Annotated in this window: 87 protein-coding genes and 2 pseudogenes; 40 read left to right on the top strand and 49 right to left on the bottom strand. The window is 37.0% G+C overall.

Annotated elements, in window-relative coordinates; all coding sequences use genetic code 11:
* Positions 1-7: 7 nt before the first annotated feature.
* The 5 genes and pseudogenes from BMW36_RS16075 to BMW36_RS16095 form a co-directional block, all read right to left on the bottom strand.
* A pseudogene (locus BMW36_RS16075) lies at positions 8-163 on the bottom strand (helix-turn-helix domain-containing protein); the annotation flags it as partial.
* A 166-nt stretch (positions 164-329) separates the two neighbouring features.
* The gene (locus BMW36_RS16080) at positions 330-1406 is read right to left on the bottom strand and encodes an ABC transporter ATP-binding protein (RefSeq protein WP_089742992.1); all 1077 of its coding nucleotides are present in this window, start codon (positions 1404-1406) and stop codon (positions 330-332) included.
* Positions 1403-3133 carry an ABC transporter permease gene (locus BMW36_RS16085; RefSeq protein WP_089742994.1) on the bottom strand — a complete coding sequence of 577 codons (1731 nt, stop codon included), beginning with the start codon at positions 3131-3133 and terminating at the stop codon, positions 1403-1405. The genes BMW36_RS16080 and BMW36_RS16085 overlap by 4 nt, the downstream gene beginning before the upstream one ends.
* A gap of 10 nt (positions 3134-3143) precedes the next feature.
* Positions 3144-4154, bottom strand: a complete 1011-nt coding sequence (locus BMW36_RS16090) for an ABC transporter substrate-binding protein (protein WP_089742996.1) — start codon at positions 4152-4154, stop codon at positions 3144-3146.
* 273 nt (positions 4155-4427) lie between these two features.
* On the bottom strand, positions 4428-5297 hold the full coding sequence (locus BMW36_RS16095) for an ROK family protein (protein WP_089742998.1): 870 nt from the start codon (positions 5295-5297) through the stop codon (positions 4428-4430).
* A gap of 112 nt (positions 5298-5409) precedes the next feature.
* Between BMW36_RS16095 and BMW36_RS16100 the strand changes: the two genes are divergently transcribed.
* Positions 5410-5706: a hypothetical protein gene (locus tag BMW36_RS16100; RefSeq protein ID WP_089743000.1), complete on the top strand. Its 297-nt coding sequence runs from the start codon at positions 5410-5412 to the stop codon at positions 5704-5706.
* A 25-nt stretch (positions 5707-5731) separates the two neighbouring features.
* On the opposite strand, the gene BMW36_RS16105 is transcribed toward BMW36_RS16100, so the two are convergent.
* From BMW36_RS16105 to BMW36_RS16115, 3 genes are all read right to left on the bottom strand, one after another.
* Complete coding sequence (locus BMW36_RS16105; RefSeq protein WP_089743142.1) at positions 5732-7126, bottom strand: glycoside hydrolase family 32 protein; 1395 nt, start codon at positions 7124-7126, stop codon at positions 5732-5734.
* A 23-nt stretch (positions 7127-7149) separates the two neighbouring features.
* A complete protein-coding gene (locus BMW36_RS16110) occupies positions 7150-8541 on the bottom strand; it encodes a sucrose-specific PTS transporter subunit IIBC (protein WP_089743002.1) in 1392 nt (463 codons plus the stop codon).
* Between the two features lie 187 nt (positions 8542-8728).
* Entirely contained in the window at positions 8729-9715 is a 987-nt protein-coding gene (locus BMW36_RS16115) for a LacI family DNA-binding transcriptional regulator (protein ID WP_089743004.1), read from the bottom strand.
* 170 nt (positions 9716-9885) lie between these two features.
* Here BMW36_RS16115 and BMW36_RS16120 point away from each other — a divergent pair, with 170 nt between their 5' ends.
* The 6 genes from BMW36_RS16120 to BMW36_RS16145 all read left to right on the top strand — a co-directional run bounded on the left by BMW36_RS16120 (position 9886) and on the right by BMW36_RS16145 (position 17015).
* Positions 9886-11601 (top strand): ABC transporter ATP-binding protein, encoded by a 1716-nt coding sequence (locus BMW36_RS16120; RefSeq protein ID WP_089743006.1) that lies wholly within the window; start codon positions 9886-9888, stop codon positions 11599-11601.
* 505 nt (positions 11602-12106) lie between these two features.
* Positions 12107-14395, top strand: a complete 2289-nt coding sequence (locus BMW36_RS16125) for a ribonucleoside-diphosphate reductase subunit alpha (protein WP_089743008.1) — start codon at positions 12107-12109, stop codon at positions 14393-14395.
* A 59-nt stretch (positions 14396-14454) separates the two neighbouring features.
* Positions 14455-15504, top strand: coding sequence for a ribonucleotide-diphosphate reductase subunit beta (locus BMW36_RS16130; RefSeq protein WP_089743010.1), 1050 nt, complete (start codon positions 14455-14457; stop codon positions 15502-15504).
* A gap of 36 nt (positions 15505-15540) precedes the next feature.
* Positions 15541-15984: a flavodoxin domain-containing protein gene (locus BMW36_RS16135; protein ID WP_089743013.1), complete on the top strand. Its 444-nt coding sequence runs from the start codon at positions 15541-15543 to the stop codon at positions 15982-15984.
* A gap of 121 nt (positions 15985-16105) precedes the next feature.
* Positions 16106-16540 (top strand): small multi-drug export protein, encoded by a 435-nt coding sequence (locus tag BMW36_RS16140; protein WP_089743016.1) that lies wholly within the window; start codon positions 16106-16108, stop codon positions 16538-16540.
* A 19-nt stretch (positions 16541-16559) separates the two neighbouring features.
* Positions 16560-17015, top strand: a complete 456-nt coding sequence (locus BMW36_RS16145; RefSeq protein ID WP_089743018.1) for a DUF2269 family protein — start codon at positions 16560-16562, stop codon at positions 17013-17015.
* A gap of 50 nt (positions 17016-17065) precedes the next feature.
* Here BMW36_RS16145 and BMW36_RS16150 read toward each other — a convergent pair whose 3' ends face one another.
* Positions 17066-17299 carry a hypothetical protein gene (locus tag BMW36_RS16150; protein WP_089743020.1) on the bottom strand — a complete coding sequence of 78 codons (234 nt, stop codon included), beginning with the start codon at positions 17297-17299 and terminating at the stop codon, positions 17066-17068.
* Entirely contained in the window at positions 17299-18846 is a 1548-nt protein-coding gene (locus BMW36_RS16155) for a sodium:solute symporter family protein (RefSeq protein ID WP_089743022.1), read from the bottom strand. The genes BMW36_RS16150 and BMW36_RS16155 overlap by 1 nt, the downstream gene beginning before the upstream one ends.
* 201 nt (positions 18847-19047) lie before the next feature.
* Here BMW36_RS16155 and BMW36_RS16160 point away from each other — a divergent pair, with 201 nt between their 5' ends.
* Entirely contained in the window at positions 19048-19950 is a 903-nt protein-coding gene (locus BMW36_RS16160) for a sensor domain-containing diguanylate cyclase (RefSeq protein WP_175480501.1), read from the top strand.
* Between the two features lie 8 nt (positions 19951-19958).
* Here BMW36_RS16160 and BMW36_RS16165 read toward each other — a convergent pair whose 3' ends face one another.
* From BMW36_RS16165 to BMW36_RS16215, 11 genes are all read right to left on the bottom strand, one after another.
* A complete protein-coding gene (locus BMW36_RS16165; protein ID WP_089743027.1) occupies positions 19959-20759 on the bottom strand; it encodes an urease accessory protein UreD in 801 nt (266 codons plus the stop codon).
* Positions 20760-20763: 4 nt separating this feature from the next.
* Positions 20764-21378: an urease accessory protein UreG gene (ureG, locus tag BMW36_RS16170; protein ID WP_089743029.1), complete on the bottom strand. Its 615-nt coding sequence runs from the start codon at positions 21376-21378 to the stop codon at positions 20764-20766.
* Positions 21379-21398: 20 nt separating this feature from the next.
* Complete coding sequence (locus BMW36_RS16175) at positions 21399-22124, bottom strand: urease accessory protein UreF (protein ID WP_089743031.1); 726 nt, start codon at positions 22122-22124, stop codon at positions 21399-21401.
* A complete protein-coding gene (locus BMW36_RS16180) occupies positions 22066-22509 on the bottom strand; it encodes an urease accessory protein UreE (protein ID WP_089743032.1) in 444 nt (147 codons plus the stop codon). Before BMW36_RS16180 ends, BMW36_RS16175 begins: the two co-directional genes overlap by 59 nt.
* Positions 22510-22536: 27 nt before the next feature.
* Positions 22537-24252 carry an urease subunit alpha gene (gene ureC / locus BMW36_RS16185; RefSeq protein WP_089743034.1) on the bottom strand — a complete coding sequence of 572 codons (1716 nt, stop codon included), beginning with the start codon at positions 24250-24252 and terminating at the stop codon, positions 22537-22539.
* Positions 24253-24255: 3 nt separating this feature from the next.
* The gene (locus BMW36_RS16190) at positions 24256-24612 is read right to left on the bottom strand and encodes an urease subunit beta (RefSeq protein WP_089743144.1); all 357 of its coding nucleotides are present in this window, start codon (positions 24610-24612) and stop codon (positions 24256-24258) included.
* A 16-nt stretch (positions 24613-24628) separates the two neighbouring features.
* Positions 24629-24931, bottom strand: coding sequence for an urease subunit gamma (gene ureA / locus BMW36_RS16195; protein WP_089743036.1), 303 nt, complete (start codon positions 24929-24931; stop codon positions 24629-24631).
* A 226-nt stretch (positions 24932-25157) separates the two neighbouring features.
* Positions 25158-25496 carry a type II toxin-antitoxin system PemK/MazF family toxin gene (locus BMW36_RS16200; RefSeq protein ID WP_175480502.1) on the bottom strand — a complete coding sequence of 113 codons (339 nt, stop codon included), beginning with the start codon at positions 25494-25496 and terminating at the stop codon, positions 25158-25160.
* The gene (locus tag BMW36_RS16205; protein WP_089743039.1) at positions 25496-25738 is read right to left on the bottom strand and encodes an AbrB/MazE/SpoVT family DNA-binding domain-containing protein; all 243 of its coding nucleotides are present in this window, start codon (positions 25736-25738) and stop codon (positions 25496-25498) included. Before BMW36_RS16205 ends, BMW36_RS16200 begins: the two co-directional genes overlap by 1 nt.
* A 43-nt stretch (positions 25739-25781) precedes the next feature.
* Positions 25782-26714: a TIGR03943 family putative permease subunit gene (locus BMW36_RS16210; RefSeq protein WP_175480503.1), complete on the bottom strand. Its 933-nt coding sequence runs from the start codon at positions 26712-26714 to the stop codon at positions 25782-25784.
* A gap of 14 nt (positions 26715-26728) precedes the next feature.
* Positions 26729-27724 carry a permease gene (locus BMW36_RS16215; protein WP_089743043.1) on the bottom strand — a complete coding sequence of 332 codons (996 nt, stop codon included), beginning with the start codon at positions 27722-27724 and terminating at the stop codon, positions 26729-26731.
* 275 nt (positions 27725-27999) lie between these two features.
* On the opposite strand from BMW36_RS16215, the gene BMW36_RS16220 reads away from it, so the two are divergent.
* The 7 genes from BMW36_RS16220 (at position 28000) to BMW36_RS16250 (ending at position 33281) form a co-directional block, all read left to right on the top strand.
* Positions 28000-29463, top strand: coding sequence for a Na+/H+ antiporter NhaC family protein (locus BMW36_RS16220; RefSeq protein ID WP_089743045.1), 1464 nt, complete (start codon positions 28000-28002; stop codon positions 29461-29463).
* A 289-nt stretch (positions 29464-29752) separates the two neighbouring features.
* Positions 29753-30037, top strand: a complete 285-nt coding sequence (locus tag BMW36_RS16225; RefSeq protein WP_089743047.1) for a DUF4176 domain-containing protein — start codon at positions 29753-29755, stop codon at positions 30035-30037.
* 1 nt (position 30038) lies between these two features.
* Positions 30039-30278: a hypothetical protein gene (locus BMW36_RS16230; RefSeq protein ID WP_089743049.1), complete on the top strand. Its 240-nt coding sequence runs from the start codon at positions 30039-30041 to the stop codon at positions 30276-30278.
* 184 nt (positions 30279-30462) lie between these two features.
* On the top strand, positions 30463-30663 hold the full coding sequence (locus BMW36_RS16235) for a hypothetical protein (RefSeq protein WP_089743051.1): 201 nt from the start codon (positions 30463-30465) through the stop codon (positions 30661-30663).
* Between the two features lie 68 nt (positions 30664-30731).
* Positions 30732-30950 carry a hypothetical protein gene (locus tag BMW36_RS16240; protein WP_089743053.1) on the top strand — a complete coding sequence of 73 codons (219 nt, stop codon included), beginning with the start codon at positions 30732-30734 and terminating at the stop codon, positions 30948-30950.
* Between the two features lies 1 nt (position 30951).
* Positions 30952-32103: a hypothetical protein gene (locus BMW36_RS16245; protein WP_089743055.1), complete on the top strand. Its 1152-nt coding sequence runs from the start codon at positions 30952-30954 to the stop codon at positions 32101-32103.
* Between the two features lie 251 nt (positions 32104-32354).
* Positions 32355-33281 carry a hypothetical protein gene (locus BMW36_RS16250; protein WP_089743058.1) on the top strand — a complete coding sequence of 309 codons (927 nt, stop codon included), beginning with the start codon at positions 32355-32357 and terminating at the stop codon, positions 33279-33281.
* 340 nt (positions 33282-33621) lie between these two features.
* Here BMW36_RS16250 and BMW36_RS16255 read toward each other — a convergent pair whose 3' ends face one another.
* Complete coding sequence (locus tag BMW36_RS16255) at positions 33622-35550, bottom strand: TcaA NTF2-like domain-containing protein (protein WP_089743060.1); 1929 nt, start codon at positions 35548-35550, stop codon at positions 33622-33624.
* A 739-nt stretch (positions 35551-36289) separates the two neighbouring features.
* On the opposite strand from BMW36_RS16255, the gene BMW36_RS16260 reads away from it, so the two are divergent.
* The 6 genes from BMW36_RS16260 to BMW36_RS16285 all read left to right on the top strand — a co-directional run bounded on the left by BMW36_RS16260 (position 36290) and on the right by BMW36_RS16285 (position 42458).
* Complete coding sequence (locus tag BMW36_RS16260; RefSeq protein WP_245711721.1) at positions 36290-37006, top strand: GntR family transcriptional regulator; 717 nt, start codon at positions 36290-36292, stop codon at positions 37004-37006.
* Between the two features lie 5 nt (positions 37007-37011).
* Positions 37012-37809, top strand: a complete 798-nt coding sequence (locus BMW36_RS16265; RefSeq protein ID WP_089743061.1) for an inositol monophosphatase family protein — start codon at positions 37012-37014, stop codon at positions 37807-37809.
* 474 nt (positions 37810-38283) lie between these two features.
* Positions 38284-39126, top strand: coding sequence for a carbohydrate ABC transporter permease (locus tag BMW36_RS16270; protein ID WP_089743063.1), 843 nt, complete (start codon positions 38284-38286; stop codon positions 39124-39126).
* A 29-nt stretch (positions 39127-39155) separates the two neighbouring features.
* Positions 39156-40445: an extracellular solute-binding protein gene (locus BMW36_RS16275; RefSeq protein ID WP_089743065.1), complete on the top strand. Its 1290-nt coding sequence runs from the start codon at positions 39156-39158 to the stop codon at positions 40443-40445.
* A 233-nt stretch (positions 40446-40678) separates the two neighbouring features.
* Entirely contained in the window at positions 40679-41551 is an 873-nt protein-coding gene (locus BMW36_RS16280; RefSeq protein ID WP_089743067.1) for a carbohydrate ABC transporter permease, read from the top strand.
* A gap of 58 nt (positions 41552-41609) precedes the next feature.
* Positions 41610-42458 (top strand): metallophosphoesterase family protein, encoded by an 849-nt coding sequence (locus BMW36_RS16285; protein WP_175480505.1) that lies wholly within the window; start codon positions 41610-41612, stop codon positions 42456-42458.
* A gap of 434 nt (positions 42459-42892) precedes the next feature.
* On the opposite strand, the gene BMW36_RS16290 is transcribed toward BMW36_RS16285, so the two are convergent.
* From BMW36_RS16290 to BMW36_RS16300, 3 genes are all read right to left on the bottom strand, one after another.
* Positions 42893-43690: a carbon-nitrogen family hydrolase gene (locus tag BMW36_RS16290; protein WP_089743071.1), complete on the bottom strand. Its 798-nt coding sequence runs from the start codon at positions 43688-43690 to the stop codon at positions 42893-42895.
* Between the two features lie 316 nt (positions 43691-44006).
* On the bottom strand, positions 44007-44765 hold the full coding sequence (hisA, locus tag BMW36_RS16295) for a phosphoribosylformimino-5-aminoimidazole carboxamide ribotide isomerase (RefSeq protein WP_089743148.1): 759 nt from the start codon (positions 44763-44765) through the stop codon (positions 44007-44009).
* Positions 44766-44860: 95 nt separating this feature from the next.
* Complete coding sequence (locus tag BMW36_RS16300) at positions 44861-45883, bottom strand: NADH:flavin oxidoreductase/NADH oxidase (RefSeq protein ID WP_089743073.1); 1023 nt, start codon at positions 45881-45883, stop codon at positions 44861-44863.
* Between the two features lie 133 nt (positions 45884-46016).
* Between BMW36_RS16300 and BMW36_RS16305 the strand changes: the two genes are divergently transcribed.
* Positions 46017-46835, top strand: coding sequence for a pentapeptide repeat-containing protein (locus tag BMW36_RS16305; protein WP_089743074.1), 819 nt, complete (start codon positions 46017-46019; stop codon positions 46833-46835).
* Between the two features lie 84 nt (positions 46836-46919).
* Positions 46920-47756: a manganese catalase gene (locus BMW36_RS16310; protein WP_089743076.1), complete on the top strand. Its 837-nt coding sequence runs from the start codon at positions 46920-46922 to the stop codon at positions 47754-47756.
* 312 nt (positions 47757-48068) lie between these two features.
* On the opposite strand, the gene BMW36_RS16315 is transcribed toward BMW36_RS16310, so the two are convergent.
* The gene (locus BMW36_RS16315) at positions 48069-48782 is read right to left on the bottom strand and encodes a phosphatase PAP2 family protein (protein ID WP_089743078.1); all 714 of its coding nucleotides are present in this window, start codon (positions 48780-48782) and stop codon (positions 48069-48071) included.
* Positions 48783-49033: 251 nt separating this feature from the next.
* Here BMW36_RS16315 and BMW36_RS16320 point away from each other — a divergent pair, with 251 nt between their 5' ends.
* Entirely contained in the window at positions 49034-49756 is a 723-nt protein-coding gene (locus tag BMW36_RS16320; protein WP_175480506.1) for a SurA N-terminal domain-containing protein, read from the top strand.
* Positions 49757-50038: 282 nt separating this feature from the next.
* Positions 50039-50521 (top strand): STAS domain-containing protein, encoded by a 483-nt coding sequence (locus BMW36_RS16325; RefSeq protein ID WP_089743082.1) that lies wholly within the window; start codon positions 50039-50041, stop codon positions 50519-50521.
* 256 nt (positions 50522-50777) lie between these two features.
* Here BMW36_RS16325 and BMW36_RS16330 read toward each other — a convergent pair whose 3' ends face one another.
* The 5 genes from BMW36_RS16330 to BMW36_RS16350 all read right to left on the bottom strand — a co-directional run bounded on the left by BMW36_RS16330 (position 50778) and on the right by BMW36_RS16350 (position 57439).
* Positions 50778-53366: an ABC transporter permease gene (locus tag BMW36_RS16330; RefSeq protein WP_089743084.1), complete on the bottom strand. Its 2589-nt coding sequence runs from the start codon at positions 53364-53366 to the stop codon at positions 50778-50780.
* Positions 53363-54046 carry an ABC transporter ATP-binding protein gene (locus tag BMW36_RS16335; RefSeq protein ID WP_089743086.1) on the bottom strand — a complete coding sequence of 228 codons (684 nt, stop codon included), beginning with the start codon at positions 54044-54046 and terminating at the stop codon, positions 53363-53365. Before BMW36_RS16335 ends, BMW36_RS16330 begins: the two co-directional genes overlap by 4 nt.
* Before the next feature lie 89 nt (positions 54047-54135).
* Entirely contained in the window at positions 54136-55140 is a 1005-nt protein-coding gene (locus BMW36_RS16340) for a sensor histidine kinase (protein ID WP_245711722.1), read from the bottom strand.
* A complete protein-coding gene (locus tag BMW36_RS16345; RefSeq protein ID WP_089743088.1) occupies positions 55127-55825 on the bottom strand; it encodes a response regulator transcription factor in 699 nt (232 codons plus the stop codon). The genes BMW36_RS16340 and BMW36_RS16345 overlap by 14 nt, the downstream gene beginning before the upstream one ends.
* Before the next feature lie 90 nt (positions 55826-55915).
* Positions 55916-57439 (bottom strand): DHA2 family efflux MFS transporter permease subunit, encoded by a 1524-nt coding sequence (locus BMW36_RS16350; RefSeq protein WP_089743090.1) that lies wholly within the window; start codon positions 57437-57439, stop codon positions 55916-55918.
* Between the two features lie 152 nt (positions 57440-57591).
* On the opposite strand from BMW36_RS16350, the gene BMW36_RS16355 reads away from it, so the two are divergent.
* On the top strand, positions 57592-58464 hold the full coding sequence (locus BMW36_RS16355; protein WP_089743092.1) for a TetR/AcrR family transcriptional regulator: 873 nt from the start codon (positions 57592-57594) through the stop codon (positions 58462-58464).
* Between the two features lie 68 nt (positions 58465-58532).
* Here BMW36_RS16355 and BMW36_RS16360 read toward each other — a convergent pair whose 3' ends face one another.
* From BMW36_RS16360 to cypC, 3 genes are all read right to left on the bottom strand, one after another.
* Entirely contained in the window at positions 58533-59300 is a 768-nt protein-coding gene (locus tag BMW36_RS16360) for a C39 family peptidase (protein WP_089743094.1), read from the bottom strand.
* 295 nt (positions 59301-59595) lie between these two features.
* Positions 59596-60549: an alpha/beta hydrolase gene (locus BMW36_RS16365; RefSeq protein ID WP_342707275.1), complete on the bottom strand. Its 954-nt coding sequence runs from the start codon at positions 60547-60549 to the stop codon at positions 59596-59598.
* Between the two features lie 193 nt (positions 60550-60742).
* Entirely contained in the window at positions 60743-61993 is a 1251-nt protein-coding gene (gene cypC / locus BMW36_RS16370) for a CYP152 family fatty-acid peroxygenase CypC (RefSeq protein ID WP_089743098.1), read from the bottom strand.
* A 163-nt stretch (positions 61994-62156) separates the two neighbouring features.
* Here cypC and BMW36_RS16375 point away from each other — a divergent pair, with 163 nt between their 5' ends.
* Entirely contained in the window at positions 62157-62999 is an 843-nt protein-coding gene (locus BMW36_RS16375) for an aldo/keto reductase (RefSeq protein ID WP_089743100.1), read from the top strand.
* A gap of 216 nt (positions 63000-63215) precedes the next feature.
* Here the strand turns inward: BMW36_RS16375 and BMW36_RS16380 are convergent, their stop codons facing one another.
* Complete coding sequence (locus tag BMW36_RS16380; protein ID WP_089743152.1) at positions 63216-63953, bottom strand: DUF2935 domain-containing protein; 738 nt, start codon at positions 63951-63953, stop codon at positions 63216-63218.
* Positions 63954-64110: 157 nt separating this feature from the next.
* Complete coding sequence (locus BMW36_RS16385; protein WP_245711723.1) at positions 64111-64737, bottom strand: spore coat protein; 627 nt, start codon at positions 64735-64737, stop codon at positions 64111-64113.
* A 157-nt stretch (positions 64738-64894) separates the two neighbouring features.
* On the opposite strand from BMW36_RS16385, the gene BMW36_RS16390 reads away from it, so the two are divergent.
* Positions 64895-65932 carry an NAD(P)/FAD-dependent oxidoreductase gene (locus BMW36_RS16390; protein ID WP_089743102.1) on the top strand — a complete coding sequence of 346 codons (1038 nt, stop codon included), beginning with the start codon at positions 64895-64897 and terminating at the stop codon, positions 65930-65932.
* Between the two features lie 156 nt (positions 65933-66088).
* Here BMW36_RS16390 and BMW36_RS20650 read toward each other — a convergent pair whose 3' ends face one another.
* Positions 66089-66394, bottom strand: coding sequence for a winged helix-turn-helix transcriptional regulator (locus tag BMW36_RS20650; RefSeq protein WP_281243067.1), 306 nt, complete (start codon positions 66392-66394; stop codon positions 66089-66091).
* 51 nt (positions 66395-66445) lie between these two features.
* Positions 66446-66757: pseudogene (locus tag BMW36_RS20655) on the bottom strand (winged helix-turn-helix transcriptional regulator); the annotation flags it as partial.
* A gap of 234 nt (positions 66758-66991) precedes the next feature.
* On the opposite strand from BMW36_RS20655, the gene hxlA reads away from it, so the two are divergent.
* Together hxlA and hxlB are read left to right on the top strand one after the other, a co-directional pair.
* Positions 66992-67624 carry a 3-hexulose-6-phosphate synthase gene (gene hxlA, locus BMW36_RS16400; RefSeq protein ID WP_089743104.1) on the top strand — a complete coding sequence of 211 codons (633 nt, stop codon included), beginning with the start codon at positions 66992-66994 and terminating at the stop codon, positions 67622-67624.
* Positions 67625-67630: 6 nt separating this feature from the next.
* Positions 67631-68185, top strand: coding sequence for a 6-phospho-3-hexuloisomerase (gene hxlB, locus BMW36_RS16405; RefSeq protein ID WP_089743106.1), 555 nt, complete (start codon positions 67631-67633; stop codon positions 68183-68185).
* A 68-nt stretch (positions 68186-68253) separates the two neighbouring features.
* Here the strand turns inward: hxlB and uvsE are convergent, their stop codons facing one another.
* The 4 genes from uvsE to BMW36_RS16425 all read right to left on the bottom strand — a co-directional run bounded on the left by uvsE (position 68254) and on the right by BMW36_RS16425 (position 71043).
* Entirely contained in the window at positions 68254-69207 is a 954-nt protein-coding gene (gene uvsE, locus BMW36_RS16410) for a UV DNA damage repair endonuclease UvsE (RefSeq protein ID WP_089743107.1), read from the bottom strand.
* A 99-nt stretch (positions 69208-69306) separates the two neighbouring features.
* Positions 69307-70443 (bottom strand): zinc-dependent alcohol dehydrogenase, encoded by a 1137-nt coding sequence (locus BMW36_RS16415; protein ID WP_089743109.1) that lies wholly within the window; start codon positions 70441-70443, stop codon positions 69307-69309.
* A gap of 19 nt (positions 70444-70462) precedes the next feature.
* Positions 70463-70822, bottom strand: coding sequence for a spore coat protein (locus tag BMW36_RS16420; RefSeq protein WP_089743111.1), 360 nt, complete (start codon positions 70820-70822; stop codon positions 70463-70465).
* 14 nt (positions 70823-70836) lie between these two features.
* Entirely contained in the window at positions 70837-71043 is a 207-nt protein-coding gene (locus BMW36_RS16425) for a spore coat protein (RefSeq protein WP_089743113.1), read from the bottom strand.
* Positions 71044-71179: 136 nt separating this feature from the next.
* Between BMW36_RS16425 and BMW36_RS16430 the strand changes: the two genes are divergently transcribed.
* The 7 genes from BMW36_RS16430 (at position 71180) to BMW36_RS16460 (ending at position 75514) form a co-directional block, all read left to right on the top strand.
* Positions 71180-71389 (top strand): hypothetical protein, encoded by a 210-nt coding sequence (locus tag BMW36_RS16430; RefSeq protein ID WP_089743115.1) that lies wholly within the window; start codon positions 71180-71182, stop codon positions 71387-71389.
* Positions 71386-71685 (top strand): spore coat protein, encoded by a 300-nt coding sequence (locus tag BMW36_RS16435; protein ID WP_089743117.1) that lies wholly within the window; start codon positions 71386-71388, stop codon positions 71683-71685. Before BMW36_RS16430 ends, BMW36_RS16435 begins: the two co-directional genes overlap by 4 nt.
* 157 nt (positions 71686-71842) lie before the next feature.
* Entirely contained in the window at positions 71843-72046 is a 204-nt protein-coding gene (locus tag BMW36_RS16440) for a hypothetical protein (protein WP_089743119.1), read from the top strand.
* 14 nt (positions 72047-72060) lie between these two features.
* Positions 72061-72366, top strand: a complete 306-nt coding sequence (locus BMW36_RS16445; RefSeq protein WP_089743121.1) for a spore coat protein — start codon at positions 72061-72063, stop codon at positions 72364-72366.
* Between the two features lie 292 nt (positions 72367-72658).
* A complete protein-coding gene (locus BMW36_RS16450) occupies positions 72659-73276 on the top strand; it encodes a 5-bromo-4-chloroindolyl phosphate hydrolysis family protein (RefSeq protein WP_089743123.1) in 618 nt (205 codons plus the stop codon).
* A gap of 30 nt (positions 73277-73306) precedes the next feature.
* Positions 73307-74479 carry a toxic anion resistance protein gene (locus BMW36_RS16455; RefSeq protein WP_089743125.1) on the top strand — a complete coding sequence of 391 codons (1173 nt, stop codon included), beginning with the start codon at positions 73307-73309 and terminating at the stop codon, positions 74477-74479.
* Positions 74480-74722: 243 nt separating this feature from the next.
* A complete protein-coding gene (locus tag BMW36_RS16460; RefSeq protein WP_089743127.1) occupies positions 74723-75514 on the top strand; it encodes a YqcI/YcgG family protein in 792 nt (263 codons plus the stop codon).
* A gap of 110 nt (positions 75515-75624) precedes the next feature.
* Here BMW36_RS16460 and BMW36_RS16465 read toward each other — a convergent pair whose 3' ends face one another.
* On the bottom strand, positions 75625-77274 hold the full coding sequence (locus BMW36_RS16465; RefSeq protein WP_089743129.1) for a catalase: 1650 nt from the start codon (positions 77272-77274) through the stop codon (positions 75625-75627).
* Positions 77275-77859: 585 nt separating this feature from the next.
* Between BMW36_RS16465 and BMW36_RS16470 the strand changes: the two genes are divergently transcribed.
* From BMW36_RS16470 to BMW36_RS16480, 3 genes are all read left to right on the top strand, one after another.
* Positions 77860-78711, top strand: coding sequence for a CvfB family protein (locus BMW36_RS16470; protein ID WP_089743131.1), 852 nt, complete (start codon positions 77860-77862; stop codon positions 78709-78711).
* Positions 78712-79410: 699 nt separating this feature from the next.
* On the top strand, positions 79411-80268 hold the full coding sequence (locus BMW36_RS16475) for a methyl-accepting chemotaxis protein (protein ID WP_089743133.1): 858 nt from the start codon (positions 79411-79413) through the stop codon (positions 80266-80268).
* A 12-nt stretch (positions 80269-80280) separates the two neighbouring features.
* The gene (locus tag BMW36_RS16480; protein ID WP_089743135.1) at positions 80281-81741 is read left to right on the top strand and encodes an aldehyde dehydrogenase family protein; all 1461 of its coding nucleotides are present in this window, start codon (positions 80281-80283) and stop codon (positions 81739-81741) included.
* A 300-nt stretch (positions 81742-82041) separates the two neighbouring features.
* Here the strand turns inward: BMW36_RS16480 and BMW36_RS16485 are convergent, their stop codons facing one another.
* From BMW36_RS16485 to BMW36_RS16505, 6 genes are all read right to left on the bottom strand, one after another.
* Positions 82042-84786, bottom strand: coding sequence for a GTP-binding protein (locus BMW36_RS16485; RefSeq protein WP_089743137.1), 2745 nt, complete (start codon positions 84784-84786; stop codon positions 82042-82044).
* A 315-nt stretch (positions 84787-85101) separates the two neighbouring features.
* Positions 85102-85857, bottom strand: a complete 756-nt coding sequence (locus BMW36_RS16490) for an alpha/beta hydrolase family protein (protein WP_089743139.1) — start codon at positions 85855-85857, stop codon at positions 85102-85104.
* A 63-nt stretch (positions 85858-85920) separates the two neighbouring features.
* Positions 85921-86424 carry a Rossmann-fold NAD(P)-binding domain-containing protein gene (locus BMW36_RS20660; protein ID WP_245711724.1) on the bottom strand — a complete coding sequence of 168 codons (504 nt, stop codon included), beginning with the start codon at positions 86422-86424 and terminating at the stop codon, positions 85921-85923.
* Positions 86385-86933, bottom strand: a complete 549-nt coding sequence (locus BMW36_RS20665; protein WP_245711725.1) for an NAD-dependent epimerase/dehydratase family protein — start codon at positions 86931-86933, stop codon at positions 86385-86387. Before BMW36_RS20665 ends, BMW36_RS20660 begins: the two co-directional genes overlap by 40 nt.
* 372 nt (positions 86934-87305) lie before the next feature.
* Entirely contained in the window at positions 87306-87461 is a 156-nt protein-coding gene (sspO, locus tag BMW36_RS16500) for a small acid-soluble spore protein O (protein WP_089743140.1), read from the bottom strand.
* A gap of 188 nt (positions 87462-87649) precedes the next feature.
* Positions 87650-88169, bottom strand: a 520-nt coding sequence (locus BMW36_RS16505; protein ID WP_139180333.1) for an RNA-guided endonuclease TnpB family protein, incomplete at its 5' end; no start/stop codon positions are given.

Genomic DNA, 88169 nt, shown 5'->3' on the forward strand with positions numbered 1-88169 from the left:
TTCATGCTTCTTTATCATCTTTTAGGTTGTCATACATTGCTTTCCGTTCCGCTAACATTTTGTTATAGACAAAGCGAACACAACCAAAGGTTTTATGCATCAACAAAGCCTGTTCCTCTGTTGGATACAATCGAAACTTATATGCCTTGTTAAGTTTCGTCACATCCAATCACCTCCCTTTCTCACCCTCATTATAGAACATAAGTTCGATAAAAACAACTCCTTTGGGATATCTCCCAACCGACATTTATCTCCCCCTTAACGTTGGACTACGGCCTTCACACGCTTGAAGAGGGAGACTTCTGTCGGAAGTTCGTTAAACTGACTTATCACTTCAAAATCACTAGATTATTTTTTCTCACTGCATGCTTAATATGAATAAAAACTTGTTCCCCAATCTGAAATTGATCATATACACTCGAATGGACAGCCCATTCCTGACCAGAGACATCAACAACATAATGTATTTCTTTTCCCTGATATTGTATGCTTGTAATTATACCTGTGATTGAATCGTTTTTATTCCTGTCTTTTGTTAAGTAAAGTTGTTCCGGCCTCACCGGGAAACAGCCAAAGTATTTCATTTCATCTGCAACACCGTCATCAGGCCACTCGATATCTGGTGATAAATGCGGTGTGAACAGGTCATTCTCCCAGCGTCCTTCTATTAAATTTGCTTTACCAACAAACTTTGCAACAAATGGAGTCTTTGGCCGTGTATATATTTCTGCCGGTGTTCCCACCTGCTCAACCTGACCATTATTCATTACAACAATACGGTCTGCCATTGCGAGAGCTTCTCCCTGGTCATGTGTAACATATACAATGGTCGCCTTTGTTAACCTGTGAATTTTTTGAATCTCCTTTCTCATCTCCATTCTCAGTTCTGCATCTAAATTACTCAACGGCTCATCCATTAGTAACAATTCAGGCTTTGGGGCAATGGCACGGGCAAGAGCTACACGTTGTCTCTGACCACCAGACAGCTCATTCGGCATACGATCTGATAATTTTTCTAAACTCACCATTTGTAATACTTGCTGGATCCTTTCATCTGCGTTTTTCTTCAGTTCTGCCGGTATGAACCGATGATGTAGTATTGGAAAGCGTATATGCTCCTTCACACTTAGGTGTGGCCAAAGCGCAAATGATTGAAATACCATCCCGATATTTCTTTTTTCAGGAGGTAAAGAGCGTTCAGGAGTTCCCACTTCATTCTCCCCAATTTCAATTTTTCCATATGTAGGTGACAAAAATCCCGCTAATAATCTTAACAGAGTGGTCTTTCCACAACCTGAAGGACCTAATATTGCTATAAACTCTCCATCATCAATCGATAATTGAATGTTTTTTAATGCTGCAAATTGGTTAAAATTTTTACTTAGTTGTGAGATTTTTATACTCAATTCGAATTGGCCACCTTTCTGTTCCAAAGTAACTGAAAACCAGATAATAAAAGAAATCCTGCTAGAATCAGACATATAATTATACCTGAGAATGCTGTTGAATAGGTTGTATACCCTGCCTGTTCAAAACTAAATATAATCACACCAATCGTTTCTGAATTACTCGACCATAATAGTGAAGAAACAGTTAATTCTGTTAAGGCTGTCAAGAACACAAGGAAAGCACCACTTAATATACCTGGCAACATTAGTGGGAGAAGAATTTTTCGCCACTTCGTCCACCCGTTAGAGCCACTTACCGCTGCTGCTTCTTCCATCGTATAATCCACTTGAAGGACAGCTGTAATACTTCCTCTTATTTGCAGAATGAGAAATCTCGTAAAATATGCGATAAATAGTATCATCATCGAACCATATATCCCTGGATTCCACCCCGGGAGAGGTTCCATCCATGCAAAAATCATCGAGAGGGCCATCACTGTACCTGGTAATGCATATGGCAGACTTATTGCAAGTTCAGAGTACCTGTTCCACCTATTTGGTTTACGTACCCGGTAATAAGCAAATCCTGTTCCTGTGATAATCCCTGTAACTGTAATGATCAAAGCAAGTTGCAGACTGTTTCCTATTGCTCTTTTTGCTTTAGGACTTGTTTCAAGTATATACTGATAGTTTTTTAAACTGATATTTTCAAGAGTGAAATCAAGTCCATATGCTGTTAATAAGGATGTCATTATCATTGAGATCAATGGGACAATACTAGTAAGAAAAAAGAAACCCCAAAGAATCGTTTCAATAAAAATCCTCCATTTTCCTCCTAATAACACTCTTGGCCTTTTTTCCTCAGTCGTTGTCTCTATCCGTTTCGACTTTTTTAGTAACAACCATTGGATTAATAATCCCGAAAATGCGATAACTCCCAGAATGACCGAGAAAGTTGCAGCACGCTGGAAGGCGGAAGGCCCGTAGCCAACGATTTGCTGATAGATATATGTACTTAAAACATCAATTTGTGCAGGAATTCCCAAAAATGCAGGAATACCAAAATTATCTAGGTTTGCGATAAATGCAAGGAAACCTCCACTTGCAATCCCAGGTAAAGCCAGTGGCAGTGTAATTTTTCGAAAGGTCTGCCATCCACTTGCCCCAGCTACTCTTGAAGCATGCTCTGCTTCAGTTGGAATTTTACGGAAAACATTTAGTGATAATAAATATACTAATGGATAATGCGAAAATCCTAAGACAAAAATAATGCCGCCAATACTGTACAGATTAATTTCTATCGAAAATGGCAAAAAGCTTATCAATGTACTGTACAGGCCGTTAGATCCAAAGAATTGTGTCCAAGCTAATGTAGATATATAAGATGGGATAACAAACGGTAATACGATAAAAATCTGCATAAGCTTCTTTGCACGAATATTTGTATAGGCTATTACCCATGCCATTAGGATTCCAATTGATACAGAGATGACGGTTGCCCCAGCTACGACAATAACCGTATTAGTAATAACGGACCATGTTTTATCATCCTGTAAGATATTCGCATAGTTTTCCAGTGTGAAGACATCTCCACTTTTAAAGCTGAGAATTACCAGCCGGTAAACTGGCATTAGAAATAAAACAATGACTAGCAGGAGAGATAATACCTGCAGAACCTTCTTCCCTCTAAAAAGAGAAGATAATGCACGCAATGGCATTATCCTCTTGTTCGTTATATTACTCACACAGAATCACCTATTCCCCAAATAGTTGACTAAACTTTTGCTTGTCTTCTTCACGTGCCTGATATAATTCGGTTGTATCAGCATCTATCACTTTCATGTCTTCAATGGTTTTTAAGCCTTCTGGTGCTTCCACTCCTTCCCTAATTGGAGTATAGCCTATTTCAGAGGCCAGTATTTGCCCTTCTTCTGACAACACAAAGTCCACAAATGCTTTTGCAGCTGCTTCATTTTGGCTATCTTTCATTATTCCAATGGGCTCTGTTATGACAGGTACACCTTCTTCAGGATAAACCAGGGTAACAGGCGAACCTTCTACCTCTGCACGTGCGACAATAAAATCAACTACCATTCCATAATCGGTTTCTCCTGCTGCTACTGCCTTAAGTACCGCACCATTGCCTTGTGTAACTGTTGGATTATTAGCTTGTATTTTTTCATAAAATCCCCAGCCAAAGTTATCAGTGCGGGTGAATACCCCTAAATTGTATGCAGCAGCTCCTGAATATAACGGACTAGGCATGGAGATGTTATCAGGAGCTTCTGTAAGAGCCATCCAGGAAGTCGGTAATTCTGATACATTATTAGTATTCACAGCTATTGCCGTTGACATCACCTTTGTTCCAGTATATGTATGATCAGGATCTACGAATTGTTCCGGGATTCCTGCTAACTCTTCAGATTCATATGGTAACAGCATATCCTGCTCTTTCAAGCTCTCAAATGTAACCGCATCTGCTACAAGTAAAACGTCTGCTTGTATTTCTCCCGCCTGTTTTTCAGCTTGTACTTTGCTAATTACTTCTTCCGTTCCAGAACGGTAAATAGAGACATTTACATCGGGATACTTTTCTGAAAATGCCGCAACCAATTGTTCTGCGTCAGCATCAGGTTGAGACGTATAGAAGGATAGATCACCAGACACTCCACCTGTTTCCTTACCTGATGAATCAGATGAGCAGGCTGCTAACAGAAATAACAATAAGACCAAAATAAACAAACTATAACTTTTACCTTTCAACATAAGGTATACCTCCTAATTATGATTTAACATACAATGTTCAATTTGCGTTTCAAAATTGTTTAGCAGAATTATTATGTGTGAATTCCATATTACTAGAAGAGTTTTAATATTAAATAAAGAAAGTGTTCATTATTTGTAAATAGTTTGTTAAGTTACCAATGCGGATATTGTTGAAATGAGGGGATTTATAATAGTGAATTGTTAAATAATTTACAAAGTCATAATAAAAACAGCCGCCTTCCCATCATTTACAGATGGAAAGGTGGCTGTAATCTACTCATTCATAGCTAGATATAGTGCGCCTTTTACCCCAGCTTCGTCTGTTAAACCTGGCGGCACGATATACCTGTCAATTTCTTTTTCCGTTAAATAAGGGGAGCTTACATAACCATTCAGCATTTCCAGCACATTTTTTCTGATTAATGGAAATAGCTGCTGCTGTTTCATTACACCGCCCCCCATAATAATTCTTTCAGGAGATAAAATGTAAATATAGTTAGTTAGTGCCTGTGCTAAATAGTATGCTTCCAATTCCCATACCTTTTGGTCATCTGCCAGCTCATGGCCTTTTTTCCCCCATCGCTTTTCCAGAGAAGGTCCTGCAGCGATTCCTTCTAAACAGTCTTTATGGTATGGACATGTTCCTTCATATGTATCTTCCGGGTGTCTTCTTACTTTGATATGCCCCATTTCCGAGTGTGAAAGTCCTTTTAACGTTTTCCCCTGGAAATATGCCCCAGCCCCAATACCAGTTCCTACAGTAATATATAGACAGCTGTCTACATCAGTTGCACTGCCCCATTTCGCCTCAGACATTGCAGCAACGTTTACATCTGTATCAATAATAATGGGTATCCCAAGCTCTTGTTTTAGTTTTTCACCTAAAGGATAGTCCACCCAGTCGGTTTTTGGAGTTTTCTGTAGTTGGCCGTAAGTACTGCTGTTTCTATTAATATCGATTGGTCCAAAGCCTCCTAACCCAAGTTTTTCTATACCTTTATTTTTAAAGAAATCAAGAATTTTTGGCAGCGTTATTTCTGGATGTTCAGTGGGAATAACCATTTTTTCTGAGATTTCACCTTGTTCATTTCCAATCGCCATGACAAATTTCGTTCCACCTGCTTCTATTGCACCTAGTTTCAATATTTCGACCTCCCTTTACGGTTCACACATTTCTTTTTATTCTATCATAATCGGTTGCACTTATTAAATTCTGGAATATGGGCACATTACTATTAAAAAGGAGAATATTAATATGACTGCTGAATTCTTTATAATGATCGGAATACTTACAGGAAGTTTAATCATCTTATTAAAACATTGGCCATTATTGCTAATTCAAATTATCTATCAGATTGTAGCATTGAATACGACCAATCTTGTTTTTAACTTGTTAGTTGTTATCCAGATTATCTTTGGTATTTGGGTATTCTATCGCACACTAAGAGCGGTTGACTATTTTTATACATTGGAATTAGATCAGATTGAACGAATTCCGCAGAAATATACGAAAGGCGGTAAATTGGGACAGAAAAAGCATTTCCTGTTTTGATAAAGAAATGCTTTCACTGCTTGACTTACAGGGCTAATTCCCAAACGGTTAGCTTGCCAATTGCTTTTATATCAATTGAATTAATAGATGGATTTGCAAACATTCTTGATGTAAACACAATCTCTCCATCATTGATAAAGATTTCCACTGAAGAATGGTCGATCAGACATCTTATTTCTTTTATTTCTTTTGCTACTGCCGCTCGCTCTTCCGATCCGCTGCCATCCAGTTTTGGGCGAACAAGCCGGATATGCTGTGTCTGTGCATTATAAGATAGTGTTAAATAACCAAAAAGTTGTATCTCTATATCATAGTGCGTTTGGACTTCCAGTTTCAGTTCACTTGCTTTTGGTATATCTCTTGTTATAACACTCTGTTTTTCCAGTTCTAATTGATATAGCTGTTGTTTTCGTAACTGTTTTAATTCCTCAACTGGCTTTTGAAAAATCTGCCCGTCCCTAAATGCCAACTCCCTAGGTACTGTCAGTTGGTGAAGCCAGCCATTTTTTACTGTTGGCTGCAGCTGTTCATCCTGATCTGGGACTCCCATCCATCCAAACAATAAGCGTCTGCCCAGATTATCAATGGTTGTTTGGGGAGCATAAAATTCAAACCCTTTGTCTAATTCGATAAACTGACCATGAGTAAAGCTATTTGCTTTCTTATCCCACTTACCTGCAATGTAACCTGTCTGATGAGTGTTCCGATAATGGATTCCGGAAGCAGATAGACCTTGAGGAGAAAACAGTAAAATATCTGTACCATCAATTGTAAAGAAATCAGGGCATTCCCACATATACCCAAATCCACTCGCTAGTGTTCCGCCGAATCGCCATTCCATTAAGTCTCTGGAAGAAAACCAGACTACACTGCCTTCTTCTTTTTCAGTTTGTGCCCCGATAACCATATAAAATTGATCATCTTCCTGCCATACTTTCGGATCACGGAAGTGTGCAGTATATCCTTTTGGAACTTCGATTTGCACACCTTTTTTTTCAAAATGTTTTCCATCTTTTGAGACAGCAAGACATTGGTATGCTTCACGAATATTATTATGTTTCACATTACCTGTATAGTATAATAGCAGCTCATCTCTGAATGAAATGGCACTCCCCGAATAGCAACCATCTTTATCAAACCAGTCACCTGGCGTAAGTGCTATCGGTTCGTCTTTCCAATGGATTAGATCTTTAGAGGAAACATGTCCCCAGAACTTGGCGCCATGGCCTGTTTTAAATGGCATCCATTGATAAAATAAATGATATGTCCCATTCCACTGGATCCATCCGTTCGGATCATTTAATAAACCTACTGGTGGGGCAATATGATACTTCGGATAATATGGATCTTTTTCTACAATTGTGCCAAGTTTATTCACGTGATCTAATGCCTTTTTTCGTAATTGCTGATCTAGACTCATTGCTGCCATCCCTTCATCTGCAGTTATTCTGATTTTTCTTCCTTATAACCAAAGAAGTAGGTAAGAAGAAAAGCTGTTGCAATTGCGATAATATTTACTAATAAGTAAAGCAATAACTGATTGTTTAAATAAAGCAGGGTTCCCGGGATTGCTGTTACTGCCATCCCTGTTGCTTTCAGGTTCAGAAGTGATGCCGCAAAACCGCCAACGCCACCGCCAATCAGCCCCATGATAAAAGGTTTACCATAACGTAAGTTCACACCGAATATTGCCGGCTCTGTTATTCCTAAAAATGCCGACAAAGATGAAGGCAATGCTAATGCTTTTACTTTTTTTGATCTTGCTTTTAATCCGACTGCAAGTGTTGCACCACCCTGTGCTGCTATTGCTGCTGAGATCAGCGGATTAAATGGATTAAAACCTAAATTCTCCAATAATTGAATTTCTAATAAGTTAAAAATATGATGGACACCTGTAATAACAATTATCTGATGGAAGAAACCAACAATTAAACCACTTAAGCCAAATGGCAATTCCAAAACAGCGATTGTTCCATCAAATATCCAATTTTCTACAACGTGTAAAACTGGTCCTAATGCAAACAAGGAAAGAATTATCATTGTAAGCAATACAAGGAATGGTGTTAAGATAAGATCCAACGCTTCCGGTACCCGTTTACGGAAAAATTTTTCAACCTTTGCACCAACTAAACCTGCAAAGAATGCAGGTAAAACAGAACCTTGGTAACCTATCACAGGAATGAAGTCGAAGAAATAAATCGGCTCCACCCCTCCACCTGCTACATTCCATGCATTAGGTAAAGATGGTGATACGAGCATTAAACCTAGCACTAAACCGATAACAGGCGTTCCTCCGAAAACACGAAATGTAGACCATGCCACAAGTGCCGGTAAGAATACAAATGCTGTATCTGTCAACACTTCTGTAAACAGAAGAAAGTTATCTGAAATATTGTCTGGTGTTAATCCGAATAAAGCCAGAATTTGTTCCTGAGTTACAAGTCCTCTCAACCCCATAAACAGTCCTGTTGCAACGAGAACCGGGATGATTGGCACAAACACATCACCAAATGTTCGTATCGCCCGTTGAAAACGAGTCCCTTCTTTTTTTGCATCTTCTTTCACTTCAGAGATAGAATCCCCCGAAACTCCGAGACTTTCGATAGCTTCATAGATACGATTAACTGTACCTGTTCCGAAAATAATTTGATATTGGCCAGAATTGAAGAAAGCTCCTTTCACTTTCTCAATTTGTTCTATTTGCTCGTCATTGATCTTTTCACGATCGTTTACAACAATTCTTAAACGTGTTGCACAGTGTGCTATAGACTGAACATTTTCAGAACCGCCGATCGATTCAATGACTTGCTTTGCGATCTCTTCATTCGTCGCCATGATGTCATCCTCCTTATTTTAAGGAATCGATTCCATACTCTGCAAAACAATTTATCAGATTTTGTCATCTATTGGTAAATCTCGTGTTATGTCTTCGTTTTCATTAACTTGTGGTATCGTTCCCACAAAACTGATAAAAAAACATAAACGAGCCATGGAATCGTTCCCAGATCATTTATGTTTTGTATCATACACTATTTCTTACAAGAAGTCTATAGTCGTGAATGATTTTTTTGATAGCTTTTGTTCCTGTCAGCTCTTCTATTAATAATTCAGCAGCAATAGCACCAGCTTCTTCATTCAGAAAATCAATAACTGTTAAACTTGGTTCGATATATTGAGCCAACCTGGAAGCACCTGTAGCTGCAATGGCTATGTCATTCGGAATTTGTATTTGTTGTTCTTTCAAGAATTGCATGGCTCCAACCGCAATTTGGTCTGTAACTGCAAATACTGCATCAGGTCTATCGCTCCCGCTGTTTATTATACTTTTCATAGAGTTATAACCAGACTCAATACTAAAGTCCCCTTGCATAATCCAGTCTTTATTCACTTTCAGCTGATGTTTAGTCAGTGTATCTACAAATGCCCGCTTTCTTTCTATCCCTACAGCAGGATCGTATTCTTCCACGCCGATAAATCCAATATGTTGATATCCTTTCTGAATCATGTATTCAATCATTTCTCCTGTCGCAAGATAGTCAGGATATATTACTGATGAAATGGTTGGGATATCCTGTCCTAATGCAACAATGGGAACTGTTGCATTTCCGATGGCATCAATTAATGGTTTTTCTGTGTTTGTAGCTAGTAAAAGAATACCATCCACATTTCTTGATTGTAAAAGTCTGATAAACTCAATTTCTTTTTTATGCTCCTGGGAAGTTGTGGTTAAGAGCATTTGATAATCATTTTGCTGTAAGACCTTGTTGATCCCGCTGACAACACGACTTGCTGTTTCCGTACTGATTTTTGGCAAAATAACCCCAATTACTCCTGTTTTCTTTGTCCGAAGAGATTTTGCTGATTGACTTGGCATATATCCAGTCTCTTCAATTACTTTCATAATTCTTTTTTTAGCCTCTTCACTTACATATCCATTACTGTTCAAATACCTTGAAACAGTGGAACGTGATACTTCAGCTAACTTGGCTATATCATTAATTGTAGTCATTGGTCTATTCCCCTCTACCCATACTCTTTTCTATTGTAGCCCATTCCAGACAAATTACAAACCAATAGATTTACCGGAACGAATGAATTATCCCTCTTTCTTTCTTGGAAATTGAGCTTAGTTTTCTGCTATAATATGTTGGTCAAAATAAAAAAGGAGCTATTTCGTATATGTTAAAGCAGTTTTTTTCCTATTATAAACCGCACAAACGTCTATTTATAATCGACTTTACCAGTGCGGTCATTGTTGCAATTTTGGAACTCGCCTTTCCACTTGCTGTCCAATGGCTGATCGACGATTTACTTCCAGGAGAAGATTGGAATATCATTATTACGGTTTGTATCATATTACTTGCAGTATATCTTTTGAGTACATTTCTCCAATATATCGTCAGTTATCTTGGGCATAAGCTCGGTATTAATATTGAAACAGATATGCGTGAGCAATTGTTTACACATGTCCAGCGCCAATCATTCCGTTTCTTTGACAACACGAAGACAGGCCATATTATGAGCCGAATCACCAATGATTTATTCGATATAGGGGAACTGGCCCACCACGGTCCCGAAGATGCCTTTATTGTATTGATGACTTTTACTGGAGCATTTTGGATTATGTTTACAGTGAATCCTTCATTGGCATTAATTGCCCTCGTTATGGTGCCTCTTCTCATCGTGCTTATTACATACTGTAATTTTGCTATGAATCGTGCATGGCGAAATATGTACGGAAAAATTGCAGATGTGAATGCACGTGTGGAAGATGCAGTATCTGGTGTTCGTGTCGTACAGTCATTTACTAATGAAGAGTTCGAAATTAACCGATTCCGCAAAGATAACGGATTATTCCGGAAAGAAAAAATCAATGCATATCGGGTTATGTCAGGAACACATTCAAGCATTTACATGATGACAAGATTATTAACACTAGTGGTACTTGTTGTAGGAGCATGGTATGTCTTTAATGATGAACTGCAATACGGTGAATTAGTAAGTTTTGTTTTATATACCAATGTTCTTATTCGGCCAATTGAAAAAGTAAGTGCACTGTTAGAACTCTATCCAAAAGGAATGGCTGGCTTCAGGCGTTTTCGCGAGTTAATCGCAAAAGAGCCTGAAATTAAAGACAGACCAGATGCAGTAAAAGTTGACAAGCTTCATGGAAATATTGCATTTAACCATGTTGACTTTTCCTATGACCGGTATCATTCTGTGTTAAATAATATAAATCTAAAGATTAATCCAGGGGAAACAGTTGCATTTGTTGGACCCTCAGGTGCCGGTAAAACAACAATTTGTTCCCTAATACCTCGTTTTTATGATGTCAATGGTGGATCAATTACCATTGATGAGATGGATATTCGGGATATGACCAAGCAATCTCTGAGAGCGCAAATAGGGATCGTCCAGCAGGATGTATTCTTATTCACTGGGACAATTAAAGAAAACATTGCTTACGGAAAATTAGATGCTACAGACGAGGAAATCATTGAAGCTGCTAAAAAAGCACATTTGGATGAAGTAATTGCAGGACTGCCTGATGGCTATAACACTCAGATTGGGGAACGGGGATTAAAGTTATCCGGAGGGCAAAAACAGCGGCTTGCTATTGCACGTACTTTCTTAAAAAATCCGCCTATTTTAATTTTGGATGAAGCTACTTCTGCTCTTGATACGGAAACAGAACGCCTCATTCAGCAATCTTTAGACGAACTTGCAGAAAACCGTACAACATTAGTTATCGCCCATCGTCTTGCAACAATCAGGGATGCAGACAGGGTGATCGTTGTAACAAAAAACGGAATTGAAGAAGAAGGATCTTACGAAGAGTTACTTGCCAAAGATGGAGTATTTGCGAGGCTGCATGCTATTCAGTATAAAAGGTAGTTCCAGAACTTTTAATAAAGTAAGACTTTGGATCAGTGGGGTTTTTGGTTCCCCACTGATTATTAATAAAGCTTTTCACCACATAGATTTGAATTAAAGCTTAAATATTTCCACTATGATTTTTATCTCAGAAATTATATGATTGAATGTGGAGTATCTAGACTCTTAACTTATAAATTTATGTTTCTTTCTACAAATTTATACAAAAAAGCAATACTTTTTACTCATTTTTTTAACATTTATCTTGTTTGAATAGTCCCATATGGTTATAATAAATATCGCTGTATCAACTATTTTATACATAGAGCTGGTTAATTAGCAGTTATAATCAGCTCATATTTTTATGTTGTAAAAATAAATAATATAAGTTACAATACAATATATAGTAAATCAGACAAAATAAATATCAATATATTGTATTCAACTGAATATTACAGACAAATCCTTATAACCCTGTTCGCTCTAAGACAAGAGCGCTTTTATTATATATATGGAGGTTTTTATCATGACAACAGATGTAGAATCTATTAAACAAAGTGTGACAGAAGCTCTGAAGACAGCTGGTGAGAAATACGGCTTAGATACGACAGAAATCCTCAAAAAAATCGAAGCTTCCACAAAAACAACACAGGATGCAACACAAGAGGCATTATTTTATGCACTCAACCGAATCTCCATGGACCAGCCAAACTGGACTTTTGTTGCTGCACATTTTCATTTAACACAGTTATATGAAGAGGCAGCAAAAAACCGCAACTATAATGCAGCAGATAAATATGGAAATCTTTATGAATTACTTGTCACTCTTACAGACAAGGGAATATATAATCCGGAATTGTTAAACAGCTATACGGAAGAAGAAATAAATCAGCTGGAAAAAGCTATTACACCTGAACGTGATGATTTATTTAATTATATTGGGCTTTTCTTACTTGCTGACAGATATCTTGCACGGGATCATGATCGTAATTTATTTGAATTGCCACAGGAACGCTTTATGATCATAGCCATGACACTGATGCAGCATGAAACCCAAGAGAAAAGACTGGAACTTGTTAAGGAAACTTACTGGGCGTTAAGCCATTTATATATGACTGTTGCTACACCAACCTTATCAAATGCAGGAAAAAGCTATGGTCAACTTTCCTCATGCTTTATTGATACAGTTGATGACTCCCTGGACGGAATTTACCTGAATAACTGGGATATTGCACGTTTAAGTAAAGACGGCGGTGGTATTGGTATATACTACGGAAAAGTTCGTGCGTTAGGATCAGACATTAAGAAGTTTAAAGGCAACTCCTCAGGTGTTGTACCGTGGATCCGTTTAATTAACGATACAGCAGTCAGTGTGGACCAGCTTGGCCAGCGTCAAGGTGCTGTGGCTATTTATCTGGATGTTTTCCACAAGGACATTATGAACGGTTTCCTTGATCTGAAAACAAATAATGGTGATGAACGCCGGAAAGCGCACGATATTTTCACAGGTGTTTCCATCCCGGATTTATTTATGGAACAATTAAGAGAAACAGACGCGAGCGGTAAAAGTATTGGTGAATGGCATACTTTCTGTCCGCACCAGGTGAAACAGACAATGGGCTGGAAAGATGAGAATGGCAATCCTTTAGGGTTAGAAGATTTCTATGATGAAGAAAACGAAAAATTCTTCACAGAAAAATATTGGGAAGCTGTTAACCACCCTCTTCTACCAAGAAAGACTTACCGAGCTATGGATGTGATGGCACGAATTATGATTGCCCAGCTCGAAACCGGGACACCATATATGTTCTACAGGGACGAAGTTAACCGCCAAAATCCAAATAAACATAAACGAGGATTAGGCAAAACATCTATTTATTGCAGTAACTTATGTACAGAAATCGCACAAAATATGTCACCAACAACTATCACTAAAGAATATCAGGATGAAGAAGGAAATATTGTAATTATTCGAAAACCTGGTGACTTTGTTGTATGTAACTTGTCATCAGTAAATTTACCAAATGCTGTTCGTTCCGAAGTGCTAGAACGTCTTATCAATATCCAGGTGCGTATGCTTGACAATGTTATTGACCTGAACACAATTAGTGTCGGACAAGCACAGATGACAAACAAAAAGTATCGTGCCGTCGGACTCGGTACCTTCGGATGGCATCATCTACTTGCATTAGAGGGAATCCACTGGGAATCACAAGAGGCTGTAGATTATGCTGACAAAGTATATGAAGATATTGCTTACTATACAATTAAAGCATCAATGGAATTAGCAAAAGAAAAAGGTGCATATTCCGAGTTTGAAGGTTCAGAATGGCAAACTGGAATTTATTTTGACCGCAGAGAGTATAAATCGGACCGTTGGAATGAACTAAGAGATGAAGTAAGAACAAATGGTATTAGAAATGGCTGGCTGATGGCTGTAGCACCGAATTCTTCTACAGCTAAAATAGGCGGATCAACTGATGGTATTGATCCATTATATGCAGTTGAGTTTGCAGAGGAAAAGAAAAACTTTAAATTTAAAGTTACAGCACCAGACCTGGACCATGTAACTTATAACTATTACCGCCGTGCCCGCCATGAACTGGATCAGGTATGGAGCATCAAGCAAAATGCAAAAAGGCAGCGACATATAGATCAGGCGATCAGCTTTAACTTCTATGTTCGCCATGATATTAAAGCAAAAGATTTACTCAATTTGCATATCGCAGCATGGGAAAATCGATTAAAAACAACGTACTATGTTCGCAGTACATCGCAAACAGAAATTGAAGAATGTGAAGCATGCCATAGCTAATTGTTATGGCATTGCTTTTCCCACAATCATTCACCACCCAAGTCAAGGAGGCAACACTAATGTCTGATATCAACCAACCATTAACGAAAATAAAATTATTAAATCCAACATATCCGAATAAAGCAACAGGTCTTATTAATGGGGAATCTTCCGGCCTTTTGAATTGGAATGATATTGCATATCCCCAGATGTATGATTTATACCAGACTTTGCTTGCGAATTTCTGGAAAGCACAGGAAATTAATATGCAGGATGATATTAAACAATGGGATTACTTAACAGAAACGGAAAAAGATATATTTTTAAGAATTAATACACAGTTAGCATCTTTAGACAGTCTGCAGACACCAACAATGACTCATGTAATGGATTATGTTACAGATTCAAGCTTTAAAGCAATTTTCGCTGTTATCGCCCAGCAGGAAGCTGTTCATAACGAATCTTATTCTTATATATTAAGTTCCCTGGTGCCATTGCGTGAGCAAAATCAACGTTTTGACCAGGCGAAAGAAGATCCGATTGTACGCAAACGAAATCAGTTAATTTTAGATAGTTATGAGTCGTTCCGTGAGAATCCAACTCCACAGCGTTTATTTGAACTAGCAATCAATTCCATAAATTTAGAAGGTATATACTTCTATGCAGGGTTTGCCTTTTTCTATCACTTAGCCCGTCAACAAAAAATGCTAAAAACAAGTACAATGATCAGTTATATTCAACGGGACGAAATGCAGCATGCTTATTTCGTATCACAGTTTGTACGTATATTATTAACAGAGAATCCGGAATTGAATACAGAAGAAAACATCCAGTTTGTCTATAATACAATTGATCAGGCAGTACAGTTGGAGAAAGAATGGGCAGATTATATTTTAAAAGATATCGAAGGTATAGACTTGGAAGAGTTCCATGGTTATGTAGAATATTTAGCTAACAAACGTTTCCGTCAGATAGGTTTAGACAATTATTATCCAGAACGTGAAAATCCAATGCAATGGATTCATGTATTCAGCGATGAAATGATGAACGAAACGAAATCAGACTTCTTCGAACAGAAATCGCGTACGTATACAAAAGTCTCTTCTTCTAACGGTTTTGACGAACTATAAATAACAAACTGATACAACTATTAGGAGGTTCAAGTGATGAAAGCAGCCATTATATATACTTCTGTAACAGGTAATACATCAGCCCTTGCAGAAATTATTCAGGAGAAAATGGAAGTAAAAGGGCTGGCAGCAGATCTTATTCCTGCAGATGAGTTTCAAAAGATTCACCTAAATGAATATGATATTGTTGCAGTTGGCACATACTCCTGGGATAATGGCGAGATACCGCTTGAAATGGAAGAAATATATGAGGCATTTGAATCGGCTAATGTAAAAGGACTTACAACAGGTGTCTTTGGAACAGGCGACAGTTTTTATCCATATTATTGCGGAGCTGTTGATTTATTCCGAGACATGCTTTATGTTCATACGAACCTGGCGGTCACACTAAAGGTAGAGTTAACACCACAGGAAGAGGATCTTGCACGCTGTGAGAAATTCTGTGATAGGTTATTGAGTGAAGTAGCAGTCTTTAGCTAAACACTGTGCATACAGAAAGGAAAGAATGATGCAGTTATTTGCCATCATTCTTTTTTATAGCAAAATAATTGAATTACATTTTACTCTATTTTACTTTATAATATAAGGAGAAATTACATATATGGAATATTTGCTCGTTTTCATAGGCGCGGCCATCCCATGGCTTGAGATAGCCCTGGTCATCCCCCTCGGTATCATAAGGGGGTTACAGCCAATAGTAGTAATTATATTAGCTTTTATCGGAAATATGTTTACAATTATTCCACTAATTATCGGCTATGATAAATTCAAGCAATGGCTCAATAAGCGACAGGAGCAAAAGAGCTCTAAACGTACAGAACGCGCTAAGTCATTATGGAATAAGTACGGGCTTCCTGGAATGATATTGCTCGGACCTATCTTAATCGGATCACACATTGCTGCATTTATCGGCATGACACTTGGAGCAACAAAAAAGGCCACACTTGTCTGGTCAACGGTTAGCATTGGTGGCTGGTCATTAATATTTGGCTTATTAACCGCTCTTGGTATAGATATATTCGTTCCAAATGAATAATTTTACAGAAGGTGATAGGATGAACTCCCTCTATACATGGTTAGTGGTTATACATATATTTTCTGCAATTGTAGGTATCGGACCTGGATTCGTCTTAACTACCATTGTAAAGTCTGCTCGAACAATTCCTGAAATAAAACATGCCTTTGCATTAAAAAAGAAAGTACACTCCTTTGTTATGATTGGAGGCATCCTGGTTCTGATTACAGGACTATTAATGGGGATGATGAAGCCAGTATTATTTCAGCAAGGCTGGTATATAACCAGTATGGCTGTTTATTTAACCGCTCTTGGCTTAGGTCCTACATTATTAAAAAAATATTCCAAGCCAATTAAGGAAATGTTCCAGAATCATACATTAAAGGAAGTACCAGAAGACTATCATTTATATGTACATAAATTACTAAAGGTTGAATATATAGAGAATAGTTTATTAATAATTGTCATTCTCCTCATGATTCTTAAACCATTTTAATTGGTGAAGAGAGAAACACTGCATTCCATTCCGGATGCAGTGTTTCCTTTTCAGCCAGCTTTCTTTTCCATATAAAACTCTACTAATGGGCGAATTGCAGTATATAGTCCCGCTGCAACTAACCATACGATCGCAAGAGATGTCCATCCTTTGAAGAAAGCTAGACTATAAGAATAACCGGTCAGAAACATTACACCAGGAAATAATATGATTAAAAAAAATGTTAGCCCTAATGCCCATCGAGTGCAAAGCTTAGCATCTCTAATAAGTTTGACATTATCCATTATACAACCTCCTCCTTTATCTCTTCATTTACATGATCACTTTTCTCTTCATCAAAACTATGAAATTTATCCTTCAGTGTGGAAAAATCAAATTCCTCTTTACTTATAAGTGCATGGCCAATCGCAATTACGCCGCTTACTACAAATACAGTGACATTTCCATAAAGCATCGAATGTAACTCTCCTAACGATTCCACACTTATTTCTCCATACTTGAGAGAAGCAGTTAATAACCAGACGCTTATACCAGAGATCATCCCGGAAATTGCTCCATAAAAGCAACCAGCATTTGTTGCTTTTTTCCACATTAGTCCGAGTGTCAATGGGATAACTGCTCCACTCACAAAGATACCCATTGCCATGTATACAAATCCTAATCCAATCCCCATATTAAATAACAGAATCGACAAAATCCCCATACCCAATCCGAAACTTAATGTAACGATGCGGGAAATTTTCAATGTCTGCTTACCTGTTGCTTTCGGGTTAATTGATTTTCGATAAATATCTGTAACAATGATATTTGTTATTGCTGTGAGTTCTGCTGCTCCTGTTGACATAACAGCCATAAACAACATGACTAAAAATAATATAGATCCAACAGAACCAAGTAAATGTTCTGCCATTAAAGGAGCAGAAGCATCCGGATCACCTATATTCAATCCCAGCCCAGCAGCACTTACACCTAAAAATGTGGCAATGGAAAACGGGATGGCAAACCAGGCAATACCACCATAGATATATGCTTTTGATGCCGCACTGTCCTTACTAGCTATCGCTCGCTGCCAATATGATTGATCCACAAATACAGTACCAAAATTTCCAATAATATTAATCATTCCAAAAAACAAACCAGGTATTGAAGCCATTGTGAGCATCTGTTGTGATTCGGGCAATGAACGCAAACCTTCATACACCGTATTAATTCCAAACTTTAAATATACAACTGTAGCAAAAATAGTTAGAATAACAAAAATCATCACTGTGTTTAAATAGTCCGCGATAAATGATGCTTTCAATCCGCCAATCATCGTATAAACAGTGAAAGTGAGTGGTATTAGAAATGCTGCCACATAAACATTCATCCCTGTTAACGAATTCAAGGCAATAGCACCACCTAATATAACCATGGCTGTAACAATTATGTTGGTCATTAATGCGAAGCCCATCATTAATTTATGATTTTTATTATCAAATCTTTTCCCAACAAACTCTAAAAAAGTATGCGCTAATGGTGCCTTGCGTTTTAAATGGATGGCTACAATCGCAAATAGCAGTACTTGAATACAGGCACCTGCTGCATACCAATAAGGTCCGCTAATTCCATACTGGTAGCCAGTCGAGGAAGACATCATAAGTGTCGCCGCCCATGTCCATGCAGCTATAATAGAAGCACTTGCTAACCCTACCCCAACACTTCTTCCTGCAGTACTAAATTGTTCAGCAGTCATTGTTACTTTTCTTCTTTTTTGCATAAAAATCGTTAGTCCTGTAAAGAAAGTTCCAAAAATGAATAAAATTAGATAACCTGTTGTTGATGATAACATTATTACTCCCCCACCTTTTGTTAGTAACTTCCTAAAAAACCTTTTTGAATCGTTAGATTATTTAACAATACCAATAGTAAGGGAGATTATTTGACTAGACAAAGAACATGTCAGGAAACCTTACATATAATTTTTTCCTTGTAGATTATCCATATATTACTTATAATTAAGGTATATTGTTATATGTCAGGCGGTGATCTAATGGAATACCCTGCAATCAGTGATTTATTAAAGCTAGTGAATCAGTCCATTACAGGAATGAAAATATTTCTTGGTCGAACAACAGATGAAACATTTACAGTGATTAAAACTATTGATACAAGCAATACGGGAATCCAAGTCTTCGACAATCAAACAATCGATATAAAAGGTTCTTATTGTCAGCAAATTTTTTTCGGAAATCAGGAACCATTAATTATTAATAATACACGCGAACACCCATTTACCAGTAAATTACCTGTCACAATAGAAGCTAATATTTTCTCATATATAGGTGTACCCGTATTTTATAAAGATGGTGAAATGTTCGGTACTTTATGCGCCTTAGGCAACAGTGAGGGGAATTTTACAGAGGATGATATCGAAACACTTCAGAGTTTCTCTAATTTATTCTCATATGTGCTGGAACTGGAGAAACTGGCTATCTATGACCCTTTAACCAATCTATACAACCGGAGATATTTAAACTTATTCTTTTCAAACCTGGAAAATAGCGGCAGTCTGATGTTTATTGATTTAGATAATTTTAAACAGGTGAACGATCTTTATGGACATGATGCAGGTGATGAAATTCTAATTGAGGTTGGAAACAGAATCTCCAATGTTATAAAGTCAACAGATCGCCTGGTCAGACTGGGGGGAGATGAATTTGTAATTATTCTCCCGAATCAGACAAAAGCGACCGTGAACGAAAGTATAGCAAAAAAACTTATTGATCAGCTTTCCAACTGGGAAGATACCAGTTATCAATTAAGTGTTTCTGCAAGTATCGGAATTGTGGAATTTGATGCGGAAGATTGTGATATTAAGCAATTACTTAAAGCAGCTGATAATGCATTATATGAGGTAAAGCAAGAAGGGAAAAGAGGATTTAAATATGCATAAACCTTGGCTTATAAGCAGCCAAGGTTTCTTTGCAGATACTCCATATCTTTTTTTATCAATGGGAGATGATTAGACAGCCACCGGATTAGAAATGCCCGTTCATCTATAGCCGAAACACTGACAATATGTCGATCAGTAGGATTTAATGTTGCCTGAATGTCTGTTTCAGACAATCTCTTTCCAGGGTTAACTATCCAAAGACTTGCGATAAAATGGAAGTTCTCCATCACCCCAATTGAGGTTAATTTCTGTCTTTTTGGATCTAATTGGATCGGATCATAAATGAGACATTCATCGTCTATCCACACTTCCAGCATGGTGCTATATTCATTGAATGCAAAAGACTCCCCTCTCTTCTCACGGCCGGGATATAAAATTTCTTCCCACCATAAAGAAGCTGTGGAATCCATCTGAATAGCCGTATGACTATCAAATACAGCACCTTCAAATGGGATTACTTCTTCTCTTTGCCAAGTAAGCATAGTATTAGGCTGGAGCGTAATATTTATCGTTTGTCTGCTTACCTCATTATCTAACGCAGGATAAACTTTGGTTGCAGCCTGGGGGTGAATGATCACCCTGGAGTCTTTTTCTAACAAGAAAGATAGCTGATTAGAATCACCTGCAACGAATCCCCCTGAAGATTCCATAATATACATGGTAAGTCGGCCATCATCAGTTTTATATAAACCCCTGCTTGCTTTCAGGGGAGCTTTTTGATAAACATCCTTTATAAATGTTTTACCGTTTTTAGAAGCATACGTAACCTCAAGCTCCCCATTCATTTTTTCCTTTTTCAGAGGAACCATGGATTCACACTCCACTTCCTTCAAGTAACATATTATGTTGAATCCACTCAATTACATCAGGAATTCCCTCACCTTTCTTTACATTCGTAAAAACAAATGGCCGGTCTTTTCTTGCTGCTTTGGCATCTACCTTCATTTGATCCAGATCTACTTCCACATATGGAGCTAAGTCAATTTTATTTACTAGTAACAGGTCTGACCTTGTCACACCAGGGCCACCTTTTCGGGGGATATCTCCACCCTCTGCAACATCAATTACATAAATATAGCCGTCTACTAATTCGGGGCTGAAAGTAGCAGATAAATTATCTCCGCCACTTTCTAATAAAATAATGTCTAAATCATTAAATCTGCGTTTCAGCTCATCGATCGCTTCGAAGTTCATAGAAGCATCTTCCCGAATCGCAGTATGAGGGCACCCGCCTGTTTCCACCCCAATGATTCTTTCTTCTGGCAAGATCCCCTGCTTTATTAAAAACTGAGCATCCTCCTTTGTATAAATATCATTGGTAATGACAGCTAAGCTGTAATGATCAACCATCGTTCTGGTCAATTGTTCAACCAATGAAGTTTTACCAGATCCAACAGGTCCTCCTACCCCTACTATTACCGGTTTCATATATATTCCCCCTTCAATTTTTATGAAATAAATAATCTTGCTTGTAAAAACTTATGCTTCATTGAAGCAATTTCTAGCCCGAATGTATGATTAGAAACCTGAGCTAAATCGCGCGTTAAAATTTGCTTTGTTACATGATCCATTTCTGTAATTAAGCGGTGGATCACTTCAATACCTGCCTTCTGCCCTAATGGAATTGCCCGCACTGCATTATGAACCAGACTGACAACAGAAGAATAAATATATGTCAGAATGGTTGTGTATAAATCAAATCCCATGTCATATGTATACAATGTATAAACAATTGGGAAGTGACTTTTAACATAAATTTCTGACTGCCACTTTTCCAAAGAAGGAGAATGACTGACAGGTATAATAGCCTTAATAAACTGCTTCCCAATCATCATACTTGCTTCCCTTGTTTCCTCAGCATTTTTGCTTGCATGGCAAAGCTTCTCCAAATTCAGCAATTCACTCCACTCACCTGCTAGCAGTTTCTCATATGCTAGCTTTACAAATATGCCATCAGTAAAACCAATGTTTTCTTTCATATAGATAAGGCAAAATGTAAACAAATCTTCTTTTGTTCTAATTTTATCTTCCTGGATATATGTTTCCATTCCAAAAGAGTGTGTATAAGTTCCGATTGGAAAAGCAGAATCATGGATATGCATTAAATAAAGAATCTTAGTGTTTATGTCCGCGATACTTAAATGGTTCTGTGAATCTTCGCTCCGTAGCTTCATATTTCACACCCACTTCGTGAAAGAGTCGTTCCAAAGTTTCATCATAACGGACAACAATTTCATCTTCGTTGATCAAACATGGAGTATGCCGATTTCCTAGTTCAAATGCAGTTTTACCCATTTGAGTAATGGAATCAGGATATGCAATATAGACCTTTTCTTTTTTTGTTCGAATGACAATTTGCCGTTCATTATCTTCATAGAGAATATCCCCGACAGAAAGAGGTGTTTTATCCTCTAAAGCAATCGCTACATCCGTTCCCTTGTCCGTTGTTTTTCGTAAAATTCTCTTGCTCAATTCATCCCAGTCCAATTCCACCCATTCTCTGTTTGGATGCTCATGCTGTTCCTGTTCGATGTTTCCAACTATCTGCTTCGTTAACATAACACTCTCCCCTTCCTCATTAAAGAATTAAAATAAAAAATATCGCTGGGCCATTGCAACTTCCTTAAATGGCTCGCATGTAATATATTCCCCATCAAGCTTGACCTCATATGTCTCAGGATTGATATCAATTACCGGTGTTTTATCATTATGCGGCAGATCACCTTTTTGAATATTACGGCAATTCTTCACGACGCCAATTTGCTTTTCTAGTTTTAATTGTTCATGTACCTTTTTCTCATATGCTGCTTGTGAGATAAAAGTAATCGCTGTTTGATATTTTGCTTTGCCTAAGGAACCAAACATTGGTCTCATCATAACAGGTTGAGGTGTTGGAATGGATGCGTTCGGGTCACCCATTTGTGCATATGCAATCATTCCGCCCTTTACAACAGTTTCAGGTTTTACTCCGAAGAACTTCGGATCCCAGATAACGATATCTGCGAGTTTCCCAACTTCTATTGAGCCAATCTCATGGCTCATTCCATGGGTAATCGCTGGATTAATTGTATATTTAGCAACATATCTTTTTATCCGAGTATTGTCATTTTTCTTCATCTTATCTTCTTCTAAAAAACCTCGTTGCTTCTTCATTTTATCTGCGGTCTGCCAGATCCTCGTAATACTTTCACCAACACGTCCCATTGCTTGTGAATCAGAGGAAATCATACTAATTACACCTTCATCATGTAAAATATCCTCAGCTGCAATTGTTTCCGGGCGAATTCTCGAATCAGCAAATGCCACATCTTCTGGAACGTTATGGTCAAGATGGTGACATACCATCAACATATCCAAGTGTTCGTCAATTGTATTAACAGTATAAGGTCTGGTTGGATTAGTGGATGAAGGTAAAACATTAGGTAATGAAGCTATTTTCATAATATCAGGTGCATGCCCTCCGCCAGCACCTTCTGTATGATAAGTATGTATTACACGTTTGCCGATTGCCTGAACAGTATCTTCCAGAAACCCTGCTTCATTTAATGTATCTGTATGAATCGCCACCTGTACATCCATCTCATCCGCAACTTTCAGGCATTGTGTAATCGTTGCAGGAGTCGTTCCCCAGTCCTCATGAAGCTTTAAACCAATCGCTCCTGCACTAATTTGTTCCCTCTGCGGTTCAGGAGTTGACGCATTCCCTTTCCCAAGAAACCCAATATTAACCGGATATTCCTCTGCAGCTTCGAGCATTCGGAAAATGTTCCACTGCCCAGGCGTACATGTTGTCGCATTCGTGCCTGTTGCCGGTCCTGTTCCTCCCCCAATCATTGTTGTAAATCCTGCTGCCAACGCCACATTAATTTGCTGCGGACTAATGAAATGGATATGTGCATCTATGGCCCCAGCCGTAATAATTCGCCCTTCACAAGCAATCACTTCTGTTGATGCTCCAACTACCATATTCTCATGGACACCCTCCATTACATCGGGGTTTCCAGATTTGCCGATCCCTGCAATGCGCCCATCTTTAACCCCGATATCTGCTTTTATAATCCCCGTATAGTCAACAATAATCGCATTTGTTAAAACTAAATCCAGCACACCTTCCTCTCGTGTTCTTGTGCTGCTTTGTCCCATTCCGTCCCGGAGAACTTTTCCGCCACCAAATACACTTTCATCCCCATATACAGCATAATCCTTTTCTACCTCCAGCCATAAGTCTGTATCTGCTAAGCGAATCTGATCACCAATAGTTGGTCCATATAAGGATACATATTGCTTGCGTGATAGCTTCATTGATTATTCCTCCTTCTGGAATCCAAGTAATCTATTAGAAATATTCTCTATATCTCTCACACTGCCGTTCGTTAAATTATTAAGACCGAATACTTTGCGTTCCCCTGCAATTTCTACTAATTCCACTTCCTTTTCTTCCCCTGGTTCAAAGCGAATTGCCGTTCCAGCAGCAACATGGAGCCGCATGCCAATTGCCTGCTCCCGGTCAAACTTCAAGTAGCGATTGACCTCAGGAAAATGAAAGTGTGAACCGACTTGAATCGGCCTGTCACCAATATTTGCTACCATCAATATCTTCACATTCCGACCCTTATTTATTTCAATTCCTTCATTATGAAAACGAATCTCACCAGGAATCATCATGGATGTATCCTCCTTAAATTATTGGTTGATGTACCGTAACAAGTTTTGTTCCATCAGGAAAGGTTGCTTCAATCTGCACACTTTCAATCATTTCAGGTACACCTTCCATAACTTCGTCTGATGATAAAACCTGCTTTCCTTCCCGCATCAATTGAGCCACCGTTTTCCCTTCACGCGCTCCCTCAAGTAAATAACAGCTTATCAATGCAACAGCTTCAGGATAATTAAGCTTCAATCCTTTATTTTTCCTTTTCTCTGCCAATTCTCCTGCAAGAAAAAGTAACAGCTTTTCCTGTTCAACGGGATTAAGTTTCATAGATATCCTCCCAACCTATCATGAAATAAGATCTTTTTCTATATCTATTGTTAAGGCTAGCATAACAATCATCAGCCTCACTATTATGATGTTAGATTTTCTAACAAGGTTTTTTAAGTTGATTTTTTTATCAGGACCGAAGCGGGATCAGTGAGATTCATTCAACCTCCAACCTCCATATAAAAAGCTCTCCCACAAATAGTGAAGAGAGCTTACATATTATCTATTATTCTTCAGATTCCAGTATTCCGTACAAAATATCTCTTACCTCATCTAATATATCCCTAGGAACTTTCTCTATGAATGTTAGTTCTCTCGTTTTTATGTCCATAGTTTTCACATGCTCACAGCAGATCATTCCATTTGTCTTTGTACGTCCCTCACATTTTATATGTAACGGCGATGGCTGTCCGTGCGGGATAATGGGACAAGCAATTGCCATGCCTGTAAACCGGTGAAATGTGTTATTACTAATGATGAAAAGGTACTGTTGTTCCTTTGGTTGATACCATGAACCAGTCTCCATTTCAAGTAGGGCTATATCTCCGGGATTAGGTATATACATTACAGTAACTCCTTTCCTTCCTTTCTGATCTCCCATTCACTTTCTTTCATCACTTCATCTTCCCGAAATTCGCTTATCCGCTCTTTTAAGGTAAGGTGCTTACGAATGGGAGATAAAACAATATTACCATCAACTACTTTTAACTTTACCTGGTCGTCTTCCGATATGCCTGCAAGTTCTAAAATTGCTTTTGGTAACCGAATTGCCTGACTGTTACCCCACTTTTGAATCCTCGTATCCATAAATAACCTCCTTACTCGCTTACCTATCATTATATCACGGATATTATCCATTCGTGCCGAGAATATCAATTGTTAAAGGGTAAACGTACTGCTGAACTGGTGTCTCTATTATTTCCTTTTCCACAACTTCTATTAATGGCATTTGTGACCCCTGATAATCTGTGATAGTTATTTTACCTGTAATCGACATCCACGTATCGTCTTCTACTGTTATTTCTTCATCAAACTGTGTTAAAAATCCTATTAGACTAGCATCAGCTACACAATGTGTAATCAGAAACCGCCCGATCACCAACTGATTTGGCTGAAATCCTTTTTCTCTGTATACAAACCCTGTTAATGTTATTTCTTTGCCATGATATAAATCAGGATTTTCCATTACTTGCTGATATATGCTGGAATACAAAACATCGTTCATATCAATATGAGATAGATTAACCAGTTTGTTTTTGAATTGGTCATAGTCTGCTTTGGATATTTTATTTTGATAAACATTCGGGTCAATTTCATTCTCATCACCTGGATTCCCCTCTGACAGAGTTGGATTCGTTTCATCAGTATAGCTTTCCTCTATTGGAATACTGGTCTCCTCCTGATTAGTCAAGAACATCGTTGCTCCTTTATTTCGAGCAATCGATGCATCGAGAGTTGCTAATGGAAAAATAAAACCTGTCAACAACGGGCAGACTAAGATGAAATAATTGATACCCTTCTTCCAGTTCATTGGCTGGTCACCATGGTCATGATGGTGACTATCTGTACAATGATGGACGGCAGTATGTTTACTAAAAGAGACAACTCTGAATAATTGAGAAAAAAATAATAGAAGAAAAAGCATCGCCCCTATCATGCTCAATGTCTCATATTTCGGGTTTACTAGCTTTAGCAGGTCTCCAGTCAGGTGTAATTGATAGATATAAAGAAAAAACAGAAATAGAATGACAGCGCGAACGAGCTGTTGCCAATTAATCGACATATTAACCATTCCTCCTATAGATAGCCTTGAATGAATGTTATAATGATAAACACAGAGATAGTAATAATGGATACTAATACAACAACAAACCTCCATTTAAACACGCTCAACATCATGAAAGTATTTTTCAGGTCAATCATTGGACCATAGATTAGAAAACTCAAAATGGCACCTCTCGGAAAAACTCCTGAAAATGATGAAGCAATAAAGGCATCCGCTTCTGAACAAAGTGAGAGTAAAAATGCTAGTCCCATCATGACAAATACGGAAAGAAACGGACCATCGCCTATACCTGCCAGTACATTTGTCGGCACATATACTTGTACACATGATGCTAAAAGCGCACCGATAATTAAGTATTTACCCATGTCAAAAAATTCATCAACAGAATGAATTAAAGTTTTTCCTAGCTTTTTTCCAATGCCATTATTCACAGTGTGGTTACAACTTTCTCTATGTTCTTTCTTTACCTTTAGCTGATCAGATTGATAAAAGAAACCAATTATTATACTAATAACTATTGCAGCAACAAAACCTGCCCCCATTCTTAATAGTGCTATTTCCAAGTCATTCCCAAAAGCCATATATGTTGAAAAAATTACGATAGGATTAATTAATGGTCCTGTTAGCAGAAAACCTACCCCTGCATAAATAGGCACACCTTTTGCCAGTAATCGACGGACAATTGGGACAATCCCGCATTCACACGCCGGGAATAGAGACCCTGCAACACAACTCATAACAATTGCTGCATATTTGTTATTCGGAATAAGACGACTTAACTGTTCTTCTGATATAAAAATTTGAATAAACCCGGCAATTAATACACCAATTAATACGAAAGGCAGTGCTTCTATCAAAATACTTAGGAAAATAGTATTCACTTGATAGAAGGAATCGGGAATAACCAATAATGATGATGAACCATTGAGTGTGACAATAAAGGCTACCATTGCAAACAGGCATAATAAAAATAGATCGATACTGATAGATACTAGATTTCTTCCCATATAATCTCCCTTTACTGATTTTATCAATAGGAAAATTTTACAAATCATAATAATTACGATTTGAATATTCCCTATCACTGAAACTTATGATAATCTTCCGATAGATATTCCCATAGATTTTTCTATCCATTTGATCAACAAATTATAAATCTTTAATACCTGGTATGTATAAAGGGAGTACAACAGATAAATAAAATATGGTACAATAACAAATGCTGTTTTTTTCATTATTATAAATGTATTTTTGAAAATAGATTGTTATGGGAGTGATCGTCATGCAACAACAGAATAAGGAATTAGCTCGTGCAATTGGTACGAGTAAAATACAGCAATTGGATTTTCGTTTGGGTGAGTTTGGAGCTGCAGTTCCTTTATTATTTTTCATAATCTGGGCAATTACGACAAGCGTCCTGCAGTTATCTTCAGAGGTTGGATTAGTTCTGGGTGCCATCTTCGGGATTACTTTAGGTTTGTTTTTTTGTAAGAGTAAGTGGGCTGACTATGCCCAAGGATTGTTCGAAGGATTAGCGCAGCCAATTGGAGTTGTGGCAATGGTCGCATGGTTCTATGCCGGCATGTTTGCCCAGGTATTACAAGTCGGTGGATTAGTGGAAGGATTAGTGTGGGTCGGCAACATTACTGGATTCACAGGTGGATGGTTTGTTGGGTTAACATTCATTTTGGCAGCTGTATTTTCCACTGCAGTAGGTACAGGTTATGGTACAACAGTTGCTTTCGCCACATTAATGTATCCTGCTGGTGTGGCGACAGGAGCAGATCCTACCATATTATTTGCTGCAATTCTGGCAGGAGCGGTCTTCGGTGATAATCTTGCACCGGTATCAGATACAACTATTGTGTCAGCAACAACACAAGGTGCCGATGTTCCCGGGGTTGTCCGCAGCAGATTTAAGTATGCGATTGCCGCAGCTATTCCGACCCTAATACTATTCATTATTTTTGGTGGAGGCGGTTCTTTTGAAAACCAGGCAAGTATAGAATCATCAACAAGTCCTGCTGGTCTGGTTATGCTCATACCATTTATCATTGTATTAGTCTTAGCACTGTCCGGAAATCATATTATCACATCACTAACTTGGGGTATTATTACTGCTGTAGTTACTATCGCTATTTTCCCAGTAGGCTCATTACAAGAGGTAATCAGCTTTAACCCTGATTCTGACAACATTGTGGAAGGTGCTTTAATAAATGGTATTATCGGTTATATGAACATGGCTATTCTCATCCTCTTAATTGTTGCTTCTGCCCATCTATTAAGATTGGGCGGGACAATGGAAGCTATCACTGTTTCCTTAATGAAATGGATTAAAGATTCGATCCGCCGAGCTGAATTCGCTATTTGGGGTATAGTAGCATTATTAAACAGTGCAATTACAATCAATACAGCTGCAGAAATTGCTGCTGCACCTTTTGTCCGTGAAATTGGGGAAAAATACAAAATTCACAGCTACAGAAGAGCGAATATGCTAGATGCCATCACTTCTGCATTAGGATATATTTTTCCATGGGGAGCACCTGTACTACTGGGGTGGTCAACGATTACAATGATGAAGGATACGTATGAATGGCTTCCAGTCGTTCCACCTACCTCAGTCTTTCCTTTTGTTTTTCAAGGGTGGTTCCTTATGATCGTTATGCTTGTCGCAGCTTTAACAAGCTGGGGAATACGATATCAAGGTAAAAATGGCGAAGAAATAAAAGAGTTACCAAAAGACTAAACTAATGATTCTAAAAAGCTTCTTTCTTACAGGAAAGAAGCTTTTTTTGTTAAAGATAAAATGATAAATTCTCCCCTTCTTTTTTAATTTCTTTATTCTAATCCGTTTTTAATGACTGCTAAATGAAGGACAATAAGCATGTTATAGAGGAAAGAAAAGTAAATATAAGATGAAAAATACCTGCATAATCACTTATTAATAAAATCCCTAAATATTTGTAATTTCTGTAACTATTTTTTATATTCATTAAGGAAACATATTCCAAGTAATATGGAGGGAAGGTATACTTATGCTCTATTCAAAAAACTATCTTCCGACTGGCAGTGTAGTTGGATTACATAATGATTCAAGAAGGTTATTAATCATCGGACGACAGGTTTTTTCAGAAACTCATCAGATTGTAAGGGACTATACAGCCCTGAACTATCCGAATGGTTTTACGAATGCAGAAGAGTCTTTTATATTATTCGATAATAAAGACATCCATACCGTTTACCATTATGGTTATGTCGATGAAAAAGAAATGCAGTTAGATCAATTGCTAACCAATGCAGAAAGAAAAGGGGGAAAATAAATTGGGTACAATTTCCTTCAACAAGAATTTGCCAGCAGAAACAAGCAAAGCTATTGGTAGTTTAGAACAGCACTTCAGCACATTACTGGAACAAATGGTCTACTTTCAGTTAGAACTTGACAAGCATAATGGAAAAGCTGCCGTAAGCCTCAAAGACAAGATAATATTGATTTCTTCAGTAAAGCAAGCAGTCGGCTTTTATACTTTGCTGATACTGTGCTTCATTTTGTCAGAGCTGTAGTGGAAGTAGATGAGCTGGTTTGTTCTGCCTTTAACCTGCAAAGCAGAGCAGAATATAGTTATACATACTCTCCTTCTAGAATTGAGGAGGAAATCAAACTTACCCCTGCCGCTCTGAAAGAAGCAACGGACACTTTCTAAGGGACTTTACAAACCTTGAGGAAGTATTAAATGAGTTTGAATTAATGCTTGATCAAGTTATTTTCGATACACAGTTTCCATGGGACCAAGTTGATGAAATCTGGCCACATGCCAAAATTGAGATCGGTTATATTATTCTGAACGCTAGGGAGCGACTGAGGGAATTAATGGATAATGCACATGGTCTGATTGAAGAATTATTACGTGTCGACCATTTAATATATCGCCTTTACTTCCGGTTGTGAATTAAACACGAGATCTACCTCCTTATAAGCAAGGAGAGTTTTCGGGATTTGAGAATGTTTCTGTTTATGTGCATGGGATTGAGTCGAACTCCGAGGCATTTCTGGAAGGTGCTACAACAGGTGGAGAGCCGGGTGATATTATTGTCCATATGCATAGAGATGGATCGATTGAGAGATTTATAATCAGTGATCAAGACGGTGTAAAACAACGAACTGCTATCAGTAAGACACGACTTGAGAAATTAATTTCCACAGGTGAATCACAGAATCTGCAAAGGAGAAACTAACATGTATAAATTGACCCATGCTACGTTATTTATTTCGGCATGCCTATTATTATTTGGTTGTGGCTCCAAGACTGCTTCTATTCCAGATACTCATTATATAAATGGATTTCCTGTAACTGAAACACCTGCCCTATCAGAATTTTTAAATTATTTAAATACAGATTATGCAGAACACCAACTAATGCAAAAAAAAGATATACGAATTTTCTCACAAGAAAACTGGGTTAGTGATGATCCTAAACAAATCAGTTATTATCAGTACACAAATAAACAGCTTTTAACTTATTACCGACCGATCTTTAATGCAAGTAACCCTAGTATAAAATTAAACGAATTAAGAAATAATGAAGAAAAACTGCATTTAAATAAATCAATAGGAAATCTGGACACTTATAATCTTCCAAAAATTGAAATGACAGAACAAAACCAACTTAAAATACAAACATCCAAAAATCAAAAAACAATACAATTAAATGAAGAGTTGGAAAGATACGGAGTGACGAATGATACTAATTTCCACTTTACTTTAGGTGCTATTAATGAAAATAACCTGCTAATTATTCTTGAAGATACAGATAAAGCAAACATTACAAGCGAACAGTTCTACCTTTTTATTGATCAGCAATTAGCAAACTTTACAATCACCCAATTCCAAAAAGAAAGAGCAAATGAATTTATGGAATCAGGAGAGTTAGAACCTTATTATGACTTATTTCCTAAAACAGGAGATTTTATAAGTGTATTTGGAACTGTAATTGTTAATACTGAAACGAATAAAGTCACTCCTCTTCAAGATGAGGACCTGCTAAGTAAAGATGGGAAATTTGTTTATCTTGGCGGGGATATGAAGGAGCCATCTGATGATTTAGAAGATGGTGTACAACGAATCCAAACGATCGAAAATTACACTCAAGGAAACGAGGTTTATGAAGAAGAATTTTCGATTGATTATGGAGAAATTTCTGACCAGTTAGACTTTGATACAAAAAATATAATCACAGCAGATATTGTCTACTTTAACGAAGACTATGTTGTGTTAACCCTTCTTTATGCGGGCAGACTTGTTGGTCATGGCGGGGAAACCAATGTGCTGATTGATTTACAAGATGAAGAGAATCCTCAAGCTTATATGGTGAATTTAGGATTACAATAATAGAGTAGAGGTTCCAAAAAGTTAAGCCTAATAGTATGAACTTTTCAACATAACCCTGAATAGCAATAGCTAATCAGGGTTATAAATATCGGGATAATTTTTGTGTTTCGAGTAATTAATGCATATACATATATGAGAAGTGATCCAATGACCGATAGTATAATCATATCAAAGCCGTACCCTCAATTATACGGAAATGGAGTTAATAAAAGTGGTTAATTATTCGACTAGTGTAGAAGGGAGAAATTAGAGTGAAACATTATATAAAAATGGTAATATTTCTATCTACAATAATATTAACAATCGGTTATACTGATGATAATCCTTCTTTTCCGGAAACCAAATATGTTGAGGGCTTTCCTGAAGCAAAAAGTTCTGCTTTATCTGATTTCCTAGTCGATTTTATTACCTATGAAGATGAACTTGTCCGTGATGAAAACAACAACTATATATACTCCCAGGAAAGTCGAGAAAGACCTTCATCTGTTATTAAGTATTACAAAATTAGTGAAGAACAGCTAATGCTGCACTATGCACCATTGATTGCATCCGAAAACCCCAGTCAAGTTTTTAACAAAATAAGAAACAGTAACGAGCTTATCGAAGAACCAATTAATAATAATCAAGAGTATTCACTACCTACCGTGGAAATGAAAGATAATAACCAGCTAGAAATAACAAACCAGCAACATACACAAATCATCGATCTTAATGATGAGATGAGGAGTTATGGAATCTCGGACGATATAATTTTACATTTTTCGATTAATGCTATTAAGAACAGTCAAATATTTATTACTCTTAAAGAATATGATAAGTTAGGGGATAATAGATTATGGTATCACCTTTTTGTTGACTTGCAATCAGCAACATATACATTTACACCATTTCATCAGGAAAATCAACAAGAATTAATCCAATCAGAACAATTACAACCTTATTATCAGCTTTTTCCTACGGTAGAAGATCATATAAGCATATTGGGGACAACTATTGTTGACACAAAATCGAACGAAGTTTCTTTTATTAATGAAGATGATCTTCTCAGCGAGGATGGGAAATACGTATATTTAAATGGAGATATTTATACTAAAAATGAGAGTTCTGATTTATCTACACCAGAAAATCTATCGGATGGAGTACAAAGAATCCAAACAATCGAAAATTACGCTCAATGAAACAATACATATGAAGAGGAATTTTCCATTGATTATGGAAAAATAGCCAAACAATTAGATTTTGATTCAAATAACATAGTTACTGCAAATATTGTTTACTTTAATTATAATTATGTTGTCTTAAGGCTTGAATATGCAGGTAAATTTGTCGGTAATGGCGGCTCAACAAATGTTCTTATTGATTTGCAGGACAAAGAGTATCCTGCCGCTTATTTAGTAGATCTAGGGATTATGTGATAATCGGAAAATTCGTCCATGATTTAACCAATTGAAGCTTCACCCTGATTATCAAAGTTTTTCTCATTATAAAAACCCCCAACAGGTTGGGGGTTTGGCTATGTTAGATCGTATTTTGCTCAACACTTAGATCTGTTATTAGAAATTGACCATTTATTCTTTTTACCGTATAAACACTAGTATATTCGACTACTTCTTCCGTTGCGTCCACTGAATAAAAAATGTTGTACGATTCATTAACAGTAACGTTATACACATCCGCACTTATGTTGGCAATATTCTCTACAGAAAAGGAAAGCACTTCTTCATATACTCCCTCATCATAAAGTCCATTAATAAAATTGACTTGCTCATCATAGAATGAGCTATTTATGTCGATATGGCTGTCTAAATAGTACGTATCACCATAATTCACCGCATAAATATACTCATCTAAATAGCCATTAATCAATTGTTCAATTTCCGCTTTATCTGCCTCTAACTCCATATTCTGGACATATTGATCTGCTTCTTCAAGAGAAGATCTGACTAAACTGATTTCGTCATAATCTGTCAAAATCCTGATCGTCTCACCATCAACCTTTTCAATGGTAGAATATTCAGAGTCAATCGTAACCTCCAGTGTATTATAGCTGGCATATTCTACAACAATGCTTAATTGCTCATTTGTTTGCAGCTGTGTCATTAATCCATCTTCATTGATTTCGATATAGTAACTTCCATATTCATCTTCGGCTTTCCAAATTCCTGCTATATCCTCTAGAGATAACAAGTTTTCATATACTAATTGATTTTGGAAGTAGACAGAAGAATACTCACTTAAATCTTCTTCTACTAACTTTTCCTCTGTACCTTGAACCAAATATAATTGGCCATTTTCATCCGCATATGCTATATTTCCATAGTAATTCGCATAGTTATCGATACCTGTCACTAATTTTTTCTCATTGATGAATAGTTCATTATCTTCATTTAAATAAGCGATATCGCCATCAGGACTCAATTCATATAATATAACATCAGTACCTATTGTTTCTTTTTCTTCGTTATCTTTTAAATGAACTAATTGAGCATCAGTATTTAAGTAATAGATACCATCATCAAAAAGTTGGAAGCTGGTGACTTCACTGGCAATCTTAGTCGATTTTTCTTCATCTATACTTTTCTTATATAAATTATCATCATCATTTAAGTAATAATAACCACCATTATAGTAGTAGAATAAATACACATTTGTGGCTATTTCAACTGTGGATTTTTCGCCACCTAATTCTGTTGCTTGTAAAGTTTGTGACTCATCTTCCCATGTCATATAAACAAGCTGGTTATCTACCATCTCGAGAAAATCCATGGATGCTTCATCACTTGATATGCGAATACTATCTTCATCCTTAGGTTTATAATACAACATAGAATCATCATTTAAATAAGCGATATCACCCTCAGCAGTTAACATTTCGAAAGATGAGACATCGTGTGCAAGATTTTCTTCTTTTCTAGTATCTACATTATACTTTGTTAAATCGCCGTCATCATCCAGATAGTATAAAACCTTATCTAGGAAATAATGCTGGTATACGTTAGAAGCAATTTTTTCTCCAGCGGTATCTTCTTCACCAATAATATAAAGATCCATATTTTCATTCTGGTAAAGTACAATATCATTTGGGTAATTTCCATCAAATAGATAGACTTCTTCAGCAAGTTTCTTCTTTTCTTCCCCTGACTTATACTGATAAAGATCTCTATCTTTATTTAAATATAAAACTTTATCCTCATTATTATAATAAACAAAGTTATTAGTCAAAACATCATCTGAAATCTTGGTAACTTTCTCTTCTCCACTTTTTTCATATAATGTCCCATAACTTTCATAATCATCGATGGTTCCCTCTTCTGAAAATAATAGGAATTTAGAATTAATTTCTTCTGGTGGTGCTTCTACACTTTCCGCACTATTATTGGAACATGCTGATAGTGTAATTAAAACGAATAAAAATATCCCCCAAACTAATTGTCTCTTTCTAATCATAATTGTCCACCCTTTTCTTTTTCTAGTACTTTAATAATAGGGGTTTTTTCTCTTGTCGTCAATTGTCGATTTATGTAAATAGTGGGGATATATTATATTTATTTTACTGGAATACCTGTTTAAGAATCCTTTATCGTTATCCAAAAGTTTTAACTTTTTAACATACAAGCATATTGTGTGACTATATAATATGGAAATTAATGAGCAGTTTTTGTTATTGGAATTATTTCATGCAAGACTTTTATACTACATGAATCGGATGGTTCATAATCCTCTGCATCAAAAATTGATTGATGCCACGGGGAGCAGGTTGAGGAACATTTTCTTCTAAGATTTATATATTCACTTTACCTCTACATTAATTCTTAGGTATTTCCAGCAGTATGCTCAAATGTCCCTCTTTCAAAATCTTCTAATTTTATTATTCTACTTTTGTTCTCAATAACCACCAACAATCCCGCCCTCCTATCTGCAAATTCAATATTATCCTAACAAAGTTAAATTACTACATTTTTAAAAAGTATGTTATTTTTTATAATTGTCTAGACACATAACTTATTTTTATGTTTCTGCATCTTCACTACAAGCAAGAGGATACTAGATTTTATTCATAAATAAAGCTATTTTAATTATATTAATTTTTTGTTAAATATCATTTTATAACTAGTTATATAACATGATATTATGTATAATTAATGTCTAGACATATTTAGTATAATCTATGAAAGAGATGAATTGAATGAAACCACAATATATGCTAATTCGCGATCAAATTTTACAATTAATCGAAGATGGGATATTAAAAGCAGGAGAAAAATTGCCATCAGAAATTGAAATGGCGAAGAAATTTAAGGTGTCTCGAGAAACGTTTCGCTCCGCTGTCAAGCTTTTAGAAAAAGAAGGGAGATTAGTGGTGAAGCGCGGAGCTGGAACCTTTGTAGTTAAAGCTTTACCCAATATACCAAATCGCTTAGAAAAACTAGGTAGTGTTACCAATATGATTAAATCTGCTGGTTTAAATGAAGGGGAACGACGAGAATCCATTCGCCTTGCTTCTTGTACTAAGGAATGGGCTAAGGCATTACAACTTAAAGAAGGAGATTCTGTTATAGTCAATGAGCGTATTCGGACTGCAAATGACGAACCCACCGTTGTATCCATTAATATTATACCAGAGCACATTATTGGCAGAGACATCTTAAAGGAAAAAGTGATTGGTTCTTTGTTTGCATACTTGGAAGAACACTGTCAGGTATATATTACGAGCGCAGATGCCGAGTTAAATGTTCCGCTACACACAGACATTCAGTGTCAAAAACTACTGATCCGACCCGAAACAACCGTTTTAATGATGAAACAGCTACATTATAATCGATTAAATGAGCCTGTGCTCTACTCAATGGATTATTTTCGAAATGATGTATTTCAATTTACGATTAGAAGGGTGCGAAATTAACCAAGGTGTTACTATTTAATAATAAATTAGACCTAGATTTAGATACCATTGAAGTAGCCAAAATTATTAAAATAGCTGGAAATATTGTTAGAAACAGTTTATTTGTCAATGCCTATCAATTTAAAATCAACCAAGCAGACTTAGTAACAGAAATGGATAGTAAGGTAGAGAAATTCTTAATAGAGCAGTTACAGCAATTGGCACCAGCTTATCGATTTGTAACCGAAGAAACAAATCCAAATGAAGCGATACGTGAGGAAGAGATGACTTGGATTATCGATCCGATAGACGGTACGATGAACTTTGTACATGGATTTGAGCGGATATCAATCTCTGTTGCCCTTTGTAAAGGGGAAAGGCCCATTGCTGCTTGGATATATGATATCCATCAGGAAAAATTGTATACAGCAATGCAAGGGAAAGGTGCCTATTGCAACAATGAGGTGATATCAGTCTCTGAAACTCCTAAGCTGGAGCATGGTTTAATAGCATTTGGTTTTTCTGCTCAACAGTGGGTTGAAAAAGAAGAAGTCTTACAACTAATGCAGCGATTTGCTGGTAGTTCCCGAGGTATTCGTATAACTGGCTCATCCTGTCTAGACTTAGCAGATGTTGCAACAGGCCGTTTGGATGGTTTTTGGCATTTTGGCTTACAACCATGGGACATTGCAGCTGGCATTTTACTCATTACTGAAGCGGGAGGAACTTGTACCGCTCTAGACAATGAAAATGCAATCTGTTCTGATAGCATCGTTACATCGAACAGTCATATACATCAGCAATTGAGACATACTTTAAAGTAGTAATACTCTAACTAGAAGAGATCACGGTTATTTAAATGTATAGAGGTTAATTATAATCCGAACGATATTATTATGTCTTATAATAATATCGTTCGGATTTTTACTGTCCAACAAGGAGCAAATTAATCCTAACAATTTTAAGGATAGTGAATCAGCTGTTATTTCCCCACCAATTACTACATTTTCGTTGTATTCTAACTTTGACTTATGTGAACAATCATTTCATTAGGGATCGCTTTTCCAATTCCACATTAAAAAAATTGTCTAGACATTTACATTAAATTTACGTGTAATTAAAATAATATTAACGAAACTATGATAATATGTCTATAGGACTGGAGGAAAGGAGCGTTACTTATTCAAAAACATGATAGTTTGATAGTTGATAAAGTGAGACTTCTCAGCAAAGAGGATCTTACAGTTGGTTAACACCGTGATAAACGGAAAACACTTATTTGTCTAGAGGAGAATACTATGCATGTGGAATTAAAATCATTTAGTCTAAATCGTTTGCTGCGATGGACTGGGATCGGATTTGTAATTCTATGGACCATCTTTCCTATTTATTGGATGTTGAATAATTCATTTAAAAAAAGAGTGGATATTTTTACAGAGCAACCATCATTATTGCCGTTTAATCCAACTCTAGCAAATTACAGCCAATTGATTATCGAGATGGATTTCTTAGTAACATTGAAAAACAGTTTGATCGTTGCAGCAATATCAACCATCATCGTAGTAGCAATTGCGAGTCTTTCCGCTTACAGTCTATCAAGATATAACTTTAAAGGGAAAAAGCTTATTTTATTATGGGTGATTTTAACGAGAATCTTCCCTCCTATCACGTTTGTGATTCCTTTGTATTCATTGATGGGAAGTGCAGGATTATTAAATACCCAAGTCGCTCTTATTTTAGCTTATGTCGCTTTTAATCTTCCATTTGGCATTTGGCTTTTAATTAATTTTTTTAATGATATTCCAATGGAGCTAGAAGAGAGTGCAACAGTTGATGGTGCCTCACCATTCCAAGCTTATCGTAAAATAGTATTGCCACTTGTTGCGCCAGGTATAGGAGCTACGGCGATTTTCACATTTATTACAGCTTGGAATGAGTTTTTATACGGTTTAATATTTGTGCAATCTCAAGAATTAATGACTGCCCCCGTTACATTATCCGGGATGATAACGGAATATTTAGTACTTTGGGGTCCGATGAGTGCAGGAGGTATTTTATCATTACTTCCCATGCTGATTTTTGTTTTGTTTATGCAAAAAACCATGGTCAGTGGTCTGACTGGTGGTGCGGTTAAAGGATAAAAGCAATTATTAAATGAGGAGTGTTACATATGCAGCAAAAGAAAAATGGCTTAATTTTATTAATGATGATTATCGTTATGACAATTGCCACGGCTTGTGGCAATTCGTCCAGTGAAGAAGCAAATGCATCTAATACAGACAGTCAAGAGGCAACAAAGCTAACCTTTGCTGCACGTGAGGGAGAAATGGCTGATGCAATTAAAGCAGTTGTTCCGAAATATGAAGAAGAAACCGGAGTAGAGGTGGAAGTTGTCAGCATGCCTTTTGATCAGTTAAAAGAATCGGTTGTATTGGATATTCGTAATAATGGTGGTGCGTATGATTTAACGATGATTGACGATCCATATATGCCAGAATTCGGTGAAGGCGATTTGCTTGTTAAATTGGATGAATATTTTCCTAATGGATTAGACGAAGATTTTCTTACTCAAGCTGTAAATTTAGGAAAACACCCATATGAAAGTGGTGAATTAATTGCATTACCTTTATTCGGTAATGTGCAGTTATTTTATTATCGAACAGATTTACTTGAAAAACATAATTTAGATGTCCCTGCTACATGGGATGATGTAGTAAACATTGCAGAAACAGTTGTAGAAAATGAGGATAATATTTACGGCTATGCGGTTCGGGGACAAAGGGGAAATCCGATTGTTTCGGACTATATGCCATTGTTCTGGGCATACGGTGGTACTGTACTGGATGAGAATAACCAGCCACAAGTTAACTCTGAGGCTGGAATTAAAGCAATGGAAACATACTTAAAGCTTAAAGGTTTAAGTCCAAAAGGTGTGGAGAGCTTTAATACAGACCAAATCGCCACATCATTGACACAAGGACAAGTTGCAATGGTTATTGCATGGCCATCATGGGTTTCTCAAGTTGATAATGAAGAAAGCTCTAAAGTTGTTGGTAAAGTAGATTTATCTGCTGTTCCATCCCAGGTATCTGACTCTTCTGCAATGATCGGAAATTGGATGCTAGGAATTCCAAAATCATCTCAAAACGTAGAGCCAGCTGTAGAATTTATGAAATGGATAACAAGTCCAGAAATCCAAAAAGAAATGGCACTTGATGGTGGTGGGGCACCAACACGAATAAGTGTTTACCAAGATGAAGAACTAAACGAGGTTTATCGTCATTATCCGGCACAATTAGAAGCATTACAAAATTCTGTTGCACGTCCTAGAACACCACTTTGGAGCCAAATCGAAGATACTTGGGGCTTGTACTTATCCCAAATCTTGTCTGGCCAACTTGAAGTCGAAGAAGGTTTGGTTAAAGCAAACGAAGAAATTGCTAAAATTATGAGTAAATAAAGTGAGACTTTGATCAGTGGGGATTTTTATTTCCTCCGCTGATCATCAGTGAAACTTATCAGGATGCTTAGCGTCTGTTATCCCCCACTTACCATCTTCATGTTACTCAAAACTTTTCTTTTAGGGTATTACAGGCGGTTAGCGCTGTGGTAAAAATCAATTCCACCCTATTGGTATCCGTGTTGTTACATTTCTAATAGAGTGGAAATGACTTATTTTAAAGGAGTTTACCTATGCAGCGAACGAATAAAATGACATACATATTTCTCATCCCAACAATTATTGTTTTTCTCGTACTCACAGTATACCCACTCTTATACGTCATAACTGCAAGCTTCTTTAGTATGAATTATTTACAAGGAACTGAATGGAAGTTTGTCGGTTTTCAAGGTTATCAAGAGCTCTTTCAAGATTCATTGTTTTGGGTAGCCTTTAAAAATACAATAATATTTGTGGTTATTGCTGTTAGTTTGGAAGTGTTTTTTGGGTTAATGTTTGCTATTCTGTTTCAAAAGAATTTTAAAGGAAGCGCCATTATTCGATCGATTGTGCTATTACCTATGTTATTACCACCGATTACAGTTGCTCTTACCTGGAAGATGATGTATGAGTATGACTATGGGATCATTAATTATTTTCTTACTTTAGTAGGCTTACCAGCAATCGAGTGGTTAAGCTCAGCGGATTGGGCATTATTTTCGATTGTTATTACAGATGTCTGGCAATGGACACCATTTGCCTTTTTAATTATTTTAGCATCACTTCAGACCATTCCTAAGGATTTATATGAAAGTGCTGCTGTAAATGGAGCAAGTGGATTTCAAGCTTTTCGTTACATCACTTTACCCCTATTAAAACCTGTTATATTGCTTGTGTTATTTTTAAGGACAATTGATACATTTCAGATTTTCGACAAAATGTATGTTCTTACAGGTGGAGGGCCAGGGAATGCAACGGAAACCCTCACCTTCTACATTTATCGTCAAGGCTTTCGTTATTTTGAAACGGGTTATGCCACCGCAGCAACCCTTGTCGTGGTAATTATTATTGTGATATTGTCGATCGGCTATATAAAAAGTGTATATAAATCAGCCTATTCAAGGTAATGACAAGGGTGGACTTCCTGATTGGATGTTCAGTAATAATGGAGAAAGGGGATGTAAGTTGGGAAACATTGTGCTTCATATCATAACAGACTTACATATGAAGAATATTGATGGGGATGTAAATCACAAAGAGTCTATTGGAGAGCAAGGATTATTTTATTCAGTTCCTGCTAATTTTCGCTCCTTTGCAACCATTGCTAACAAAGAACAACCTGATTTTGTTTTATCTTTAGGAGATTGTATTCATGGTTCATGCCCACCAGATAAATTTATGGAAATATGGGATTCCATAGAAGCTCCCAAAGCAATTACACCTGGAAACCATGATTTAGATGTTTACAAACAAATAAGAATTGCCGATTATTTCGGCTATAATGGTGTCCCAGTAAAAGCAGGGAGTCCTTTTCACAAATCTTATGTAATACGTAAGGAAAAGGTGTCCTGCCGAATCATCATGTTAGATAGCAGTTTCGATGTGAAACAACAATCGGGGAATCACTGGCAAAATTGCCAACTACATGATTCCGCTTTGGATTGGATAAAAGAACAGCTGGGGAAGAATAAGGAGGATTATATACTTTTATGCAGTCATGTCAGCCCGCATCATTACAAGCATGTGAAGAACTTTTATAATGACAGACAAGCCAAGCAAATCGCAAATATTGTTACAAATTATGTTAATCGAAATCAAGAAGTCAATGTTATCAGTTTTGCAGGCCATGCCCACCCAGAGGCCCCAGAGTTTTCCAGCAGCTTAGGATCAGGTTTTCCAGGTGTTATTTTCCCATCAATGATTCGTCATAAAAAGGGTACACCTGGAGGCGGTCCAAATGGTGTCTATTCTGTGGTCACTTTAGAACCTAACGATTATCGAGTACAAATGAAGTGGTTACCTTATACAGAATAATTGATAGCGAGTATAATAATAGGCAAAGATATATGATAATCAATGTTGATTATCACTATCTATAGAATGAAGCAATCTTATGAGCTGAATCAAATCGACATTTTGAACACGTTGATCATAGCGTTTCCTGCAAAGGGAGCGTTTTTCACCTTATGTTTTTGAATATCTTAAAAGTCATTTCGCTGATCAATTCGTTCACATAGGTATGTCACGTGATCTGAATTATGTCTTCCAGGGATCAGTTTCCTTCATCCGGCTTTTCTCTACTACTCTCCCCACCAATAAGTGCTTTTAGATCCACTTGCATAAACGGAATGGAGTCATTGTTATGGGCTAACTCATATGGAAAATAAACTTAGCGTAAATGCGTGTATTGCTGAGTCCCACAATACGATCTGATTTCATCCTCTTGGTAAGAGCATGGTTCCTCACATTTAACTTTCACTATTATACAAATGGGGTACCCTGCTTGTAAAAATGGGAATTTGATTTCTCGTATTTTTTACTATGTCCAAATCGATTTCAGCAAAGATAGTCGCTTCTTTCTCTGTTACCCCTTTTGCAACTATCTCTCCTGAAGGTTCTACAATCAATGATTCTCCTGCGAATTGAGTATTGTAGCATCTTCCACAACTATTCGCAGATATAATGTAACACTGGTTTTCAATCGCCCTTGCCTGTTGTAATATTTTCCAGTGATCTTTTCTTGAAGAAGGCCACTGTGCAACAATATAGATTACTTCTGCCCCTTGTAATATAAGGGAACGTATTATCTCTGGAAAACGAAGATCATAACAAATAATAACCCCCATTTTCGTACCGTTTAGTTCAAACACTTTATCCTTTTGTTTGCCACCTGTTAAATAGCGAGGTTCATCCAACATTGGAACTAGATGTATTTTATCGTATTTATACACAAGTTCACCAAACTGATTAACTATGAAACTGGAATTATAGATTTCATGATTGACCCGATTTGCTACAGAGCCACCAATAATATTAACATCGTACTTCTTCGCTAGTTCACTTAGAAACTCTATCGTTTGTTTTCCGTGATCATCCGCTAATGCTTCTAATTGATCTAGAGCATAACCTGCGTTCCACATTTCCGGCAGGACGATTGTATCTATCTCGTCAACGTTTGCTAGTCCTTCCATCCAATTAGCAACCTTTTCTCTGTTCTGCTCTGGCTTTCCAACAATAACGTCCATTTGATATATAGCATGCTTCACTACTTATCACCTCTTTAGTTTATTTTATCATTATCATTTCTTAGTGAAAATGTTGTCTACTTTTCATATATGAATATGATTGGAAAGAACTCATCAAAGCAATTGAAGAGATATATGCAGAATATTTAGTTGGATCTGGTGAGGGAATATATAGATAATGGGACTGCATGTTAGAAATATTGTGGAAGAAAGTGAGAGGTGTCCTTACAGGTGATGGCATTTTTCTAGTATAATACCACCACATGCTGGAATATGTTAAACAATTTGTTCTTCAATGACACGGAAAGGAACAATCTATTGATTACAATTTCCTTTTTCAATATTTTTTACAATAATTTACTACTTCTTTATAAGACAGGTCCCCACCAAAAATATCCAGTGCACTGCCTATTGTAACATCTAATTTCCCTTTTGACAGTTTATTAAACAACTCCAAGTCTTCAATTGAGCGAACCCCTCCTGCATAAGTTGTCGGGATTGTGACCCAATCGGCTAATTTCTCCACTAAACTTGCTTCCATTCCACTTCTTTTTCCCTCTACATCTGCCGCATGGATAAGGAATTCATCACAATATTGCTCCATATGTTCAATTGTTGCTTGACTAATCTCAATATTACTAAATTTCGTCCAACGGTCAGTGACAACAAACCACTTGTCATCTTTCTTCTTACAGCTTAGGTCAATGACAAGATTTTCCTTACCAATTTTTGAAACCAGTTTTTCTAAGCGGTCCCGTTTCAGCTCACCATCTTGAAAAATATAGGAAGTCACAATCACATGAGATGCCCCATTATTCAAATAATAGGCAGCATTATCTGCGTTAATTCCACCACCTATTTGAAGCCCGCCAGGATATGCCTGAAGTGCTTCTATAGCAGCATCCTGATTCCCGTCCCCTAGCATGATAACATGTCCACCCGTCAGGTTATTTCTTTTGAACATATTAGCATAGTAACTGCTGTCATATTCAGAAACGTAATTCTCTATAACAGGTTTGTCTTCATCATTAAGTGTCTCGCCAACAATTTGCTTTACTTTTCCCTGGTGAATATCAATGCATGGTCTAAAATTCATCATAGCAAAATCCTCTCAATCTATTGTCATACTATTCATTTATTTTAAACGAAATGCCAAAAAGAAGAAAGGTGCCTGCTGTGTAGAGGCACCATTTATGAGAATCCCCTCTCATATTGTACAGGTATTTCTACCTTCTGTTGTAACTGGTGTGCTGCATGAATCGCCCAATACGGATCACGCAACATACCCCGTCCAACAGCGATAAGATCGGCATCTCCATTTCCTATCGTTGCATCAGCTAGTTGAGGACTGTCTAAGTTACCAACAGCGATAACCGGCACCTTGAGGGCTTCCTTCATTGCTCGTGCAAACGGGACCATATACCCCCCATGTGTTCCTGGGTTTCGGGAAGCAGCGATTCTGCCTTCACCACCTGCACTAATGTGAAATACATCAACACCTGCATCTTTATATTTCTTTGCAAGTTCAATGGCATCTTGTAAAGTATAGCCATCCTCAGCAAATTCTGTTGCAGAAATGCGTAAAATCAAAGGCATGTCTGCAGGCATTTCCTCTTTGGCTTCTTTGATTACATCCACCCCAAATTTAGATAGCTCTGCATATTCATCATCTCTTTTATTCGTTAAATGAGAATGAAACTGATGAATAAGATAACCATGTGCACCATGTAATTCAATTGCATCAAATCCTGCTTCTACCGCACGTTTGACGGATTGGCGAAACTTATTTACCAATTCGTTTACTTCTGCCGTAGTTAGTGCTTTTGGTGTTTTGTATTTTTCACTAAAACGGATGGCCGATGGCGCCACCGGAGTATCTGCATCTTCAGCTTTTCTTCCAGCATGAGCAATCTGGATACCAATCTTCGCACCTTGGGCATGCACAGCATCGACGATTTTTTTATATGCCGGTATCTGATCATCTGACCATAACCCGAGGCAATTGTTTGATATTCTCCCGTCTGGTTCGATGTTTGTCATTTCTACGATAATAAAAGCTGTTCCGCCAACAGCACGGCTAACGTAATGAGTATAGTGCCAGTCATTTGGGGTACCATCTTGCTCCGTTACAGAATATTGGCACATCGGTGGCATGACAACTCGATTTTTCAAGTTTAAGTTCTTTATTTGAAAAGGGCTGAACAATTGATCCATTATTAATTTCTCCTTTATTTAAACTTTTCTCTAATAGTAAGTATATCAAGATAAAAATGGTTATTCACTTAATTGAACTTAAATTAGGGAATTTATGATATGATAACAATACTTATCTTTACGGAGGCTAATTATGGAAAATCTGAAAGTAACACCGCAATATTTACAGGCAGACTGTGCTAATTGCTTCGCCCTATGTTGTGTTGCGCTGCCATATGCCAAATCCAGCGATTTTGCTTTTAATAAGACTTCAGGTGAGCCTTGTCGCAATTTAGACAAGAATTTTCTTTGCAGGATTCACAAAGACCTCAGGGAAAAGGGATTCAAAGGCTGCACCGTATATGAATGCTTTGGTGCTGGACAGAAAGTATCACAGCATATTTACAAAGGAAAAAGTTGGCGCGATTCCCCCAATATCAGTAAGGAAATGTTCGAAGTATTTCCAATTGTTCAGCAGCTTCATGAAATACTTTATTATTTGAATGAAGCTGGAAATAGATCGGAAACTCAATCTATCCACAAGCAGCTTTCAAGTGAATTTGAAAAGATTGATAATCTTACAAAAATAAATCCGAAAGAAATTCTTTCACTTGATATCAATGAAATACGCGCTGGGATCAATCCATTACTAATCAATGCCAGTGAGCAGGTACGAAAAAAATATAAAAGAAATGGAAGGATGAACCTACCAAGGGAATTGTTTGGTGCCAGTCTGCAGAATCAAAATTTGTCAGGTTACAGCTTTCGTGGATCGATACTAATTGGTGCCAACCTTAGCAATTCAAATTTGAGAGGAGCAGAATTCATCGGAGCTGACTTGCGGGGCACCAATCTCTGCGGAGCCGACATGCAAGAAAGTATTTTCTTAACACAATCCCAATTAAATGCTTCAAAAGGCAACAAGGAAACTAAATTACCTCCACACCTTCAACTGCCTCATCACTGGGGCTGACAAAAAACACGGTAATAGTTGTCACACATTTTTAAATAGGCACATAAAGTATGACAGATACCTATTTAAAAAGGATGTGTGCGCATGTTTTATCATATTAAAGAATTACAGTATCCTTCAAAACCTGACAGACCAGATCCCCTCTTCGCAAAACAGTTACAGGAGGTTCTTGGCGGACAGTTTGGAGAAATATCTGTAGCCATGCAGTACTTATTTCAAGGGTTTAATGTAAGAATCGATGGCAAATATAAGGACTTGTTAATGGATGTTGGTACAGAAGAATTAGCTCATGTGGAAATGCTGGCAACAATGATAGCAAGATTACTAGATAATGCCCCTGTTGGTGACCTGGAGGAAGCTTGTAAAAATCCGGTGTTAGGTGCGATTATTGGCGGGATGAATCCTCAGCATGCGATTGTTTCAGGATTAGGTGCTATGCCTGCAGATAGTGTTGGAAATCGATGGACTGCTGACTATATCATAGCAAGCGGTAACTTACTGGCTGATTTTCGGGCGAACTTAAATGCAGAATCACAAGGACGTCTGCAAGTTGCAAGACTTTATGAAATAACGTCAGACAGAGGCGTTAAAGACATGCTTTCATTTTTGATCGCTCGTGATACGATGCATCAGAATATGTGGTTAGCTGCAATTGAAGAGTTAGAACAAAAAGAAGGTGTGGTCGTACCTTCCACTTTCCCTCGCGAACTTGAAAAACAGCAAGTAGCTTATGATTTCTATAACTTCTCCCAAGGTGATGCCTCTGCAGAAGGAAGATGGGCATATGGGCCTAGTATGGATGGTTGCTCCGAGTTCAGGTATATTCAAAACCCGCCTGCATACGGAGAAATTCCAGTTCTTAACCCTGCTCCACCATATATATTTGATACCAATTTCCAAATACCGCCATCATTATGTTAATTCTTCATTTTGAAAACTGGGTAGAATGTGTTCCAGCTAAAGCAGAGGATTATTAAATAGTCAGTATCCCATATGAATCGTCATCAATAAAAAAGACTTTTGATCAGTGGGGGGATTTTCCTTCTCCACTGGTTATCAGCAATTTCACAAAAATAATTAACATCTGTTAGAGTCGCCTTTTTTCATGTTACTCGAATATTAAAAAAAAGAAGTATTTGTGCTGAGAAAACATCAAGAAAAAAGTCCCTTAGATATTTCACCTAGCTTATGCTTTTTTAGCATAGCATTCAAAGCTTCTTAAAAAGCCTACTCCTATACGCCATGTCCTGGCTGTATTTTTTCCTTTCTCTTTTTCTCCCTGTACATCATTAATTTCATAGCAAAAATACTTATAATTAACCATGAAAGTCCCAATGCCAATCCTGCAATAATATCAGTGAAGAAATGTACGCTTAATACTACCCGACTTAATGCTATTGATAAAATCAGCAGGGAAGATAATGAAATGAGAATGATCTTAAGACATTTTTTCAGTTTACTAACTGCAATTAAATAAACCAGAAACCCGTAAAACGTCATCGATCCGGTAGCATGTCCGCTCGGAAAGCTGAATCCTGTGCCGTCATACTGCTCAAGCAGCTCAGGACGTTCTCTTTCAAAGAATATTTTTAACAGCTTTGTTAGCCCGCTGATTCCAATCATATTAATTGCGAAAAATACAGCTATCCACTTACTCTTCCTGGAGAAAAACAGTAAGTAAATAAACAGCATTGCTGAGGCAACTGTGACAAACAGCACGGATCCTGCTTCTGTTATGTACCCCATAAATGTGTATAAAAAGGTATCGCTAAAATTTACCATAATATTCTGCACTGCAGTATCGACGGTGAATTTTTCTTTCTCTGCAACATCCTCTGCCAATTCAACAAATAATGCCATCGAAATGGCAATAATTATAAATCCAGTCACTAATATGATAAGAGATACTTTTGGTATGTTTTTCACTTTTCGTAACGTTTCTAACAATGGCTTCCACCCTCCCCGTTCTCCTTCATTTATTGTAGTTATTTCCTTTAACCCACTAATTAAAACACATCCGATTTTACCCATGTGTGAAATAAGTGTGTAATTACAAGCATAATTGATAAACAAATGTAAAAATTATATGGAAAGCCTATAGTGGCAACAACTCATGACAATCCCTTCCTTTCTTATGTGTTGAAACGAGAAACTATTCATGTTTGAATGGGGATACAATGATTTTAGGAGGAACTTTAATGAAAAGAATACTATTTTTATTATCACTAGCATTGTTACTTGTTTTAGCTGCCTGCAATAGTGAAGATAGCCAAGATACAGCAGAGCAAACGGAAGAGGAAGAGCAAACGGAACAAAAGACGGAGGGAAGCCCTGAAGAAGGACAAGTCTCTTCAGAGAAGCAAGTTGAACCGGATAAGACTGTCGCCAAGGTAAATGGGGAAGAAATAAAAGGGGAAGAATATAATAGGCTTTATCCTCAGGTAGTCAGTTATTTACAGCAATACGGCCAAGACACAAGTGATTCAGAAGCAGTTAAAGAACAAGTACTAAATGAACTTGTCACACAGCAGTTAATCATCCAGGACGCAAAAGCAGAAGGAATAGAAGTGGCAGATGAGGAAGTTACTTCTGAGATGGAGACAATTAAAGAGCAATACGGGGAAGACTATGCGGGAGCACTGGAAGCATCAGGATTTACTGAAGAGAGTTTTCAGCAGCAGTTAGCGAAGGACATGCTTCGCGTTAAATACATCGAGACACAGCTTGATACAGATGTTAGTGATGAAGAGGTCGAAGAGTATTATAATGAACTAGTTGCAAACTCTGAACAAGAGATCGGCGAGCTTAGCGAAGTGGAAGGACAAATTAAAAATGCTCTTACACAGCAGAAACAACAAGAACAACTCCAGCCTAAAGTGGAGGAACTCCGTGAACAGGCAGAAATTGAGCTGTTAATTTAAATAGAAGAAGGGCATATTTCTTTGCCCTTCCCTCATCCCACGGGTAAATATTACCATTTTCAGATTCCCACATTTTTTGCAATAAAATATAGTAATATACCAAATACCCAGGATTCTTAGAGCATTTTAAAAAATGACTATGAAGGATTTACTGAATAATTACTATTCCTCTATTTTTTTCAATTTTTTTGAAATTCCCTCTTGCTAATTCCTTACATTTTTAGTACTATTTAAGGCATATAAAATTATTTCAAACTCAAAATATTAAAAGGAGCCAACAACATGTTTATTTCTTTGTCAGAAACTTTTCAAAGAAAAAGAGATGAAATGTTTGAAAGTGCTAAAAATACTCCATTAACTTCTAAAATAACCGTTAACCATAGTCAACAGTTAGATCATTTTATTAATCACTTCCAAAGCAAGAGACATTCGGAGATTTACATTGCAGAAATGCTGGATAATCAAACCCTGACCGTAAAGCTAAAAGGTCAGTTAGATATCAATACTTCAAGCAACCTAACTAACTATATCGACCAAAATAAACATCAATGGCTCAATGTAGAAAAACTGTACATTGATATACTGGATTTACATTTCTTTGATACAAGTGGAATAAAAAGTATCGTTTCATTTATGGAGGAAATGAAAACTAAATCAATCAGCATTTCCCTTATTACTACGAAAAGAGCATTTGAGATTCTGGATTTAATGGGTGTCACGGAAGTTTTTGATGATTGTAATGATAAGACCTTTCATACTATTTAAACGCTAAATGGAATGTTGGGTCTTTTTTTCTTCTTTAAAAGGGATTGTTGCCCCATCGTAATTTAAAATGAGCCTTCCCAAGAGATCCCTCCTCCAATCTCCAGCCATATATGCAACGTCTGCCTGTATGTTTGTCCCCAAAAGATGACAATTTTTCTCCACCAGTAATCAGGCTTTTCCATCTTAAATGAACAAAACAACAACCAAGAAGAGCAGCCTCACCTGATAGGCATAGGAGACTGCTCTCATATATATGTTAAATAGATTCTTGTTTCAGGCCGTCCATAATATTTTCTTTCTTTATTTTTTTGATCGAATAGATCATTGTTGCTCCAACTATTACAAAGATACTGATAATAACAAATAGAATACTCATCCAAGGTAACATAAATCCATATTCAAATGTACTTAGAAAAGCATTATACATTAGGACAATAATTATAACACTTAACGGTAAGCCGTATAACAGTGCTTTTATCCCATAGAATATACTTTCGTAGTAAATCATCTGATCAAAACTTTTCGGAGTCATTCCTACAGACTTTAACATGGCAAATTCCCGCTTACGTAATGCCACACTTGTAGAAATCGTATTAAATATATTAGCGATCGAAATTGCAGAAATTAATACAATAAAACCATAAACAAACACAGCCATAAATAATAACAATCGCTGTTCATCTTCTTTTTGTTGAACAACATTGTAATAGGATATACCAGAAGTCTTAAGTTCGTTTATTTCCTCCACAGTTTTATCAGGATCAGAACTATTCAAAAATAATGTTTCCTCTACTAAATGCTCTGCACTTTCAGCTAATTCATTGAATATTTGTTCAGGCACTACTACGTCTACTCCTCCAGTATGAGCTGTATACATTCCCATTGGGATTTGGTCGGTTAATGCTCCCGTTTCTATAGTGCCTAGTGGTAATTCCTTGTCTGTTTCATAATCCGTTGCAAATAAACTAAGTTCATCACCTAACTCTTGGTGAATGGAATTTGCATGAATAAATCGGCCGGTTTCTGGATCTCTATAAGTAATTTCATCTATAATAATTGCTTTTGGGTTAGATGGATCCATGAACTCTTCAGGATCAGCTCCAATTTTCTTAGCGTAGGCTGAGAAGCTCTTGTGATCATATCCATAAAAATTCACATAGTAAGGATATTTCCCATCCTTTAAGGCTTCATTATAATATGGATCTTGTTTCAATCTTTCATTAATCTTATCCTCATCTACCCAAGTACTAACTTGCAGAAAATCTACCATACTATATTCTGTAACAGTTTCTAATTTGGTAAAAGGATCTAAGTCTACATCAGTTAAATTATTGGAATTGCCGCCAAGTTTGAAGTCGAAATTAATATTCTCCATTGACATCTCAAATGATTTCTCTAAGTTATCAGTAAAGTAAGATATTGAAATAAATAAAACAATACTGATTACTAAAGAAAATAAAGTTGCTCTATAACGTTTCTTGTTCCGTTTTAAATTCTTCAATCCTATTTCTGCTTCAATTCCAAAAAGTTTGCGAGTTAATTTTGATGTTTTTACTGATTTTCCGCTCAACTTCACATCATTGGATTGTCTTATGGCATCAATTGCAGAAATTCTTGAAGCTATTATGGCAGGTTTATATGTGGAAATGAATATCGTAACAGCTGATATAATTACTGAAGTAATAATGGACCAAGGAGTCAATACAACATACAAATTCTCCGACACACCTAAGGATTCTTCAATAATAATAACAGAATTAATAAACCAGAATGTTAAAGCTATTCCACAAACCCCAGCAATTATACCTAAAGGAATACTAATTGATCCGACAACTGCACCTTCAAAAAATACTGAATTCCGTTTTTGTTTCTTTGTTGCACCAATACTGGAAAGCATACCTAGATGGCGCGAGCGTTCAGAAACACTTATTGCAAATGCATTATATATTAATGAAATAGATCCAATCATTATAACTAGTATGATAATACCAAAAAGAGAAAAAAGTGTAATCGCTAAATCCATATTCTTTGTTAAGCCATAATATCTCAGCAGCTCATTATTATACGTTACTTCTTCTCTATTCAGTTGTTCCATGATGTTTTCTGCATTTTTAAATAATGAAAAATTAACATCTTTAAAAGTAACATGTGCGTTCACACTTCCAGCCGCTGATAGCCGTTCCATATCCAAATAACTGATCGCGGTATACCCTGGTGACCATGATATATCCCAATTAGATTGTTCAATGATACCAACAACTGTAAATGTCCTTGTCTCTTCCTTTTTCCATTCCTCAATTATTTGGCCTTCCAACACTTGTAATTCATCCGATTGACCCAGTTGCACTTTAGTATCAGCATCATAGCGTTGGCCTATATCCATTGTAATTTGATCACCGATTTCTATGACAACTTCTGTATCTCGCCATAATTCATTTGAGATAATAATTTCATTGGGCGAATTTGGTAATCTGCCACCTTTGAGTGTGATCGGAAATTGTGCCAATCCATTATCATTTATTTGCTGAATAAAGAGATAAGGCTTATTTGGATTATGAGCCCCTTCTAATTTTGCGTATCCTAATTTACTGATCAAACTTATTTCATCTACCGAATGGTCGCTACTGATAATATCAATATCCTCTTCGGAAACCGCTCGATATAATGCATGCCACTCACCATTATCAGCAATCGATTGCCGCTTCATTAAGTCAAGAAAGGACACACCTAAAGTAGTCACGGCTGTAATCATAGCGACAGAAATAATAATACCAATTATTGTTACTAATGTGCGTTTGCGATTTTGTTTTAAGTGCCTTATGGTTAGTTTATTAATAATATTCATGGACGAATCACCTCGTCTTTGGCGATTTTCCCATCTTCGATTGAAATGACACGGTCTGCCTGTAATGCAATTCTTTCATCATGAGTGATAATTATTAAAGTCTGATTGTACATTTTATTAAACAATTTTAACAGTTCAATAATTTCTTTACTATTTTTGCTATCTAAGTTACCGGTCGGTTCATCTGCAAGCATAATTGCAGGATTACTAATTAAAGCACGACCAATAGAGACACGCTGCTGCTGTCCTCCCGATAATTGATTTGGCAAGTGCTCTAATCGTTTTTCCAACCCTAATTTACCAATGATATCGCGGAACTGCTTTTTATCCACTTTATGTTGGTCGAGCAGGAGAGGTAAAGTGATATTCTCTTCAACTGTTAATACCGGAAGTAAATTATAGAATTGGTAAATTAATCCTATTTGTCTGCGTCTGAAAATAGCAAGCTGGGTTTCATTTAGTTGATTTATATCTGTGTTTTCTACTAAGACCTGTCCACTCGTTGGACGATCCACTCCTCCTAGTAAATGAAGTAAAGTAGATTTTCCAGATCCCGATGGACCGATAATTGCAACAAACTCCCCTTTATTGACAGAAAAAGAGACATTATCCAGTGCTTTCACTGCGGTCGCACCTTTACCGTAAGATTTAGACAGATTGTTAATTTGTAATATAGTCATGAATATTCCTCCACAAATTTAATTATCTATAGTTTATCTGTCTAAAATGACTGCCAAGTGACTATAAAGTGACAATATTGTCATATAACTTAAATTATTGCATGATAGAATTTGAGGTGGAATTGTGTGCCCGCTCCTTGCAGGCTGTAGACTTCGATATCACCTTGCTGATTTGTCACAATACTGTACGCCATTGCTAATCCAATCCCAACGCTGTCGTCACTGCCGTCTTCCCCTTTGTAGAAACGTTTAAAGATATAAGGTAAATCTTTTTTGTTAATACCTTTTCCATTATCCTCAATAGTAATTAAGGTATAAAGCGTATTCTCTTTAAATGAAATAGTGATGGTTCCTCTCTCACCGGTATGTTCCACACAGTTTTTTAAAATATTGATAACGGCTTCTTTTGTCCAATTAAAGTCGCCCGTAATCATTACATTCGAATCACCATCTATTTGTAAACTTTGATTTTTTATGTCCATTGGAATAATAACAGATTCAACCGCTTTGTTTAATAGTTCACTAACTTGATAAGGTTCCTTTTTAAAATGAACAACTCCTGCATCTATTTTAGCTAACTTCAGTAAAGTGCTAACGAGCCATTCCATCCGTTCTAATTGACTTTGGATGTTATGGATGAATTCCATTCTTTTCACTTCTTTTAATTTGGGATCACCCAGTAGATCTGCCATGACCATCATGGAAGTTAGCGGAGTTTTTATCTGGTGTGAAATATCTGAAATTGCATTGTTTAGTTTTACTTTTTCCTGTTCAAGCATTTTATTCTGTTCGGCCAATTTCAATGTAACTTTGTATATTTCATTCTGGAGAATACTAAGTTCGCCCTCGCGGTTATCCCGAATATCAAGACTGTATTCTCCACTATTTATTTTTCTTAAATTAGATGACAACTGACTAATTTTATCGTATCGATAATAAGTGTAAAAGAGATACTGCACCAACAAAACAGAGAAAGTTATCACAACAAACCAGACAACTTGGATGGAGAAGAATATTGCTGCTGTCGTTGTTGTCAAGGTTCCAATCATTATAAAACCTAATAGGAAATAAGCAATCTCTTTATTTCGTAACACGTAATTCCTCCATTCTATATCCCATGCCTCTTACTGTTGTTATGATTGTCGGTTTCTGTGGCTGTTCTTCTAATTTCTCTCTTAACCTTTTAATATATACCGTTAATGTATTGTCATTAACAAATTCACCAGCAATATCCCAAATCCGTTCCAGCAACTGGTCTCTAGTTAAAATTTGGCCAATATGATTTGCAAAAATTAAGAGTAACCGGTACTCCAATGCTGTTAAAAGCACTTCCTCTCCACTCTTAAATACTTTGCCTTCTGATTTGTTTATTTTAATATTCTGACACGTAATCACCGATCTTTCATTTGGTGATTTTTGATATCTTCTGGCAACTGATTTTATCCTTGACAGCAATTCCCTAATCCGAAAAGGTTTCGTAATATAATCATCCGCCCCCATGTCTAATCCCATTACAACATTTACTTCATCATCAAGAGCTGTTAAAAAGATAACTGGTTTATCACTTAATTGCTTCACTTTTTGGCACAAATCATAACCACTGCCATCAGGTAATGACAAATCAAATAAAAATAAATCAATTTGATTTATCTTTTCACGGATGGTCATTTCCGCTAAACCAGCCTGATGACAGACGATGGTCTCACAACCATCCTGTTGCAAGGAAAATTCCAATCCTGAAGCAATTGTTTTATCATCTTCAACCACCATTATTCTCATTGATAACACCTCACTCAAATTACTGATAAATTAAGACTATAACGAAAAGGAAGCTTTCGCAAGTTACGAAAGCTTCCTTTTTAAAAACCCCTATTTCTCTGTAGCAAGATTGACTGCAGAGATTTCTTCTTTCTTCTGTTCATAATGTGGCTTCACTCTCTTAATAAAAAATGCGAGAATTAATGCGACTACAGCGATTAGTGTAGATATAAGGAAAGAGAAATTAATACCGTTAAGCATTGCTTCATTTAAGATCTCTGGCGGCACTACTAATTCACCATCAGGCCCTGCCTGTCCTGCACCCATTGTAGTAGCAGCTTCTGTCAATAATTCTTCTGTCTTACTTTCTGTGCGGTTATTCATCACAGTGATCAATAGAGCTGAGCCAATCGCACCAGACACTTGCTGTAATGTATTATTCATTGCAGTACCGTGTGGATTGTTTATTGCAGGCAGCTGGTTTAATCCGTTTGTCATCACTGGCATCATAACCATTGACATACCGAACATCCGGAATGTATACAGGATAACTAAAGTGGAATACGATGTATCCATTCCAATTCTGCTAAAGAAATAAGATGTAATTACAGTAATTGTTAATCCGATTACCGCAAGGCTTCTGGCTCCATATTTATCGAACAACTTTCCGGTAATTGGTGACATAATCCCCATTACAATCGCTCCTGGAAGCATAAGCAAACCTGATTCCATTGGAGATATCCCTCTAATGGTTTGCACATATATCGGCATAAGAATCATTGCCGAAAACATTGCTATTGCGATGACGATTGAAATTGCCGATGATAAAGCAAACATTGGATATTTGTAAATTCTGAACTCTAACATTGGCTCATCCATTTGCAGTTGGCGAAGAATAAATGTGATCAATGCAATTGCTCCAACAATAATCGTTCCATAAACATATGGATCGTCCCACCCATTTTCTCCTGCTGTACTAAATCCATAAAGCAATCCACCAAATCCTATACTTGACAGGACAAGTGAGAATATATCAAGCTTGATCGCACGTTGCGGTGTAACGTCTTTCAATTTAAATATAGCTAGAATTAACGTTAACACAGCAATAGGTAACACAATATCAAATAACATTCTCCAGCTATAATGCTCGACTAACCACCCCGAAAGTGTCGGACCAATCGCAGGTGCTGTTATCATGACAATACCAAACATCCCCATCGCTGTCCCACGTTTTTCAACTGGAAATGCCGCTAACATTACATTCATTAAAAGTGGCATCATTATTGCTGATCCTGATGCCTGAATCATTCTTGCAGCCAATAAAACACTAAAAGCTGGTGCAAGACTAGCTAGTAATGTCCCTGCAGTGAATAATGCCATTGCTGTTATAAATAACTTTTTATCAGAAAATCGCTGAATAAAAAAGGCACTAGCAGGGATCAGAATACCATTTACTAACATATATCCAGTAGAAAGCCATTGAACCGCTACTGGTTTCACTTCAAAATCTTCCATTATGGACGGGAGAGCAACATTTAACAGAGTTTCGTTTAATAATGCTACAAAAGCTCCGATGAACAAAATCGCAATCATTCCATAAGGCGGTTTTGTTTGTAAATTTTTATTATTGGACATGTAGTCTATAACCTTCTTTCACTAAATTACTAAAGCACTTAAATATTTTATACCGATAGTCTATTTATTTCAACTATTATTTTAAAAGGTTTGAAAAATCCTAATATATCAGTTATCATTTAACTATACTTACGTTATAGAAGGATGAGTCAATGAGTGATAAAAGAGAAGATATTATTAAAGCGGCCCATAAATTATTTGTTAATAAAGGGTTCGCAAAAACGTCCATTCAGGATATTTTAAATGAGGCAAATATTGCTAAAGGAACATTTTATAATTATTTTGATTCCAAAAAAGACTGCCTATTAGCAATATTGAATTACATTAATGAAGAAGTTGAAAAGAAACGATATGATTTAGCAAAAGGAAAGCAATTGGATGACGAAGAAGTTTTCATCCAGCAGATTGCTGTAAAGATGGATATAAATAAGCAGCATAATATGTTCACTGTATTTGAGACAGTATCTTTATCTGAGGATGAAACCTTAAAGAAATATATGATATCGAGACATAAAGAGGAATTAGTCTGGATTTCCAGAAGATTAGAAGCCATTTATCCACAAGAAGCCGAGTCCATTACCATCGACCATGCTGTCATGCTGATCGGAATTACTCATCATATGAGCCATGCATCGAAGTTATTAGGGGCAGAGCCTGTTTCTACATTGTCGATTATCACCTTCGCGCTTAACAGATTAAAATCGATGATCCAATCACAAATTGATCAATCGGAAGTATTCCTGCATAAAAAGTGGCTTACTCTTCCAATAAATGAAAACAAAGTTGAAAAAAGTCATGTCTTTTCTACTATAGATCAACTCATCAATGAGGTTGACGGTCATGTAGACACAAAGTATATCCAGTCTCTCCAATTCCTGAAAGAAGAGCTGGAAGCCAAAGAGCCAAGGATCTTCTTAATTGATAGCATCTTTACATCCTTAATAGTGGTTTTCCAACACAAGAAGTGGGAGCATAAAGTTAACTTATTAAGAAATATGGTTGACAGCTTAACGAAGAAGAAGTGAAAAGGATAAACCCTTTCACTTCTCCTTTTTTCATCATCTACTACATTTATGATATACAGGTGATCGGTTTATTGTGATATTGTAAACGCCTGCTGTCCCATCTGAATCCATGCCTCTTCAAAATCTTTACGATCGACTGCTTTGTTTTTATTGGATGATAGCGGATCATTTACATATACATTTTCTTCATCATAACCCGTAATTACTGCACTATGGTGCTGATAGGTTACCTGCATAGGTCCTAATTCTGTTTGCCATGTCATGAACTGTTCCGGACCCAATTCTCGGAATTTAGCATTGGTAATCACCCATACCGGCCTGTTATCTCTTATAGCTTCATATAATTCTTCAGGTTCTTTATTTGTCAAATCAATAATACGTTCATCCGAGACATATTCTTTCGCTAATTCCAGAATTGGTTCAATATACACACCGAGCCCAGGCTGGCTGAATGTTTCCATATTGCCAACAAACCCTTCATGCATATTTCCTCTAATCCCGTTGACTTGAAAAGCTTCATATTGGATGTTCTTTGCTAACTCCATTTTATCTGTGTTAATATCATAATAGTTTAACAGCATTGCTAAACTAGTTACCTCACATCCGCGCATTAATTCCGGCAATTGAGAAATGTGAGGAACATCTAACATATAACTCTCTTTTTCTACAAAATCCGCAACAAAACTGCCAGTTTTTTCAGTCAAACTAACGCTAGACGGTTTATTGAATGATACCGTCTTTACTTTTTCATTTTTGGTTTCTTTTGTCAGTTCAAAACCTCCAATTGCAAATACACTGAGCAAACTAACAATTGCTAATCTTTTTTTTCCATCCATAATTAGCCTACCTTCTTTATAATGATATACTAGGTTAATTTTTATCTTATAATTATTATAATATAAGTTAATGATGTCAGGAAGATGTCAAAAAAGAAAAAATGAGTATATTTTATTAAAAGATATTGATGAAAAGTCACATCACTATAATTTCGATAAGAATTGATCGAAAAAAAACGGATGAATCAACTATCAACAATTCATTGAACTACCCGCATGCTCTAAATCCTCTCCGCATCCATTCGTAATAGAAAAACCAACCGCCTATATAGACAGCCAGTTTCCACATTACAGCTTATTTCATATACTTAGAGATAAAATTAGTTAATTCAGCTTGATATTTTCCTTCTTGTATAGCATATGCCTCACCATGTCCCGCATTATCAAATAATACCAACTCTTTATCCGTTGGTGTGTTTTTGTAAAGTTCATGTGCCATTTCAGTTGGTACAAATGAGTCATTATTTCCATGGAAATAAATGATCGGAATATGTGCTTTTTTGACCTGGTTTAAAGCAGAAGCTTCGACAAGAGTATAATCTGCCCTTAAGTTAGTAATCAAACTTGATGTTGGTAAAATCGGGAATGCCGGTAAGTGATACATTCGGTCCATTTGGTATTTAAATAAATCATGGACATTTGTGTATGCGCTATCAGAAATAACTAACTCAACATTCTCTGGGTGTTTTTCTCCTGAAGCCATCAAAACAGTGGCTGCTCCCATAGATAAACCATGCCACAACACCTGTGTTTCTAAACCAGTTTTTTCAATTACTTTCTCTGTCCAATCAATCCAGTCTAGTCTGTCATGCCAGCCAAACCCAATGTAATCGCCTTCACTTTTCCCATGACCGCGCGCGTCAGCTATAAATATATTATACCCCAGCTTTTCATAATAGTATTGGCCGTATAATCCCATATCTTTTGCTTTGCCAAGATAACCGTGCGCAAGCATCACTGTTTTATTTGTTGGTTCTTTTGCTTCAAGATAATAGCCTTTTAAATTCAATCCATCAAACGACTTTAAATCCCATTCATCGAAATCCTGCTGGGCAACCCATTGTCTCCATCCACCTTGCAAAAAAACATCCATTGCTGCTGCTGAAACAGTTAAATCCTGATTTCCTTGCAAAAAATCCTTTTGCTCGCGCTTTATAGCAAGGTTGTAAAAGAAGTTCCCGGCAAATATATCTGTAACTAACAAGACTGACAAAACACTAATAATCATTATCTTTATTCTCTTTTTCAAAATGATCCCCTTCTCCCCCTGTTGTTAATTCTATTATAACAAGAAGGAGACCAGTTTTGTTACATTTTGTCGATTTTTTTAGCCGGAAATAATAAGAATAAACAATTTCAGAAAATGGATGGAGATGGTTATAGTCTATATAAAATAAACAAGGCAGAGACGATTTTTCAAACCGATTCTGCCCTTTACGTTTTTACTTTCTTCTTATATTTTCCAGTATTACTCTGCTTGCAGGAAGGCTTGGTATATCATTCATTGAATAAGTAAAATCCTGCTGAGGAACCTCATAGGATATTTTATTAACAAAGTAATTTAACGTAACTTTTAAAATATCAATTGTCATCCATTCACCTGCACACCTGTGACCAATATCAAATTCTCCCCCGCCTTGGGGAATAAAGTCAAACGGATTCCCATTCCACTCCTTAAATCGATCAGGCAAAAAGTGATCAGGCTCTTTCCAAATCTCCGGGTCATGATTTGTTCCATATAAATCTAGTAGCGTTAATGTTCCTTCTTCAAACGTATATCCATTCCATTCGAAACCCTTTTTTACTCTTGCAACTGTAAAAGGAAAAAATGGATAGAACCGCCGTACTTCCTGGATAAAAAACTGTAATTGCTTATCATTACCTTGTTGGAGTTTTTCTACTTCTTTTGGAAATTGGATTGATGCCAGGATGGTAAAGTCAACATAGACAGAAACAGCTACAATAGGACGTATTAAATTTAACACCTCTACTGATACAATTTCCGGTTCTAGTAACTGACCATCCAGATCACGATGCATACTAAATTGATATAATGGACGCCTCTGGTCTACTGTTAACTTACCATTTCTAATATCCAAAACAAGCTGTTTTATCCAATCTTCTGTTTTGGAACGTGACATCCTAGCTTTCCAGTGTTTAAGACCGATAGCTGAAGCATCTTCAAATAAATCATCAAGCTCATCCGTCAATTCCCTTTCATCTTCCTGCATCGGGATACCAACCCATCTCATCGCTACATTTGTTAACACTCGCTTTGCTTCCTCATACACATTAAACTCTTCTGTTTGATTTCTTGTTATCGCTCTTTCCCATTCCATTTCTGTTAATTCTTTTACTTCACTTAACATTTCTTTTGTCATGAATGACATGAACACCGCTTTACGGTGATGGTGCTTTTCACCATCCAATCCTTGAACTCCTCCCTCTCCAAATAATGTCTTTTGAATACGGGACGGAGCGGCACCTTTTCGTATAAATTTATTATTATCATAAAATAATTCTGCCTCTTTGGTTCCAATCAGACAATTAGCTTTTTCTCCCATTATACGTGTTTGAAAAACTCTAGAGTGATATTTATCTTTGCGGTTATAAATATAATTATAGCCTTCCTTCAATAATGAGATTGTATGATCCAGTCCTTTTTCCTTCGGCATATTCTGGTTATTTACCATACCCGCACCTCCATTTCGATCGAAAATCATATAACTATTTTTCCCCAAAGCAGTAAATAAAAAACAAACTTTCTCCATAAAAGGAAAAAGAATGTTTAAATAGTATTTAGTTAGTGGTAAATCATATATAAAATGAGGAAATAAAATAGTTAGGGGTGTAAAAATGGAGACTAATATACCTTCTGTAACACTGCATGACGGAAATCAGATTCCAGTAATTGGCTTTGGTACAGCAAAAATCAAGGGTGATCTTGGGGCAGCTGCAATGGTGAATGCAATTAATAATGGCTATCGTCTTATTGACTTTGCCTATAATTACGAGAATGAGGGGACGGTAGGGGAAGCTCTCAGACGAACTTCAGTCCCTAGAGAAAAAATTAAGGTTACCTCCAAACTTCCCGGTCGTTATCATGAATACAATGATGCAGTGGAAGCAATTCAAGAATCTCTTTACAGAACTAATCTCGACTACTTTGACCTGTATCTCATCCACTGGCCAAATCCTAAACAAGATAAATATTTGGAAGCATGGCAGGCGCTGATTGATGCCCAGAGGTGGGGACTTATCCGCTCGATAGGTGTCAGCAACTTTTTACCAGAACACTTGGAACGTCTGGAAAAAGAAACAGGAATCCTTCCTGCAGTTAATCAAATCGAATTACATCCATTTTTCAACCAGCAGGAACAAAGAGAATGGCACGAAGAGCATGGAATCGTAACAGAATCCTGGAGTCCTTTATATCGTGCGAAAGATCTTTTTGAGAATCAAACCCTTCAGGGAATCGCAGAGAAACATAACAGAACCATCGCACAAGTCGTATTGCGCTGGCATTATCAACTTGGTGCTGTGACCATCCCACGCTCTACTTCCATTGCACATCAACAAAAGAATATCGCTATTTTTGACTTTGAATTGGACAGCGAAGACATGACAAACATTAATCAATTAACTAGACCTGATGGCAGGATAAATGATCAGGACCCTGCTGTATACGAGGAATTTTAAGGAAGAAGCCTGGACATGTTCCATCTATTTAACAAAATCGGAACTGTTCAGGACAGGATGATGTACGATAATATAAGGAAGATATAAAAATTTCTCATGAACGGTAAATGCATCGATTGTTCATGAGAATTTTTTATTCCAATTACGCTGGCTGAGATCGGGAGGGCGGCTGAATTCCTTCGCTCCCTTTTTCCTTTGCACCAAGGCATTCAGAGTTCATACACTTTTTGACTCTGCAAGCTTGAATAAATAATATTGTTCTTCCCGTGCCATGTGGTCTGCCATCGATGCGGTGAAGGTGCTTAAAACCTCGGCACTTAATTCCATTTCCTCTAATTCATGCAAGAATGTCTGAAATAATCCCATCTCTATCTCCACATCATGGTTAAATTTTTCAAGAGCGGGAAAGGAGTCAATGTTTGCCCGCAGATATCCCGTCAGTTCTACGGCTTTTAAATAAAATTGATCAAAATGTTTATTGAATGCGGCACTCTTTTCTTTCAGCCTCTTCTCAACGCCATCTAATCTGTCATTAATTGCTCCTGCATGGCCTGATGCATCAACTAACCAGAGTAAATGATGATGCAATTCATGAAAAATCGGCGGCTTATCTCCTTGCTTCAAATATGTCAAAATCAGGAGATACTCTTCTAATTCATTGACCATGTGATTTAAAAAAGTTGGTGTTAAATGGATACCCATCTGTCCTGTCAGATGCCGTTTGATAATATATAATTTGAATTCCCTGAACTGTTTAGTAATTTCTTCAACACTTTTAGCAAAGGATATGGCATTCGAATTATTTAATGTATTTGCCTGCATAAGCAGTTGGTCATAATATGTAATGAACGTGTTTGCTTTCTTTATATCCTCAGACTGTGAAGGATATAAAGAATCATGAATAAACCTGGCATGATCTGCTAATACTTGCAGCCAAAATTGATGTTCAAACATCGCGCTTCTTAGGTAATTAGATTGCAATAAAAAACATCCCCCTTAATTACATGATAATTCATTATATTCAGGGGGATGTTTAAATATTATATAAAGTGAGACTTTTGCACAGCCGGGGCACTACGGATCATTTACGCTGTGTTAAACTGGCTTCTGATTAATGCATATTTTGTTGTGGTGCTTTTGTATATGCTTGTAACATCATATTCATATCTTGCGTGTTTAATTGAGGAACCTGATAATATCCATTTTTATTTTGATACAGGAATAGCTCATAACTCATTTCGATCATGTTAGGAACACTATCAGCAAGAATTCGGCGCATAACCGGATTATTCATTTCCACCCCAGCTTTTGTCAGTGCAGACGCTGCAGATTTAGTATGTGCCAGCATAAAGGAAGAATAGCACTCATCTGTAAATTCATTCACTGATTGCTTCGGTTTCTTCGGCTGACCTGCTTTCATACCATAAGTAACCTCATTGCTTTGCTGCATTTTGTATTGTTGTGTAGGTACTTGAGGATCTTGGCCAGTTTGGAAAGAATCAATAATTGTGTTATACATTTGTGTCATAAATGACGTTTGACGTTGTAAAATGTCTTTTAATTCCGGATCCTGAATGTGTTGATCATACAATTTATATTGTTCCATTACTCCAATCATACAACCGATTACTTCGTGAGCATCAAGCATTTCATGAGCACCGTGATTTAGGCTGGTACCCTGGTTCATCATATTTGGTGACATTTGAGTTCCATTTTGCATTTGATTTTGATTTTGCACAGTTTTTGTCCTCCTATTTCTTAAATTTCACCATTATATTTTCCTTTGCCGACATTTTTTATGTACACAACCTCATCATTTTTGGACCATCTCTATCTTTTCTTCTGTATGACAATTATCCCAAAGATAGGTTATACTACTTTACAGGAGTGATTTTATGTCAACATTTTCTATCATCGGCGGAGGAATTGCCGGTGCTTCCATTGCATATCACCTGGCAAAATCCAATCACAATGTAACCGTATATGACCGGTCGGATAAAGGCCAGGCAACCACAGCTTCTGCAGGTATTATCTGTCCATGGATAAGCCAGCGCAGAAATAAAAAGTGGTACAGGCTCGTAACAGAAGGAGCCCGTTATTATCCTGATTTCATACAGGAACTAGAAATGAAAACGAAGCAATCTACAGATTACAGAAGAAATGGCGCTATTTGTCTTTTTAAGGATGATCATATTCAGCAGCTTGCCTTTGAACGAATTTCCGCAAAACAGGAGGTCTCCCCTGAAATGGGTGATGTTAGAAAAATGAGTAAAGCAGAGGTAAAGGAAATGCATCCTCATTTGACTGATTACTATCCTGCTGTGTATGTGGAAGGCGGTGGCCAGATTAGCGGGAAGAGCCTTCTAAATGCTCTAAAGGAAGCTATACTTTTTCATGGTGGAAAGTGGATCAATCAGGATATTTCACCAACTTCCTGTGATGGGAAGGTCATCTATACAGCAGGTGCGTGGGCTGGAGAATATTCAAGTAATCCGATTGTTCGCCATCAGCGAGCTGAACTTTTACATCTAAAAATTAATGGGTCAACGCCAGCAAAGCAAACACCTGTAGTTATGGGATTAGGTCCAATGTATATTGTGGAAACAGGATCGAACCAGTATGCTATTGGAACTACTCATGAAGATACGGAGGACTTTTCCATTACACCCTCACTGGAAAATCAACAGTACCTGCATGGTGAAGCGGAACGGTACTTCCCGGACGTAGTGCTTGACGATCAGTTCATGTCTGTTGGATTGAGGCCGTTTACGAGAGATTCGCTGCCATACATAGGATATTCAGAAGACGGGGTGTTTGTTGTCAATGGATTAGGGTCAACCGGTTTAACGTGCGGACCAGTAATTGGAAGAGAAGTTGCAGCATATTTAAATGGAGAGGAAACCATTTTAAATTTGAAGGATTATGCTTACTAATTGATCGAGATTGAAAAAAGCTACCTTATCACATTTAATAAGGTAGCTTTCTTGCCTGTTTATGCAAACACCCCGGGAGGTCATTTCATTTATAAAAAGTTTTACGAGCCTGATTTATACGAGAAGCTTTAACTGGTAACAAGCCGGGTAAAATAATTAGTTGTTTTCGCTTCCATCAGGAGGTGTCATATAGTCTCTGCCCCAATCTTCTAGCTTATGGAGAATCGGTAAAAGCTGCTGTCCCTGCTCTGTCAAAGAATACTCTACCTTTGGAGGTACTTCAGGGTAGACCTCTCGATGAACCATACCATCATATTCTAATTCTCTTAACTGATTTGTTAACATTTTCTGTGTAATGTTAGGAATCAGTTTCTTCAGTTCTCCATATCGTTTAGTCCCTTTTCGTTCTAAATGACATAATATGATCAATTTCCATTTTCCTTCAATTACCGAGAGGGCCATCCTCTTCTCATAATATAAGTCCTGACTCTCCAATTGGGATGCCTCTAAGTACTTTTTCCCCCAATTCTTCAGCATATCTAATATGGGGATCAGGCTTTGTCCTTGTTCTGATAGAGAATATTCTACTCTGGGGGGTGCCACACGAAATACTTCTCGATGAACAATTCCGTTTTTCTCAAGTTCCCTTAATTGGTTTGTTAACATTTGTTGTGTAATATTCGGGATCAATCTTTTCAATTCACCAAATCGTTTCGTACCTTTTATACCTAAATTACACAGTATGGCTATTTTCCATTTTCCTTCTATAAGAGAAAGCGTCCATTCTTTTTCAGGATAAAAACACATTTTACTATCAGGTATCATCTTAATCCCTTCCTCACGCTTTAGTCTATTCCAAGTTACTATAACAAAAAAAAGTGCCTACTTACAAAAAAGCCGCTTCCTGTATATGATTGGGCTATAGTAAGGACGGATGAATGAAAAGAATTGTTACGGGAATGATAGCTTTGTCATATGGCTTGTAAAAAAACTCATTTCAGTATTTTTTCATCCATGAAGATTTAACCAAATACATAAAAAATAAAAGGAGTGTTATTAATGGAATTACAATTAGCGTTAGACCTGGTGAATATTCCGGAAGCGAAGGAAGTAGTAAAAGAAGTGGAGGATTATATCGATATAGTTGAAATCGGTACACCTATTATCAAAATCGAAGGACTTAAAGCAGTAAAAGAAATTAAAGAAGCATTTCCAAATTTACAAGTGTTAGCTGACTTAAAAACGATGGATGCTGCTGCATACGAAGTACAGAAAGCCTCTGAAGCCAATGCTGATATAGTTACAATTCTGGGTGTAGCTGAGGATGAATCCATTAAAGGTGCCGTAGAAGAAGCAAGAAAGAACGGGAAAAAGATTCTTGTCGATCTTATTGCTGTGAAAGATATAGAAACAAGAGCAAAAGAGTTAGATGAATTTGGTGTAGACTACATCTGTGTTCATACGGGCTATGATATGCAAGCTGTTGGCAAGAATTCATTTGATGATTTGAAAACAATCAAGCGTGTAGTAAAGAATGCAAAAACAGCTGTCGCTGGAGGTATAAAATTAGATACTCTTCCAGAGGTAATTAAAGCACAGCCAGATCTAGTTATTGTTGGCGGAGGCATTGCTGGTCAAGAAGATAAAAAAGGTACTGCAGCACAAATGCAGCAAATGATCCAGCAAGGATAATTTATTATGAAAACTACGGAATACTTAAAAAGAATCCTAGAAGAGCATACTCATTCTGTTGATTTGATTTCTGACAGGGATGCCGAAGAACTAGTAAATATGATAATGGAAGCGAAAAAAGTATTTGTGACAGGTGCTGGAAGATCAGGGTTAATGGTAAAATCCTTCGCCATGCGTATGATGCATATGGGAATTGAAGCGTATGTTGTTGGAGAGACTGTTACCCCTGCTTTTGAAGAAGGTGATATATTGATCATTGCTTCCGGCTCCGGTGAGACCAGGACTCTTGTACCCATAACCGAAAAAGCTAAAAAAATCGGTGGAAAAGTTGCCACTGTAACATTATCACCCGATTCCACAATTGGCAAAACAGCTGACTTAACATTTACATTGTCAGGTGCAGTTAAAGACCAGGCAAATAATAGTCAGACGATCCAGCCAATGGGCTCGCTATTTGAACAATCGTTACTGCTCGTGTTTGATGCACTCATTTTAAGGTTTATGGAAAAAAAGATCCTAGACACCACCGGAATGTATGGAAAACACGCTAATTTAGAATAATGTGTCAGGATAAACAGAAGCAGGAAATTACACCCTGTTTCTGTTCTCCTAAATCTCTGTTCCTACATTCACAGCTGTATGGACGTACCACCAATCCGCTTATAACCTCGTATCTTGCTTAACTCTTCCACAAGTTGTAATGCTGCTTTATCTTTTGCTTTTGCTTCAATCATAATATCAGCAGATTCGCCATAAGTCTGTAAAGCTTTTATAAACGGTATTGCAAAATCTAAATCGACATAGTCCGCATGTGCTCTTACTAACTTTTCCGACTTTGGTGAAGACAGATGAAATTTTGGAGGTTTTCCTGTTCCCTTCCATGTGGAAAAAATTCTTGGTAATAACTCTTCATATGCTTCATTCCCCGGATTAGCCCAATGATGATGAAAATCAAAAACAAACGGAATGTTATGACGTTCACATATTTGAAGTGTTTCTTCTGCTGTGTATGTCTTATCATCGTTTTCCAATGTTGTTTGCATACGAATATTCTTATCTAGCTTGCAAAAGTTCTCGTTAAATCTCATAACAGCTTCTTGTTTATTCCCATATGCTCCACCTACATGTATATTTATAGTGGATTCCTGATGCAAATCCATAGCTTCCAGCATTTTATAATGGTATGTCATATCAATGATCGCATTCCTTGTAACATGATCCTGTCGGCTTGTAAACAATGTGAACTGATTCGGATGGAAACTGACACGGATATTATGCTTTTTAACAAGATCTCCAATTTCTTTAAAAAGTTCTCTGAATGGGGTTAAAAAATCCCACTTTACATCCGGATGTGTCGCAAGTGGTACAAGTGAAGATGACATTCGATATAGTTCAATTCCATGGGCGATATTATAATGTAGTATTCGTATGGTATTTTTCAGATTTTGCTCTGTAAGATGATAAAGTTTTTCCTTCCTGCTATCCTCATCCATTCTCTTCCAATTAGCATAAGTTAGTGTTCGTGAAGGGGATGCCTCCCATAATGAAATTGCTGTAGAGACATATCCAAATTTAAGAATCATTGTGTCATCTCTCCCATGTATAGACATGTATTTTTATAAAATACCCGGCCTTGTTCAAGAAAAAACCCCTTCTCCATAAAAAGGGGTTCTGTTTTGATATTAAGGCTTTAAAACAACTTTTATACAGTTTTCCAGCTTTCCATCAAATATTTTATAGCCATGCTTAGCCTCTGCTAACGGCAGCGGATGTGTGATGATGTCACTTAAATCCACCTTGCCAGCCCCAATTAAATCATGTAAGTGCGGCATATAGTGAATAACAGGAGCCTGGCCTGTTCTTATATTTACATTTCTTTGGAAGATATCACCGAATGGAAAAGCGTTATAGCGTGATGCGTAAACACCTGTTACCTGTATATTCCCACCTTTTCTAACTGCTTGACTTGCGATTACCAGAGCTCCCATTGATCCTCCATGAAGTTTAAGCCCTGTCGCAAGGAATTCTAAATCTGTCATTTTTCCATCCATACCTACACAGTCAATGACAATATCCGCACCACCCTTGGTTATCTCATGCAAATGGGCACCAACATTCTCAAACTCCTCAAAGTTAATTGTTTCGACATTGTTGGTTCGCTTAGCATGTTCCAGACGATAGCCGACATAATCCACAGCTATTACCCGTTTTGCCCCTTTTAACCAGGCAAATTTCTGTGCGAGCAATCCTATCGGCCCACAGCCCAGGATAATTACAGTATCACCCTCTTTCATACCAGAATTGTCGACACTCCAGTATGCAGTTACCCCTGCGTCTGAAAGTAATACGAGGTTGTCACTGTCTACTTCACTGTCTTCAGGAATTTTGTACGGGGTGAAATTACCATATGGTACTCGCATATATTCTGCTTGTCCACCAGGATAGCCCCCGGTCGTCCCAGAATAACCGAAATATGCTCCCATTTCTCCGTTATCATTTGAATTATCACATTGACTTTCCAACTGGTGCTGACAGAACCAGCATTCACCACAGCTCACATTAAAGGGAATGACTACTCTGTCCCCTTTTTTTACTTTCGTCACTTCAGGACCTGTTTCTTCTACAATCCCCATTGGTTCATGGCCAATAATATAGTTTTCTTGAACATTGGGTATCATCCCATGAATAAGATGAAGATCAGAACCGCAAATTGCTGTATGTGTTAATTTGATAATAATGTCATCCGGCTTTTGTATTTTTGGTGCCTCAACTTCTCTTACTTCCACTTCTTTCACACCTTGAAAGGTTACAGCTTTCATATCAATCCGTCCTTTACATTTACTTTGGTGGTGTTGGAAACAATCCCTTGCGATTATTATTATCAGGAAAAAGTTTCAATCCAGCGATATCTACTGCAGTTTGTGCTGCTTTTAAATCCAGCATCTGCTGTTCACTTACATCATATGGATGGAACCACTTCTTTTCCATCATCAACTCAATAACTTCTGTATGATAATCAATAGCTGCTTCCATTTGATTGCGTATAGTTGTCCGTACTTCGGGACTGGCCGCCTCTGTCAGGGCGATAGAATAATTTCGAATGGTTTCTTTTACAGTTATCAATAAATCCATTGCAATCGCAGAATCGATTTGTTCCGGCATTCCAACAGAGTTGATTGGATCTAAATAATCATTCATGACTGTCACCTCGCTTATTCTGTTTCTGCATAAGGATATAAACGCTGAAGCTGTTTTATATCCAAAATAGACATATCCACATTCTTCTGCATTAATGCCCTAAGATCCTGATCAAATATGACACCTTGCATCAACTTTGCCTTTAACAACCCAATTGTTTTCAAGTTCAATAGTTCATGGGTATCCATTGTTTCATGAATGGCCAAATTTTCTCTTCCCATTACAAAAACCCCCTCGTATTTTTGTAAAACTAAGCATATTTTGTCACAAATGGTTTATCCTATACACAAATAATTGTCAGCAGAGAAATAATGATAACTCTGATTATACAAATCTTGAAAATAAGAGGTGGAAAAAATGGATAATAATAAACTGGCACTTCATGAACGTATGGAAATTCATGAGATCTTAACATTTAAAAACTTATGTTTAACAAAAGCTTCTACAATGCAGGGGTTAGTTGGATGTGAACAATTGAAGAGTATTCTTCTTACAGATGTATCAGAAGGCAAACAACATGTTGAACAGTTAAACAACTTACTTAAAAACAGAGAGGTGATTTCATGACAAATATGCTGCAGAAAATTGCTGGAATGGCGGGTATGACAGACCAGGTTATCGCAACGGATTTTTTAATTACAACAAAAACTGCTGTAAGGAACTTAACTTTTGCTCTGACGGAATCTGTTACACCAGATGTAAGAGAAGTCCTTCAAAGGCAATTAAGTTATGCGATCGAAGCACATGAAAGAATCAGCCAATATATGATGGAAAAAGGATACTATCATCCAAGTGACATTGAAGAACAACTTGCAGTGGACTTAAAAGCTTCCAAGACTGCTTTGAAGCTGGCTAAAGAATAGGTAAGAGCAATTCCTGACCGGAATTGCTCTTTTTGCGTTTAAGGACTCCAATTCTATTTACTCTTCTTTTAATCATTTTTTATCAAAAAGTGTTTAAACGCTAGAAAAAAAGAGAAAAGGTACTTATGTAACAGCATTTACTAAGGAGGTGCCGTCATTGGCTAATACTAAAAGTTATGCACAACATGAAATTCTGGAGGTACATGAAATTTTAACTCTTAAGTCCGCCTGTGCTGCTAAATCCAGTATGATGCAAGGTTTAGCAGAGGACAGTGAATTAAAAGTTCTGCTAAGAGAAGATACAAAGATTGCCCAGGAAGCAATCAAGGAACTCAAAGACATTTTGGAAAAAGCCAAATAAAGGAGGAATAGTAAATGGCAAACATTCTCGATAAAATCAGCAATAAAGAATTAATTAATGATGAAGTAATTGCAACAGACCTGCTTGTTTCAGCTAAAGCAGCTGTACGAAATTATGCTGTTGCTATCACGGAAACTGCCAGCCCCGAAATTCACAAAGTATTAAAGAAACAACTAAATGATGCGATAGATCTGCATCACAAAATTGCGACATACATGATCGATAAAGAATTATATCATGCATATGATATCAATGAACAAGTGGAGCATGATCTTAAAAAAGCAGATTTAGCTATGGATATGCCAACAAGCAGCAAATAAACTTCTGATAACTATAAAGTCTCTCTTAAAGGTAAATTACATAAGAGAGGCTTTTTTTATTTTGCGATATCCCTCTGTCCATCAGGCCATAATGCTGATTTCCTTTCTAAAGATAGACACACCGGTTGCGTTCGGGGTTACTCCTCTCTTCCCGAAATTTAATTACAAGATAACCCTTCTATTATTAGTCCCTAACGATACGCCGAAAGAGAAAATATTTTGTGCCATATTTGAAACTTTTATAAATATTATACGTAGATATTAGTAGGTGAAATGATAGGAGTCGATAGAGATGTATAAGTTTATAACAGTTATCATTCGAATATTAATCGCTGTCCCTGCGATGGTGATCACATGGCTAGTCAGCTTTTTTGGATTGGAACTCTCTTTTTGGTATGCATCATTAACCGCTCTGGCCGGAGCTGTTTTAACTTTTTGGATTGTTTCTGTTTATCTCCACTTCCGTTTTCTTAAAAAGAACCAGCTAAATATGAAGGAATATCGTTATATACGTAAAAATCTAGCAGAAGCACATCAAAAAATTCGTCGAATGCAGAAATCTCTATTATCGATTCGTCATATGATTTTTTTAAAAGAAATTATTGAATTATTACGAATGATAAGAAAAATATATCAGATTACAAAGAAAGAACCCAGACGTTTTTATCTCGGTGAGAAATTCTATTTTTCTCATCTTGATTCAGCAGTAGAATTAACAGAAAAGTATGCGCTGTTATCTTCCCAACCTAAAAATATTGAAGTTGGCCAGGTTCTCCGTGAAACTCAGTATACCATTAAAGGAATGAAAGAAACGATTGAAAATGACCTTTACCATATACTTTCTAACGATATAGAACAGTTGCACTTTGAGCTGGATTTTGTAAATAGGACGACAAAGCAGAATAAATAATGAAAAACGAAAGGAATGGAGTTGCATATGATGAACGAAAAAAACGGCAGGATACAAAAAGATGATAGTAATTTAATGGATGATCTGCTGGCAAATCCTTTTGGAGATCATGAAGAAAAAAGAGACATGAATACCGTGCAAAAAGAAGAGAAGCAGCCGAAACTTATTGATGTACTCCCTGAAGAAGATAAAGAAAAAGCCCATACACTTGCCGCACAAATTGATCATACGAATCATAATGCTATCATTTCTTACGGAACTCAAGCACAAACAAAGTTATTATCTTTTTCCCATACTATGCTTGATCACGTACAGAATAAAGACGTTGGTGAAGTCGGACAAGTAATCAGTGACTTAATGAAAAAATTTAATGAAATAAATCCTGACGATCTAAAGCAGGAAAAACAAAATGCACTGAAAAGGTTATTTGGGAAACTTTCCAGTTCAGTACAGGAAACACTTTCGAAATATCAAAAAACCGGTGCACAAATTGACAGGATAACTGTGAAACTGGAACGTAATAAAGATGGTTTGATCTCTGATATAGCTATGTTGGAAAAACTTTACGAACATAACAAGGAATATTTCAAAGGGCTAAATGTTTATATCGCAGCAGGGGAGCTTAAATTGGAGGAGTTAAAGGAGAATGAAATTCCAGCACTGAAGAAAGCTGCTGAATCAACAAATGATCAAATGAAGTATCAGGAAGTAAATGATATGATACAATTTGCAGACAGGCTGGAAAAACGTCTTCACGATCTGAAATTAAGCAGGCAAATTACTATTCAGAGTGCCCCGCAAATAAGGCTGATCCAAAATACAAACCAGGTGCTTGTAGAAAAGATTCAGTCATCTATCTTAACGGCGATTCCGTTATGGAAAAACCAGATTGCAATAGCCCTGACTATGCTGCGGCAACAGCACGCAGTCGAAGCGCAGAAGCAGGTTTCCAAAACAACTAATGACCTGTTACTGAAAAATGCAGAAATGTTAAAAACAAATACGATTGAAACAGCAAAACTGAATGAACAGGGACTCGTTGATATTGGAACATTAAAGAAAACACAAGAAAACTTAGTTACAACACTCGAAGAAGTACTCAAGATACAAGATGATGGACGAAGGAAACGTCTGGAAGCGGAACAGGAAATCAGTGCAATGGAAAATGACCTGAAGCAGAAGCTGCTGCATGCAAAAGAGTAATAAATAACCGTTCTGCTATCATTAAAAAGGCAGAGCAAAAAGGATGCACCCCGAATTTTTATAAATATGGGGTGTTTTTTTGTCTCATCCTCTAGCTTATAGAATATCGGAAGTTATCCCAGTGATCCCTATAATCCCGTTCGCTTCACTATTCTTTAAAGGAACAAGCCCATTTTTATTCTGTGCGACACCGAATGCCTATAAGGCGGAATACATTATATTGTGCCACAGGAGGTGATTCGGATGAGTACTTTATATAAAGATAGCCCTGCCGACCGAAATAATTTAAATGATTGGCAGAAGACAGTTCTGCAAAAATTCGAAACCAAAATGATTGATAAAACAAGCCTCTTTCCGTGTATACCTGCTACGATTGGTTTTTCAACGAATCAGCTGCGATATGGCTTTATCGGTGATCCCGGAAAGCAATCAACCATCAGCGATTTGGCAAAACTACTAAAAAAGTATACTGAAAAATCTAAGGATTTCGGTCCTTATACTTCTCTGATTGTATTTTACCAATTACCTGAAGAAGCCAAACGGATATATACAGTTGAGAAATATGAACAATTATTTTGGCAGCAATTAAGTTTATTAACATACCTTGATGAAAAAAAGTGGCCAGGAAGTATTCCAATTGAGCCACATCTCCCAATATGGGAATATTGCTTTCACGGTGAAAGGTATTTTATGTATTGTGCCACACCTGCCCATAAGAATCGTCAAAGCAGGAATTTTGAAACGATGATGCTTGCAATTACCCCCAGATGGGTCTTAGAAAACTTTAATAAGGCTGACATCCCTGCAGCAAAAATTAAAAAGCGTGTTAGAGAGCGTATTAAAAACTATGATTCCATCGAGATACATCCCGACCTTAATACGTATGGTGAAGAGGATAACTACGAATGGAAGCAGTATTTCTTACGTGATGATAAGACCAGACTTGCAAAATGTCCCTTTCATCACATTTTTCAAGGGGAAGATATCAAACGGCAATTACCGTTTGATAAATTTCAAGAAAGCGACATAAGGTGATGGTAGTACAGAAGTAAGTTCCGCGATAAAAAGGTAAGCTCATTTCTTGAGCTTACCTTTTTATAACAAAATCTATTATACTAATTCTAAAAAAGCAGCATTCTTCTCCTTTAATAAGGATCCGCCTCATGGCTTTTCTTAACAGCATCTTTTGTTGCTTGATTAGCATCTAAAGTGCCTTCACCAAATTTAGTCTTGCCAGATTCACGACCAGGAACCTGGTTTTCCTTTTTCATTTTCTCAGTTTCCTTCATTACCTTTTCAATACCTTCCTTCACTCGGCGACCATAGTCTTCATCAGCCTGAGTAAAGTGATAAATCATAGCATCCTGGATTCGTTTATCACAAATAGCCAGAGCTTCCGATAAATTTTTGATTAGTTCATCGCGTTCCCAATCTTCGAAACTTCTATAAGTATCCCCTGCTTGACCATAATTATTAGGTCGGTCAATTGGTGCACTCATAGCCGCTGCATTATATTCAGGTTCATGAGGAGGTCGCTCTTCTTTCCCTGATTCCTCAAAGCCCCCGATCATTGATGGCTCATAATTAATATGAGGATTGTCTCCAGATTCTTTCGGATCTCGGGTATCCATTTGACCGCGCTCCTGATTTGTACGAACTGGTACCTTTGGAGCATTTACGGGAAGTTTTAAATAGTTTGCTCCTACACGGTATCTTTGTGTGTCAGAATATGAAAATGTCCGCCCCTGAAGCATCTTATCATCCGAAAAGTCCATACCATCCACAAGCACGCCAGTACCAAACGCAGCTTGTTCAATTTCTGCATGAAAATCAACCGGATTACGATCAAGAACCATACGGCCTACCGGCAGCCAAGGAAACTTATCTTCAGGCCATAACTTTGTATCATCAAGCGGATCAAAGTCCAGTTCCGGATGATAGCCGTCCTCCATAATTTGTACAAAAAGTTCCCATTCCGGATAATCGCCATTCTCTATTGCTTCATAAAGATCCTGTGTTGCATGACCGACATTCTTCGCCTGGATAGCATCCGCTTCTTCTTGCGTCAAATTCCGAATACCCTGTTTCGGCTCCCAATGATATTTTACCAATACCGCTTCGCCCTTGTCATTTACCCATTTGTAAGTATTTACACCAGAACCTTGCATGTGACGGTATGTCGCTGGAATTCCCCATGGAGAGAAAACAAATGTTATCATATGTGTTGCTTCCGGTGAGCGGGAAACAAAGTCAAACATTCGCTCAGGATTAGGTACATTTGAAGCTGGATCCGCTTTAAAAGCATGAATCATATCAGGGAATTTCATCGCATCCCGGATAAAGAAGATCTTCAAGTTGTTCCCTACTAAATCCCAATTCCCATCTTCCGTATACATCTTCACAGCAAAGCCGCGTGGATCCCGTGCTGTTTCAGGTGAATCCTTAGCACCGGCAACTGTCGAAAAACGAACCATTAAAGGTGTTCTTTTACCAGCACCAGAGAACACTTTCGCACGTGTATACTTCTCTACAGGTTCATCTCCAACTTTTCCATATGTTTCAAAATAACCAAACGCTCCTGATCCTCTCGCGTGAACAACACGCTCAGGAACTTCTTCCCGATCAAAATGGGAAATTTTCTCAATGAAATGATAATTCTCCAGTGTGGCTGGTCCACGATTGCCAATTGTACGGATGTTTTGGTTATCCTTAACCGGATGACCCTGGCGTGTTGTCAACTTCTCACGTTTTACGTCTTTTTCATTTGAAGCATTCACATCTTTGTTCTCTGCCAAAATAAAAACCTCCTTAAAATTAATCAACCTTATCTTTCCTGAAATTTATCATTTCATCCATAACAAGGTTATTTATTGATTATAATTGTTATTAATTTAAAATTATAATCAATACTATAGTTATCATAATTTATATCTTGGTATGATTGCAAATAATTTGAAGCGATAACTTTATCCTTCCTCGAATGGATATCTGTAACTTATAATCTAAAATTAACTAGGTGTTTAAGATTTGACATTTACTACTTTTTATGAGATTATAGTAAGGTTAACAATAGTAAAGTAATAAATAAGTGTTTCTGGCATTCTACGTAAAGTTTTTTTCAAGATGCTTATTCACACTGGCGCGACTAAGGGGTCGCAAGGACGTAAGAGCAGGTAGGGCTTACGTTGCTTAAGTTAGAAAATACCCAGTGGAACATGTACCGCGGTAAAGTGAAATTCTATTAATGAAATTTCCCACCCGAATTATCGGGAGATAAAATAATATTAAATCTTATGTGTTACTTTATAAATCAAAGGGGTACTCTTATAGTAAGAGTACCCCTTTTCCAATACATATAAAAGAGGAAGGAAGGTCTTAACATGATTAACCAAATAGGCACAATACAAACCTTGGAGGTACTGCGAAAAATTGAAACAGGTTATGTTTTAGATGGTGACATACTCCTCCATCATAATGAAACAGATACAGAACTTGAGGCTGAGCAATCTGTTGATGTATTTCTTTATCAGGATAAAAAAGGACAAACTGTTGCAACTACACAATTACCATCCATTCAAATTAATATATATGGCTGGGCAGAAGTTGTAGAAGTTTTACCACATTTAGGAGTATTTGTTGATATTGGTACATCAAAAGAAATCCTTTTATCAAAAGATGACCTGCCACTATTTGAAAGTGTATGGCCAACGAAAGGCGATAAACTGTATGTTTCTCTAGGCAAAGATCGAAAAGGGCGCCTGCTCGCAATCCCTGCAACAGAAGGCGTTTTTGAAAGAGAATTATTTGAGCCTGCACATGAAAATCTGTTAAATGAAACAATCAGTGGTCGCATCTACCGCACAGATAGAGAGGGTTCTGCCTGTATCACAGAAGAAGGGTATCGGGGGTTTATCCACCACACTGAGCGAAAAGAAGAACCTCGCTTAGGAGAACTTGTGGAAGGCCGCGTCATTGAAGTGAAACATGATGGTACATTAAATGTATCGCTGAGACCCCTGAAACAACACAGCATGGGTGGAGATGCTGATGAGATACTGTTACGTTTAGAAGAAAACAATGGCATTATTCCATTCTCCGACAAAAGTGACCCGGAGGATATCCGTGGTACATTTAACATTAGTAAGGCTGCATTTAAACGTGCGTTGGGTAAATTAATGAAAGAAGGAAAGATTGAACAGCGTGACGGGAAAACTTATTTAATCTCTAAATAAAACAATTTTTCTGAGCGTCTTTATACTTATACCAAAACGGATAGGCCGTCCATTTAACCCCACCAAACTACCTTAATTATGGTCACATTTTAATTTGGAGGTTTTACGGACGGGCTACACCGTGATAAAACCAGTTTGTCAATGTTAATGCCCTCAGTATATAACGATATTAATTATTCACATCTGAAAATTCAACTGTCAACTCCCACTCTTTAATTACCTGCTTCTGAACACCTCGACCTTCTCCTGAGAATTCTTCTATTCTAGCATTTTATCCTGTTATTTCGTTGTTTTACTCAGCCTATATAATTCATATGCTCGAAAACCATCTGGCGGCATTATATACAAAGCTTCCTATGATTGATCCAGCTTACCGTTACTGATAATTCTCTCAGCCATTTAATCAAATTCCTGCTGAAGCTCCTGGTATGAAGGATTGCTGTTCAATTTTTGTGACAGGTAGAAAGGAGATGAACATTCATGAAATTTTCCGTTTTAGATAATGAATTGGAAATAGATAGGTCCATAAAATGGTCAGAAGAAAAAAATATCATATTTGTTTAATCTCGTCTACAGCAAGTGGAAAACCCCTTACATATGTTCTTGGGAAATTTAACCTTACTTCAATATTATTAAACTGATCCGATAATATAGTTTGGAATAAGTAAGATTATAGAGTGTGTGATAAGGAGGCATAACATGCAAATAAATACAGAAGAATATCATCCATTGTTACAGGCATTTGTAAAGGTAGCTCCCTTTTTGCAAACACTTGTAAATGATGACATAACCATTGGAATCTATGACACAGAAAAATTAGTCATTAACTTTCCAGCAAAGAATTTTTCTCTTAATGTAAACCCGGGTGATCCATTAATGGAAGGCGACATTGTAACAAGTGCAATTAGGGAAAATAAGAATCAAGCAACTGCGGTTCCACCAGAATTATTTGGTGTTCACTTAATTGCGCGAGCTATCCCGTTGCATGATGAAGCAGGTAATGTAATAGGTGGTATAGGAGTCGGTCAAAGTATTGCGGATGATCAGAAATTAAATGAAACCTCAAATAATTTATCAACAATGATGAATGAGGTGACGAAAACAGTTGAAGAAATGGCTCAGGCTATTAGTTCACTTTCTGCTGATATTCAGCATGTATCTGAAAGAGCAAACACAGTGAGTGATAGTGCTGGTACTATAGAAAAAATGTCCAATGTGGTAAAAGAAATTGCGGATCAGAGCAATTTACTGGGACTTAATGCTGCTATCGAATCTGCTCGAGCGGGAGAACATGGCAAAGGGTTCTCAGTAGTAGCTCAAGAGATTCGAAAAATGGCAACGAACTCCAAAGATCATGCTAGTGAAATTCAATCGATTACAACCGAAATTCAAGATGCTATTAAAAACTTGAATGAACGAATCCAGAATGTAAATGAGCAGTCAGACTCACAAGCGGCTTCCATTGAAGAATTAACAGCAACCATGCAAGAAGTGAGCTCACATGTTCAAGTGCTAGCTGACCTTGCACAGAATAACGTAGAAGTAAGAGACAACTAGGAGGAATTATTAATGGCAGAATTAAAACAATTAAATAGCCAATACATAGGTGGTAATTGGCAAGAAGGCAGTAGCAGTCTACAAATAGAAAACAGAAATCCTTATAATGGTGAATTAATAGCACGTTATCAGGCAGCCAGTAAAGAGGATGTTGATTCTGCCTATCAAGCAGCAAAAAAAGCACAAAAAGATTGGGAAAAAACAAATCCAGCGGTGCAACGTGAAGTTTTTGAAAAAATGGTTAAGGTTATCGAAAAAAGGCACGAAGCGATCGTTGATATCATAATTAGAGAGATTGGTGGAACTCGTTTAAAAGCCGAATTTGAAATTGGCCTGGTAAAGGATATGGTAAAAGAGGCAGCCACTTTTCCATTCAGAATGGAAGGAAAGATCCTGCCATCTGTAACTGACGGAAAAGAAAACAGAGTATATCGAGTACCTGTAGGGGTTGTTGGTGTGATAAGCCCATTTAATTTCCCGTTCTTTTTATCAATGAAATCAGTAGCACCTGCTTTAGCAGCTGGAAATGGTGTCGTGTTAAAACCCCATGAACACACTGTAATAACAGGCGGAACGCTGATAGCAAAATTGTTTGAAGAAGCAGGTTTACCAAAAGGCTTACTAAATGTTGTTACAACAGAGATCTCTGAAATTGGTGATGCGTTTGTTGAACATCCGATTCCAAAATCAATCTCATTTACAGGTTCTACTCAAATCGGTCGTCATATTGGTAGTGTTGCAGGTAAAAATTTAAAAGAAGTTCATCTTGAATTAGGTGGAAATAGTGGCCTAATTGTATTAGATGATGCCGATATGGATCTAGCAGTTAGTGCCGCTGTCTTTAGCCGTTTTACACATCAAGGACAAATTTGTATGTCTGCTAATCGTATCATCATTCATGAAGATGTGTATGAAACTTTTGTTGAAAAATATATAGCTAAAGTGTCGACATTAACATGCGGAGACCCAAACGATGAGAAAACAATTATCGGTCCTCTTATTAATGAGAAACAAGTAAAGAATACTGTGAAGCTAATTCAAATGGCTATCAATGAAGGAGCAGAACCTTTAATCAAAGGTGAAGTAAAAGGAAATGTTGTTGAGCCGGTTGTATTCGGTAATGTAACAAAAGAAATGACGATAGCAAAAGAGGAAATTTTCGCTCCGGTAGTCAGTTTAATAAAAGCAGCAAATGACGATGAAATACTTGAAATTGTAAACGACACGCTATATGGCTTAAGCGGTGCAGTTCATTCACAAAATATCGAAAGAGCAGCACAACTCGCTAAGCAGATGGAAACTGGAATGATTCATATCAATGACGGGACCATTAATGATGAACCAAATGTTGCTTTTGGCGGGATGAAAAACTCAGGCGTGGGTCGACTTAATGGGGAATGGAGTTTAGACGCCTTTACGACAACAAAGTGGATTTCTATCCAACATAATCGTAAACAATATCCTTATTCATAAGTTCGTAATCATATAGCTTAAAAAAAGGGGGTAATCTTTTCTATGTGAAAGAGTTATCCCTTTTCTATTATGCCCTTACTGTGATTGCAGTAGAATACTCACCAGTGTACACATACTTCGAAATTCTCTTCCACCACAGAGTTTGATAATAAGTGTCCCCAGTTGGAAATTACCACAAATAATGGTCATATCTCCCTTATTTATGACTAAAAGAAACTAAGTCTGTGTAAACTTTGCTCGAAAATCTCTCAATCAATAAAAAAGGACCCACCTATAAGGCAGATCCTCATACTTAATAAATCAACTTTTTTCATATATTTGTTCACCAGCAATACTCATCCATTCATATTGTCGGAGTTTTATTTCAAACAGAGTAATTGGATTAAAGTATATCTCAGGTTGATCACGTATATCACTTAGTACATTTTTATTTTCCTCGATCTCACTATATGTTTCTGTCAAAGTTTCACTTAATACTCTGTAAGAATCAGTAAAGAACATGTTAATATCCCGTTCCAGTGATCTTTCGAATATTTCAAATTGCTGCAGAAATTCATTAATAATGTTTTCAGTTGTTTTACTGTAGTCTTTCCTTTCAATAATTTGCTGATATTTATGATGAAGGGCTTCTTTATTTTTTAAAAAAGCCCCAGCAACTTTTCCAGCACTCTTCCATAAAAATGGTGAAATGGTGTAATGATTGATAAAGGCAGCATTCGTCAGCTGGATATTTTTCCTAGTCATACGGGTAATATCACGATGCCAATCATCAAGTACCTTGCTATCACATTCGAAATATATCTTCTCTTCACCAAATAGATCATTAAAACTCTCACTCATCTCTCTGAGGTAAGTACGGCTCTCACCAAGCTCCCTTTCGCTGGCAGCAATCCATTCCTGAAGTTCGGTATATAATTCAGGTAAAACTAATTCTTCAATATATTGATTGATCCTTTTATTTATTGCAGTATTAATCTCCGTATGAATGATTCCTAGGTCGCTATCTTCTTTAACTACATCAGCGCATTGCCGGGCCAGCTCCGGAAGCCTTTTTGCCAGGTCATTTCTCCATTTTTTTATAATAGTTTGATAGGAATTTCTAATGATACGTACCGAATGTTCTTCGATGTCCCCTAATTGATTTTGGGCACCCTTCAATTTAGTAACTTTTTCTTCATTCCATTCAATATTTTTCACTAAGGAAAGCTCTACTTCTTCCCGCTTATCAAACAAAAACGCAAGCGACCTTTTAATATAATAGAGAAGTTTAGTTGTACGCTCCTCTTTCAGGTTATGTCCATACTTAATCGAGTTTATAAACACCGAAAACTTGTCTATGAGATCTTTTCTATCATCGTTTTGGGAAAAGATGAAGATTTTCGATTCTGGAAAATAACCATGTATCCTTGAAGTTATTCTTTCCGTCCGTTCGATTGCTTCGCAGTCATCCGTATTACCCTCCATTTTGCATAATAAAAAATGGATAGGGATGTGAGGTGCCTTTTCCTTTACCCTCACAGCTTTATCAAGTTCGTTACCAGTCATATTTGAGTCAGCATTTAATACAAACATTATGCTGTCTGCCAAGTTAAGGTAATGTTTATTTACGTTATTTTCAAAATCATTACCAGTAATTTCCGGAACGTCAATCAAACTAAGCTGATTTTCCTGTAAAAAGGCTACAGGCATTTCACAAGAAATAAATGTCTGCTCGTCTTTTTTCGCTTCCTTATATTCACTATGTTCCGCGATACTTTTTTCCTCATCCTCTCTAACTGCAACAATTTTCGCGTTATCTGCATCTTTGTAAAAAACTCCAGCATTAGTAGTATCATCTGACAGATCATCACTAATTAGCATATTTACAAGAGCTGACTTACCACTCATCTCAGTACCTGTAAGAATAATATGGAAATTCTCTATATCTTCCAATTCCTTTACGAAGAATGGGTAACGTTTATCCAGTACCACCCCTTCATCATTCGCCCATTTCATGATCGACTTAAAGAGCCTCAATCCATCATTTAACCCATCAGGATAACGTTCTGAGTTATTTAAAAAGTGTTTCGCCATATCTACACCTGACTTATCGATATTTGATGGATAAATCTCACTCCATGCAAGTGCAGCCGAGGAGGCTAATGCGACATCTGATGTTACAGCAATTTTCATCCAGTTAATTAAGTGACTAGATATTAAATAAGAGAATTCTTTAATTAAATAATTGCCATTCAATAATTCAAAGTATGTTAGTTTATATTGATTGGAAAGCTTGCTCCATACATGTGACTGTCCAGGCTCAATGCTCGAAAGGAGATTATTGATTTCTTCTAGCCATGTGAAATAATAATCATTTTGTTTATAACTCTCCCATAAGGCATTTGTTAAACTTTCAAAACGATTCTGGTCAATATGGTAAAGGGTTAATAATACTTCAACAAAGTAATTCGGGGGAAGATTTTCCGTATACCCTTGTTCTGCATAACCCTCCAATACTACAAACCATGATAACCCTTCAGTTCGCTTCGCCTCATTTACCGCAAGCTCAACAGCATTGCCCCAGTCTTGCTGTTCTTCAAAGTACATTCTGGCCATATCGGTTACATCCGGATAGTCCGGATTTGTATCAACTGCCTGCTTAATGGAATCAACGGCATTTTTATAATTGTCGAGCTGTATGTATAGTGAAAATAGTTGCAGCAGCACTTCAGTTTTTAATACATCAGAATCTGTTTCCACAGCTTTATAATAATCATCCGCAATGGCAAGCAGATTCATTTTCACATGAGCATCAGCTATATTCTTCTGTGCCCAAGGCTTTAATTCATTATCAACATTTTCCCATTTGAAAATGGCCGCCTCATAATCCTGATTAAGAAAATACACTTCTCCCTGCGCAAAGCGGATATAGGATAAATCAGGCATCTCTTTTTGTTGTTCCTCTTTATATAGTTCACTTAGTATCCTTATCGGCTCCACATTATGATTACCTTCAGTAAATGTATGATAATAGGATTTATTTATTAATTGTTCTTCCAATGCCATTTCTTTACCTCCCTATTACCTGATTTAAAATAAAATTCAGTAAAAAGTTTAAACTATGCCCCTCCATTTTAACAAACATCAACTTGTACAATATTTCATTCATTTATCAATTAGAATACATTTCTGTATCACCTCATGTTAACAGGCTTTCAAGCAGATTCAACTCGAAAAGGAGTGTAGCCTGACGATTTGCCAGATCGCACTCTGGAATACCCTCTATGGAAGGTCGAATCTTAAAAAATGAGACAAGGAATTATTCCCTGTCTCACCTCCTGAAAAACTTACTTTATGGAGATCACTAAGTCTCCAGGTAAGTTAAATATTGGTTTTCACAAATTCTAATGTCATCTCAGCAACTCTATTATTTCCAGACTCCGAAAAGCCGTGACCTTCTCCTCGGAACACTTCGATTCCTGCATGAGGGTATAATTTCTCTGCCTTTGACCCATATTCAAGGGGTACTACTTCATCCTGATCTCCATGGAATATTAACACGTCTTTATTAAATTTTCCAATATGATCAAATACATTATACCCGTGAATCGATTCAAAAAATCTTCTACCTAATTGAACTCCCCATAAATCATATGTATCCGGGATGCTATCAAGTGTCGGAAACCGTTTATTCCAGTCTTTTGCAATGCATAGTGCGGGGAACAGCAATAGAAGTCCGTTAATATCTGCTGCAAATTCATCCGCAACTAATGCCGATACTAGTCCTCCCATACTTCCTCCAAATAAAAAGATATGATCAGGATCAATGCTCTCCCAATTTTTAATTGTATCTATCACTGCACACAAATCCTCTTTTTCTGTAAAGATGGTCATTTCTTCTGTATTAAGGTCACTCTTGGAATTTACGGAACCACCGCAAAAATCAAAGCAAAATCCCGCGATTCCATTTTTTGCTAAATATTCACTATTCATCGTAAAATCTGCATGTGTACCATTAAAACCGTGGCTGAAAATAACAACAGGACATTTCTCCTTACGATCAGGCATGTAAGAAACACCATGAATTTCCCTTCCGTTATGGTAAATCTTCACCGTTTCTATATGATAACTGCTCATCTCCATACCTCCATAATTTAACAGGTTCATTTCTAAATTTATCATCTCTCAATAGTTTTACTGTTATTTTTTAATATTAGCTAAAAATGCCTCATAAGAGGAAATTGCCTTATCCATCTGCTCATTTAATTGTTCATCAATCGTTTGCAATTGCGGATTGTTTCTAAAATAGTTAATGGATTGGCGAATCCCCTTTTCAAAATTTGTTGTTGCCATATACGTCGGAACAAATGTCTTAATCTTTCGGTTATCAACAACATAACTGTTGCTTATATCACCAAACAATTGCCCCTTAAATTCAGGCATGAACAGAGAGATACACTCTGAAGTCATATGGACAGGCTTTGGCTCTACGCCTACCGCATTTCCTATCACGTTAAGATACTGGTTCCATGTCTTCACTTCGTCAGACGTGATATGAAAAGCATGACCAATCGTTTGTGAATTACCGAATAATCCTATTAACCCTTTTGCAAAATCACTATTGTGTGTAATAGTCCATAAAGAAGTTCCGTCACCGGGTATTATTATTTTTTTCCTTTTTCGATACGATCGACAAGTGTCCATGGATGGGCACCACTTGTAATTGCAAAAGGGATAGTAGTTTCACCGTATGTATGGGATGGCCGTACGATGGTAATAGGAAAAGAATTGCTTCGGAATTCCTTAATCAGCCTTTCCTCACTTGCAATCTTATTTACAGCATAATCCCAAACCGGATTATGCTGCGGTGTTGATTCATCCAGCTTATAAAAGGCAGGCGGTCTTTGATATGTAGCGACCGTACTAATAAAAATATATTGATCCGTTTTCCCGCTGAAATAGTCGATATCCCGCTCTATATCTTCAGGAGAAAAATTGATCCAATTAACCACCACATCAAAATGCTTATCCTTTAACAGCGTTTTCATTTCTTCACGATTATTAATATCTCCATGAAGTAAGGTAGCTTCTTCCGGTACACAAGCATCTCTATTTCCGCGCGTAAGCAAATAGAGATCTATTCCTTGCTGAACTGCTAATTGCGTAGAGGCACTGCTAATGAGTCCTGTACCTCCGATAAATAGTACTTTCATGGCATACACTTCCTTTTCTATATCAGACTTACTCTCATTCTAACATAATGAAAGTGTATTATTGGAGCTAGCTTCCCTATTCTTTGGCAATTGTCAAAATCATGATAATTATTATGCATCATATGATAATTACTACATCTCTTTTATAACAGGCTTCAGTTTCCCAGATATACTAAATTAACTTTCAGAGTCAATAGACAGTTTTTTAATTGGTACTACGAAAAAGAAAAAGAGAAATTCCAGATTATCTCCCATATTTTGCCGCAAAAAAAAAACAGTATGATTTGCACTGTCCTCTTCTACAGTAGAAATCATACCATTTGTCTATTTGTTTGGGGGTGCCCTATGCTCGCTGGTAATTACGGATGTAAATTACTGACGTTTTTTCGTCTTCTTATTGTTCGCTTTTTCAGCTTGAGACAGCGGCTCATTGGCAAATTCATGATCAAATTGGCGGGACAAATCTTTTCGGACAGCCTGCTCATCATTCGTATTACTTTCTTGTCTTCTTTTTCGCTCTTTACCCATCCTTCTCACCTCCACGCAAATAGTCTGGCTAAATCCTCGCGATTTATGCGCGCTTACAGGTTGTCTATGCGCACTCATTGGTGTTATATTCGTAGTTAAGTACCTTGAACTACCCGCCACTTAACTGCTCTTGCGAACTGTTTGAAGTGGGGGATTCCTAAGAACACCAGCGCACCCGCCAGTTATGATTAGGCTATCCCCGTCGCACCGACGGTTAGAAGTCTTATCGCTTCATTTCTAAGATTTTGTCCTGCGTTAATATCTCTTTGGTGATGGGCTCCACATTCGCAAGTCCACTCACGCAAATGGAGATCTTTAACGTCTTTATTTTTATAGCCGCAGCTCGAGCACAACTGAGAGCTAGGGAAGGTCTTACTCACTTCCACCACTGTCTTGCCGTACCATTTTGCCTTGTATTCCAACATGACTTTGAATTTATACCAAGACACATCCGAGATAGCTTGAGCTGTTTTTTTGTTTTTCATCATATGAGACACTTGCAGACTCTCCATTCCAATAACATCGTGGTTTTTGATCATATCGGTAGAAGTTTTATGCAAGAAATCAGTACGTTTGTTTTCGATTTTCTCATGGATACGAGCCACTTTGATTCGTTGTTTGTTCCAGTTGCTAGAGCCGAGGACTCGTCTTGAAAGGACCTGTTGAGCCTTTGTTAATTTTTGCTCTAGCGATTTAAAATAACGGTTG

Origin of the sequence: Gracilibacillus ureilyticus, from assembly GCF_900111195.1 — a bacterium.
Lineage (GTDB): Bacteria > Bacillota > Bacilli > Bacillales > Amphibacillaceae > Gracilibacillus > Gracilibacillus ureilyticus.

Coding starts and splice junctions, on each gene's coding strand:
- BMW36_RS16435 (WP_089743117.1), top strand. CDS start 71,386: ATGACAAATATGCTGCAGAAAATTGCTGGAATGGCGGGTATGACAGAC.
- BMW36_RS16205 (WP_089743039.1), bottom strand. CDS start 25,738: ATGGATACGAGGATTCAAAAGTGGGGTAACAGTCAGGCAATTCGGTTA.
- BMW36_RS16245 (WP_089743055.1), top strand. CDS start 30,952: ATGTATAAATTGACCCATGCTACGTTATTTATTTCGGCATGCCTATTA.
- BMW36_RS16325 (WP_089743082.1), top strand. CDS start 50,039: ATGTTTATTTCTTTGTCAGAAACTTTTCAAAGAAAAAGAGATGAAATG.
- cypC (WP_089743098.1), bottom strand. CDS start 61,993: ATGGTAAATAACCAGAATATGCCGAAGGAAAAAGGACTGGATCATACA.
- BMW36_RS16145 (WP_089743018.1), top strand. CDS start 16,560: ATGAACTCCCTCTATACATGGTTAGTGGTTATACATATATTTTCTGCA.
- BMW36_RS16110 (WP_089743002.1), bottom strand. CDS start 8,541: ATGGCGACGAATGAAGAGATCGCAAAGCAAGTCATTGAATCGATCGGC.
- BMW36_RS16275 (WP_089743065.1), top strand. CDS start 39,156: ATGCAGCAAAAGAAAAATGGCTTAATTTTATTAATGATGATTATCGTT.
- BMW36_RS16430 (WP_089743115.1), top strand. CDS start 71,180: ATGGATAATAATAAACTGGCACTTCATGAACGTATGGAAATTCATGAG.
- BMW36_RS16120 (WP_089743006.1), top strand. CDS start 9,886: ATGTTAAAGCAGTTTTTTTCCTATTATAAACCGCACAAACGTCTATTT.
- BMW36_RS16380 (WP_089743152.1), bottom strand. CDS start 63,953: ATGTTTGAACATCAATTTTGGCTGCAAGTATTAGCAGATCATGCCAGG.
- BMW36_RS16220 (WP_089743045.1), top strand. CDS start 28,000: ATGCAACAACAGAATAAGGAATTAGCTCGTGCAATTGGTACGAGTAAA.
- BMW36_RS16280 (WP_089743067.1), top strand. CDS start 40,679: ATGCAGCGAACGAATAAAATGACATACATATTTCTCATCCCAACAATT.
- BMW36_RS16235 (WP_089743051.1), top strand. CDS start 30,463: ATGCTTGATCAAGTTATTTTCGATACACAGTTTCCATGGGACCAAGTT.
- BMW36_RS16200 (WP_175480502.1), bottom strand. CDS start 25,496: ATGTATATACCTAATCCCGGAGATATAGCCCTACTTGAAATGGAGACT.
- hisA (WP_089743148.1), bottom strand. CDS start 44,765: ATGAATTTTAGACCATGCATTGATATTCACCAGGGAAAAGTAAAGCAA.
- BMW36_RS16135 (WP_089743013.1), top strand. CDS start 15,541: ATGAAAGCAGCCATTATATATACTTCTGTAACAGGTAATACATCAGCC.
- BMW36_RS16450 (WP_089743123.1), top strand. CDS start 72,659: ATGTATAAGTTTATAACAGTTATCATTCGAATATTAATCGCTGTCCCT.
- BMW36_RS16270 (WP_089743063.1), top strand. CDS start 38,284: ATGCATGTGGAATTAAAATCATTTAGTCTAAATCGTTTGCTGCGATGG.
- BMW36_RS16165 (WP_089743027.1), bottom strand. CDS start 20,759: ATGGTTCCTCTGAAAAAGGAAAAAATGAATGGGGAGCTTGAGGTTACG.
- BMW36_RS16475 (WP_089743133.1), top strand. CDS start 79,411: ATGCAAATAAATACAGAAGAATATCATCCATTGTTACAGGCATTTGTA.
- uvsE (WP_089743107.1), bottom strand. CDS start 69,207: ATGATTCTTAAATTTGGATATGTCTCTACAGCAATTTCATTATGGGAG.
- BMW36_RS16320 (WP_175480506.1), top strand. CDS start 49,034: ATGAAAAGAATACTATTTTTATTATCACTAGCATTGTTACTTGTTTTA.
- BMW36_RS20665 (WP_245711725.1), bottom strand. CDS start 86,933: ATGAAAGTACTATTTATCGGAGGTACAGGACTCATTAGCAGTGCCTCT.
- BMW36_RS16210 (WP_175480503.1), bottom strand. CDS start 26,714: ATGTCGATTAATTGGCAACAGCTCGTTCGCGCTGTCATTCTATTTCTG.
- BMW36_RS16375 (WP_089743100.1), top strand. CDS start 62,157: ATGGAGACTAATATACCTTCTGTAACACTGCATGACGGAAATCAGATT.
- BMW36_RS16140 (WP_089743016.1), top strand. CDS start 16,106: ATGGAATATTTGCTCGTTTTCATAGGCGCGGCCATCCCATGGCTTGAG.
- BMW36_RS16190 (WP_089743144.1), bottom strand. CDS start 24,612: ATGATTCCTGGTGAGATTCGTTTTCATAATGAAGGAATTGAAATAAAT.
- BMW36_RS16335 (WP_089743086.1), bottom strand. CDS start 54,046: ATGACTATATTACAAATTAACAATCTGTCTAAATCTTACGGTAAAGGT.
- BMW36_RS16175 (WP_089743031.1), bottom strand. CDS start 22,124: ATGAAGCTACGGAGCGAAGATTCACAGAACCATTTAAGTATCGCGGAC.
- BMW36_RS16350 (WP_089743090.1), bottom strand. CDS start 57,439: ATGTCCAATAATAAAAATTTACAAACAAAACCGCCTTATGGAATGATT.
- BMW36_RS16420 (WP_089743111.1), bottom strand. CDS start 70,822: ATGAATGATTATTTAGATCCAATCAACTCTGTTGGAATGCCGGAACAA.
- BMW36_RS16425 (WP_089743113.1), bottom strand. CDS start 71,043: ATGGGAAGAGAAAATTTGGCCATTCATGAAACAATGGATACCCATGAA.
- BMW36_RS16150 (WP_089743020.1), bottom strand. CDS start 17,299: ATGGATAATGTCAAACTTATTAGAGATGCTAAGCTTTGCACTCGATGG.
- ureG (WP_089743029.1), bottom strand. CDS start 21,378: ATGAAACCGGTAATAGTAGGGGTAGGAGGACCTGTTGGATCTGGTAAA.
- BMW36_RS16180 (WP_089743032.1), bottom strand. CDS start 22,509: ATGTTAACGAAGCAGATAGTTGGAAACATCGAACAGGAACAGCATGAG.
- BMW36_RS16160 (WP_175480501.1), top strand. CDS start 19,048: ATGGAATACCCTGCAATCAGTGATTTATTAAAGCTAGTGAATCAGTCC.
- BMW36_RS16480 (WP_089743135.1), top strand. CDS start 80,281: ATGGCAGAATTAAAACAATTAAATAGCCAATACATAGGTGGTAATTGG.
- BMW36_RS16115 (WP_089743004.1), bottom strand. CDS start 9,715: ATGACTACAATTAATGATATAGCCAAGTTAGCTGAAGTATCACGTTCC.
- ureA (WP_089743036.1), bottom strand. CDS start 24,931: ATGAAACTTAATCCCGTTGAACAGGAAAAGCTGTTACTTTTTCTTGCA.
- BMW36_RS16100 (WP_089743000.1), top strand. CDS start 5,410: ATGACTGCTGAATTCTTTATAATGATCGGAATACTTACAGGAAGTTTA.
- BMW36_RS16215 (WP_089743043.1), bottom strand. CDS start 27,724: ATGGGAAGAAATCTAGTATCTATCAGTATCGATCTATTTTTATTATGC.
- BMW36_RS16345 (WP_089743088.1), bottom strand. CDS start 55,825: ATGAGAATAATGGTGGTTGAAGATGATAAAACAATTGCTTCAGGATTG.
- BMW36_RS16125 (WP_089743008.1), top strand. CDS start 12,107: ATGACAACAGATGTAGAATCTATTAAACAAAGTGTGACAGAAGCTCTG.
- BMW36_RS16225 (WP_089743047.1), top strand. CDS start 29,753: ATGCTCTATTCAAAAAACTATCTTCCGACTGGCAGTGTAGTTGGATTA.
- BMW36_RS16415 (WP_089743109.1), bottom strand. CDS start 70,443: ATGAAAGCTGTAACCTTTCAAGGTGTGAAAGAAGTGGAAGTAAGAGAA.
- BMW36_RS16105 (WP_089743142.1), bottom strand. CDS start 7,126: ATGAGTCTAGATCAGCAATTACGAAAAAAGGCATTAGATCACGTGAAT.
- BMW36_RS16090 (WP_089742996.1), bottom strand. CDS start 4,154: ATGTTGAAAGGTAAAAGTTATAGTTTGTTTATTTTGGTCTTATTGTTA.
- BMW36_RS16470 (WP_089743131.1), top strand. CDS start 77,860: ATGATTAACCAAATAGGCACAATACAAACCTTGGAGGTACTGCGAAAA.
- sspO (WP_089743140.1), bottom strand. CDS start 87,461: ATGGGTAAAGAGCGAAAAAGAAGACAAGAAAGTAATACGAATGATGAG.
- BMW36_RS20650 (WP_281243067.1), bottom strand. CDS start 66,394: ATGGCCCTCTCGGTAATTGAAGGAAAATGGAAATTGATCATATTATGT.
- BMW36_RS16255 (WP_089743060.1), bottom strand. CDS start 35,550: ATGATTAGAAAGAGACAATTAGTTTGGGGGATATTTTTATTCGTTTTA.
- BMW36_RS20660 (WP_245711724.1), bottom strand. CDS start 86,424: ATGGACACTTGTCGATCGTATCGAAAAAGGAAAAAAATAATAATACCC.
- BMW36_RS16490 (WP_089743139.1), bottom strand. CDS start 85,857: ATGAGCAGTTATCATATAGAAACGGTGAAGATTTACCATAACGGAAGG.
- BMW36_RS16155 (WP_089743022.1), bottom strand. CDS start 18,846: ATGTTATCATCAACAACAGGTTATCTAATTTTATTCATTTTTGGAACT.
- BMW36_RS16330 (WP_089743084.1), bottom strand. CDS start 53,366: ATGAATATTATTAATAAACTAACCATAAGGCACTTAAAACAAAATCGC.
- hxlB (WP_089743106.1), top strand. CDS start 67,631: ATGAAAACTACGGAATACTTAAAAAGAATCCTAGAAGAGCATACTCAT.
- BMW36_RS16130 (WP_089743010.1), top strand. CDS start 14,455: ATGTCTGATATCAACCAACCATTAACGAAAATAAAATTATTAAATCCA.
- BMW36_RS16300 (WP_089743073.1), bottom strand. CDS start 45,883: ATGGATCAATTGTTCAGCCCTTTTCAAATAAAGAACTTAAACTTGAAA.
- hxlA (WP_089743104.1), top strand. CDS start 66,992: ATGGAATTACAATTAGCGTTAGACCTGGTGAATATTCCGGAAGCGAAG.
- BMW36_RS16305 (WP_089743074.1), top strand. CDS start 46,017: ATGGAAAATCTGAAAGTAACACCGCAATATTTACAGGCAGACTGTGCT.
- BMW36_RS16445 (WP_089743121.1), top strand. CDS start 72,061: ATGGCAAACATTCTCGATAAAATCAGCAATAAAGAATTAATTAATGAT.
- BMW36_RS16460 (WP_089743127.1), top strand. CDS start 74,723: ATGAGTACTTTATATAAAGATAGCCCTGCCGACCGAAATAATTTAAAT.
- ureC (WP_089743034.1), bottom strand. CDS start 24,252: ATGAAGCTATCACGCAAGCAATATGTATCCTTATATGGACCAACTATT.
- BMW36_RS16260 (WP_245711721.1), top strand. CDS start 36,290: ATGAAACCACAATATATGCTAATTCGCGATCAAATTTTACAATTAATC.
- BMW36_RS16455 (WP_089743125.1), top strand. CDS start 73,307: ATGAACGAAAAAAACGGCAGGATACAAAAAGATGATAGTAATTTAATG.
- BMW36_RS16390 (WP_089743102.1), top strand. CDS start 64,895: ATGTCAACATTTTCTATCATCGGCGGAGGAATTGCCGGTGCTTCCATT.
- BMW36_RS16355 (WP_089743092.1), top strand. CDS start 57,592: ATGAGTGATAAAAGAGAAGATATTATTAAAGCGGCCCATAAATTATTT.
- BMW36_RS16485 (WP_089743137.1), bottom strand. CDS start 84,786: ATGGCATTGGAAGAACAATTAATAAATAAATCCTATTATCATACATTT.
- BMW36_RS16360 (WP_089743094.1), bottom strand. CDS start 59,300: ATGGATGGAAAAAAAAGATTAGCAATTGTTAGTTTGCTCAGTGTATTT.
- BMW36_RS16310 (WP_089743076.1), top strand. CDS start 46,920: ATGTTTTATCATATTAAAGAATTACAGTATCCTTCAAAACCTGACAGA.